Source organism: Kribbella steppae, from assembly GCF_004342025.1.
Taxonomy (GTDB): domain Bacteria; phylum Actinomycetota; class Actinomycetes; order Propionibacteriales; family Kribbellaceae; genus Kribbella; species Kribbella steppae.
In genome coordinates this window covers 110443-222023 of the sequence record NZ_SLWN01000012.1, presented here as the reverse complement: position 1 = coordinate 222023, position 111581 = coordinate 110443, and the positions used below count along the sequence as shown (strand labels likewise).

Genomic DNA, 111581 nt, shown 5'->3' with positions numbered 1-111581 from the left:
AACCGGATACGGGATGCTCCTCGCGACGCGGGTCGTCGGCGCCTTCGTGTACGCCGGTTTCTGGGCCGTCGCCGCTGTCACAGCCATCGGATTGGCCGGACCGGAGTCGCGCGCCAAAGCGATGAGCATCCTCGCCGGCGGACTCACGGTCGCCACCATCGTCGGTCTCCCGGCCGGGACGGTCATCGGTCAGCACCTCGGCTGGCGGGCCGCGTTCTGGGCGGTTGCCGCCTTGTCGGCACTCGCGATGATCGGTGTGGTCGCGACCATCCCCGGTGGGCGCTCGGCCAGTACGCCGGTCCTCCGCCAGGAGCTGCGGACGATGGCGAACCCGGCTCTCTGGCTCGCCTACGGCACCACGGCCCTCTCGACCGGCGCAGTCCTGGTCGTCTTCAGTTACCTCGCTCCCCTGCTGACCGACTCGACCGGCCTGTCCGCCGGGTGGATCCCTGTCGTCCTCGCTCTGTACGGCGTTGGTGCGCTGGTCGGAATCACGATCGGCGGCCGCACCGCTGATGCGAGGCCGTTCATGACACTGCGGGTCGGCATGACCGGAGTGATCGCGGCGGCCGTCGTACTCGCGTTGTGGACCAGTACTGCGTGGGTCGCCGTACCGGCCATCGTGGCCATTGGCGCGTTCGGGTTCGCCAACAATCCGGCGGTGAACTCGCGGGTGTTCACGGTGGCCGGGTCGGCGCCGACGCTGGCGGCGGCCTTCAACATCTCGGCGTTCAACGTCGGGATCACCGCGGGGCCGTGGCTCGGCGGGCTGGCGATCGGGGCCGGAGCCGGATACTCGTCGGTGGGCTGGATCGGGGCGGGGCTCGGGGTGCTTGCCTTGGGCACCGTTCTGGTGGCGTCAGCGGGTGTACGTGAGCGCCAGGTCGATCACGGGCTGGTAGGCGTTGCGGTGGCCGGGCGTCCAGATCGCGGGGCCGTGGGCCACGTCGTCGGTGACCATGCGGTAGATCAGGGCGCGGACGAGCATCTGTCCCCACTCCGGGAGGTGTGACCATCGCGCCGCAAGTTCCGGCTTGGCGTCGTACCAGCAGAGCGCGTCGACCACTGCGACGGCGGCTGCCCAGGACGGCGGCCGCCAGTAGACCGGCCAGTCGATGATCGCGGGCGGCAGCCCGTCCGCGAACATCACATTCCCCAGCAAGTCCCCATGGACGACCTGCGCCGGCAGCGCCACCGGTCGCCGAGCCTCAATCAGCGACTCCACCAGCTTCTGACTGTGCCCGACAATCGCCTGCTCGTCCCAGGCCACCTGATCGCCCAACGTCCACGGATCCTCCCGCCGATCCAGGAACTCCGGCCGCGGTAGCTCGGCAACCGCCTCGTGAAAAGCCGCGCCGGCCGTCAGTACGTCGTCCGGCCGCCCGGTGTCGGTCGCGCCCTCCAGCACCTCGGACGCCTCCCAGCCCTCAACAACCCACGAGCCGTCCATCGCCCGCACCTCGCGAGGCACCCGAAACCCCAACCCGTCCGGCAACCCCGCAAATACCTCCGCCCGCCACACTGCCTCTGCGGCAGACCCCACCGGCTTCAGCACCACGTCCCCGACCCGCCAGGTCTCGCCCTGCCCACCTGGCAGCAATACAGGCTGGGCGGAAAGGCCGAAGGCGGCGAGCATTCTGTCCGGTGGAGAGTCCATCGGCCGATCGTAGATCGGAGGTCCCGCGTGGCGGCGTGCCCTCACCATCCGCGACCGCATCCACGCGCCACGATCCGAGGACCTCGATCGCGACCAGCTGGTCACCCTGCTAAAGCGGCGTCAACGAACGGTGGGGTCGTCACCGAGCTCCCGCCGACCGGCCTGGAGCATCCACTGTGGGTGGGTCGACCACGATGCCGTTCAGTGCGGCGGTGTGGTTTGGTCGTCACCTCTGACGGGTCCGCCTCGTGCAGTTCGACAGGACGTATGCGCCTGCTGCCAGCCATTCCAAGCCTGAGCCCGCCCGGTATGCGGCTCGATCGCCGGACACCTCCTGTCGAACTGCACCAATCTGACCGGACCGATGACAACCCCAACGTTTCTGGATACGGCACTAGCGCAGGTCGAGTGAGCTCGTCGCCGACCTTCTCCAGCGGTACGACGCCGCAGGACGCCACCGCCCGCCGACACCGGCGGGCCGTGGCTCCCGAAGATCCTGCGTGACTAGGTGCGGGTCTGCTTCTTCGTTCCCGGGTCCTTGGCGGTGTCGTCGGCGAGCTTCTGCATGCGGTTGCAGAACTCGTCGGCGGTGATCCGGGCGGCGGCGAGCTCGGCGTAGATGCTGCGGGACGGCTTGTCCATCGTCGAGTACCAGCCGGCGAAGTACTGGGTCCAGTTGTTGGTGCCACCGGACTTGATCAGGGCGTCCGAGGAGGCAGCGCCCGGACTCAGCTTGATGCCCTCGGTCGCGCCCTTCACGATCGTCGGCGACCCGGTCAGCTCGGTGAACTTGCCGGCCGCCTCCTTCGACAGCATGATCCGCAGGTACTCCAGACCGCCGGCCTGGTTCTTCGCCTTCGACGGGACGATGAAGTTCTCGCCGGCGGCGATGCGGGTGACGTCGACCGGCAGCTTGGAACCGTCGAGCAACGGCGTGTACGTCGCGGTGGTCTCGAAGTCCTTCGGTGCAACGGTCTTCTGCTCGTTCTCCAGCCAGGAACCCGACGGTATGAACGCGGCCTTGCCCTGGTTCCACGCGGTCTGGGACTGGATGTGGTCCAGGCCCTCGGTGCCCTGCATGATGTAGCCCTTGCCCTTGAGCTCCAGCAGCGCCTCGGCGGCCATCTTGATCGACTCGTGCTTCCAGGCGTTCGGCTCCAGCGAGTCGATCGCCTTGATCACCTCGTGGCCGCCGTGCTTGACGGCCATGTCCATCACGACACCGCCGATGTAGTTGCCGTGCTTGCCCTGGTGCGCGAGCGGCGCGATCCCGGCCTTCTTGATCTCCTCGCACAGCGTCAGGAACTCGGCCCAGGTCTTCGCCGGCACCCAGCCGTTCTTGGCGAAGAGCGGCTTGTTGTACCAGAGCGCGTACACGGTGAGGACGTACTCGAGCACGAGCGGCTTGCCGTTCAGCATCGCGGCCTCGAGCGCGATCGGCTCGAGGGTGTCGCGGACCTTCTTGTTCGGGTCGTCGATCGACGTCGCGTCGAACAGCTGGGTCAGGTCGGTCAGCTGACCGCTGGTCGCGAGCGTCGACATCGGCAGCAGGGAGGCGCCGGAGTTGTCGATGACATCAGGCGGGTTGCCGCCGTTGAAGCGCGGCTGCAGCTGCGGGGTGATGTCGGTGATCCCGGCGTGCTTGATCGTGGTCTCGGCGAACTTCTTCTTGTACAGGTCCTCGTGCGCCTTGGCGTAGTCGTCGCCGTACCCGCCCTTGAAGATCACCACGTCCAGCGGGTCGGAGGCCTTCACCCCGAACGGGTTCTCGGAGGTCTTCTCCGCGCCGCCACCGCCGCCGGCGTCATCGGAGTCGCTGCCGCCGCTGGCACAAGCCGACAGCAGCGTCCCGCCGCCGGTGGCCAGCAGCGTGCCGACCGCCGCGCGCTGCAGAAACAGCCGCCGCGACAGGTTGTCAGGAGTGGTCATCGGTCCCGCCCTTCAAGAAACATTCCCTTTCCGATGGCGGAAAGATTCCGTCATATCCGCCCTGTTTGGAAAGAATTTTTCCTACCTCTCCGCCGAAGTCAAGGTTGACGCGGAAACGTGCTCCTTCGGTGACCTGCCCGCCAGGAGCCGACTCTTGGCCGCCACGCCGAGCAACAACGGCAGCAGGCCGGTGAACGTCCAGACCAATCCGACCGCCGCGGCGACCCAGCCGACGACCGCGGGTCCGATCAGGATTCCGGCGTACGTGAACGTGGTCAGCCGCGAGACCGCGGTCGCTGCCTCGACCCCGCCGACCCGGCCGACCGCACTGAAGATCAGCGGCAACAGCACCGATCCACCGAGCCCGAGCAAGGCGAATCCGGCGATCGCTGCCGGCCACAGCGGTACGGCGACCACCACTGTCAGCCCGATCACCGCCACCAGGGCACAACCACGGAACAGGACGTCGGCGCCGTACCGCTCGGTCAAGCGATCGCCGATCAGTCGGCCCGCTGTCTGGCAGGCGGTGAACGCCGTGAAAGCCAGTCCGGCTGTCGCGAGACCGGCGCCGCGGGACTCGTGCAGGAGTACGCCGCTCCAGCTGATCACGGCCGCCTCGCCGATCATCACGACGAAGCCCATCGCGCCGAAGATCAGGACTGGCCGAGTCCAACCGCCAGACCACGGGGACCGCTTCTCGCCGCGTGCCTGATCGGCCGACGGCGGAAGCAGCCCGCGGGTCGCGAGCTGTCCCGCGATCAGCAGGACGGCGCCAACGACGACGAACTGGGTGCCGATGTCGACTCCGGCGCGCGTGACCGCCGCACTCACGAGTGACGCGAGTACGGCGCTGACGCTCCAGGCGGCGTGGCAGCCGCTCATGATCGGCCGGCCGCGCAGGCGCTCGACGGCAACGGCGTGGGCGTTCATCGCCACGTCCACGGCGCCGTGCACGAGTCCCATCAGGGCGACCGCGATACCCAATTGGACTATTCCGCGGGCTTGGCCGACCGCGGCCAACAGGATCGGCAGCAGCACCAGGGCCAGGCGGATCAACCGACCGCTGCCGGTCCTCGCAACCACCCCACCGACGAACTGCATCGACACCAGCGCCGCCGCACCGAACAGGGTGAGGACGATGCCCAACTCGCTCTCGCTCAGGTGGTGCTCGACCTTGATCGACGGGATCCGGGCGAGGTAGCTCGACACCAGACACCCGTTGACCAAGAACACCGCGGTCACCGCCCAGCGTGCTCGACCGACGTTCATCACGACCTCCGACCTGGCGTGCCCGGTGCACGCTCTCGTGGGCGACGTCGGAGACGAGTTCCGGATGTTGCCAATCCGGCTGGCGGGGAAAGTGGCACGCACGGCGCGGCGGGTCCGGAGGTTGTCGGTGCGGGGTTCTAGCATTCCGCGAGTGACTGATGTGGAGCTTTTCGGGGACCTGGACACGGCGGCGCTGCCGGAGCGGCAGCAGCGGATGCTGGTGGTGATCCGCGACTGGGTGGTCAGGTACGGCTACGCGCCCAGCAGCCGGCAGATCGGTGACGCGGTCGGGCTGAAGTCCTCCTCATCGGTGTCCAAGCATCTGACCAGCCTCGAGGACAAGGGATTCCTGCGCCGCAGCCCGTCGGTCTCGCGACCAATCGACGTACGGATGTTCCTGCAGGAGACCTCCGCCCGGGAGTCGGGCGAGGACTCGGTGCCGGTGCCGGTCGTCGGTGATATCGCCGCCGGTACGCCGATCGCCGCCATCGAGCACGTGGACGACGTGATGCAGTTGCCACGCGAGCTGACCGGGCGCGGGAACGTGTTCGGCCTGCGGGTCCGCGGTGAGTCGATGATCGACGCGGCCATCTGTGACGGCGACATCGTCGTGGTCCGGCAGCAGTCCGAGGCGCACTCCGGTCAGATCGTCGCCGCGATGATCGACGAGGAGGCGACGGTGAAGGTGTTTCGCCGGCGCAACGGGCACGTGTACCTGGAGCCGCGCAACCCGGCGTACGAGGTGATCGACGGGGACAACGCGGTCGTCCTCGGCATCGTGGTGTCGGTCCTGCGCAGCGTCTGAGCTCAGGCGGGATGGGCGTCGGCGGGATGGGCGTCGGCGGGAAGGTCCCGGTCGACGTGGTCGGCGTGGAAGAGAGCCTGGTCGAGCAGCCGCTGCACGTGGTGGTCGGCGGCCGAGTAGTAGACGAAGGTTCCCTCGCGGCGGCCCTTGACCAGGCCGGCCAGGCGGAGCTTGGCGAGATGCTGGCTGACCGCGGCGGGCGCGGCGCCGGCCAGCTCGGCCAGACAGGCGACCGACGACTCGCCCTGCAGCAGTGCCCACAGCACCTTGATGCGGGTCGGGTCGGCGAGCAGCCGGAAGGACTCGGCCGCCAGGTGCACCTGTTCGTCGTTCGGCATCTCGAAGTCTTCGATCGACGAATGCATGCTTCGCACTCTAGCTTCTGCCCAGGAGGCTGACATCTCTCTCGGACTGGCGCGGCTACTCCCCCAGTCGCTCTTCCTTCGCTCTGTCCGGCCGATGCTCGACTGGCACGCTCTGCCGCTTCACACCGAAGAGGACCGAGACACCCGGCAGGGTCGACAGCAGCCAGGCCAGTCCGGCTGACACCAGGAACGCTGCCGGCATCAGTACGGCGTACTTGGTCCAGAGGCCGGCGTTCCAGTCGACGACGTAGAACGCGATCAGCAGGATGATCGGCTGATGGACCAGGAAGAACGGCATCGCAGCGCGGGCCAGTGGTGTCGGTAGCGGTCGCTGGAACGCGCGGAGGCGCATGCCGCCGCCCAGTACGGCGACCAGCCAGCCCCAGACCGCGAAGGTGATCAGCAGCGAGTACCAGACGTACGGCCAGGAATAGCCCGGGTCCTCCCACCAGCCTTCGAGGAAGTCGATGATCGCGGTGGCCACGCCGGTGACGAACGCGGTGATGCCGAGGATGAGGCCTGGTACGGCGTCTCGTCGTACCGCCGCGGCCAGCCGGTCGTCCGACAGCACCAGGAAGCCGACGACGAAGAAGTCGAAGAAGAATACGAACTCGCCCCAGCCGTGATCGGGTCCGGGCGCGGCCAGCAGCACGAGGTGCACCGGGACGAGCGGCACGGCGAGCAGGAGGATCGTCCCGCGGCGTAGGCACCGTTGGACGATCCAGTCGACCAACCGCCGACCGTGCGGTCCGCGAAGCCAGAGGAAGATCGGCAGACCAAGCAGCGCGAACTGCAGCAGATAGACCAGGAACCACAGGTGGTAGGTGTCGCGTAGCCACAGCGGCGCGTCCCCACCCAGGTCGCTGAAGAACGCCTGCAAGGACGCGCCCGGCCGGCCCTTGTGGTGCTCTTCGAGCAGGTACTGCGGCGGCGACAGCAGCACGTAGACGATCACGAACGGCAGCAGCAACCGGAGCAGCCGCTCCTTCACGAAGCCGCCGGCGGTCCGCCACCGCAACGCCAGCCACGCACCTGCCCCCGACAACAGGAAGAAGAACGCGAGCCCCCACAACCCGAGGAACGCGATCGCGATCGAGATCCCCTCACTCCGCTCCGCGTTCTTCACGTGCCAGTCCGCATCGTCGAACGGCCGCAAGCTGTGGAACAGGAACACCCCGAACACCGCCAGCACCCGCAGCCAGTCCAGATACGAAAGCCGCCCCACCTCTTTACCCATGCCGCAAGAATGAGCCCTGCACAGGCCACGCCGCACCAGTCAGATTGGTGTTAACATCGCCAAATGGCGATGACAACTCGGATTGAGGATCCTGGGGTTGACGAAGGCGCTGCGCTGAGTGTGGCGGCGTGTCTGTTCCACGGGTTCAGTGATCCGTCCCGGCTGGCCATCGTGCGGCATCTTGCGTTGGGTGAGCACCGGGTCGTCGACCTGACCGAGCACCTGGGCCTGGCCCAGTCGACGGTGTCGAAGCACTTGGCCTGCCTGCGCGACTGCGGACTGGTTGACTCCCGACCGCAGGGCCGGGCCTCGCTGTTCAGTCTCACTCATCCGGACGCGACACTCGAGCTGCTGTCGGCCGCCGAGCGGTTGCTCGGCCTGACCGGCGATGCCGTTGCCCTGTGCCCCGTTTACGGCACGGCCGCACAGGAGGTGCAGCCGTGAGCGAGCGACAGCAGATTCCGCTGCAGATCAGCACTCCCCCGAGCACCTGGACGACCGACCCCGAGCAGCGGCGTCGCTTGAGCCGGCGTGCGCAGCTGCTGGCCGGTGCTTCGGTGACGTACAACGTCATCGAGGCCGTCATCGCGATCACCGCCGGGCTGGTCGCCGGATCGGTTGCCCTGGTCGGCTTCGGGCTCGACTCGGTCGTCGAGGTGTCCAGCGGCCTGATCATCCTCTGGCAGTTCCGCCATCGCCTGCCCGAGACCCGCGAGCGCCAAGCGCTCCGGTTGCTGGCGTTCTCCTTTTTCGGACTCGCTGCCTACGTCACCTTCGAGTCGGTCCGTGCCCTGATCGGAGGCAGCGACCCCGATCCCTCACCGGTCGGCATCGGGCTCGCGATCGCGTCGCTCATCGTCATGCCGTTCCTGTCCTGGACCCAGCGTCGTACCGGCAAGGCTCTCGGCTCCAACGCGGTCGTTGCCGATGGCACCCAGACTCTGCTCTGCACCTACCTGTCCGCCGTCCTGCTGGCCGGCCTGCTCCTGAACGCGACCCTCGGCTGGGGCTGGGCCGACCCGATCGCCGGCCTGGTCATCGCCGCCGTCGCCGTCAAGGAAGGCCGGGAGGCATGGCGCGGCGAAGGCTGTTGCGCCCCCGTCGCCGGGGCGGCGAGCACAGCCGGCTGCGGCTGCGCTTCCGGCGAATGCACTGACGGCTGCTGCAGCTGACGCCACTGCTCCCTGTGGGACTGCTGCTACTGAGCGCTGAGGTTGGCGCGGCGACCGGATCGGTGCGCGACGAGGTTGGGGCTCACGGTGACGGCTAGCAGTGAAACCCCTTATTTACTAGGGCATTTAGGTAGTGGACTTTTCAAGGATGGTGTTGGCAGCGTGGGGGCGGGGCGACCGGGGGGAGCCGTCCTACGCATGGGGGAACACGCAAATGTCTGTCAAAGATCGACTGCAGGTGGGGGTCAACGGGGCGTTGCGGCCGTTCGGCGTACAGCTGGTCCGGGGGTTCAGCACGGATCCGTTGATCAGTCCGTTCCTGCCGGCCCGACGGACGATCAAACGCGCCGCGGAGGCGGGACTGTCGGTGGGTGACTATCTCGACAGCTACAGCTCGGAACCGGGCGCGACCGCCGAGACGGTCGAGGTGATGCTCGAGGCAAGTGGTCTGCTCAAGGCGGCTCAGGTGGGCAAGGTTCTCGAGATCGGGCCTGGCTCCGGCCGGTACACGACAAGGGTGATGTCGGCACTGCGGCCGCAGGCGTACGACGTCTACGAGACGGCGCCGGACTGGGTCCGCTATCTCCGCAGCGAGTTCCCCAGCCTCACGTTCCATCCGGCCGACGGCCACACGCTGGCCTCATCGGGATCGTCCACGGTCGATCTCGTGCACGCGCACAAACTGCTCTGCTACATCCCGTTCGTGACGGCCGTCTGCTATTTCGACGAGATGGCCCGGGTGGTTCGCCCTGGCGGCACGGTGGCGTTCGACCTCATCACCGACGACTGCATGGACCTGCAGATGACGAAAACGTGGCTGGCCGAGCCTTCCCGTGGCTCCATCTACTCGGTCGCTCCGCGCGACTGGGTTCTTCGTTTCATGGCCGAGCGCGACCTGGAACTCACTGGCAGCCATTTCGTTCCGCTCAGCGGCGGCCGCACCGAACTGCTCGTCTTCAACCGCAGGTGACGCAGGTCCCGGACGGCCGGGACTTCTGGCACTGCGACGACGTACGCGGGGACCGATGAGATGGGAGGAGGCAGCTGAGGGGAGCCTTCGATGACAACGTCTGACCAGTCCCGGGCGACGAACGGAGACGATCAGTCCAACCGGGTGAGCCGCGTCGGACTCGCGCAGCAGGAGGGGTTTGTGCGAGCCGATGCGGACGCTCTGACAGTTGGAGCCTTGATCCGGTTGGCCGGGGCGCTGGACACCACAGTGGCCGACCGGATCCGGCGTATCCCGGTGCGCGGATCGTCCGCGTTGCACCCGGTCCTGGAGCACCTGAAGGAGGACGAGTGCCTGGAGTTGCTCGCATTGGGTGGCTCCGGCCGGCTCGGGTTCGAGCTGGAGGGCCGGCTGTCGGTCATGTCGGTGACCTACACACTGCACGACAGGAAGCTGGTCATCCGCACCGGAGCGACCACCCCGATCGCCCAGTACGGCGACGGGCCGGTCGCCTTCGAGGTGGATCGGATCGACGAGGCCGAGCGTGAGGGCTGGAGTGTCCTGATCTCGGGCAGGTGCTCGCTGCAGCCATGGGGAAGGTTGATGGATGGGGACAACGAGGTTCTCGTCGTGATCGAGCCGGAGCACGTCAGTGGACGCCGCATCCGCACCGCGTGAGCCGGAGGCGTTGATGCACACGGTACGGCGCTTCGATCGGACCGGACTCGAGATCCTCGACCCGGGCGAGTGCCTGCGGCTGCTCCAGTCCGTCCCGGTCGGCCGCCTCGTCTTCACCCAGGGCGGTCTGCCGGCCGTCCGGCTGGTCAACTTCTCGGTCGACGGCGACACGATCGTGTTCGCCTCCGACGACGGGGAGAAGTTCCTGGCCGCGGAACGGGGTGATGTGGTCGCGTTCGAGGTGGACGACATCGACCTCGACCACCACCTCGGCTGGACCGTCACCTCGGTCGGCCATCTGTCCGTCGTACCCCCGGAAGAGGCGGTCTGGCTGCAGCGCGCCAACCCGCTGCGACCGTGGGCGCCGTTGCACGAGCAACGACTGATCCGCCTCGGCACCGAGTCCCTCACCGGCCGCCGCCTGCTCCCCTGGGGTGAGCGCCCGCAGCCCTGACCCGCCCGACGGTCGTTCCCAAGCGGCCCTCGCATCCGTACGGTGGACAGCGTGGGAGGGACTTCGAAGGACCGCGTGGACAAGGCTCTCCTGGACGCGGTGATCGGGATCGGCACCGATCTGGACCTCAGCGGCACGCTGGACCGGATCGTCACCGCAGCCTGTGAACTCGTCGGCGCCCGGTACGGCGCCCTGGGCGTGGTCGGCCCCGACGGTAAGCGCCTGGTCAGGTTCATCACCCACGGCGTCACCGAGGAGGAGGTCGCCGCAATCGGCCCGACTCCGGAGGGTCACGGTCTCCTCGGACTGCTGATCGAGCAGCCGGTCCCGCTCCGGCTCGAAGACCTGACCGCGCATCCGCAGTCGTTCGGCTTCCCTCCGAACCACCCGCCGATGAAGCGCTTCCTCGGCGTACCGATCCGCACCCGGGGCCACGTCTACGGCAACCTCTACCTGACCGAGAAGACCGCAGGCGCCCACTTCACCGAGGAGGACGAGCACGCGGTCACCGCGCTCGCGGCCGCGGCCGGCGTCGTGATCGACAACGCCCGCCTGTACGCCGACACCGAGCGCAGGCGCCGCTGGCACGAGGTCACCGCCGAGATCACCCAGCTGATGCTCGGCGACTTCGACCCGGTCGACGCGCTCCGGCTGATCGCCCGTCGAGCTCGTGAGGTGTCCGACTCCCGGATCGGCGTCGTCATGCTGTTCCACGACGACGAGCTGGTGATCGAGGCGATCGACGGACCCGAGGAGTTCCAGCAGTACGTCGGTGAGCGGATGCCGGCCGATCTGCCGGGACTGGCTGACGTGCTCCAGGGTGGTCGGCAGGCGGTGGTCGACGATCTCGCCCAGCTGGTGAAGGACAGTGGCCGGCTGGTCGACGTACCGGAGATCGAATCGCTGGGGCGCACCATCGTCGCGCGGTTGCCCGCCGGGACGCATGTGACCGGCGGTCTGTTGTTGGTGGCCGCCGAGCGCGGCGCCGTCCTCGGGGTGACCGTGGGCACCGACCTGGTCCGGATGTTCGCGAGTCAGGCGACGCTCGCCCTGGACCGGGCGCAGGCCCAGCGGGACCAGTCGATGATCGCGGTGCTGGAGGACCGTGACCGGATCGCCCGCGATCTGCACGACCTGGTCATCCAGCGGTTGTTCGCGACCGGCCTGCAGCTCCAGGGCATCCACCGGATGGTCGACGTCGACGTCCAGCAGCGCATCGGCCGGGCCGTCGAGGACATCGACGCCACCATCCGCGACCTGCGGGCCGCCATTTTCGCCTTGCATCACCAGCCGGGCCACCGATCGCTGCGGGCGGACGTCCAGTCGCTCGTCGCGGAGTACGCCGAATCGCTCGGTTTCCGGCCGCGCCTCACCTGCGAGGGGCCGCTGGACACCGCCGTACCGGTGACCGTGCGGCCGCAGATCCTGGCCGCGATCCGGGAGTCCCTGTCGAACGTCGTACGGCATGCCCAGGCGTCCGAGGTCACGGTCGACGTCATCGTTGCCAACGGCGAGGTCATCACCCGGGTGGCTGACAACGGTGTCGGCTTCGACGCCGGGCATCGCCAGAGCGGCCTGCTCAATCTGCGCGAACGCGCCGAAACCCTCGGCGGCACCGTCCTGGTGCAGTCCAACCAAACCCACGGCACGATGGTCGAGTTGCGCGCTCCGCTGGGTTGATCACGTTCCCGCGGCCCGCCGGGAGGCAGGTGGTCGGTGGCTACCCCCCTGTTGGCGCCACCTGTCATCCGCTCCCGGCGGGCGGCAAGTCCCCCCGCTGCGTTCCAGAGTGCCGTCGGCGCCACCGGCTCCGGCAGGGTCTAAAGTCCCGAACTGTCCGGACGTTCCGCACCATGTGCATCGGCCGGTCGCGATCGTAGGCTGAGCACTGGCCCCCTGGAGGAGACGTGCGCACCGATCACCCCGAATCGCGCATCGTGCACGAACAACCGACCGCCGTACTGCGAGCGACCCTGCACCGCGACGAGGTGCGGGGCTGGTTCCGGACGGCGTTCGACGTCGTCGCCGAGTACCTGCGCCGGCACGGCATCGCGCCGTGTGGGTTCCCGTTCGCCCGGTATCACGTCCGGGCCGACGGTCGCTTCGAGGTCGAGGCCGGGTTCCCGGTGGCCGTGCGGATCAGCGGCGATCGCCAGATCCTGCCGTCCTGCCTGCCCGGCGGGCACGTCGTCGTCGCGTGGCATGTGGGTACGTTCGAGCAGCTGGGTGACGCGTACCGGGCGCTCGACAGCTGGCTCCAGACCGAGCACGGCGCTCGCGCGGGCGATGCGTGGGAGGTCTACCACGACCCGCCGAACCGCACCCAGCGCTGGCGCACCGAGGTCATCCAGCCGTTCAGGCTCAACTGACCGCAACGGCTGGAGCTGCGGCGCGGAGTCGGAGGGAGGCCGGAGCGTCACTCGATGGTCGGCGACGGGGAGTGGCTGCTCCTGGGTAATCCCGGCGCCTTCACCACCGGCCCCCCTCACACCTCCATTGCAGCGCCGGAGCGCACCTCTCTGTCAGGGCCAAAAGTCCCGAAATCCCGGACCTGTCGTGGCACTCTGAAGCATGCGGATAGTGATCGCGCTCGGGGGGAACGCATTGCTTCGGCGTGGTGAGCGCCCGGACGCCGACGTACAGGTCGCACACCTGGCCGCGGCCGCCCCGGCGCTGGCCAAGGTCGCCGAGGACAACGAGGTCGTCATCGTGCACGGCAACGGCCCGCAGGTCGGGCTGCTGGCGTTGGAGAGTTTCGCCGACACGAGCCTGTCGAAGCCGTACCCGCTCAGCGATCTCGTCGCCGAGACCCAAGGCGTGATCGGTTACTGGATCCAGCAGGCGCTGACCAACGCCGGCCTCAGCCGCCGCGCCGTCACGCTGGTGACTCAGACTGTGGTCGACGCCTACGATCCCGCCTTCAACGAGCCGACGAAGTACGTCGGCAGCGGCTACACGGAGGAACGAGCCCGCGAGCTCGCCCTCACCTCCGGCTGGTCGGTGTATCAGGACGGCACCGAGTGGCGACGTGTTGTCCCGTCCCCCGCGCCGCAGCGGGTGCTGGAACTCGACGCGGCCGAGCTCCTCCTCCAGAACGGCGTCACGGTCATCCTGGCCGGCGGAGGCGGCGTACCGGTCATCGAAGGCCCGACCGGCTTGTCCGGAGTCGAGGCCGTCGTGGACAAGGACGCGACGGCTGCGCTCATCGCCATCGAGCTCCGTGCGGACCTGCTCGTCATGCTCACCGACGTACCGGCGGTGTATCTCGACTACGGCACTCCGGCGCAGCGCGCTCTCGGCAAGGTGGACACCCGAATGCTTGCCTCGCACAACTTCCCCGCCGGTTCGATGGGGCCGAAGATCACCGCCGCCCGGCACTTCGTGGAGACGACGCGGGCGTCCGCCGCCATTGGTTCTCTGGACGACACCACGGCCGTCATCTCGGGCAACGCAGGCACTCAGATCCGGTTTGCGGGCTGACTGCCCGGGTACCGCGATGGTGCTCGCAGTTCGAACGGGGATGAGCGTGAGGAGTTCCTCGTGGGTATCGGTGTGTCCGTGTTTCTGCTTGCCGTGGGCGGGATTCTGGCCTTCGCGGTGTCCGACCGACTGAGCGGTGTCGACCTCACCGCGGTCGGCTACATCCTGATGGGCGCCGGCGCACTCGGCCTCGTCATCGCTATGTTCTTCGTCAGCCAGCGGTCGCACACCACGCACCGGGAGGTCCGCGAACACCGCCACTTCGAGGAGTGAATCGGTTGTCGGAGCTGCCCTCTACGATGCGCGCATGGCTCTTAGCTGGCGATCGTCCGCCGCCTCGAGACCACCCCTGAACTCACCGGCACAGTCCTGACCGGCACCTGGCCCGGCCAGGACTCGCCGATCACCTTGGCGTCAGCCCGGTAAGGCCCTACTTCGTTCCGACGCCGATGTTCAGCGGCGCGGTCAGCACGAGGGGCTCATCGCCACCGGAGCGTTCGCGGATCATGCCGTCGAGCACCCGGACGATGTCATCGCGCTGCCCGTCGCTGAACTCGGCGATCAGCTCGCCCGGAATCGGATTGCCGCCGAGCGTCCAGTTCCACAACTGGCGTCCGCTCGACACCGTGATGCGTTCCTGATGCGTGGTGTCGACGATGACGTCCGTCAGGCCCGCGTCGATCAGTCGCCGCCGCAGTACGGCGGGATCGGCGACCTGGAACTCGAGCATCGGTTCGTCGTCCGCCGGCCCCTCGAACTCAGGGACGACCACCTGCACCGCGCTGATGAAGAAGTGCAGCGCCTCGTACTGGCTCGGATCGCCGTACGCGATGAGCAGCACCCGTCCGCCCGGCTTCGTCACGCGCACCAGTTCGCGCAACGCCTGCGGCTGATCGGGCACGAGCATGACACCGAACTGGGAGCCGGTGACGTCGAAGCTGGCGTCGGGGAGATCGAGTGCGTGGCAGTCCATCACCCGCCCCTCGGCGTCGAGTCCTTCGGCAGCCGCGCGGGCCGTGAAGCGGTCGATCATCCGCGGTGACCAGTCGGTCGCCAGCACCTTCGCGCCAAGGCGTGCCGCGGGCAGGCTCAAGCCACCGGGGCCGGCCGCGACGTCGAGGAACGAGTCGCCCGCACGCAATCCGGCCAGTCGAAGTCCGGCCGTTGCCAGCTCGGACTCGCCGGGCGCGACATGCTCGTCGTACTGGCCCGCGATCGCGTCCCACGCCTCGACGGGCGCGGTGTGTTGCTCCAGATCTGTCATGGCCAAAACGCTAGGCGGGCAGGGATGGGACGGCTTCGGTCACACGACGCACGACCGCGCTGGGGACGTGGGTAGTTCTGTCTAGATCAGGCGGTTCTCGTAGGCGTAGGCGGTGGCCGCCGCGCGGGACGGGACTCCGGTCTTGGTGAGGATGTTGCTGACATGACGAGCGACCGTCTTCTCGGACAGGCTGAGGTTCCGGGCGATCTCCCGGTTGGTCATTCCGGACGCGATCAGGCGCAGGACCTCCGCCTCGCGAGCGGTCAGGCCGCCGTCGCGCGGCCGTTCGATCCTCACGAGGTCAGGTCTGGCACCCAGTTCCTCGAAGACCTTCCGCGCGCCGTCGAGCTCCAACGCCGCCATTTCCGGATCGCCGAGCGCCTCGCACGCCAGACCGAGCAAGACCCGGACACGAGCCGTCTCGTACGGCGCGTTCAGCGCGCGCCACGTCGCCGCAGCCATCCGGAGCGTACGCAGCGCCGAGCCGGCGTCGCCTTCGGCCAGCAGCACCGCGCCCTCCGCCGTCGCGGCCACCCCCCGCAGGTACGGCGCTTTGATGGCGTCCGCGATCTGGTCGAGTTCGTCAGCACCCAGCCGGGCCGACGCCACATCACCCGAGGCGATCATGGTCTCGACGTAGGCAGGAAGGATGCGCGACCGCGCGGACGGCTCCTGCACCTCGCTCAGTGCGCGGGTCAGGACGCCGGTGGCGAGGTCGATGCGTCCTTGGGCCAGCCGAAGCAGCGCGAGGCCAGGCTCCGGCGGGCAGCCCGATTCGCTGGCCATCCGGTAGCTGTCCTCGGCCTCACTGAACTCGCCACGCAACCGCTGCAGCTCGCCCAGCTGGTAGTAGGCCGAGCCGAGCGTGTCCCACTTGACCGGACCGGACAGGTGCTCGCAGGCCTGGCGCGCGGCCTCCGCCGCATCCGACCAGGCGCCGTCCAGCTGCATCAGCTCGCAGCGATGGATCAGGCAGTTGCCCCGGAACGGAACCAGGTCGGGCTGAGAATCGCACCAGCGGCTGAGTGCGGCGGTCCATTCCCTGGCTCGTCGCAGGTCGAATACCTCCGAACAACCGGCGATCACGGTGCAGTACGCGATGCCGGCGTACATCGGGGTCACCTCACCTGAGGTAACCCCGACCATTACCTCGTCGAGCAAGGCCAGCCCGCGCGGACTCTCGCCCTGCAGGACCAGGCACATGCCCTCGCCGAGGCGGGCCATCGTGAGCAGATCGGTGTCATCGAAGCGCAGACCGGTCCTGCCGCTCTCGGAGAAGACCGGCTGCGCCTCCTCGACGTCCCCGCTCCACATCCGGACGAAGGCGTTCCAGGTCAGCAGCCATCCTTGTTCCGCACTGTCGTCGCAGCCTTCGAGGACCCGCTCGGCCCGGGCGAACCATCCCATCGCCGGTGCGGTCTCACCGCGGAACAGCAGGCCGGCCCCGATCGCAGCCGCGGACCGGACGGCGCGCAGCGGATCGTCGCGGCGGACGGCCTCGTGGTGAGCGCGCGTCCAGACCCGCGTCGACTCCTCGTCCCGGCCGGACAGGTACGCGGCGAGCGCGAGGCTCTCCAGGTCGTCCAGCTCGAGCGGCGTCGCCACATCCGCGGTGGCGAACTGCCGGTACGCGTCCTGCCACGAACGCTCGGCAAACGACGCCCGCGCCTGCTCGAGTACGCCGTACGTCGTCCTGCCCATGTTCGCAGTCTCGGGCATAAGACGCCCCGACGAACAGGTCGGGCGTCAGGCGGCGCGGCCGATCTTGAGGGCGGTCGCGGTGTCGACGACACGGCGGGCCTGGTAGCGAACTGCTTCCAGAGCGACCTCGCCGGGTGGGCCATCGCCGGACACGTGGGAGGTGCCGTAGGGGTTGCCGGACTGGTACTGGATCGGGTCGGTGTAGCCAGGCGGCACGATGATCCCGCCCCAGTGGTAGAAGACGTTGCTCAGCGCAAGGATGGTCGACTCCTGACCACCGTGTGCCGTAGTGCTGGCGGTGAGCGCCGAGTACACCTTGCCGACCAGTTGGCCCTGCTGCCACAGCGGGCCGGTGGTGTCGATGAATGCCTTCAACTGGCCGGACGGCGTACCGAAGCGGGTCGGCGTACCGAACAGCACCGCATCGGCCCAGGCCAGGTCGTCAAGGGCTGCCTCGACCACGTCCGTGGTGTCACGGATGTGCTGACCCCAGGCCGGGTTGGACTCGATCGCGGCCTCCGGAGCCAGCTCCCGCACTTTACGGAGTCTCACGTTCGCTCCGGCCTTCTCCGCGCCCTCGGCCGCGGCGCGGGCCAGCGCATGCACGGTACCGGTGGCGCTGTAGTAGATGACGGCAACATTCACGGGTTCCATCGATGCGGTCACGGCACGAGATCCAGCTTCGACTGGCCGGTCGCGAAGTCCGTCGGCACCGAGACCTGGTCGTGCGTGATCAGCCAGGTGCCGTCGACCTTCCGGAAGACGGCGGTCCACCGGAGCCAGTACTCGTTCGTGTCGCCGCTCTGCAGCGTGCCGCTGATGTGATTGATGCTGTACGCGACGGCCAGATCACCGCCCACGACGACGGTCAGGTCCCGGATCTCGTAGTCGAGCGCCGTGTACACCGTGAAGACCTTGGTCCAGTTGTTCCATTTCGCCTCCGCGCCCAGGTGCCGCAACGGCGGCTCGATGTCGAACGAGACGAGGTTCGGTGCGAATATCGTCTTGATGCCGTCGAGGTCCCTGGTCCGTACGGATTCGACCAAGGTGTCGATCCGTTCCCGGATGTCTACTTCGTCTACGGCGGATTGTGTGGTCATGATCAGTACGACGACACAGCCGGCCGGATTGTGAGGACCTCACACTTCGGTACGGCGTTTCGTCGTACCAGGTGGACGGCGAATCCGACGAAGGGAATCGTGGACACCATGACCGGATCACGAGACGACCGGCTCGATCCGGGCCTGAACGCGATCATGAGCGAGCGACGCCAGCTGATCAACCTGGCGTACCGGCTGCTCGGCTCGCTGGCCGACGCCGAGGACGTCGTCCAGGAGACCTACACCCGGTGGTACGCGATGTCGCGGCCGGAGCAGGACGCGATCGAGTCGCCCGGCGGCTGGCTCACCAAGGTCGCCAGCCGGATCTGCCTGGACCTGCTCGGCTCCGCCCGGGCCAGGCGGGAGCGGTACGTCGGTGAATGGATCCCGGAGCCGCTGCCCGACGGGACCGAGTGGCGATCGGCCGGCACCGCCCTCGACCCGGCCGACCGGGTCACGCTGGACGAGTCGGTGAACATGGCGTTCCTCGTCGTCCTCGAGTCGATGACCCCGGCCGAACGTGTCGCCTTCATCCTGCACGACGTCTTCCGGTACCCGTTCCCCGAAGTCGCCGAGATCGTCGGCCGCTCCCCCGCGGCCTGCCGCCAGCTCGCCACCTCGGCCCGGCGCCGCATCGACGCGTCCCAGACACCGCCGACGCCCACGGCCCAGACCGCGAGCCTCGTCCGCGACTTCAAGGAGGCGTGGCAGGCGAAAGACATCCAGGCCCTCATCGGTCTGCTCGACCCCGATGCCGTCGCGATCGGCGACGGTGGCGGCCTGGTCAGCGCCGAGCTCCACCCGGTCGCCGGCGGCGAGCAGGTCGCCCGCTTCTTCGCCTCGCTGGCCGACCGCCGGTCGGACATCACCCTGCTCGAACGCACCGTCAACGGCCAGCCCGGCCTGGTCGCCCAGCACGACGGCGTGACCGTCACCGTGATCGCCTTCGACATCGCCGAGAGCCGGATCAGGCACATCTGGGCCATCCGCAACCCGGAGAAACTCCGCCCCTGGCTCACCGACTGACACACCGCCGCTGTAACGACGGACGGTTCCGGCCCGATGTGGTGGTTAGACATCGGTGTTCCGAGAAGCAGCGCCGAGGGTTTGTTTCTGCCTGTCGGAGGGCCCGATGACGTGCGAGACGACGCAGCGACTACTGGCGCTGCTCCGGATTCTGGAGCATGCCCCGGCGCCTTTCGGCGCGCTCGGGGACGACGCCGTACTCGACGCGTGGTTCGGGCCCCAGTCGCCGCTCAACGCACCGGTTGCACAGCACCAGGAAGCGGCCGCTGTGACCAGCTGATCGCCACGTCGCTACGAGGTCGCGTCGGGCGGTTGGTCGTCGTCGGGGTGCCGGGTGGTGGGGTCGACCGCGGCGGCCAGATCGAGGGCGATGAGGGCGCGGCGGAGGGTTTCGAGACTTGGTTGCGCGGCGGTCGGTGCGCCGAAGAGGCAGACCACGGTGCGGCCGTCGACGGTGAGGCCGGCCCGCTCGACCTTGCCCTCGTCGTCGTACAGCAGCTGCCAACCGTCCTCCTCCAGATGGCTCAGCGCGCGCCGGAAGTCCGCCGTGTGCAGCGACAGGCCGCCGACGAACGGCTCGTCCGGTGCCGGGATGTCCAGGTCGGGATCGGGGGTGACGAGGTAGCCGGTCCCGGTCCTCGGGTCCAGGTACGCCGTGTGTGTCGCGAACTCCACGATCGTCACATCGACGTAGTCCGACCAGCTCGGCTCGTGCTCGGACTGGTTCACCGCCGGCTCCCCCCAGGAATGATCACGCCGCCTCGACCTCGAAGACACGGTCGAGTCCGGTGCGACGCAGTACGTCGGTCATCTTCCGGCTGGCGTGCCGGATGACGACTCCCCCACCGCGGCGACGGCACACCCGGTGCGTGTCGAGCAAGGCGGCCAGCAGCGTCGACGAGATCTGATCGATCTCCGAGACGTCGATGACCACCAGGCACGCGCCCTCCATCACCAGTCCGTGCAATCGCCAGCGCAGCGGGGACAGGCTACCGTCGAGGTCGGCGTCGGACACCATCACGATCGCCTTCTGCGGAAGCGGACTGTGCGCGGCGTCGCTCATCGACGGTCCCTCCCCTGGACGGTGCGGCTCCGATTCCACTCTCCGTCCTGGACGTTGAGATCTGCCGTACCCCTACTTGACGATCCGATGACTTCGCCGCGTCCCGCCGGACCCCGGCCCTCCTCTTGTTTACGATCAGATGACATGCCGCTCCGGACAGTCACAGGCCGCGGCCGACTTGCCAGGATGTGATGATGCCGATGCAGGTCCTGGTCGTCGAGGACGACGATCGAATCAGGGAGGTACTGCGCCTCGCTCTCGAGGACGAGGGGTACCGGGTCGCCGAGGCGGCCGACACCCCGTCGGCGCTCGAACAGGTCCGTGTCGCGATGCCGGACCTGATGATGGTCGACCTGATGCTCGGCGAGGTCGACGGCTACACCTGCATCCGCGAGGTACGCCGGCTCAGCGACATCCCGATCGTGGTCGTCAGCGCCCGGTCCGACACCCATGACATCGTCGCCGGACTCGAGGCGGGTGCGGACGACTACGTCACCAAACCCTTTCAGATCAAGGAGATCACCGCCCGGCTGCGCGCCCTGCGCCGGCGTCTCCGTACCAGCGCCGATGCCGCCGAGCCCGACATCGTCCTCGACTCCGATCCCGGCCGCGGTCTGGTGCTGTCCGCCTCGCGTGGCACGGTCATGCTCGACGGTCAGGACGTCAACCTGACCGTGACCGAGTACCGCCTGCTGGCCGAGCTCGCCAAACCGCCGGGCCGGGTCCTCAGCCGTTCCGCCTTGCTGGCTTCGGTCTGGGAGCACGGGTACTACGGCGACGAGCGCATCGTCGACGTCCACATCAGGCGGTTGCGCACCAAGATCGAACGTGATCCGGGCCGGCCGCAACTCGTGATGACGGTGCGAGGGATGGGCTACCGGCTGGATCCGCGATGACGTTCGGCGTTCGTAACCTGGGCCTGCGGCACCGCCTCGTGCTCGCGTTCAGCGTGGTCGCGTTGCTGGTGTCGGCGGTGTTTGCCATCAGCACGTATCTGCTCGCCCGCGGGTATCTGCTGGTCCAGCGCGAGCGGGTGGTTCAGCATGAGGCGTTCGCGGATGCCGCCTTCGTCCAGCGCCGGTTGCGGAGCTCCGGGGCCGACGTCCCCGCCGTACTGACGGCCGCGGGAACACCAGCCGGGCACACGATCATCGTGAAGTGGCGCGGCCAGTGGTACGCGTCGGCGCTCGATGAAGGGCGCGGCGCCATCCCGGCCGGCGTGCTGGACCAGGTCGCCGGTGGTGGCGCCGCCAGCCAGCGGTTCCGGTCGAACGACGGGCCGGTGATGGTGGTCGGGGTGCCGGTGCCGGCCGTGGAAGCGGAGTTCTACGAGATTGCGCCACTGGGGGAGCTCGACGGGAATCTCCGGCTGCTCAGCGGGATCCTGATGGGTGGCGCGTTGCTGGCTGCGGCGGCCGGAGCGGCCCTCGGCCTGTGGGCCAGCAGGTCGGTCGTCACCCCGCTCAACCGCGTCGCTGTCACCGCCGCGTCGATCGCAGGTGGCGACCTCGACCAGCGGCTTCCGGCGACCCTTGACCCTGAGCTCGCGACGATCGTCGGCTCCTTCAACAGCATGGTCGACACCCTGCAGCAGCGGATCAACCGCGACACCCGGCTGGCCGCCGACGTCAGCCATGAACTCCGCTCTCCCTTGACCACGCTCGTCGGCAGCGTCGACCTGCTGAACGCCCGCCGCGACGAGCTGCCGCAGCGGTCCCAGCGGGCGCTCGACCTGGTGACCGCGGACCTGCAACGCTTCCGGCGCCTGCTCGACGACCTGCTCGAACTGGCTCGATCCGATGGCGGGCTCGCGGTCAGGCCGAGCTCGTCCCTCGAACTCGGTCCGCTGCTTCGGCAGGTACTCGGTGAGGTCGGGCGCGATTCGTCGATCCTGACCGGCGCCGAGGATGTCGTCGTACTGGCCGACAAGCCACGGCTCGGCCGGCTGTTCCGCAATGTCTTCGAGAACGCGGAGACCCATGGCGGTGGTCTCACCGGCGTTGAGATCAGCCGGGCCGGCCCGGACGTTCTGGTGCTGGTCAACGACTCGGGGCCGGGCATACCGCCGCGCGACCGGGAGCGGGTGTTCGAGCGGTTCGCCACGGGTGCGACCAAGCGCGGCTCGTCGTCCGGGACGGGACTCGGCCTCGCGTTGGTGGCGGAGACTGCGGCTGTCCACGGTGGAGCGGTCTGGTGTACGGCGTCACCGACTGGTGGCGCGCAGTTCGTCATACGGCTTCCGGAGGTGACGTCGTGAGAGTTCTTGCTGGGGTGCTCGCGGCCGCGCTGGTGCTGGTGGGGTGCGGCGTACCGCTGCAGGATGAGCCGGCGCCGATCGAACCCCAGGCGATCCCGTCCCGGTTGCAGTCCCCCGGCGGACCGACAGCCGCGCCGTCGGCGGCGAGGACGACTGTGCAGGTGAACTTCGTGCGCAAGGACCGGCTGGTGAGCTTTGCCCGGGAGGTGCCTGGTGCCGGCGTCCTGGACGGTGTGATCCAGGCATTGACGGCCGGCCCGACCGCGTCTGAGCAGGCCAACGGCATCACGTCCGCGCTGCCTCCCGGGATTGCCCTGACCGTCGTGGTCGTTCAGGGGACCACCGTCGGGCTCGAGCTTTCCGGCGAGACTGACGGTCGCTCGCCCACCGAGAACGTGCTGGCGGTCGGGCAGATCGTCCTGTCCGTCACGGCGCTGGAGACTGTGGACCAGGTGACGTTCTGGCGCGACGGCTCGCCGGTCGAGGCCCTGCTCGCCGACGGCGCGCTCACCACGGCGCCGCTGACCGCGGCCGACTACGAGGCCTTGCGGTCGCCGTAGTTGACGAGGACGCTGAGGGATCTTTGAGATCGTGTGTCGTTCTCCGCTGCAGGCGGGTACAGACCCATCGGAACGCTACACAAGTCTGTACGTCGCCCTTCGAAGGAGGAACGTGGCTGAGCGGCCGCCCACGCACAGATCACCCCGGCAGCCATGAAGGTCTACTGGGTCATCCTGCTCGTGCTCGTCGCGGGCGCCATCGCCGCGCCCTGGGCACTCAGCCTGCTGCGCCGACGCTCCGCTGAACGCCAAACGACCGTTTCCCAGGTCATCGGCATCGACCTGAGCAGCTGGACGGACTCCCAGCTGTACGGCGTCTGGTGCGCCACCGCCGACGAACTCCTCCTCGCCGCCCAATCCGACGACGCCGCCACCGCCGCCCAGGCCCGCGAACTCCTGCTCGCCGAGATAGAACGCCGCCACCCCCGCGAAACCGCAGCCTGGCTGACCTCCCCCCAAGCCCTCACTGGCGACCCACCCCACTTCCTCCTCCCCAAGAAGGCCAACTGAACTGGCTCCAACGTCTCGCAGCCACCTTCGTCGGTTCGTCCCGGTACACCTGCCCTGCGGTTAGAGGAGTTCGGGGGTGAGGGTTGGGGTGGGCATGTCGGGGTCGAAGGGGAACATGGGGCGGTCGATGTGACTGTGGCCCAGGCTCAGGAGGTCTTGGTTGACGCCGCCGGGGGTGAGGGCCAGGAGCCAGTCGGCTGCCATTGCGTAGAGCTCTGGTTCCAGGTAGCCGATCTTGACGATGACGAGGTCGGCGTCGCGTGGTGACAGGCCGAGCTGGGTGAAATCGGACTCCAGGTGGTACGGCTTGCGGCGGGTGGTGACGATGACGCGTAGTCCGCCGGTGCCGAGGACGACGACTCCCCCGGCCGGGTCGACTGCGACCACCTCAGCGGTCAGGGATACCGGCCCACACGGACCGGAGTCGATCTTGCCGCCCACCTCAACGCTCACGGTTGCGCCGACGCCCGCTTCGATCGCCGTCGCGGTCACCTCGGGGTCGACGATGGCGGCGTACAGCGTGGTCAGCTCGGACTTGGTGATCGCGGGGAGCCGGAGCAGCGCGTCCAGGGTCCAGGACGTGTCGCCGGCACCGCCCGCCGTCGGGTTGTCACCGGAGTCGCTGATGAAGAACGGGCGCGCGGCGCTCGCCAGCGCCCGCTCGACACACTCCTCGAGGGTGCCCGTCGGCGCGACGAACTCGAACTCGTCGTGCGCATCCCAGTAGGCGTCAGCAAGCCGCTTCGCCTGCGCGGTGATGACGTCAGCGTCGTCACCCGTCACCACGACCGCGGCCTGGCAACGCGGCTCGTCCGCCCACGCGTACCCGACCCAGATCGCCGCATCCAGTACGCCGTCCATCGCCTCGACCTCGTCGACCATCGCGTAGATCCGCTTGGCCGGGTCGATCCGCGTACTCGTCTTCTCCCCCGGCAACAGCACCGGCACCTGCACCCACGCCTTCTGCGGACGGCCACCGGACCGCAGCCGCGCCACCAGGTTCCGCGCCGCACGTTCCTTGGTGTCCCACGCGTCGGTGTGCGGCGCCTTGCGGTAGCACGTGATCAGGTCGAGCGTGCTGCCGAGCTCACGCGACACGTTGCCGTGCAGATCCATCGACGCCGACAGCAACACCGACGGTCCGACCCGTTCGCGGATGCCCGCGACGAACTCGGCTTCGATGTCGGTCCGGCCGAGCACGCTCATCGCACCGTGGAAGTCGACGAACACTCCGTCCAGCGGTCCCGCCGTACCGAGCTTCTCGTAGATCTCCGCCGCCAGTTGCTCGTACGTCTCCTCGGTCACCGGCCCACCCGGTACGGCCCTCGCGTGCAGCAGCGGCACCCACTCCACCCCCTCGGTCAGCTCCGAGCCCGGTGCCAGGAACGCATACCGTGCCAGCAGGTCCGCACCCCGCGTCACGTGGAAGTCGTCCAGCGTGCTCCGATGCGGCGAGAACGTACTCGACTCGATCGCGATCCCGGCAATGCCGATCCGCAGCGTTTCCGACGAGGTGTTTCGGGGGGATGAGGTCACCGAGCTGCCCTTCTCGTGTCAGACGTCGGGACCGACCCTATCCGGCGGGCCGGGTGGCGCGCACGAAGGCGAGGAAAGGCCGGCGGCTCCCGGTCTCGACGATGTAGAAGCCCGCGTCAACAGCCAGGTCGGCGAGTCCCACCTGCTCCGCGGCGTGGCCGCTGAACGCGCGGATCGCGAGCCGCGACAGTCGTCCGCTCGGTGGGCGGAAGTCCGCGACCAGCAGTCGGCCGCCGGGCTTGAGCACGCGGAACATCTCCGCGAACGCCCGGCCACGCTCTGCCACCGAGATGTGGTGTACGGCGAGACACGACAACACGAGGTCGAAGGACGCGTCGTCGTACGGGAGCTGCTCCGCACCGGCCACTCGGAACGTCGCGTTCGGTGGAGCATGCTCGTTGGCGTAGGCAACGACTGCCTCGGACGGATCAACACCCTCGACGCTGCCCGACGGCCCGACCGCGCGCGCAGCCCGACCACTCAGATAGCCGGTACCGGACCCGACATCGAGCACCCGATCCCCCGGTCGTACGCCGCTCCGTCGCACCAGACCGTCGTACACGCGCCGCCGTTGACCGGCGAAGCCGATGGCCGAGGAGATCTCGTACCGGCGCGCGTTCTCGACGTGCATGTGGTCGTTCATGTCCGGACCGCCTCGGCGGACTTCGCCCAGTTCTCGTGCAGCCGGTCGAGGTACGACTGCGCCTGTGGGCCGGGCCTCCGGCCCTTGGCGAACACCCTCATGTTGCCTCCGCCGGCGTTGTAGCCCAAGGCAAGCAGCTCGTCCGTGCTCAACTGGCTGGATCGCTGCGAGGGCAGTCGCTTGGCCAGGTCGTGCAGGTGCCAGGCCGCGGCTTGGATGGCCAGCGTCGGGTCGTCGGGCAGCTCTTCCCACTTCCGCCCGGCGAACGGACGGCCGCGCTTGGTGTCGTCGAAGGCGGGCCGGTGCATGTTCGCGATCCCGAACGCCGGATCGGAGTCGATCTCCGCCCACGATCGCTCCAGCGCCGGGTCGTGCGGCTTGTACGACTCGTTGTACAAGATTGCCATCAGCAACTGCGGCCGGATCCCGGCCTGGCCCGCGTACTTCCGTACCTGCACGGCAAAGTGCGCTGGGTCGTAGTCCTCGTACCAAGGCTTCGGAGTGCTGACAGCAGACGGCGTGGGTACCACGGACGGCGTCGGCGTCGGGCTCGGGGCACTCGTCGTACCCGGAGCATCGCTACAGCGCGCAGCCGACACGCCCACGGCAACGGCTCCGACCGCAAGCCACACCCACTGCTTCGCCACAACCCCAACCTAAAGCATCACCGGTAAGCACGGGCCTGCAACTCGAAGAGCTCGGCATAACGACCGCCCGCCACGAGGAGCTCCTCGTGACTGCCGACCTCCTCCACTCGGCCGTTGTGCATCACCACGATCAGGTCGGCCATCCGCACCGTCGAGAAGCGGTGCGAGACCAGGACGGTAATGCCGCCGGTCTCGGCCGCGGCGACTCTGGCGGCCGCGGCGTACTGCTCGTACAACCGGTGCTCGGCCTCCGGGTCCAGCGCCGCGGTCGGCTCGTCGAGGAGCAACAGCAATGGCCGTTCGCGCATGAACGCACGGGCGAGCGCGAGTCGCTGCCACTGCCCGCCCGACAGCTCGACGCCGTCGGTGAACTTCTTGCCCAACTGTGTGTCCAGCCCGCGCGGCAGCCCGGCAACAACGGCCTCGGCGTCACCTCGCGAGACCGCCGCACGCACCGCCGCCTCGTCGGACTCCCGTCGTACGTCGCCGACGCCCACAACCTCCCGTGCCGTCCACTCGAACTTGACGAAGTCCTGGAACCCGGCCGACAACTGCGACCGCCAGGAGTCCGGTGAGATCGTCGCCAGGTCCACGCCGTCGACCAGGACACGTCCGCTCGTCGGGTCGTACATCCGCGCGAGCAACTTGACCAGCGTCGTCTTGCCGGCGCCGTTCTCCCCCACCAACGCGACCGCCGAGCCCGCAGGCAAGGTCAGGCTGACATCACTCAGTACGGCGGACTCCGTGCCAGGGTAGGCGAATCCGACGTTGCGCAACTCGATACCCGACCGCAGCCGCGCCGGCGCCGCATCGACACTGGTCTGCCACGAGTTGTCCTTCGCGTACTCCCGTAACCAGTCGTACCGGCTGAAGCTCCGCACGACCTCGCCCACCCAGTAGACATTGCGCGCGATCCCGCCAGTCATCTGATCCACCTGCGGCGCCAGCAGCAGGACGAGCACTACGTCGCCTGCCGTCTGCTGCCCGTTCCGCGCTCGTGCGATCACCCACACGATCGCGACGGCGTACGCGAGACCGAACGCGAGTCGCACCGACCCGTCGACCTTCCCGCCCCACCGAGCCGCCTCGACCCGGCGCCGGAACCGCTCCGTCTGCAGCGCGAAGATCCTGTCCAGGAGCACCTTCCCGAGCCCGAAGACGCGCACCTCGAGCCCGGTCCGCGCGTCCTTCGACACGTCGATCAGCTTGTCGACCAGCCGCTCCTGCGGCAGCGAATCCTCGTAGGCCTTGTGCGACCGCACGCTGCTCACGTACGCCGACCAGATCCGCGTCGCACCGAGCAACGGCAGCAGCAACAGCAGCGGATTCACCGACCCGAGCAACCCGAGCACGGTCACAGTGTTCGCCACCGTCGCGAAGGCCCACAGCAGCACCTCCGCACCGACGCCCATCCGCCATGCCCGCTCGCGCACGAGCTCCAACCGGTCGGCGATGTCAGGCCGCTCGTGATGCGTCAGTCCAGGGATGCCCGTCGTCACGTCCAGCAGGTCGGCGTGGACCCGGCCGGCCATGCGCTCCTGAGCAGTGTCCTGCAGCGGCCAGCCGATCACATCGGCGACGAACGAGACGGCCAGACCGCCCACGATGATGCCGATGCCGAGCGCGATCGTGTTCGAGTTGTCGTCAGCGATTCCTTCGACCAGCTGGCTGACGCCGTACGTCTGGGCCGGCGTCGTGATCGCCCGCGCCGCGACGAGCACCGTGGAGATCGCCATCGGCAACGGCGCCGCCCGGAACGACGTGGCGAGCCACAGCCAGGCGATCCGCAGGCTACGCATCGAGCGCCTCGCTCTCCGGGCTTTCTGGCGACGTCACGTACCGCTCGGCCTGCAGGCGGAACATGCCGGCGTACATCCCGTCCTGGTCCAACAGCTCCTCGTGCGTGCCGTCCTCGACGATCCGCCCATCGGCGAGCACACAGATGCGGTTGGCGTTCCGGACCACCGAGAACCGGTGGGAGATGATCAGCGACGCCACTCCCGACGTCAGCTCGAGGTAGCGCTCGACCAGCTCGGCCTCAGCGCGCACGTCCAGCGCCGCCGCCGGCTCGTCCAGCACGAGCACACCCGCGCCGGCATGTACGGCGAACAGCGCCCGCGCCAGCGCGATCCGTTGCCATTCGCCACCGGACAGGTCGACGCCGCCGTCGAAGGTCTTGTCGAGGACGGTGTCCCAGCCCGCCGGCAGGCCGCGGACGACTTCGTCGATCCCGGACTCCCGCGCGACCTTGGCGAGTGAGATCTCGTCGTCTGCGCGCTCGACCGCGCCGAACACGACGTTGTCGGTGACCGACAACGGAAAGCGCAGGAAGTCCTGCACGATGGCGGCGATCCGCCGCTGCCAGGCGGTCAGGTCGAGCTCCGCGAGGTCCACGCCGTCGACCGTGATCCGCCCCTCGGTCGGCCGGTAGGCGCCGCCGAGCAGCTTCACCAGCGTGGACTTGCCGGCACCGTTGACGCCGACGAGCGCGAGCGCCTCGTGCGCGCGGATGGTGAGGTCGAGGTTGCGGAGGACATCGACGTCCGAGCCGGGATAGCGGAAGCTGACGTTCTCGAACCGGACATCGCGCGCCGGCATCGTCTCCACCCGGTGCCGCGTCGTCGCGGCCGACTCGGGGTGGCGCTCGGCGATCGTCCCCGGCAGGTCCTTCATCGCCCGGTACGCCGACAGCCCACGCTTCACCTGGACGACGCCGTACCCGTTCATGGCCACCCCGATCGACAGGATCGCGGGCACCGTCGTCGCGACCTCGGTCAACGGCAGGTCGCCGTTCAGCGCGGCGCGGCCGACGAGCAGGATCGCGAACCCGTTCGCGGCCAGATGCAGGCCGCCTGTCATGACCGACCACTTCAGGTTCCGGCGGCGCCGCTCCCAGACCGGCCGGAAGCCCGCGGTCCATTCACGGACGTACCGATCCACCAGCCAGCCGTGCAATCCGAACACGCGCAGCTCCTTGGGTGCGTCGCGCATGCCGAGGTTGAACAGGTAGTCGGCCCGCCGCTGCTCCTCGGTGTTGCCCCACCACACGTCGATCTCGCGCGCGATCAGACGGCCGCCGTACCACTCCAGGAGCAAGGTCACCGCGACCAGCATCGCGGCGACCGGCCAGGAGAACATCACGCCGACAATGACCGCCGAGCCGACCAACGTGACCCGGCTGGCCATCAGCCAGGGCAGATTCCCCAACCCCTCGGCGAGGTGGAATCCGCCTTTGCCCTTCGCCCGCTCCTGCATGTCGAGCACCTCGGTGTCCTCGAGATGCGCGACTCGCTGCGGCCGGAGCAACGGCTCGGTGATGTCGGTGCCGATCTCGCGAACGAGCGCCGCGTTCAGGATCTGCGACGCCACCTGATGGATCGCCGGCGTGAGGCTCTGCATGATGAACACGGTCAGCAGCGCCCCGAGCAACCAACTGAACGTGCCGAGCGACATAGCTCCTGGGGCAGCGTCGATCACACCTGGCACAGCCCCGACGACCTGACCGGTCAGCAACGTGACTGCCATCCCCAGCACCGAACCGAGGACTGCAAGCCCCATCGTCAAGGCAGTGCTACCAGGTGAGACCCGTAACGCATACCGCAGCAGAGTCAGCACTCAACCGACCGTAACCACACCCACCGACAAAAACACCTGAGTTTCAGGTTCGGAGCTGGCGCCAGATGTCGCGACCGAAGGAGAACATCAACGCCAGCAGTCCCAGACCGGGAAGGAGTGCGAGCCAGCCTCCGGACGCCAAGCTCGGCAGAACCGCGGCCAGCCACAAGCTCACGACCAGGAGAACTGCCTGGCTCATGCCGATCACCCGGCGCGCCTGGCTGAACGGCAGCGGTGCACGAAGCGCCGGCAGGGGTATGCCGGCCAGCAAGTACGCGTACCGGAGTGCCCCGATCGCGACGACCCACCAGCCGGCGACGTCGAAGACCGCGAGACTGATCGCCACCAGCAGGGTGGTCGCCGCGTCGGTCTCGATGTCGAAGCGCCCGCCGAAACTGCTGGTCTCACCGCGACGTCTGGCAACGCGGCCGTCGACCCCGTCCAGGATCAGGCACACCGCGCCGACCACTGCGATACAGATCGCGATCAACGGTGTGGGCTCGGCCCAGACCGCCTGCAGCAGCAACGCCAGGATCCAAACCGTCCCGACCAGCCGGGCCAGCGTCACCGTGTTCGCCAGGCCGAACCGGCGGCGACTGCGACCCCACCCGGCCACGATCAGCAGCGCTGCCGCCAGGTAGCCGACGAACGCGGCGCCGGCCGGCAGCGGCGCGGCCGCCATCAGACAACCGAAGGCGGTCGCGGCCGCGCCGGCCGAGACAGGACGTAGGACGATCACGATCTTCCAGGTGCAGTGCTTGTACGGTCGGCACCGATCACGGCCGCGACGCGCAGATGGTCAAGCCGAGAGGGTACCGGTCGAGGTCAGGTCTGAGCGATCACTTTCACCGCTTTGCCTGACTTGTCGTAGCCGGTGATCTTGTAATGCGGGTCGGAGCCCTTGAAGGATCGGTTCAGCCAGGCGATGGCGTACCAGCCCTCGGTGACCGTGACCTCGTGGACCTGCGGATACCCGGTCAGCTGGATCCGGACCTTGGTGATGTTCGACGCCACCCGGCCGTACTCCAAGGCGTACCAGCCCTTGCAAGGTGTGCCCGGACAGTAGGCACTGCCGCTGCTGCCGGCGCGCAGTTCGGCGTACTTGGTGCCCCCGGGTACGACGGGGTCCGAATCACCGAGAGCGTTCAGCGTGAGGAAGACCGAGCCCGAGCGACGGTTCATCATCGAGGTTTCCGCCGACGGGTCGAGAAGACACGAAACAGCCTTGGTACCGGACGGTGACACCGCCACCAGGCTGGTGGCGAATCCCTTCGTCTGGTCTACCGCCGTCACGCGCCAGTTGGTCAGGTCGACCCACATGTGCACAGAGCAGTTGCGCAACTGTCCGGCGGTCGTGGTCGGCATCGGATCCCGCCTGGCCGCCGCGATCAGCTCGTCCGACGGCTTGTCACCGCCGGGAATCGTGCACTCGAGGAACTTCTGGCCCACCGCTGTCTCGTACTCGACAGTGCGGCCCGCGGTCAAGATGCCCCGGCCGAGCGGACGTGTGTACTCCGGGTAGCGCAGAGCGCACCGGCGCTCCGCCTCCTCCTTGGACAGCTTCTGCCCCGCGGACTCCTCGCCCCTGGGAACGCCCGGGACCGGCTCGAAGGACGAGTTCGCCTGGGCCGCATCATGTCCTCCGCCCGCAACGGGGCTTCGATCGGCGGCGTCGAGATTGGGCAGGACGCCGGCCGCGACGGCCACTGCGGCGACACCGACCACAGTCCCACCGACGGCGAGAATTTTGCGGCGACGCCTCCCCCGGCGGCCGCGCTGGAGCAGCACCGCCGTGTCGAACGGATCCAACTGCTCGGCTTCGGCGAGTCGATGCAGTTCGGCACCGACGTCCCGCACATCGTCCATCTCGTTCTCCTTCATGAGGCGCAACTCGTTCGCCGCGCCCGGTCGATGGCCTGCCGGAGAGTCTCGAGGCCGCGCGCCGCCTGGCTCTTCACCGTGCCCTGCGAGCAGCCGAGGATCTCCGCCGTCTGCTCGACCGACAGATCCTCGTAGTACCTGAGCACCACACAGGCCCGCTGCCGGGGACCGAGCGCGCGCAACGCGTCGAGCACCTCGTCCCGATCCGCGTGACCGGCGGTGAAGTCGTCGGGCTGGATCCGTTCCGGCAACTCGGCGATCGCCACCTCGCGGCGCCACGGTCGCCGATGACCGTCCTGGGCCGCGTTGACGACCATCCGGCGGGCATACGCGTGCGGGTTTCCCACGCCGCGCACCTTCGGCCAGGCCAGGTACAACTTGTACAGCGCGTCCTGGACGACGTCATCCGCCTTGTGCCGGTCTCCGCAGACCAGGAAGGCGGTCCGCCGTAACGACACGTTCATCGCCTCGACGAACTCGACGTACTCCCGGTCCCGATCTGCCATTCGCGCCTCCCGCTCTCCTTGTCCCCCTCAAGACGGATGGTCCGGTCACCGAGGTTGCACGGCACCTCAGGTCAAGGCGGCGGGCAGGGGGTCGGCATGGATGATCTGGAGGCGGCTGACGGCGCGGGTCAGTACGACGTACAGGCGCTGGAGGCCGCGTGGTTCGGCCGCGACGATATGGGCCGGTTCAGCCACCACCACCGCGTCGAACTCCAGGCCCTTCGCGAGCGTGGCCGGTACGCAGACCAGGCGCGTCGTGTCCATCTCCTCCTCGGTCTCTCCGAGGAGGGCCGGCTCGAGGCCCGCGGCGGAAAGCGCGTCCCGCAGGCGTGCGATCTGGTCGTCAGCCGCGATCACTGCGACCGAGCCTTCGCCGGCGAGGGCGGTCCGGCAGAACGCGACGAGCGTGTCCGGCAAGGAGACCGCGTCGGTCTGCACGATGCTCAGCGAATCGGCGACCGTACGGACCCCGCGCGGCACACCGAGCGTGGGTGCGATCTCCGGCAGCAACCTCGCCGCGAAGTCGATGATCTGATCGGGCACGCGGAAACCCCGATCGAGCTCGGCCACCACGCCGTCCGTCTTCTCGAGGTGATCGAGCACTCGATCCCACGAGCCCGCGGCCCACGGGGTCGTCGCCTGGGCCAGGTCCCCGAGGACCGTTGCCGAGCCGGTCCGGCAACGCCGACCCAGCGCGCGCAACTGCATCGCCGACAAGTCTTGCGCCTCGTCCAGGACGAGATGGCCGAGTGATCCGGTACGGCGTTCGATCAGGTCCTCGAGCTCATCGAGCAACACCGCGTCCGCGCCCGACCACTTCGCCGACTTCCACGAGCGCGCCGGCTTCTGCCAGAGCAATGCAGCGCGTTCCTCCGCGGTGAAGTCGCCGGCCACCTGTGCCAGGAAGTCGGCATCGGCGAGGAGTCTGTGCAGCACCTGCTCGGGTGTGACACGCGGCCAGACCGCGTCGACCAACTGCTTCACCGGCTTCGAGCGGGCCACCGCGTTCTGCACCCGGTCGTCCGGCGACTCGCCGCGCCGCTCCATCAGCACCAGTACGGCGTGCGCGATCCGCTGCGCCAGTGCATTCCGACCCGGGTCGTACCGCGTCGACCCGCGCAAGGCCGACACGATGTCGACCAGCTCGTAGTCGTGGACTCGGTACCGCTGAGAACCCTTGCTGTAAAGGATTCCTTCGGTCGGCGTACCGACGTACGACCACAGAGCCCGTTGCAGCACACCGGCCATCCGCGCGTCGCCCTTGACCCGCGCGGCCTCCGATTCGTCCGACGCCGCGGCAGGCAGGCTGATCAGCTCGTCGATGGTGATCTGCCGTACGTCGACCTCGCCGAGCGCCGGCAGGACCTTGCGGATGTACGACAGGAACGAACGGTTCGGCCCGACGATCACGACACCGCCGCGGCTCAACCGCTCCCGCTCGGTGTAGAGCAGGTAGGCCACGCGGTGCAGGCCGACGGCCGTCTTGCCGGTGCCGGGCGCGCCCTGCACGCAGACGCTCGGGTGCAGCGGCGCCCGGACGAGGTCGTCCTGCTCCGGCTGGATCGTGGCGACGATGTCGCGCATCGGCCCGGTGCGCGGCCGTTCGATCTCGGCACGCAGGAACCGGTCGGCCTGATCGGCCTCACCGGCTCCGATCAGCGGCTCGTCCTCGAACCCGGTCAGCTCAGCGGTATCCGAGAATCCGTAGCGACGCCGCAGCAGCACCCGCTGCCGGTCGCTGCGGGTGGCTCGATAGAACGGCACCGACACCGGCGCCCGCCAGTCGATGACGAGCGGCGCACCGCTGCCGTCGTGCACATGCCGACGGCCGATGTAGATCTGGTCGAGCTCCTCGATCGTGCCGGCCTCGTAATTGAGCCGCCCGAAGAACAGCGGTACGTCGGGCATGTCGACCAGAGCCTGGGTCCGCTGCTGATGGGCGCGGGTGCTGGCCTCGTTGGTGAAGCGCTCGTCGTTGTCCTCGCCACCGATCATCGGGACCTCGCGGCCCTCGACATCGCGGTGCATCCGGGCCAGCGCCTCGCGGGCCTCGGTGAGGAAGGCCCGTTCGGCCTCGAGTTCGGCAGGGATCAGTGCGGATTCGACCATCGAAAGGAGCCTCGACTCGGTGTCAGGTGTACGAACGACGGACTGGCGGCAATCGACAGGGTCCCGCCCCGGAGACCATCCGGTTCGTTTCGATCCTTCACGCAGTGCAAGAAGCCACCCGAAAAGACAGGCCGGGGACGTTACCAGCGCCCCCAGCGGCCCGCCACTGATTTAACTAAGCTACGCGGATGGCGATTCCGGTGCTGCTCGACTGCGATCCCGGCCATGACGACGCGATGGCGTTGCTGCTGGCAGTCGCCGATCCGGCGGTCGAGCTGCTGGGCGTGACGACGGTGGCCGGCAATCAGACGGTCGAGAAGTGCACGCTCAACGCCCGCCGGGTGCTGTCGCTCGCCGGTGTGTCGCACATCCCGGTCGCCCGCGGCGCCGATCGGCCGCTGGTCCGCCCGCTGCGGATCGCCGACGACGTCCATGGCGAGACCGGCCTGGACGGTCCACTGTTCGAGGGCGACCCACAGGTGCCGGAAGCAAGCACCTGTGCTCATGAACTGGTGGTCGACGTACTGACGAAGCACGATGCGCCGGTCACGATCGTGGCGACCGGAGCGTTGACGAATGTCGCCACGCTGCTCGCCGCTCGTCCGGACCTGTCCGGCCGGATCGATCAGCTCGTCTGGATGGGCGGATCCACCGAGCGCGGCAACGTCACGCCGTACGCGGAGGCGAACTGCTTCGTCGACCCTGAAGCGGCCGATCAGGTCCTGCGATCGGGCGTCCCGTTCACCATGTGCGGGCTCAACGTCACCCACCAGGCCTTGGTGACCGATGACGTGCTGACCGCGTTCGCCGGGATCGGTACTCCGCTGGCAAGCATCTGCGTCGAGTGGATGACGTTCTTCGCCTCGACGTACAAACAGTTGTGGGGAATGACGGCGCCACCGCTCCACGATCCGGTCGCGGTCGCCAGAGTCATCGACCCGACGATCGTCCGCTGTGTCGACGCCAACGTGATGATCGAGACCGAAGGCACCTGGACCGCCGGCGCCACCGTGGTCGACCTCCACCGCTACACCGGCCGCCCATCCAACGCCCAGGTCGCGGTGGAGCTCGACCGAACGGCCTTCTGGACCAGGCTCGTCGACGCCGTCACCCGGATCGGCTGACTAGCTGTCGTCGGCCGGGGTACCGGGCGTGCCGGAGGTTGCAGACGATGACTGTGAAGCTGAACAAGACCGCGTTCGACCACGCGAAGAGCCTCGTCCGCAAGGGACAGACGGCCATGGACGAACGGGACGACTGGAGCGAGCACGCGCCGACCGCGGACCAGGAGAACTCGTACCTGGACAAGCACGGATGGCGCGAGTACGGCCAGTGGTACCTCGGCATCGACACCGAGATGGACGAGGAGACCAAGGGCCACTACAAGTTCCCGTACGGCGACTTCCGGCGGGTCCATCGGTGCGGCGTGATCAGCGCCGAGTCACGTGCCGCCCAGAACGACTACGACGACATCACCAAGGCCGTCAAGGAACTCCACGAACTCCTTGACGGCGACCACGCCTGACGCCGTCAGGGGCTCGTGACCTGTGCTGTCACTGCATCGACGGTGGACAGCGGGCCCGCTTGGTCCGGCTCGAGGTTGTAGCGCTTGGACAGCCATGCGGGCTTGAGATAGGTCATCCAGACGGTGCCGTCGTCGTCGGACCACACCAGGATCTTCGTCGGCAGGTCCAGGGCGGCGAGCGGCGCCGCGGCCATGGTGGCCACATCCTCCGTTGGATTACCGAAACCCAGCACCTTCGTGTCACGCAGATCGACCCCGGCTCGGTGTGCCTCACCGCTGTGGTCGACCACGAAGTACACCATGCCGCCCGCACCGCGGATGGCCGCCGAGAGCCTCAGAACGGTCTCGGCCACGCTCACCTCGCTCCGCTTGTGGACGACACCAGTCGTCGACCGCACCCCGGCCGGACCGGCTTTCTGATCGGTCGTCATTTCGTACCTCCACCCGTAAGCAGCTGACTGCTTCTCCAGCCAGAGTCGAGCACTGGGCGCCCGACGTACAGGGACCAGCACAATTGGTGACGCACCGTCACGCCTGGTGACGTGCGACTTCGCGGACCGGAATGCGGGTTTGTTCACCCCAGCGAGGGATCCGCGAGCGGTCTGCCGAGGCGGAGACTCGGGGTCGTGGGGTTCTTTCGGAGATGGCCAGAGTGGATCGGCCGGGCCGTTCGGGTCTGGTCGATTCTGTACGGCGTCCTCGCGGCGTACTGGCTGATCGGCGGCCGGGCAGGATTCCCAGTCGCCGACGTCAAGGGCCATCCGCCGGGAGGGACACCGGTCGCGATTGCCATCGCGCTTGTACTTCTCCTCGGAGCAGTTGTAGCCGCTGCCTCGGTTGGCTCGACCTCGAGAGTGGCCCAAGTTGGGCTCAGATTCGCAACCGCAACAGCGCTCCTCGGCACCTTCGGCCTGGCGCTCACCGCTGTCGGCATCGTTGCCTCCGGAACCATCGAGAGACCGCTCGCACTCGGGAGCCAACTGCTTGCCCTCGTCGGCGCGTTCGCGCTGTTCGCGGCCGCCCTGGCGCAGACACGCCGAAGCCGCTCGCGATGCCCACGGTGCGGCGGACCGCATCCGTTGCCGCCGAAACCCGACATGCCGCTGGTACGGCGTACGCCGCGAGCCGCATCCAAACGGAGTCGAGTCGCCGGATGCGTGTTGCTCCTGGGAGTGGTGCCGTGGGCAACAGTGAAGTTCGTCTGGGGGCTCGGCGGATCGGCGCTCGGCGTGACCGCCGCCGAATGGCACACCACCTTCGATCAAAGCACCACCTCCGGTCTGAGCCGGATCCTCGAACGGGCCGGCCTGGACATCACCGTGCTCGCGTCGCTCGCCGGCGCCGTACTGGCGATCACTCTGCTGAGCCGCCCGCGGATCCCCCGCTGGCTCCTGCTCACGCCCGCCGTGACCGGAGCCACGAGCCTCGCCCTGTACGGCGTCCCGCTCGCGATCTGGGGCACCGCCGTACTGGCCGGCCTGACCCAGCCGGCCGGCGACCCAGCGCCGTTCAGCCCGACCGGACAGGCTTGGATGATCACCTTCGGCGGCCTCGCCTTCACCGGCCTCGGTACGGCGTTGGCCATCGGCGCGCACTCGTATCACCGCCGCAGCAAACCGACCTGCTCGCTCCCCCGCTGACGCGCGCGACGGGGTGCGTGGATGACCCTCTGGCCGACTGTGGCTAAGATTGAGTGAGCACCGTACGTCGGCAACGCCTCTAGCGACGCCGATCGCGCCGCGACGGCTGCGCCGCGAGCAGGAACTCACGGCCCTTCACCAGTGGGCGTCCGTCCCACCCCGGTGACGGGTCCCGCCGGAATTCCGCATGTCGATCGCTCGCAGGTGACCGCCCGGGAGAACCGGCCGGGGCATCTCGTCGACGGGGTGCAGCTGTGCGGTGTTGCGTGCCGCCGTGACAAGGATGTCGCGGTAGTTCAGAGGAGGGGATCTTGGCCCAGCGAGGCCGGCGTCAGTCCGACGCTACCCGTAGTACTACTGCCCGGCGTCGGCGTCGTGTTCGCGACGTCGAGGTCGAAGGCCTGATGCCGGTGCTTGCCCGTGCCGTGCGGGAGGTCGAGGGTGCCGTCGAACGCTCGGCGGTGCGGCCTTCGATCCGGACGAAGTTCCAGGTCATCGCCCTGTTGGTGCGCGAGGAGCGGGCCCGGGTGAACTCGGACCCGGCCGCCGGCGACACCTACCGCGCCGAGCAACTCCGCCGCCTCGACGGGATCGCGACGATCCTCGCCAAGACCGCGGCTCTCGAACCCTCGCTGCTGGCGCTGCTCGCCGAGGACGCTGTCGTGTCCGCGGCGGCCACCTCGCTGAAGCGCGAGATGCTGGAGTCGGCCGGTGTGGAACCACCTGACGAGGAGCCGACCATCAAGGCGCCGACGGCCGCCCCGCCCACGAACCAGCGTCAGGTCGTGCCGCAATCGGTCGTCTCCCGGCAGCTCGCCAATCCCTTCCTCGCTCCCGACTTCAGCTCCCCCGCGCCCCGCGAGCCACAGGCGCGGCGCCTGGCCGGCTGGGAACTGATCGGCCCGCTGCTCAAGTCGTTCGAGTACGCCACCGCCTCGTCGACCAAGACCCTGCCCAACCCCACCTCCCTGCGGTCAGCGGCCGGCGTGGACCTGATGCCACACCAGGCGCGGCTGGTTGCCGCTGCCGCGGCCGGCCATCGGACGTTCCTCCTGGCCGACGAGCCCGGCCTGGGCAAGACCGCTCAGGCCCTGCTCGCCGCTCAGGCCGCCAACGCTTACCCGCTGCTGGCCGTCGTACCGAACGTCGTGAAGACCAACTGGGCGCGCGAGGCCGGCCTCTGGACTCCGCGCCGGGCCGCCACCGTGATCCACGGCGACGGCGACACGATCGACGGCTTCGCCGACATCGTGGTGGTGAACTACGAGGTGCTCGACCGGCACGTCGGCTGGCTCGGCGAGCTCGGCTTCCGCGGCATGGTGGTCGACGAGGCGCACTTCATCAAGAACAAGAAGTCCCAGCGGTCGCAGAACGTGCTGCGACTGTCCGAGCGGATCCAGAGCCGGACCGGGCGTCCCCTGCTGATGGCGCTCACCGGTACCCCACTGATCAACGACATCGAGGACTTCACCGCGATCTGGCAGTTCCTGGGCTGGATCGACGAGAACAAGCCGGGCGCGGCCCTGATGGAAGCCCTCGAGGACAGCGGTCTGACGCCGGCGGATCCCGGGTTCTACGCGGCCGCCCGCGCCAGTGTCATCGACCTCGGCATTGTCCGCCGTCGCAAGGTCGACGTGGCCGCCGACATCCCGGCCCGACGCATCGCCGACCTGCCGGTCGAGCTCGACGACGCCGCCGGCCGGTCCATCCGCGACGCCGAGCGCGAGCTCACCAACCGGCTCGTCTCGCGCTACCAGAGCGCCCTCGCGACGCGGGAGTCCGGCACCGTCGTGGATGGAATCGACCACGACCTGGTACGGCGGGTGGCCGGCTGGGAGCGGGCCGATCCCGACTCGAAGACCGGCGAGAACGTGTTCAGCCTGGTCCGGCGGATCGGCCGCGCGAAGGCCGGCCTGGCCGCGGACTACGCCGCGCAGCTCGCGCACAACGTCGGCAAGGTCGTCTTCTTCGCCCGGCACATCGAGGTGATGGACGCCGCCGAGAAGCTCTTCGCCGAGCGCGGTATCGCCTACTCCTCGATCCGGGGTGACCAGACGCCGAAGAACCGGCAGAAGAACATCGACGCGTTCGTGAACGACCCAGAGGTCTCCATCGCGGTCTGCTCGCTGCTGACAGCCGGCGTTGGCATCAACCTCCAGGTCGCGTCGAACGTCGTACTCGCCGAGCTCTCCTGGACCAACGCGGAGCAGACCCAGGCGATCGACCGTGTCCACCGGATCGGCCAGGAAGAGCCGGTCACCGCGTGGCGGATCATCGCGGCCCAGACCATCGACACCAGGATCGCCGACCTCATCGACTCCAAGGCAGGGCTGGCCGCCAAAGCCCTGGACGGTTCCGACGAGGAGCTCTCGTCCTCGGCCGACCTCCAGCTCGAGGCCCTGGTCACGCTCCTGACCAACGCCTTGTCAGCCGCTGGGTAAGCGCTATCCTCATCAGGTGATCTACGAGCTGAACCATGTCGGTGGTCGGGTCAGGGACTTGGATGCGAGCCTGGCGTTCTACGCCGGGATCGGCGCCGAGGTGGTCGATCGGTTGTTCATGACCAGTAGCCGGGTCAACCGGGTGCACGTGCAGATCGCTACCGGTCTGGTGGAGCTCCTGCACAACGAGGATCCGGATCCGGAGGCCAGCTACGGGCTGAACCATGTCGGGTTCATGACCGACGATCTGGACGCGGACTACGCGCGGCTGATCGGGCTCGGGTACGCCGAGCTCTCGGCGCCCAGGACGGCGAGCAGTGGGCAGGGCAGACTCGCGTTCCTCGCCGACCCGAACGGCGTACGGATCGAGCTCCTGCAGCGGTCGGAGGAGTTCCGGGTTCCGCCGATCGCTTCAGGTCCGGTACGGCGCTTGTCGTTCATCGCACTGGCCGCACCCGATCTCGACGCGGCGATCGAGTTCTACGGCACGCACCTCGGCATGGAGCGCGTGGAGTCCGACCAACCCACATTCCGGATCGGCGACGACGCTGTCCGACTCTGCGAGTCATTCCCACCAGCAGCCACCCCGATCAACCACCTCGGCCTGCTGGCGACCGAACCCCGTCCGGACACCCGCGACCCGGACGGCAACCGGATGGCGTTCGTCCAGTCCTGAGAGTTGCCATCGGCAACTCAGTCGGCGATGCGGAAGTTCAGTTCGACCTCCCACTTCGTCTTCCGCGGTTCGGTGCGGGGATCGGTGCGGAACGCCTCGTACCTGCAGGCGAAATGGTCGCCTTCGGCAACATCCCACCGATCGAAGGCGATGCCTTCTGCGGCGGCCCACTCGATGAGGGCACGGTTCGCGCGGAGAGAGTGGTTCCGGTAGGTCAACGTCGCGTACCGCCCGGCCAGGAGCGTGGCCGGCTGCACGCGACCATCACCGGCAAGCGGGCCCGGGGTGACCACGCCCACCTCCATGTCCATCGGACCGCTCATGTCGATCACGTGCAGACGAAGGAAGAACAGGCCGACGTCGTCGATGCCCTGATCGAGGAGCCAGGCGCTGAGCGCGTCGATCAGTTCGTTCCGGGTGCTCAACATGCCGCGGAACGGCGTGACCACGCGGATGCCGAGATAGTCCTGCTCCGGCCGCTCGACAACACGAGGCGGTTCGAGTAGATCCATCCGGTCCTCCCAGTCCGCAGGTCGTCCCAGCATCAGGCCTGCCACAGTGTCAAGGTCAAGACGGCCCGCCGCGGTCATCGGAAAGAAGTTGCCACTGGGCGGCGCCGATCTTCCGGAAATCACCTCATCGTGACGATGACCTTGCCTTTTGTGCGGCCGCTCTCGACGTAGGCCAGGGCTTCTCTGGTGGACTCGAAGGGGAAGGTCCTGTCCACGACCGGGCGGATGGCGCCTTCGTCGATGAGTGGGGTGATCTTGCGCAGTTGGTCTCCGCTTGCCTTCATGAAGAGGAACGAATAGTTCACTCGACGGCGTCGCGCCTGCTTCCTGATGCGGTAGCTCAGGAGCGTCATGGCGAGCCGCAGGAACCACGACGCTCCAAGCTCGTTCGCGAAATCCGGATCAGGTGGACCTGAGATCCCGATGACCGTCCCGCCGGGCCGGAGGACCCGGAGAGACTTCTCGAGGGTGTCTCCTCCCAAGGGGTCGAGTACGACGTCGTAGTCGTGCAGGACTGTTTCGAAGTCTTCCTGCTTGTAGTCGACGATCACATCTGCACCGAGGCTCCGCACCAGGTCGATATTGGCGGTGCTGGTCGTCGTTGCCACCGTCGCGCCGAGATACTTGGCCAGCTGGATCGCGGCTGTGCCCACGCCGCCCGAGCCCGCGTGGATCAGAACCTTCTGTCCTGGCCTCACGTTCGCTCGTTCGACCAACGCCTGCCACGCCGTCAGCACGACCATCGGAAGCGACGCGGCTTCTTCCATGGTGAGTGACTCAGGCTTTGCCGCCAGATCGCCTTCATTGACCGCGATGAACTCCGCAAAGGTACCGATCCGGTCCTTGTCGGGTCGCGCGTAGACCTCGTCGCCTGGCGTGAACCGCTGCACACGAGACCCGACTTTGACGACGACTCCGGCCAGGTCGTTGCCCAGGATCAACGGCAGGCGGTACGGCAGGATGAGCTTGAACTCGCCGTCCTTGATCTTGGCGTCGATCGGGTTCACGCCGGCGGCATGGATCTCCACGAGAACTTCGTCGTCCCGCAGTTCGGGAACCGGCATGTCGGCGGCCCGGAGCCCGTCCCTGCTCTTGTAGCGATCGATGATGAATGCCTTCATGATGTCGTCGTCTCCGATTGGCTGTGAGAGCAGGCGATGGCTTAGTCGGTGGTGTCGAGGAGGGTGAGGGCGTCTTGGATGCCTTGGTCGAGGACCTGGTCGGCGAGTTGGCGGTCGGACAAGGCGCGGGATAGCTGCATGGTGCCGACCATCAGGGCATAGACACTGAGCGTCTTCGCGCGCGCCGACTGTGGGTCGTGCGGCGCCAGTACGGCGGCGATGTGGTCGATGAATGCCAGCACGCCGTCCGTGTAGGCCTGCTTGGTCGTAGCCGGGCAGCGTCCGATCTCGTCAAGGAGAGCGGCAGACGGGCAGCCCTCTTCAGGGTTGTCGCGGTGAGCGGGTGACAGGTACTCGCGCACGATCCGCTCGACCCCGGCGCGGTCGGTGGCCGTGCCGCTGATCCACTCGCGCTGCCCGCGGAGCTGATCGCCGACGATCGTCGCCACCAGATCATCCTTGGACTCGAAGTGGGCATAGAAGGCGCCATTGGTCAGCCCGGCGTCCGCCATCAGCGTCGAGATCCCCGAGCCGTCGATGCCATCACGCTTGAACCGACGGCCGGCGGTCTCGGTGATTCGCTGCCGCGTCGCCTGCTTGTGTTCCTTGCCGTACCGCGCCACCTGTGCCTCCACTCGCTCCGGGCCATCTGCACCGATTGTATTACGGCCATAAGCCCTTGTGGAACCCATAATATTATGATCATACTCTAAACACCAGCGCGACTGCGCCAGCAGCTGTGCACCCGACAGAAGGAACCGACATGAACGAGTCACCAGCCGTGCGCGACAACGTGACGACGTCCTGGCAGGACGCCCCTACGCGCAGGCTCTCCGCAGCAGGAGTTCAGTTCGCCTACCGAGAGCTCGGCCCGAACACCGACGTACCAGTCGTCTTCCTCACCCACCTGGCCGCCGTACTCGACAACTGGGACCCTCGCGTCGTCGACGGCATCGCCGCGAAGCATCGGGTCATCACCTTCGACAACCGCGGTGTCGGCGCCTCCAGCGGGTCGACGCCGACGACCATCGAAGAAATGGCCAGGGACGCCGTCCTCTTCATCCGCGCCCTCGGCTTCGATCAGGTCGACCTGTTCGGCTTCTCCATGGGCGGCATGATCGCCCAGGTGATCGCACACGAGGAGCCGCAGCTCGTTCGCAAGCTGATCATCGCCGGAACCGGCCCGGCCGGAGGCGTCGGCATCGACAAGGTCACCCGGATCTCCTACCTCGACACCGCGCGCGGCTTGCTGACCCGTCAGGACCCCAAGCAGTACCTCTTCTTCACTCGGACGCCGAACGGCATCCGAGCCGGCAAGGAATTCCTGGCCCGGCTGGAGGAGCGCACGAACGACCGGGACAAGGCCATCACCGTGCGCGCGTTCCGCGCCCAGCTGAAGGCCATCCACCGCTGGGGACTGCAGAAGCCTGCGAACCTCGCCACCATCCACCAGCCGGTGCTCGTCGCCAACGGTGAGAGCGACAAGATGGTCCCCACCACGAACAGCTTCGACCTCGAGCGGCGAATCCCCAACAGCCAGCTCGTCATCTACCCCGACGCCGGACACGGCGGCGTCTTCCAATTCCACCAGGACTTCGTCCAGCGCGCCCTGGAGTTCCTCTGAGCCCACGCTGGACTTTCGTGGGGTTCCTTCAGCGGTGCGACAGGCATGATCACGGCGGTTCACCGCTCGTGGTCAGCCTGCCTCCCCGAACGCTGCAAAGTTGCTGCACACCGGCTGAGCCGCTGTGGTCGCCGCTGTCAGAACTTGGCGTTGACGTTCTGAGTCAGCTGGCGGAGGTCCCAGGCGGCAGTGCCGCGCCAGTTGAGTTTGAAGGCTGCTGCCATCAACTCGTCGGGATCGAGCAGGTGACCTGCTCGGCGTAGCTCGATCAGGCCGTCGGCCACCCAGGTTCGGTCAGAGGGATGTGCCAGTCCGGTGCCACTGTTGATCAGGTCGGTGAACGACTGCATGGCCGTCCAGACGGCGGGATCACTGACGATCTCGTCACTCACGGCGATGGCCGGGCCTCCGAGGCATTCGGGCCGGAACGCACTGACCCACGGTTTCAGGCCGCTGTGTGCGCCGACCACGACGATGGCCGTGGCCTGGCTGACCTCCTCCGCCTCCGCCAAGGACTTCAGATCCGGCGCGCAGACGAGGACGGGACCTCGGAGCGCGTGCGCGAGCACCCATCCGAGGGCGGTGAGGACGCCGTCGGCAAGACGAACCGACGAGACCACGTAGCTGCGCTCGAGATGGCGTTCCGCTTCGATCATCATGGCTGCCGTCACTGGCGGGCTCAGGCTGTGGCCGGGTCGGCAGGGTCGGCGGGGGCCGGCCAGGCGTGTTCGCGACGCTGCATGAAGCCCATCACGACGAAGATCACGCCCCAGCACAGTGCGATGATGCCGAGCCAGACCGCGATACCGACTGCACCCCGGCCGGGGTTGGCGACGAAGAACACGCCCAGCAGGATCGACAGCGCGGCACCCACGAGGAGTAACCAGCGTGGTGTGAGTCGGTAACTGCTGAAGGCCGTGAAGATCTCGAACAGACCGCGGATGATGAGCCAGATGCCGAGGAACCACGTCAGCGTCTCGGCCGTCACGCTCGGGCTGAAGATCGCGAAGAACGCCACGATCAGCGCGATGACCCCCAGCACCGCACGCGCCAGGCGGCTCCCCTGCGTCGAGGACTGAAACGCCTGGACCAGCAGGCTGATGCCTTCGGCCAACACCCAGAATCCCCACAGCAGCACCAGCGCGATCGCCGTCTCGAGCGGCCAGGCGATCGCCAGGATCCCGAACACGATGCCGATCGCCCCGCGGACCACCAGCATCTTCCAACTCGACGTGAACTGCTCCCGATCCATGTCCCGACCTCCCCGGCCTCCGCACAGCAAAGGTTGCGCGATCAGCCTCATGATTCTCCGGATCGGGGCGCTGAAGATCATCCCGTGGAGGTGAGGAATGCCCGTTCGCGAAACGCCAGGGTTGCTCCGACGCGATTTCGCGCTCGCAGAAAGGACGCTGCAATGAGTTTTTGGGACGTTGTGTGGTTCATTGTCATCACCTTCGCGTTCACCGCCTACCTGATCATGTTGTTCTCGATCGTGGCGGATCTGTTCCGCGACCGCGAAACCTCGGGGCTGGTCAAGGCCGTCTGGCTGCTCGCTCTGCTCTTCCTCCCGCTGCTCACAGCGCTGGTCTACGTCATCGCGCGCGGCCGCGGCATGGCAGACCGGATGGTCAGCAGCCATGTTGCCGCCCAGAAGCAGCAGGAGGCCTACATCAGGCAGGTCGCGAGCCCGGCCAGTCCGACCGACCAGATCGCCCAGGCCAGCGCGATGCTCGACAAGGGCACCATCTCGCAGTCGGAGTTCGACACCCTCAAGGCGAAAGCACTGGCCGTCTGACGTGTGGAACGCGCCGGCGAGCCGCTGCCTGTGGTCCAGGCGGCGGCTCGCCGGCGTGTTGGATGCCCTGGGCTACAACCCGCTCTCGGCCTGGAGACGTCCGCTGTTGATGGCGTCGACGAACGCCTGATAGTCCCGTTCGTTCTGGTCTGCGTACGCCTCGGCGTACTCGACCATCGCCTCGGGGAAGGCGTCGTCGCTGTTGAGGTAGGTAGCCAAGGCGATCCGGTCCCCGGTGCGGGCGTGCGCCCTGGCGAGGGTCCAACCGCAGAGCTGGCCGTACATCGTCATACCGCGCGGGTCCTGCTTCTCCACGACGGCCGAACCTTTCATGTCGCGCAACTGCCGCACGTAGAAATCCCGAACCTGTCCATCGATGCCTTCGACCCGCTGCCAGCCGAGGAAGATGTCACTGGCCGCCTGCATCAGACGTTGGCCCACCACCACGCGCTCCCCCTCGTTCCTGGGCGCGGACCGCTGCCTGAGCGCCATCGGCACGTGTCTCCTGAGCACCGATCGCCCGGCCTCCTTGACCTGCAGGAAGAGCGGATCACCGTCGTCTCTACCGCGCAGCAGCACGATCCAGCATCGCGTACCGACGCTGCCCACCCCGACCACCTTGCGGGCCATGTCGACGAACTCGAATTCGTCGAACAGCGCCCGCCGTTCGTTCGACAGCGTCCGGCGGTAGAGGGTCAGCAGCTCTTTGATCCCGGTCTCGAGCTCCTCCCGGCCGGCGTCGGGCAGGATATCGCCGATCGGCACGAGCAACGGCGGATCGGCCTTGATCCGGACTCCGTCGTCGGTCAGCTCGGTGAGCTTGGAGTATGCCTTGAGATTTCCGCTGCCGCGTGCCTTGAGCAAGGCCTGGTCGACGTTCTTGCGACGGCTCGAGCTCATCTTGTTCTGCAACGCCTCCTGGACCTCTTCGATGTCGGCGCGGGCGTACCAGACGTCGAGAGTGCGCATGGTCCCGAACTCGGCGCTGGCATCGCGATAGCGTCGTACTGTCTCCAGGACGCACTTGCGCCGCTCTTTCCGCGAGAACCCGTTCCCCCGGCCCGCAACCGACAGGCTCGCGGCGAGACGTTTGACGTCCCACTCCCACGGACCGGCGGTGGTCTCGTCGAAGTCGTTGATGTCGAAGAGCAGTCGCCGTTCGGGAGATCCGAAGAGCCCGAAGTTCGACAGGTGGGCGTCACCGCACAGCTGCGCCCCGAGGCCGGACACCGGCCCCGCGCCGAGGTCGATGGCCATCCCGCGGGCGTTGCCCCGGAAGAAGGTGAAAGGCGACAGCATCATCCTGCCGTGCCGCACCGGCACAAGTTCCGGAATACGGGACCGAGCCTGCTCCTCGATCAGCGACACCGGATCCGGACGGTTCGGGGGCAGCACCAGCTCCCCTTGCTCACGCGGCGGCAGCGTTCTCCGTGCCGCGAGTCCCCGGCGGGCCCGATCGGACGGGGTGAGATGACGGGCAGCGGACATCGGTCCACCGTTGGCGTGGGCCGCTGTCCTGACGATCGTGGCCGTCGGCGCCTCCACGATCGTGCTTCGTGCGGTCATACGGCCTGCCCCCTCCGGTCGTGGACGAGTCGCGTCGTCCGACTCAGATCAGTGAGATCCCCAGCCAACACCGAAGGGCGCACGAGCAGCATCACCCCCGCTGGATGAACCGACGGTGAACAGTTGGGGCTTCACTGAACCTGTGACAGAGCCTGAGGTCAGCTACCACCAGCTCCCCGCACGGACCCGTCGTCGACTCGCCATCGCGTCGCTGCTGCGCTCCTTACTGGTGTCCGTGGTCATCGTCACCGGGTATTTCCTCCTGCCCATGAGCCGCCTCGACGGACCCCTGGCCGTAGCCCTCGGCTGCGGGCTCGCCGTCGTGGCGGTCTTGTTGTGGTGGCAGATCCGCGAGATCGCTCGCTCGCCGTACCCCCGGATCAGGGCGATCGGCGCGCTGGCGACCTCGGTGCCTTTGTTCCTCGCGGTCTTCGCCACCACGTACTTCCTGATGGGACGTGCCGACCCGGAGCACTTCTCCCAGCCGTTGAGCCGGCTCGATTCGGCGTACTTCACCGTCACCGTCTTCGCGACGGTCGGCTTCGGTGACATCGTGGCTGTGTCACCAGCAACCCGCGCGGTCGTCACGATCCAGATGCTCGGTGATCTCGTCATCGTCGGCCTGGTCGCCAACGCACTCCTCGGTGCCGTCCAGCACAATCTCAGTCGTCGGCAGGGATGAGCCCTGCCGGGTGGCGGTCTAGTCCGCCACCTCGAGGTCAGCCGACGGCGGCCGATCCTCCAGTCGCCGCATCCGGAAGGTGTTCGCCAGCCCGGCAAGACCGGCGAGAATCGGAATGCCCAGTGCCACCTGCAGGGCGATCGGTCGCGCGGTCGTGTTGATGTGGATGATCTCCGCCCGAACCTGCTCCGGTTGCTTGGCGAGCTGCTCCTCAAGCGCGGTGTTGGTCATCACTTCCGCATCGTGTTCCAGCGCTTGGGCGACCTGCTGCTGCTCGGCCGGCGAAAGGACTGTGCTCGACTCCGCCTGGTTGGTGAAGCTGAACGACAGCGTTGCCAGCATGATGGCGCCGGCGAATGCCAGCCCGAACGACAGTCCGAACGAGCCCGCCGCCGAGTTGACGCCGGCCGCCTCGCTGACGCGTTCCGGAGAGATCGGCCCCAGCGTGTAGTTGTTGAGCTGGGACACCAGCAGACCCAAGCCCACCCCCGCGGCGACCAGAGGTGCGGCGAGGGCCCAGCCGGATTCGGCCCGGGGCACGATCGGGATCAGCACCGCCAGGCCCGCGGTCAAGAGCGTGAATCCCCACCTGATGAGGCTGCTCGGGCGTCGCGCTCCCAGCTTCTTCTCCGCGAGGATCGCCATCCCGAACATGCTGAGCGAGAGCGGCGCGAGGGAGAGGCCGGCCTGCATCGCGTCGTACTCGAGGACCATCTGCAGATAGATCGGCAGCGCGATCATGGTGCCGCCGAGCGCGATCTGCTGGAGCATCTGCTGGGAGATCCCGAACCTGAAGACATGGGAGCTGAAAAGGCCCGGGTCGATCAGCGTCGGCCGGCCCCGGCGCTTGCGTCGCACCAGCCAGTAGACGAACGCCGCCATACAGATCGCGCCGATGGCCAGGATCAGGCCGACGTACTCGCCGCCTTCCTGCCACACCAGGATGCCCGACACGAGGCCGCCCATGCCGAGCACCGACAGGATGGCACCGCCCACGTCCACCTCCCGGGGCCCCGTGTACGGCGCGTCGTGGATGAGGCCCTGGCCGGCGAGCACGATCGCGATCACCACGACCTCGAGCAGAAACGCGACGCGCCATGACAGGTAGGTGGTGATGAAGCCTCCGAGCAGCGGCCCGACCGCGGCAGCCAGCGCGGCGGCGGCTCCGACCAGGGCGTAGGCCTTCACCTGAGCCCGTCCTTCGAAGTTGCCGTGGATCAGCGACTGCATGGCGGGCAGCAGCAGCGACGCCCCGAGACCACCAATCAGGGCCCAGAAGACGATGATCGCGGTCAGGCTCTGAGCCAGTGCCATCGCCAGGGCGCCGACCGCATAGCCGAGCAGACCCAGGATGTACGCGCGCTTGCGCCCGAACAGATCGCCGACCTTGCTGCCGATCAGGATGAAGGCCGCGGAGACCAGCGCCTCGAGCGCGATCGCGGACTGGACACCGCTCACCGTCGTGTCGAGATCATGGACCACCGCGGAGATCGAGACGTTCATCAACGAGGTGTCCACGACCAGCACGAACATCGCCATCGCCAGCAGGATCGCGAGCTTCGGACTGGCCTTCGTCCCAGCCGGAACGCTACTCGCTCCTTCGGTCATGACACCCGCTCCTGTTCCTCGGGCAACTGGTCAGGAGATGGATGCCTTCCTCCCGGAGTGCCATGGTGCGTGCGACAGCGATTTCAGCCGGCGAGGATCTTGGCCTTCTGCGCCTCGAACTCCGCCTCGGTCAGAACCCCAGACTCCTTCAGTTCGCCCAGCGTCTTGAGCTGGCTCAGGCGGTCGGCGGTCGCCGCGGGCGGCGGCGCGGCAGGTGCCACAGGCGCGGGCGCCGCCTCTGCGGTCTGGTCGGCGTACGCCTGCTCACGTTTGACTTCTGTCTGGGCGTCCCTGTCGGCCATCTTGGCGTCCTGGCGACGCCGTACCCGCCCACTGACGGCGGTCGCCGTCCCCGCGACCACCGCGGTTCTCGCGATTCCACGCAAAAGTCCAGGCATGTCAGCCTCCTGAGGTCGTCGCTTCCAGGGTTTCCAGGGCGTCGAGCACTGCCATCACGTCCTGCGCCGGAATACGCCCGCCGGCGATCAGGGTGCCGCCGGACTCGAGGGCCGCGGCCACGAACGGGATCGCCCAGGTGTTCTCGTAGACGATCAGCGCGGCCAACGTGCCCGGCTGCATCGCCCCGGCCGCCTCGCGGAGGTCGTCGTCGGCCAGGAGTCCCGTCCGGGCGCCTTGAAGGTCCGCGAAGCCGCCGACCTGACCTGACGACTCGGCCAGGTCCACCGCGTAGCCGACGCCGTCGGCATCCTTGCCGACGATCATGATGTCGTAGACATGGATGATGCCGCGCTCGACGAGCTGCACCAGCTCCTCGGCCGCTCGACCGGTCAGCCGATTGCCGGTGAACTCGAGCAGTACGTAGTCGATGGGCCCGTGAACGTCTGCGTCTGACATGACTCTCCATCCCCACCGCGCCGTCGATCCTCGCGGCGCTACTTTCTGTCTGCCGCCACCTTGCCGTGGCCGGCAGATCGGGTCATCACCCGCACCGGATGAGCTCCGATGCCCACGGTTGTCAGCTTCACCGGTCGCTCGAACCGCGGCCGGCAACGAGCGGCTGTCTGCGGTGGAGAGGCACGACACCTGGCCGCGCTTCCCGCTGGGTCACCTTCCGGATGCTCAGAATCATCAGGTTCGCTGCCTGCACCATCGCCGCGATGTCGGCAATGTCCTGATCCTCGCGGACCCGCACCTGGAAGACACCACAGGTCAGATCCTGGGCCGGGTGCCGCAGGCAGAACGCGAGGACCGCGGGCTTCAGCTCGCCCGCAACGACGACCTGGTACGACGAGTCGTGGTGCTCAGTTGTTCTCATCGTCTCCCTCTCCCGGTCCGAGCGGAATCGCCTCGGTCGATGCCGAAGATTCCGGGATGCGTCGAACCTCCACGACCTCGATGCCCAAGGCCCGGAGTCTGGCCAGCAGCCCATAGAGCGCGGACTGGTCCGGGATGCCGTAGAGGACGGTGTTCACCTGATCCACCGCGAGGACCTCCGCGCCCATATCCCGAAGATCCTGATCCGGTACGGCGCCCGCCACGCGAATCTCGTACGTCGCCTCGACCATCGATCCACTCCGTTCGGAACGCCGTGTATCGACGGTTGCAAAGGCGGGGTGACAGGGCTTCATCCCTGCGGGGTGAACTGCACACCACCGGACGCGGCACGTCCGGTCGAAGAAGGTGGCAGCTGTGGATCTACCGAGTTGCTTCAGTGTGGAAATTTTCCGGCAATCGGACGCAAAACGCTGGTTTTAAAGGCAAATCCGTGGTGTCGTCGATATGCGGACTTGCCGCGCACCCCGCCCCAACGCGACCGGCCGTGCTGTTCGATCGCCCGGGAGGGGAAATGCCTGGCGACCACCATGCAGGAGGACATCGGGGACGGCGATCGACGCCGACGGGACTCGGGGACACGTCGGCATCCAGCATGTCCGCGGGCCGCACCGGAACGGTGCTGCGGCGCCGTCTTCTGGATCTCGTGAGCGCAGGAGTACAGCGACCGCTGACCCTCGTCAGTGCGCCCGCGGGCTTCGGTAAGACGATGCTTCTGGCCTCGTGGGAAGCTCTGTTCACCGGGCCTGGAACGGTCCGGCACATCGCGCTGGATGTCACCAGCGAACAGCCCGAAGCCGTGCTGCGATCCGTCCTCGACGGCCTGCAGCGGCGCGGGTCGATCCTCGCTGATGAACCTGTGCTGCTCACGCGGGCAGACCAGCCCGGGCAACCGGACCCTGTCCGCGACAGCGCCGTCGAGCAGGAAGCGTTGGTACTCGTGGTGGACTGCGGTGACCTCACTGTCACAGCAGAGCTTGCGCACAGTCTCGACGACCTCATCCGCGGTAGCGCCGGAAGGGTGCGGATTGTCCTGCTGACGCGCTCGGACCCCCTTCTCCCGCTGCACCGCTACCGGTTGGACGGCACGGTGACCGAGATTCGTGCCGCCGATCTGGCCTTCACCACTGAGGAGGCCACTGCACTGATGCGGCGCCAGCAGCTCACTTTGACGCCGAAGGAGATAGCGGAGCTCCGGGCGCGGACCGATGGCTGGCCTGCCGGCCTCATGTTCGCGGCGATGAGCCTGTCGGGAAAGACGGACACTGAGCAGGCGATCAAGGAATTCCGTGGCGATGCCGGGAACGTCGCGGCGTACCTCATGAGCGAGGTGCTGGACGCGCAGCCACACGCGCTGCGGGAGTTCCTGCTCCGGACCAGCATCGTGGACGAGATCCGGCCCGGGCTGGCCGAGGCGCTGACCAGTCGCCCGTGCGACCTCCGGTCGCTGGAGTTCATGTCCCGCGGGAACGCGTTCGTCCAACCTGTTCCCGGGACCGAAGACACGTACAGCTACCAGTCACTGTTCCGCGAGTTCCTGCGGGCCCAGTTGCTGTTCGAAAGGGCGGCTCTGGTCCCTCAGCTGCATCGCACCGCGGCCGGCTGGTTCGCGCACAACGGCCGGCTGCTGGCCGCGATCCGGCACGCCATTGCCGCACGGCGGTGGGGCGACGCCGCGAGGTACCTGGTGGACGACCTCGACTTCGCGCGACTCCTGGTCGGAGGTGAACGTCGGCTCCTCGAGACGTTGTTCGCCGACCTACCCGACGACCTGGACGGTGTCGAGGCCTCAGTGGTGCGGGCGGCACGGGCGGTCGCCGCTTTCGATGTGGAACTGTGTGCATCCGAACTGGGCAAGGCTCGAACCTGGCTGGATCGCGGCGTCACCCCCCGGACCCACGCGTGTCAGCTGGCGATCACCGTCCTGCAGGCAGTCACCGCGAGTCTCGAGCCGAACGTCGACACAGGGCTGGATGCCGCGCTCGCCGCGGAGGCAGCACTCAGGGCGGCATCGCCGGGATCTGTCAGCGCACATCCTGAGCTCAAGCTGCTCGTTGCCGGCTGCAAGGGCCGGGTCCTGCTGCAGCGAGGCGACTTCCAGGCGGCCTCCGCAGCCTTCGCCGAGGGAGTCGCGCTGGCCGAGGGAGCCGGTCTGCACGAGGCACTGGCTGACTTCCTGGGAATGGCTGCGCTGGTGGAAGCGGTCTGGGGACATCTCCGGCAGGCCGGCGAGATCGCCGCGAAGGCGACCGCCCTGGCGGAATCAGGGGCGCACCTGCATGAGCCGCAGGCAGCGATCGTGGCCCAGGCCTGGGTACGGACCGACCAGGGTGATCTGACGGCAGCCCGGGATCTCATGCATCGGGCCGGGGAAGCCGAACCGACGTACGACGCCCGAGTGCTGGAAACGTCGATGGCTCTGGTCCGGGCGAGACTGCTTCGGGCCGGAGGCGATGTGGACCTTGCCGGTGCAGAGCTGCGGGCGGCCCGCAACGGCCATGGGGCGCACGGTGGCGACTGGCTCGGCCAGGCCCTTGTCGTGGACGAGGCGAAGATTCTCGTGGCCGAGCACCAGCCGGACCAGGCCATCAGCAAGATCGAGCGGTCCGGAGGACGTCACCAGGTCGAGTCGCTGCTGGTTCTGCAGCGAGCCGCGACGGAAACCGGACGGCGCGGTCCCGCGCTCCCGGCCCCGACCGCGAACCGCGCCGTTGCACTCGATACTCAGGTGGACGGCTGGCTTGTCCAGGCGGCCGAAGCCATCCGGACCGGGGACCCCAGCCGCACCCGTGTCTGTCTGGAGCGCGCCCTGAGGCTGGCCGCTCCCGAGCAGCTTCGCCGCCCGTTCTCAGAGGCGCCGCCGTCGGTGCAGAGACTGCTCGGGCCCACTGGTGATCTGATCGGGCGTCACCCGTGGCTGCGCGCGGATGGAAGCTCCGGTGAGCAGTCGAGTCAAGTTCCAGCCGGCCTGATCCGGACCGCCACCTTGACCCGCAAGGAGCACGAGGTGCTCGAGTACCTCGCCGAGTTGCTCACCACCGAGGAGATCGCCAGCACCATGTACGTGTCGGTCAACACGGTCAGGAGTCATGTGCGCAGCGTCCTGCGGAAACTGAGCGCATCGCGACGCAACGATGCCGTCCGACGGGCCTGGGAGCTCGGACTTCTGCCCACCCGCCCGGAGTCCGAGCACGGCCCGACCACGAATGCTCTCCCGCTGCGCGCGGGACCAATCACTTAGTACGGAAAGGCTCCGGCGTCGTCGTGGGTCCGCACCTCGCGACCATGAAAGGTCAGCGCCCAGATCACCAGGATGCCGAAGGCGATCATGATCGTGGACCAGACCGGATAGGCCGCGAGGAACGCGGCGTTCACCAGAATGCTCAGGACGGCGAGGATGATGGCGACGATCCGGGCCCACAGCTGACCGAGGAGGAGACAGAATCCGGCCGCGCAGACGATCGCGCCGACGATCAGCTGCGTCCAGCCCCAGGCGGTGTAGTCGAGGTGGAGGGCCAGCCCGTTCTTGTCGACCAGGTAGTACTCCTCGTTGAGCAGTGCGATCAACCCCTGGAAGGCGTGGAAGAAGCCGAGAACGATCATCACCACGGCGGCGAACATGATCGGGCCGACCCAGCCTCTACGCTCCACCCCGGGCAGACGTACTCCGCTCTCCGTCTGCGGCTGTGGTGCCTGATGCCTTGGCGTCGTGGCGCTCCGGTCGGAGTCCGACATGGTCAACTCCTCATCGTGGTTGTCCGGGGCGCCAGTCGTAGATGACCGACGTACGCAGTACCAGGTCCTGCAGGGAACTGTGCCGACGGCCGCCGGCACACAACAGCAGCCCGATGGGGAAGACGGCGCAGAAGACCGCCCTCGCCAGCGCGACGAGCGGCCGCACCCGCCTTCCGCGGCGGCTGACGACCCGCAGGCCCATGACGCGACAGCCGTAGCTCCGTCCGGTCGTCGACCAGGCGACAGTCAGGTACACGATGAGCACGAGCATCCAGGCCGCCCCGCTCAGCAGCAGCGATGCCTCAGTGAATTGGAAGCCCCGTGGATCGAGCAGGAACAGGAATCCGTTGACACCCACGTAGCCGGCCAGCAGCGCCACCGCCACCACGATCCCGTCGACGGCGCCGGCCGCCAGCCGGGTGACCACACCGGCGTAGCGTCCTTGGTACGGCCGGGCCTCGCGAGGGACGATCGAGATGTGCTCGTCCGCGCTCATCGTGGCGGCGATGTCAATTCGGGTTCAGGTGCGACCGGGGGCACGTCCGGACCCGGCGACTGGGAGGCATCGGTGTCCGCTGCGGCCGGATCGGCCGGCGGCGGTTCTGGAGTCCCCTTCCGACCGAACCGCACCCTCAGCCGGCCCACCGCGCGCCCGACGGCTTCATCACCGGAGATGCCCTGCATGCGCACACCGCGGACGGTGTCGGAGGCAACGGAACCCGTTGACTGGCGGATGAGCTCGGCGAGATCGACCTCGGCGATGACACCCTCGGCCAGTTCGGCCAGATCGATCCGACTCAGCACGGCATTCGTCACCGCGGGAACCAACTTGTCGAGCGCCGCCGACACTTGGCGCTCCACTTCGTTACGTCCTGCGCCACCACGCCGCGCAAGCCCGGCCAGGTAGGTGCCTGCTTGGTACCGCTCCGTCAGCATCGGCGGCCGCAGGACAACGACAACGACGGGGTTGAAGACGCCGCTGACGCGACGCCCGACTCTCCAGGCAGTGGCCGCGGCCAGTAGGGAGGCCCCGACTGCCGCGTCGAGCACGAGGATCGCTTCCCGGCTCGGCGGCGGCGCGTCAGGCGGGTTCACAGACTGCTCCGAAGTACCCACGCCATCATGGTCCGCTCACCTGCCGGGGCGGGGCATCATCCTTGGTGGAGGAAACACCGAGCCAGGAGCGCACCCGCTTGGCGAACCAGCCCTGGCTGCGATCGAACTCCGCGCTGACCACGGTCGCACCGACGATGATGAGGGAAACGCACAGTAGCCAGCCGACGAGCGCCAGCGTGACACCGAACAGGCCGTACCGCTCGCTATAGGTCTCCATCGTCCGTGGCATGTAGATGGTGGACGCGATGCTGAAGGCAGCACCGCAGACACTCGCCAGTAGCCCGCCCGGCACCAGCCGTCGCCAGTAGACCCGCCCGTCGAGCAGCAGCCAGGGAACGCAGGTCCACAGCACCAGACCGGTCAGGATCGACACCGGAATGCTCAATAGCTGGTCCCTCGGCAGCGATCGCAGCAGGGAGCGCGCCAGGTAGAGCAACGCGATCTCCAGGAGCAGGGCGCCCAGGCCCAGGAAGGTGTTCAGCGAGCCACGGACACCATGCACGGGCTCGACCTGCCAGGCTTCCTGGTACATCCGCTGCATCCGGCGGGCGAGCGACACTCCCGAGAAGACCAGGATCACCACGCTCAGGACACCGATGCTCGAGCCACCCACGGGCCGCGCGAACACCTCCGTGACGGCATCGGCCGCGTTGCCGGTGAGCTCGAACCTCCGAATGAGAGCTTGCGAGACGACGTCACGGCGGTCCGCCGGTGCGAGGGTCGAGACCAGCAGCAGCAAGGGAATGAGCGCCGTCAGGGCCTGCGAGGCGATGACCATCGCCCGGTCGACGCCGCGCAGAGCCAGGAAGGAGCCGGCGCACCGGCCCAGGAACGTCCCCTCCAGCCGCTGTGTGATCGCCTTCAGGTCCCGACCCGTCAGTGGTCCACTCCTGTCTGCCCGGAGGCAGCGGCGTCGCGTTTCGCCGCGGCCGCGCGATACTCACTGACCGGGTGGTACCGGTCGTAGAGCATGGTCAAGATGCTGAGCAGGAAGACGAAGAACAACGTATCGGTCAGCTGGAGATCGTCGCCCCGCCGCGACAGCAGCAGATCGGCGACGACGACCAGTACGACGTTGGTCGCGAAGACGACCGCGAACGACAGCACCGCGGACTCCCACGCGTAGCCACGTCTGGCCGACCAGACCCCGATCGCCGAGTTGATCGCCACGAAGACGGCGATCCCGAGGAAGACCTCGAGGTCGCTCGCCTCGACCCCTGGCAACACCTGCCCGTAGATCACGCTGATCAGCCCGATCAGGAAGATCTTCTCCACCGCCGCCAGGTCGAAGACCTTGCGGTGGGCCGCCTGGTACGCGGCCCGCTCGTGCGCTTCGTCGATCTCGGCCGGCAGCGGGTCGGCGCGGAACCGCAACGGCCAGTCGGCCGGCCGCAGCCGGGGGCGGACGACGAACCACACGACCGCGGCGAGCACGAGCAGCAGGACCACCACGAGCGGGAGGAACCACGGGACGTCCCGGATCGTGTCGGTCAGGTCCAGTTGGGCGATGTGGATCCAGTACTCCTGCGGAAGTTTGACGAAGATCCAGATCCCGGCAGCCACCAGCACCCAGAACTTGAGCGCGTAACGCAGCGGATTCCGGCGGCTGCGGATCCCCTCGTAGGCGATGAAGTAGTACTCGAAGGTGTTCGGGAACAACAGCAGCAGGGCCCGCACCCCGGTGAGCTCGAAGGCCACCACACCGACCTGCCGGTAGAAGAACAGGAAGCGGCTGACCTGGACTGCCGAATGGTTGGTCCAGTTGCGCAGGCTGGCCAGATAGGCGATCGACAGGTAGAACACGTCCATCGCCTTGTCGTAGCTCTGGTAGTTCGGCGGATCGAACCCGAACGTCTGGAAGATCGTCTGGTCCACACCGTCGAGCAGCAGGCAGCCGACGATCGCCGGCAACGGGAACAGCGGGATGAGCAGGGGCAGCGCGAATCGCGCCAGAACCACGCTCCAGAACACCACCTCGACGCTCATGTCAGAACTCCCCCCGTCGACGCATCCCGCGCGGCCTGCCATCCGGGTCGTAGACCAGCCGGTACAGCGGCTCGGCCCAGAGCGCCTGCCATCGGGTCACTGCCTGCGGCTCGTGCGGCCGGATCTGGCCAGGTGGCCGCTCGCCCTTCTTGCCGCCGGCGTGCCAGGCTTCCAGGTCTGCGGCGGTTCGCTGCCACAGGTCGAAGCCGGCCGCCGGGTCGAGCGGCGCCAGATCGGGAATCGGCCGGCCAAGGTGCTCGGACCACACGTCGAGCCGCAGGTCCCGAGCAAGCCGACGGCCACCGTCAGCATCAGGCTGCCGGTCGTCGGGAGTCGAGTCCACGACCGCGCAGGTGAGTTCGCTGTCGCTGGTCCAGGACCGGCGGTTGAAGTTGTCCGAGCCGCAGGTGAACCAGACGTCGTCGACGACGCAGATCTTCGCGTGCACGTAGATGGGCGATCCCTCGGAGTTCTCCAGGTTGTAGATCCCGACGCGTCCGGGCTCGGCCCGCCGCAGCATCCGCACCGCGCGCAACTGACCGAAGCGCGCCGGCGGCCCGCTCACGGCACCATCGGAATCCGGGTACCGCGGTACGACGATGATCACTCGGAGCCCGGGCGATCGCTGGAGGGCCTCGAGGATCCCCTGCGCGATCAGCTCGGACCAGAGGTACTGGTCCTCGAGATAGATCAACGACCGGGCCTTCGCGAACGCTTTGTGGTAGGCACGGGCGATGCTCCGCTCCCCCTTGGGGGCGAACGGATAGCCGGGATGCTTGTAGGCATACGTTCGCAGCACCTGGACGGCGTGCGGCCCGGCCGGCGGCGGATCGGGGAACGACTCGGTCAGCGGTTCCGGATGCCGGGGCATCCGGGCGAGTCGTTGCACGAGCATCCGGTACGGCGTCCGCCGGTCCAGCGGATGGCGGTCGTCCCATCGCTCGACGAAGGTCCGCAGCAGGTCGCCGACCACAGGGCCCCGCAACTCCAGCGCGGCGTCGTGCCACGGCGTCCGGTCGCCGTACCGGCGGTCCATCGGCGCCTGCTGTGGATCCCCGCGGTGCTCGCGGTCGTCGCGGCGCTGGTGCGACAGGTCGATCCCCCCGACGTACGCGACGTCCCGCTCCGGTTGGCCCCGATGCCGGATGATGAACAGTTTCTGGTGATGCGAGGACAGCCGTCGGACCCGTTGGTCGAGCAGCACCTCGGCCCCGGCTTCGTTCAGCTCCGTCCCGAGCCGCTGGTTCTCCCGTGAGCTGAACTGCAGGTGGTCCGAGTGCGATCGCCACAGCAGTGCCCGGACCTCGATCCCCGATCGGGCCAGGTCGCACAGCACCTCTCCGATCGTCGGGCCCTCGGGCAACAGCAACTGATCGGCGTCGCCCCGCCAGTCGGTGAAGTAGACGTGGTCGCCGGCCTGCAGCACACACAGTTCCTCGTACAGGCGGCGGAAGTAGGTCACCCCGTGAATCAGCGGCCGGACCAGGTTGCCCTCGACCCAGGAACCGTTCACGTCCCCCATCCGGTCGATGTCGGTGCCGGGGTTCCCGCGCTCCTCCGGACGAAGGAACCATTGCCCAGCACTGTGGTCGGTCATCTCACACCTCCGCCGCGTTCCGGGAGATCCCGCTGCGGTGCCCGAGCTGTTCGAGATAGGCGACGAGGACGTGGTGGAGGTGATCCGCACCGCGGATCGGATGGTCCGGGAGCGACAGGTCGGGCGGGGCGAGCAGCAAGCCCCGTGCCTGCCATCCGCCGAGTCCGCCGTGGGAGCCCACCAGACCTTCGAAAGCGGCGACCTCGCCGCTGTCCTTGTCGACCGCGCTGTTGACGTACAGGTCAGGTGCCTCGGGCATCGACACCGCTCGGAACAGGTCGGCCGAGGCCAGCAGCCCGAACGGCGCCAGCGGGTCATCACCCGTCACCTTCGCATCGGACAGCCGGTGGATACCCGCCGGCCCGACCACCAGCGGCCCGTGCTCGGTGCTCATCACCGCGACGAAGCTGATCCCGTCGTGGTTCACCAGCCCGGGGATGAGAGCCGGCCAGCGAGCGGTGATGTCCTCCATGGTCAGCCTGGTTTCCTCAGCGGCGTACACCAAACCGAGGTTGCCTGACCCGAGGACGACCAGGTCCGAGGCGGCGGTGACGGTGGGAGGTGCGGAGCGGTGCTGCACCCGTTGCGCCGCGCCGTGAGCCGCACGCCCGGTGGTGGTGTCAACGCCTGCCAGGTCGGCGAGGAGGCCGTTCAATCGTCCCCAGCCCTCGACCGACTGCTCGACGGCTTCGACCTCAGCGGCGGTCAGCTGCGAACACAGTCCTGCGAGGTCGATTCCGTACCGATCGGCGAAGATCGCCCCCTGGGACTGGCCGTGGTCGGACAGGATGACGAGTCGGTACGGCCTCGGCGCTGACGCGGCGACCTCCTCCAGGCAGGCCAGCACGTGATCGAGCCGATCCAGCGCGGCCAACGACTCCGGCCGCGAGCCGCCGGCGTGATGGGCCACCTCGTCGTAGTCGACGTAGTCGACGTACACGACCCGGGTCCCACGGATCATCTCCTCCGCCACCAGCGCGGTGTTCAGGTCCCGCAGTAGGACGTTCGTGACCGCGCGCATGCCGGCGAACAGCCAGCCACGGTACCCCCTCGGGCGAACGTCGCGGCGACGTTGCCGCCGGGCCTCGAAGCGCTCGCGGGCGATCTCCGCGAGCGCCCCGAAGAAACTGCCCGCGAACCCGTCCGGCCTGGCGAGGTACCAGGCGACCCGGCGACGGGTATCGGCAGAACCACGCTTCAGCTCCAGCTTACTCATCGTCAGCAGGGACCGCTCCGCGTCACCGCTGAACAGGTTCGAGATACTCACGCCGCCGTCCGCCAACAGGCCGCGGCCGTCGGTGGCACGGCGCTCGATCTCGGCGGCGTCGGCGGCCCGGTTGGCCACCAGCACCCGCCCGAGGGCCCGGTCGTACCACCGGAACGCGGGTACGCCGTCGATACGACCATGCAGGATCCCCAACTGGCTTGCCGGCGTCGTCGGCGGCAGTATCGGGGTCCACTCCACCAGTCGATACCCACCATCACGGATCCAGCGCCCCACGGTGGGCAACGTGGCGGCCAGGAGTTGCCACTGCATGACCGGGAAGGGCACGCCGTCCAGCTGGACGAAGACGACCCCGGGAACCTCGGGATCGTCGACCGGCTGACGATGCTTTCGCGTCCGTCGTACGAGGGCCGCGGTGAAGGCCTCCGACGTGCCGGAGGTGCACAGCCACGCCACGATCGTCGAGGCGGCCGCCGCGATCCAGGCAGCCGCGAGCACGACCCAGAACGAGTTCGCCTCGACTCCTGGGATCAGCAAGAGTGCGAGTGTGAGGACCACTGCCTGTCCGAGCACCGCCAGCAGCAGGACCGCGAGCCATCCCACCGCCGCACTCGCCGCGACCAGCAGCGGGCGCACCAGCGCACCCACCAGCAACGTCGCCGCGGCCGCGGCGAGCAACTGCGAGAACGACGAGAACCGGAAGCCGGGTAACACGGCCGCCGCGAAGGCCAGGGCCAGAGCCGAGGTGACGTACGTGGCAGCGATCCGACCGAGGTCGCCGGTGCGGACCAGTGGCGTGGACACGGCTATCCGGCCGTCAGGTACGGAGCGCGCGCGGCCGCGTGAGCGCCCAGATGACCCACACGTCGAGGGCGATCAGCAGCAGCGCCCAGAACGGTGCGTAGGGAATGAAGAAGAAGTTGTCGATCGCGCTCAGCACCACCAGGAAGACGGCGATCACACCCGCCCAGAGGGCCCGGCTGAACAGACCGATGCCGGTCACGATCAAGGCCAGGCCGAGGACCAGGTGGATCCATCCCCAGGCGGTGATGTCCAGATCGAACGCGTAGCCCCTGACGAGGACGAAGTACTCGTCGTCCAGGATCGCGGCGAAGCCGGCGATCACGTGGAAGGCACCGATCATCAGCAACATCGTGGCGGCGAAGGCGACTCCAGTCATCGCCCAGCCCGAGTCGGCCTGCGGCTCGATACTGTGGTTGCCGGTCATCTGTGTCCCACCCCTCTTGTTCCTCGACGGACGTCGGGTGCCCGTCGACACTAGGTCCGCACAGACCGGCGGCGCGTCACCCCTGGGGGACGACGTCCGGAGCCGGCCGTCGGCGGTGTCAGTGCGTCAGGGCGGCCTTCAACGCGACGATCATCAGGCCCAGGACGAGGTTGATGAAGCCGGTGGCGACCATGCGCCCCCTGGTGGCGCCAGCCCTGGCGGCGACGTACAGTGCCCATCCCATCTGAGATCCCACCGCCACCGCGAGCGCCAGCCACGCGGCCCCGGCGTCCGACAGCCCGAGCAGAACACCGATGCCGACCGCTGCCGCGGGAGGTACGGCGGCCTGCACGATCGGCCAGTCCCGTCTGGCAGCGACGCGGAACTCCGTCAGGGACATGAGCGCATCTGTCGATCGCTCCCCGACCAGATGGGCATACACATGGGACAGCCAGAACACGACCCCGGTCGCGAGCAGTAGCACGATCAGCTCGCGGGGGTCCGGAGGCTCCTTTCCCGGGCCGGTGCCGGCAACGACCGACGCCGCCAGCAGAGACCCGTAGATCGCCCCCGCGTAGTCGGACGGCTGCCGCTCCTGGCGCGCTCTGGCCGCGTCGACACTCGGCCCGTCACTCATCCGACCTCCTTCGCGGGGCCGCTCTACTCGTCACCGAGCATGTCGCTGACTCGGATTCAACAGCAGCCTCTCGTGGAGACGTACCCGCCGCCTCACCCGGACCGGATGACACGATCGCGGGCGACGCGCGGCCGGCAAAGGATCATCCCGGGCGGGTGATGCTGCCCAGTGTGATCTGAGCGATCTTCAAACCCCGGGGGTGAGTCGGGAGAGGGAGGTTTGCGACCATGTCCGCAGGCTCCACCGAGTCCCCTGACGGCCGGCTGCCGGCCGACGACTCGCCTGCCTCCTGGGCGCTTCCGCGCGGAGTTGTCGTCCTGCTCGGGACCGCGGCCGCGGTGCTCACAGCTGCCGGACTGCGCGGCTTCTCCGAGATCGTCGGACCGATCTTTCTCGCGTTGGTCCTGACCATCGCGGTCAGTCCGCTGCGCCGGCTGCTGATCAGGCGCGGCGCTCCCAGGTGGCTCGCCGGGCTGATCGCGCTCGTGGTGGTGATCAGCCTGCTCCTCGGACTCGCGGCGGCACTGGCCCTGGCCGTCGCCCAACTCGCCCACCTGCTCCCTGAATACCAGGACAAGGTCACCGCACTCCTCGACGACGCGCGGGGCTGGCTGGCCGAGCGCGGCATCGGCGAAGAGCAGATCCAGGCCGCCATCCAGGCCTTCGACCTCGGCAAACTGCTCGACCTCCTGCAAAGCTGGCTGAGCGGGCTGCTCGGGATCTTCTCCGACCTCGCCTTCATCGTGGTGCTGTTGTTCTTCATGGGCATCGACGCCACCCGGTTCACCGAGCGGCTGATCGAGGCAGCCCGGATGCGTCCCGGGGTCGCCGGCGCCCTGACCGACTTCGCCCGCGGCACCACCCGCTACCTGATCGTCTCGACCGTCTTCGGGCTGATCGTCGCGATCGTGGACGTCGGCGTGCTCTACCTGCTCGACATCCCGCTCCCCTGGCTGTGGGGGCTGCTCGCCTTCATCACCAACTACATCCCGAACGTCGGATTCGTCATCGGAGTCATCCCGCCCGCACTGCTGGGCCTGCTCGACAGCGGCTGGACGACCCTGCTCTGGGTGGTCATTGCCTACAGCATCATCAACTTCATCATCCAGTCGATCATCCAGCCGAAGGTCGTCGGCGACGCGGTCGGCCTGACCCCGAGCCTCACTTTCATCTCCCTCGTCTTCTGGGCCTGGATCCTCGGCCCACTCGGCGCCGTACTCGCCATCCCGCTCTCGCTTCTGGCCAAGTCCCTGTTGCTGGACGCCGATCCCTCCACCCGCTGGATGGGCGGACTCATCTCGGGCACTCCGGTCCTGGACAAGGCCGCGGACCCCGCCCCGGAAGGGGTTCCGCCTGCCGAAGTTCCTGCTGAGCAGGTCGGATAAAGGAAGTTGCCATGTGGCGCTCAGTGTTGCTGTACGAGTTCCAGGATCAGAACACCCGATCCTTCCGAGGCCTGCCCGGCAGCTTCTCGCCAGGCTCGCTCGCGCTGAATCCATCCGGGGGTGCTGTGCTGATCGCACCGGGCCGGAGTCTCCACTACCTCCTCGACACTCCGCTTCTCGAGGTGATCGGGGTCAGTTGCCGGCTGCGGTTCATGCACCCTGGGCCAGAATTCAGTTCGTCCAAGCGGATCATCGGCCTCGGGGACGGGTTCGACCTGAGGCTCGAACGGTTGACGACCTTCCAGTCCCTGGTCCGGGTCCGGGTTCAAGGGACGACGCACTACCTCGGCCAACTGCCGAATCCCAGTGCGCAGTTCACCGAACTGAGATTCGACTGGCACACCAAGGGCCAGGCCTTCCTGCGCGTGGACGGACGACTCGTCGGCTACCACGATGCTTTGAGTCGCGGTGCCCGTCTCACCATCGCGGACGTCGCCTTCGGATTCCCGGAGTCGGTCCCCGCCGCCCCTGACCCGCCGTATCAGCTGGGCCAGTTCTTCGTCCGCGCGCTCAGTCGCCGCGCGCGCTGGCCGAGACCCGCGTCACGGCCCAGATGAGCCACACGCTGAGCGCGATCACCAGCACCGACCAGAACGGTGCGTAGGGAATGAAGAAGAAGAAGTCGATCGCGATCAGCACGGCGAGGACGATCGCGGCCCTTCCTGCCCACGTCTTACTCATGAAGAGCCCGATCCCGACCGCTACGACAGCAATTCCCAGCACCAGATGGATCCACCCCCACGCGGTGACGTCGAGGTCGAACGCATAGCGTTGGCTGACGATGATGTAACCGTCATCGAAGATTGCTGCGAGGCCGGCGACCACGGAGAACGAACCGATCATGACCATCAGGCTCCCGGCGAACGCGATGGCGCCCACCGCCCAACCCGAGACGTGCTGCTGCTCGTCCGCATCGCTGTAGGTCATCGTGCCCACTCTCCCCGGTCATCCACTCCTACCCGAACGACGATGCCCGCCGATCCCCCGCCCCGCATCGTCCATCCGGGGTGAGATGCCGATTTCAGTTCACCTCTAGGCTCGCAAGCAATCACGGGGGGTCGCGGAAGGAGACGGGCGTGAGCGGTGGTCACCGCGTGAGCGCACGCCCCGTCCGGCGGTGGCTGCGGTCGATCCGTCCGGAGCGACGGAATCTGCGCGCCGACGTGATCGCCGGGCTGCCGGGCGCGATCAGCAGCGTGCCCAACGGGATGGCGTCCGCGGCACTCATCGGTGTGAACCCGATCCATGGCCTCTACGCGAGCTTCGCCGCTCCGGTCGCCGGCGGGCTGGCGATGAGCAGCCAGCTGATGATGATCACCACGACCACCGCCGCGGCGCTGGCCGCCGGCTCTGCCCTGGAAGGTGTGGACGCCGCCGACCGGCCGCAAGCCCTGCTGTTGTTGACGATCATCGCCGGCGTGGTGATGATCGCGGCCGGGATCGCGCGGCTGGGGCGTTACACCCGCTTCGTGTCGCACTCGGTCATGAGCGGCTTCCTCGCCGGCGTCTCGGTCAACATCCTCCTCGGCCAGCTGCCCGGCCTCGCCGGCGTGACCGCCGCAGGGGAATTCCCGCTCGCGCAGGCGGTGGACGTCATCCTCCATCCCGGGCGGATCGACCTCGCATCGCTGCTTGCCGGGCTCGCGGCGCTCGGTATCCTCCTCGGCCTGTCCAGGACCAGGCTGTCGTCGGTGAGCGCATTGGTCGCGCTGGCCGTCCCGACCGCCGGCGTCGCCATCGCCGGCTCCGGCCAGGTGGCACTCGTGGAGGACGCCGGGCAGATTCCGGCCGGTATCCCGCTGCCGCAACTGCCGGACCTCAGCCTGCTGTCGTTGCCACTGGTCACCGGGGCACTCGCTGTCGTGGCCATCGTCCTCGTCCAGGGCAGTGGTGTCGCCGAAGCCGCACCGAACCGGGACGGGACGGCCTCCAATCCGAACCAGGACTTCGTTGCCCAGGGCATCGGCAACCTCGCGGCCGGCTTCTTCCGCGGTCAGCCGGTGGGCGGCTCGGTGGGCCAGACCGCCCTGAACCAGGCGGTCGGCGCCCGCAGTCGATGGGGGGCGATCTTCTCAGGTCTGTGGATGATTGTGATCCTCGCGGCTTTGTCCGGGGTGATCGGACTCGTCGCCATGCCCACGCTGGCCGCCGTACTCATCTATGCGTCCGCCGGCTCACTGAAGCCACATGAGTTGATGATGATCCTGCGCACCGGTCCGACCTCTCAGATCGCGATCATCACGACCTTCTGCGCGACCCTGTTCCTGCCGGTCTCCACCGCGGTCGGCATCGGGGTGGCGCTCTCGCTGCTGCTGCAGCTCAACCAGGAGGCGATGGACCTCAAGGTCGTCCAGCTGACACCTGTCGACGGCGGCCGGTGGACCGAACAGCCACCCCCCAAGACGCTGCCCAGCCATCAGGCGACCGTTCTCGACGTGTACGGGAGCCTGCTCTACGCCGGTGCCCGCACGCTGGGGGTCAAGCTGCCCGACCCGGCCGGCTCCGATGCCCCGACCGTCGTACTACGGGTGCGCGGCCGGACAGCTGTCGGCGCCACGTTCGTCAAGGTCGTGGCCGGCTACGCCGCCGCTCTGGATGCCGTCGGCGGCCGGCTGTACCTCAGCGGGGTCGGCCCCGAGCTCGCCGAGTTGCTGCGTCGTACCGACCTGATGGACGTATCCGGACCCGTGGCCGTGTTCCAGGCCACCGAGCTGGTCGGGGAATCGACCGAGCAGGCCCTGAGGGAGGCTGACGCCTGGGCAGTCCAGCATCGACGGAAGAGCCCGGACGAGTGAGCGTCCTGCAGGTCACCGAGCGGTACGGCGATCCCGCATCGCTGCCCGCGCCGAGCCGGAGAGCAGGCCGCCGATCGCGATCCCGACGACGAGGTTGATCACCGCGGTCGCAAACTGCGACGCCGTCGAGCCGTCCGCGAGGAACGGCGCAGCAGCCGCCGCGCACGTGGCCAAGGTGATGATCCAGCTGAAGAACCGCAACGGCCGGGGCGTGGAGATCAGCAACAGATGCAGAAGTCCGGTGGCCACCAGCGCCGCGAGACCGCAGAACAACGCATACCTCGCCGTGTCCGCGTCTCCCCAGACGCCCTCGCCCTCGGGTGCGAGTATGGCGATGTCGAAGAGGCCGCGGGCGAGCAGGATGCCGACAACCGCGACCAGCGCGGCGACGATAGCCGTGGCCGCGCCTCCGGCCCACAGCCGGCCGGCGTCGACCGCGTGCGCACCGCCTTGCGTGGGTTGAACTGTCATGACATGTGCTCCTTGTCGTACATCTGGCGTTTCCGGGTCGATGTCGATAGTGGCCACCGGCGGAGCGCGATCCGCCCGGCCAACCGCCCGAACAGCGCTCCCACGGTCGCCCCGACCAGAACGTCGCTCGGGTAGTGCACGCCCGTGTACACCCGGGAGAACGCGACGACCGTCGCGGCCACTCGCCCCACCGGCCGGAGCGCGGGCAGGACCTCTCCGACGGCGACCGCGAAGGCCACGGCGGACGCGGAGTGTCCGGACGGAAAAGATCCCGAGGACGGCATCCGCACCCATCGCTGGGTGGGAACGCCGAGGCCTTCCCGGTCAGGTCGCACGCGTTCCCCCATCGACTTCTTCATCGGCTGGTTCACGACCAGGGAGGCCGCTCCGATCGCCGTGAGCCCTGTGAGCGCGGCGTGGCGACCCCGAGGGCCGCCGAGCAGCGCGAGCGCGCCCGCTGCGAGGAACCAGGGTTTGGAGAAGTTGGCGAAGTCCGACACCTGCCGCAGCGGCTCGTCCAGGCGGGGGGTGGGCATTCGCGCCACCGATCGGTAGACGGCGCGGTCGTAGCCGGCGAGGCGGCGCAGCAGCGACGAAGCCCGCCGGCGCGCCGGCCCGGCCTCGGCCTGTTCGACGAGCCGGTCCGCCAGCCGTTCCTCAACGGGCTGCGGTCGAGGTGAGCCGGTCACGCAACGGTTTCCGTCACCATGTGAGCTCGACCTCGAGCTCGCTGCCGTCCTCCCCGAGCTCGAACTCGAGCTTGAGGTGCACCTCGTCGGGAACGTGCACCTTGACCCGCATTCCGCCGCGCTCGAACTCGACGTCGTTCTCCTTGGCGAGCGTGTCGGCGAGCGCATGGAGGCGGGCAGCGGCGGCCTCCCGGGTCAGCAGCTCCTTCTCCTTGATCTCGATCAGGTCCATTACGGCCTCCCTGGTTGTGGATGTGCTGATGTCCGATCCATACCGAGGGCGATGCGCGCCAGTTCGACCACACTGTCGCGGAGGCCCTCGGGAGCCATCGCCGACGGCGATGAACCTGGGTGCTGGTGTGCGATCCGGACCTGGAGAACTCCGGGCCGGATCCGGAACCGCAGCGGCGCATCGAGGACAAGCGCCTCCCCGTCGACGCCTGCGGGCAGTGGCCGATCGGCATCGACCTCGAAGGATGGAGCGGACCACTCCCGCCAGGGACGCTGACCGCGGCGGTGTTCACCACCCGCGGGCGCCCCCATCACGGTGATGCCGAGCAGGCCGTCGTCGATCCGCGGACGGGTGCCGGAACCGACCGCACGGCCGAGGCGGTAGCGGTTGTTGGAGACGAGCACCGCGGCACCGCCTTGGTGCCCGTGCCCGCCTGGCCCGGTCCAGCGCATGTCGAGCTCGCTGCCACCCGCACCGAGCGCGTCGGGCACGGTGTCGAGCAGGGTTCGCATCTTGGCACCGCGGTACTCGGAGCGCTGGACCGCCTCGGCGTACACGCCGAGCGACACGTTGTTGACGAACACGCGTCCGTTCACCTCGGCCAGGTCCACCCGCCGCTCGCCGCCGTCGACGAACGCGTCCAGCGCACCGACGACATCGTCACGATCGACCCCGAGATCCAGCGCGAAGTGATTGCGCGTGCCGGCGGGGATGCAGGCGTAGGGCAGGGAGTACTCGGCGGCGATCGCGGCGACAATGGCCTGCGAGCCGTCGCCGCCGGCCATCGCGAGTCCGTCGGCACCCCGCTCGACCGCGCCCCGGACGAGAACTTCGAGGTCGTCTCCACGCTTCAGCTCGATCGGCTCGATCCCGCGGGCGCGCGCTTCCTTGGCGAGTGCGAAGCGTTCTGCCTTACCCCCACCGGAGAGCGGGTTGTAGAACAGCACCGCATGGAGCGGGGCCGCCACCCGGGGCAGATCCACCCGAGCGGCAAAGCTGGCACGTGTCGCTGCCAGAGTGACCAGGAGCCCCGCCAGGACGAGAAGATCGACGCCGAACTTCCCACCCACAATGATCAAGACCAGCGCACCCGCAACCGCGAGGCCGGCCACGGTCAGCCCCGCCACGCGGGGGATCCCTCTCCGCAGTACGCCGTACCAGGCCGCAGCTGCGGCGATCACCACACAGGCCAACAGGCCTACGCCGCGCGGAAACTCACGCACAGCCACCACGACGCCGAACACTAGCGTCGCCGCACCCACCAGCAGCGCGACAACCGCCGCGAGCCGCCTCACGACTTCCGCCCGGTAGGCCGTGGCACAACCGGCACCGGGCCGTCACCTCGCCGCACATCCGCCTGCTGCATGGCACGTCCTCAGAAGGTCCCTTCGGCGTCGAGGCCCGACACCCAGAGTCATCCTGTCCGGACGCCACCGCCAGGACATCCCACAGCCCGGATGAATCGCACCCCCGAACAACCGCTTGAACAGCTGTTCGACAGCTGCGCACAGGCCCCTGACGTGTCGTATTCGGCCGAGCGCCGATCGTCTCCACTGTGAAACCAACCGCACCGAGGAGGCACACCACCATGCAAGCCAGCGTGAACGCGCTCGATATCGCAGTCGGTGATCTGGGCACGGCGATCGAGTTCTACCGGCGGCTCGGGCTCGAGTTCGTGCGGGACCAGTACATGCCGGAGGACCACGCCGGGTGCGACCTGCCGAACGGTCTGCACCTGATGCTCGACACCGACGAGCTGCGCGGAAAGATCACGGCCGGCTGGACCCCACCGAAGACCGGCCGGATCTTCCTGACGACCCAGCTGGATTCGCCTGCCGCGGTCGATGCCAAGTACGCCGAACTCACCGCCGCCGGAGTCACCGGGCTGCAGGAGCCCTTCGACGCCCCGTGGCGGATGCGGTACGCGACCGTGGCCGACCCGTCCGGCAACGGGATCGACCTGTACGCCGACCTCCCCGCCGACTGACCCGCGACCGGTCAGACTGATCACAGGAGGTGGTGCCGTGAAGTATGTGCTCATGTTCGTCGACACCGAGGAGTTCGCCAAGGAGCTCGAGGCGATGAGCCCGGCCGAGCTGGAGCAGGCCTATCAGCGGGTCAACCAGTGGTTCGTCGACCACGCGTCGAAGATCACCAACCGCGGCGCCAAGCTGCAGGGCGCGGAGACGGCCACGACGGTCCGGCTCGACGGCGGCGAGCCGGTGACCACCGACGGTCCGTACATCGAGGGCAAGGAAGTCGTCTCCGGCTTCGTCGTCATCGATGTCGCCGACCTCGACGAGGCACTGCGGATGGTGAAGACCTGGCCGGCCTGCCCGGTCGTCGAGATCCGCCCCGTGGAGTCATGACCGGCGATCCCGCCGAGGAGCTGGCCCGCGTCGTTCGCGAACACGCGGGCCGGCTCGCCGCCTCCCTGATGTCGCTGCTCGGCGACTTCTCCGCCGCCGAGGACCTGGTCCAGGACGCCGTCGAGACCGCGCTGCGGCGCTGGCCCGACGAGGGCATCCCGGACCATCCGGATGCCTGGTTGTTCACCGTCGCCAAGCGGCGCGGACTCGACGTCCTGCGGCGGCAGGAGAACTACCGCTCCAAACTCGCCCAACTGCAGTGGCCGGTCCGGTCGGCACCCGACGACCGGCTCCGGCTCGTCTTCACCTGCTGCCACCCCGCGCTGTCGCGAGAAGCACAGATCGCCTTGACCCTCCGCGTGGTCTGCGGCCTCACGACCGCCCAGATCGCCGCGGCCTTCCTCGTCCCCGAGACAACGGTGGCGCAACGCATCACCCGCGCCAAACGGAAGATCGCCGGCGCCGGAATCCCCTATCGCCTCCCTCGCGACGACGAGTTGCCCGAGCGACTGAACGAAGTACTGACCGTCATCTACCTGCTCTTCAACGAGGGCTACCTGTCCAGCACCGGCGATCGTGCGCACTCCCGCGACCTCGTCGACGACGCCGAGTGGCTGACCGCACTCCTGGCCGGCCTGCTCCCCAACGAACCGGAAGTCACCGGACTGCTGGCACTGATCCGCCTGCACCGCGCCCGCGTCATCGCACGATTCACCAGCGACGGGCAGCTCGTCCTCCTCGAAGACCAGAACCGCGCGGACTGGGACCACGCAGCCATCGCGGACGCGACCGCGCTGCTCATCCGTACGGCGCGCCGCCACCACTCCCCCGGCCCGTACCAACTCCAGGCCGCGATCGCCGCCTGCCACTGCGAGGCACCCACCTGGGCCGACACCGACTGGCGCCAGATCCTCGTCCTCTACGACATGCTGCTGCGCCTACAGCCGTCCCCGGTCACCCGGCTGCACCGCGCTGTCGCCGTACGGTACGTCGACAGCCCACGAGCAGCCCTCGCGGAACTCGACGACCTCGAGACCGCCCTCCACAACTACCCGCTGTTCCATGCGATCCGAGCCGAACTACTCCGAACCGAGGGCAGGACCACAGAAGCTCACGATTCCGATCGCCGAGCTCTGAACCTGACCAACAACCCAGCCCAGCAGACCCTCCTCCACTCCCGGCTCACCAACACCTGGCCCGGTTAGCGAGTCGTCACGCTCTGGCGTCACAGGCGATGCCGACGCTGACCTCTTGCAGTGAGGCAGCCCTTCATCCGTTGCGGGTGACGACTCCGGATCGGGCTCGACCCACGCTGGGAAGCCGCCGTCATGGTGATGCGCGAAGAGGAGACCTGCTGTGAAGACGGATCAAGAAGGAGCTGTGCGGTCGGACGCGCTGTTGTCGTCCTGGAAGCAGACCCCGACCCGACAGGCGATCGTGGACTACGTCGACCGGGCCCTCCAGGAGGGCGGGGCGGAGTACGTTCCGCCGTCTGAGCGGGTCGCGGTCTTCGACAACGACGGCACGCTGTGGTGCGAGAAGCCGATGCCGCCCGAACTCGGCTTCATCCTGCAGCGGCTCGCCGAGATGGCCGAACAGGATCCGAGCCTTCGCACCCGTCAGCCGTGGCAGGCCGCCCGGGACAAGGACTACGCCTGGCTCGGGGACGTGATCACCAAGCACTACCACGGCGACGACAGCGACGTGAGGGTGCTCATGGGCGGCATCCTTCAGGCGTTCGCAGGGATGAGTGTCGATGCCTACGCGGAGATCGCCGACCGCTTCCTCCGAACCACGCCCCACCCGACCCTCGGCAGGCAACTCTGGAGGTGCACGTACCTCCCGATGGTCGAACTGTTGCGTTACCTGGAGGCCAACGGATTCACGACGTACATAGCGTCCGGAGGCGACCGCGACTTCATGCGACCGGTCACCGAGGAGCTCTACGGCATTCCGGCCGAGCGCATCATCGGCACCACGGCCGGGCTCCGGTACCAGGATGACGACACCGGAGGATCGGTCGTCTACCAGGCGGAGATGGAGGTGTTCGACGACGGCCCCACCAAACCTGTCCGGATCTGGAGCCGGGTCGGCCGACGGCCCGTTGTCGCCGGTGGCAACTCGAACGGCGACATCCAGATGCTCCGGTACGCCGGACAGCCCTCGCGTCCCGGGCTACGGCTGCTGGTCCTCCACGACGACGAGGAACGCGAGTTCAACTACACCGCCGGAGCCGAGACCTCGCTCGAGCAGGCCCGCGCCCAGGACTGGACGGTGGTCAGCATCAAGAACGACTGGGCAACCGTCTTCGCCGACGAAGTCTGATCCTGCACCCTCCGCCGTGCCGGCGGAGGGTGCAGGCGGTCAGCTTCCTGGACAGCTCTGTGTCAGCGTTGTGGCGAACGACGAGGTCGCCGTACCGACTTGCTGGAGCGCCGTCTTGATCTCAGGTGCCTTCTGTCTGAGATTGTCCGCGCTCAGGCCACTCGTCGCGGCTTCCAATGCTGAGAATGCCGTCTTGACACTCGCCACGGCGGGCTGAAGAGCCGCCGATGCCGAGGCTGCCGCAGCGTCCAGGCTGCTCTTGGCGTTGGTCATGGCGGCATTCAGCGCGGTCAGACCGTCCTGCAGGGGCTCCACCTTCGCCAGCGTTTCGAGCGAGGTCTTCAGTTCGGACGCGGCAGCACAGTCCGCCGCGGGCGCACCCGTTACCGGCGGCGCCGCTGTCGCGGACGGACTCGGCTCACTCTGTGGTGAGCTGTCGCTGCAGGCCGCCGGCACGACGAGCAGGGCAACGGTCACCAGCGCGGCGAAGACCGATCGACGAACGCCGTTTCGCGGCATGGGTTCTCCTCGGGACTACTTGGCGGCGTTCTTGACCTCTGCTGCGCTGTCCGGGTCGACCTCGTGCTTGCTGACCTTGTCCGCATGCGTCAGCGTCTTCTCGACATCCGTGACCCACCGCTCCTCGAACAGCGCCACGATTCCCGAACTGTTCGTCGGCAAGGTGTCCTCGACGTCAGCTTTGATCGCCTTCTTCTCCCTGTGGGACTTGAGGCCACCGATCCCCAGTCCGGCACCCGCACCGACCGCCGCACTGGCCAGCAGACTGGGCGGGAAGATCAGGCCCACGACCGCACCACCGACGGCACCCCACACCGCGCCCCTGGCAGCCGTGTGGAAATTGTCCTCGACGTCGATCTTGCCGTCGGAACCGCGGCTGACGAGGATGAGCCCCTCAACCTTGATCACGTCGTCCTCGGCGAGCTGCTTGATGGCGTCCCAGTCCTCCTGCGCCCCCTTCGCGTCCGGGTAGGCGGCGATGTACAGGTCGACTGGTGCGTTGCTGTCAGATCCCACGAGCTTCTCCTCTTCATCCGGTGACCGGCACCGAGGTACCGCTCGTCCTCACCATGCCGCCGGTTCCGGCGGGAAAGCCTCACCCCGCACGGATGATGCCCGCCGCCGTCCTCTCGCGCGACGATCCAAGTCGGCCATCGATCGGGTGGGGACCAGCTCGGCGTACGCGAGAGGAATGACATGGGGTGCTTGTTCGCCTTGTTCGCGGGGCTCTTTCCGCGCCTGGGACTGTTCATCGTCTGGGTGGCGCGCCCCAAGTTGGTGGACGCCGCCTTCGATTCGTGGTTCTGGCCGCTGCTCGGCCTCATATTCCTGCCGTTCGCGACCCTGATGTACGTCGTCCTCTACACCGGCGGCGGCCTGACCGGGTTCGACTGGTTCTGGGTGGTCCTGGCCGGCCTTCTCGATATCGCGCACTGGGGCGCCGGGTGGACACAGCGCCGCCAGGCACCTGGCTACCCAGGCACCGTCCAAGCCTGAGCCAGATCACCTCACGGGCGGTCGTCCCAGCCGCGGCGGGGTGAGTGGGTGCCGACCTGGGCGTCACGGCTGCGGTAGACGATGTACGGCCTGGTCAGGTAGCCGATCGGCGCGCTGAACACGTGCACCAGTCGGGTGAAGGGCCACAGCGCGAAGAGGGCCATGGCGACGAGACCGTGGAGCTGGAAGCTCAACGGCGCCGCAGCCATCAGGTCGGGATGCAGGTCGAAGCGGAAGATGCCACGGAACCAGACCGAGACTCCGTCCCGGTAGTCGTAATGCCCGAAGATGTTCGCCGCCACGGTGTTCACCAGCCCGAGAACGATCACCGTGGCGAGGAACAGGTACATCACCTTGTCCATCCGCGTGGTGGCGGAGAACACCGGTCCGACCGTACGCCGGCGGTAGATGAGGATCGCCAGACCGACCACGGTGCCGAACCCCGCGATCGCGCCGATCGACACGGCGAGGAAGTGGTAGAGACCCTCGGAGATCCCGACCGCCTCGGTCCACGACTTCGGTATGCCGAGCCCCATCACGTGACCGAGGAAGACGGCCAGGATGCCGAAGTGGAACAGCGGACTCCCCCACCGCAGCAACCGGTCCTCGTAGAGCTGGGACGACCGCGTGGTCCAGCCGAACTTGTCGTACCGGTACCGCCAGTAGTGGCCGACCACGAAGATCGTCAGGCAGACGTAGGGGAACACCACCCACAGGATCGCGCTCATCGGCGAGTTCCCGGAAAGGTTGGCATCGGCAACGGATCGAAGCCAGGTGTCGCGTACGGCGTGAGTCCGACTTCTTCCTGTGGCGGCCCTTCGGCGGCGAGCCGATCGATGGCAGCGCGTTCGTCACCGCCGAGCGGCGGCAACGTCGCAGTGACAGCCTGTACGGCGCCATGCCAGGCGGAACCCGCGTCCGCGAGAGCCAACCGCAGTAGCTCGAGCCCTGCGCGATGGTCCAGCAGCAGGCGCCATCCGAGTCGTTGATCGACCGTCGCGGCGTACTCCAGCACCACGCAGAGATGATCAGGCAGCTCTGACTCATCCAGAACGAAGCCGGACCGCAGGTAGGTCTGCTTGAACCGCAGCAGCGCGACTCCGCGACGCCTGGTGTCACCATGCGCGAAGTACGTCAGGTAGAGGGTGTGGCGCCGCCTGTTGTCGAACGTGTCGACGTACCGCTGCTGGAGCGTCGAGAGATCGTTGGCAGCCAACTCGCGGGCCGTCGCGGCGAGTGGGTCCGCGAGGAACGGCGGCAGTTCGCCCGCCGCCTGCTGGATGAGCCCCAACTGCAAGCTCTCGTCCGGGTAGTCGAGCAGCAACGAGGCAGCTTGCCAGGCGATCGTCAACTGATCCGCCGGCAGCTTCGGGTCCGGGTGCCTGGTCATTGCCCACCGTCCTTCGGTGGGAACAACCCGTCCGGCCTGCCCTTGCCGTCCCAGTTCAGCAGGTTCACCCGGTCGCTGGTCTGGCGTTCCTTCAGCATCTGGAAGTTCTCGACCGCGATCGGCGTCGGTACGCCGGAGCCCTCGCCGAACGGACCGGAGCCGCCCATCCCGGGCCCGCCCTCGTAGTCGAGCGAGCACGCCAGCTCCTCCAGCGCGTGCGCGTCCTCCGCGTGGGCCGCCGGGATCACATACCGCTCGTCGTACTTGGCGATCGCGAGCAGGCGATACATGTCATACAGGTCTTCCTCGGTCATGCCGACTGTGTGTGGGATGCCGCCGTCCGGATCACGGCCCAGGTTGATGTCACGCATGTAGGAGCGCATCGCCGCGAGCTTGCGCAGGACCAGGTCGACCGGCCGTACGTCGCCTGCGGTGAACAACTCGGCCAGGTACTCGATCGGGATCCGCAGTGCGTCGATGGCGGCGAACAGGTTCTCCCGCTTCTCCGCGTCCTCGCCGGTCTCCTTGACCACGTCCACGACCGGCGACAGCGGTGGGATGTACCAGACCATCGGCAGGGTCCGGTACTCCGGATGCAGCGGCAGCGCGACCTTGTAGCGGTTGATCAACGCGTACACCGGCGACCGCCGGGCCGCTTCTATCCAGTCCTGCGGGATTCCGGCCCGCTCAGCTTCCCGTCGTACGTCGGGATCGGACGGATCGAGGAAGACGTCCCGCTGGGCCTCGTACAATCCGTGCTCGTCCGGCGTCGACGCGGCGGCCAGGACCTTGTCGGCGTCGTACAGCATCAGGCCGATGTAGCGCAGCCGGCCGACGCAGGTCTCCGAGCAGACGGTCGGCAGGCCGACCTCGACGCGCGGGAAGCAGAAGGTGCACTTCTCGGCCTTGCCGGTGCGGTGGTTGAAGTAGACCTTCTTGTACGGGCAGCCGGAGATGCACATCCGCCACCCCCGGCAGCGGTCCTGGTCGACCAGCACGATGCCGTCCTCGGTGCGCTTGTAGATCGCGCCACTGGGACAGGACGCCGCGCAGGACGGGTTCAGGCAGTGCTCGCAGATCCGCGGCAGGTAGAACATGAAGGTCTGCTCGAACTCGAACTTGACCTTGTCGCCGACCTTCTGGAGCACGGGGTCGCGCTCGGCCGTCGCCGCGGAACCGCCGAGGTCGTCGTCCCAGTTGGCCGACCACGACACCTTCATGTTCTGGCCGGAGATCAGCGACTTCGGACGGGCGACCGGAGTGTGTTCCTGGGCCGGGGCGTCGGTCAGCGTGGCGTAGTCGTAGGTCCAGGGCTCGTAGTAGTCGTGGATCGAGGGCATCTTCGGGTTCGAGAAGATGGTCAGCAACTTCTTCAGCCGGCCGCCCGCCTTCAGCGTGAGCCGACCGCGCCGGTTGAGCGTCCAGCCGCCCTTCCAGGTCTCCTGGTCCTCGTACGTCCGCGGATAGCCCTGGCCGGGCCGCGTCTCGACGTTGTTGAACCACACGTACTCGGTCCCGCTCCGGTTCGTCCACGCCTGCTTGCAGGTCACCGAACAGGTGTGACAGCCGATGCACTTGTCGAGGTTCATCACCATCGCCATCTGCGCCATCACTCGCATCAGTAGCTCACCTCCTGCGAGCGCCGCCGGATCACGGTGACCTCGTCGCGCTGGTTCCCGGTCGGTCCGAGGTAGTTGAACGCGAAGGACAGCTGGGCGTACCCGCCGATCAGGTGGGTCGGCTTGATCAGCAACCGGGTCAGCGAGTTGTGGATACCACCGCGCTTCTTCGAGGTCTCGGCGATCGGTACGTCGATCAACCGGTCCTGCGCGTGATGCATGTAGACCGTGCCCTCGGGCATCCGGTGCGAGACGATCGCCCGGGCCACCACGACGCCGTTGCGGTTCACCGCCTCGATCCAATCGTTGTCCGCGATCCCGACCTTGGCCGCGTCCTTGTCACTCATCCAGATCGACTGGCCGCCGCGGGACAGCGACAGCATGAACAGGTTGTCCTGGTACTCCGAGTGGATCGACCACTTGCTGTGCGGCGTCAGGTAGCGAACCGTCACGCCGTGCTCGGTGACCGAGCCGATCCCCGGCTCGGCGAACAGCGCGCCCATGTCCAGCGGTGGCCGGTAGACCGGCAGGTTCTCGCCGAGCTCGGCGATCCAGTCGTGGTCGAGGAAGAAGTGCTGCCGGCCGGTCAGCGTGTGCCAGGGCTTGAGCCGCTCGACGTTGATCGTGAACGGCGAGTACCGGCGACCGCCGGATTCCGACCCGGACCATTCCGGTGAGGTGATGACCGGGACCGGCGCGGCTTGGGTGTCGGCGAAGGTGATCTGCTTGCCCTCGTGCTCCGCGGCAAGGTCGTGCAGTCGTTTGCCGACCCGGGTCTCGAGTGTCTTGAAGCCCTCGGTGGCGAGGCGGCCGTTCGTCGTACCGGAAAGAGCCAGAATGGCTTCGCAGGCGTGCACGTCGCGCTGCAATGACGGTCGGCCGTCGGCTGGGCCACCACGGATCGCGCCGTTCTTCGCGCGCAGGTAGTCGACCGAGTCGGCCACGTCGTACGTGACGCCCTTGGTCGTCGCGCCGAGCTTCTCCATCAGGGGGCCGAGAGCCGACATCTTGGCCGCGACGGCTCCGAAGTCACGTTCGACCTCGACCAGCTTCGGCATCGTGACACCTGGAACCGGCTCGCACTCCCCCGCCTTCCAGTCGCGCACGACCCCATGCGGGTTCGCCAACTCGTCGGGAGTGTCGTGCAGGAGCGGTACGGCGACGACGTCGCGACGTACCCCCAGCTGGTCGGCGGCCAACTCGCTGAACTTCGCCGCGATCGCCTGCCACGCATCCCAATCGGTTCGGGTCTGCCACGGCGGTGCGATCGCCGGGTTGAACGAGTGCACGAACGGATGCATGTCGGTGGTGTTCAGATCGTATTTCTCGTACCACGTTGCCGCCGGCAGGACGACATCGGAGAACAGCGTTGTGCTGGTCTGCCGGAAGTCCAGCGTCAGCAGCAGATCCAGCTTTCCGCTCGGTGCCTCGGCATGCCATTCCACCTCGCGCGGGCGGGAGCCCTCAGGTGCTTCAGCGGCGCGCAGCGAGGAGTCGGCGCCGAGCAGGTGCTTGAGGAAGTATTCGTTGCCCTTGGCAGACGAGCCGAGCAGGTTCGCCCGCCAGACCGACAAGATCCGCGGGAAGTTCTCCGGCGCGTCCGGGTCCTCACAGGCGAACCGCAGAGCGCCGGTCTTGAGCTGATCGACGATGTGCTCGGCCACTGGTTGCCCAGCCGCGCGAGCCGCATCGGCCAGGTCGAGCGAATTGCGATTGAAGGTCGGGTACGACGGCATCCAGCCGAGCCGGGCGCTCAGCGCGATCAGGTCCGCGGTCGATTTCCCGGCGAGTTGCCCACTCCCGGTCTTCGCGGCCAGCGTGTCCGCGCCGAAGCCGTCGTACCGGAACTGATCCGTGTGCAGGTACCAGTACGCGGTCTGGATCATCTGCCGCGGTGGCCGTAACCAGTCCAGCCCGAAGGCGAGCTGCGCCCACCCGGTGATCGGACGGCACTTCTCCTGACCGACGTAATGCGCCCAGCCACCACCGTTCACACCTTGGCACCCGGTCAGTGTCGTGAGCGCCAGGAACGCCCGATAAATCGTGTCGGAGTGGAACCAGTGGTTCGTGCCCGCGCCCATGACGATCATCGACCGGCCACGCGAGTCCTCGGCGTTCTGCGCGAACTCCCGCGCGATCCGGGCCGCGGCCGACGCTGGTACACCAGTGATCCGCTCCTGCCAGGCCGGGGTGTACGGCGCGTTGTCGTCGTACGACGTCGGCCAGTCGCCAGGCATGCCCGGTCGCTGGACGCCGTACTGCGCGAGCATCAGGTCGTAGACGGTCGTGACGAGGTGTCCACCGATCCGGCGGGCCGGCACCCCGCGGCGGAGCTCACCGGCGGCGTCGAACCTCGGCACCTGGAGCAGCACGTTCTCGGCCTGCTCACCGGCCAGCGTCAGGACCGGGTCCGTCTCGCCGAGGTCGAGATTCCAGTTGCCCTCGCCGGACGCCCCGAAGCGATGGCCGAGTGACCCGTTCGGCACCACGACGTCATCGGTGCGGGAATCCAGCACCACCGGCCTGAACTGCGCGTTCTCCTGGTGATCGAAGGCCGGCAGCTCGGCGGCGGTCAGGAACTTCCCGGGCCGCAGAACTCCGTCGCCGGCGTCGTCGAGCCGGACCAGGTACGGCAGGTCGGTGTACGTCTTGCCATAGGCAACGAAGTACGGAGTCTGCCGGTCGACGAAGAACTCCTTCAGGATGACGTGCCCCATCGCCATCGCCAGCGCGCCGTCGGTCCCAGGTGCCGCAGGCAACCATTCGTCCGCGAACTTCACGTTGTCGGCGTAGTCGGGGGCCACGGCAACCACTTTCTGGCCGCGGTACCTCGCCTCCGCCATCCAGTGCGCGTCCGGCGTCCTGGTCACCGGGAGGTTGGAGCCCCACATGATCAGGTACCCGGCATCCCACCAGTCCCCCGACTCCGGTACGTCGGTCTGGTCCCCGAACACCTGTGGAGACGCCACCGGCAGATCGGCGTACCAGTCGTAGAACGACAGCATCGTGCCGCCGATCAGCGAGGTGAACCGGGCGCCGGACGCGTGCGACACCATCGACATCGCCGGGATCGGGGAGAACCCGGCGATCCGGTCAGGTCCCCACTTCTTCAGCGTGTGCACGTAGGCGGCGGCCACCAGCTCGGTGGCCTCGTCCCAGGTCGCCCGGACGAGCCCGCCCTTTCCGCGTGCGGACTTGTAGTGCGCCGCGCGTGCGGGATTGTCAACAATGTGCGCCCACGCGGCGACCGGATCGCCGTACTGGGACTTGGCCTCGCGATACATCTGCAGCAGCACGCCACGGATGTAGGGATAGCGGATTCGTGTTGGGGAGTAGGTGTACCAGGAGAAGGCCGCGCCGCGAGGACAGCCGCGAGGCTCGTACTCCGGCTTGTCCGGGCCGACCGACGGATAGTCCGTCTGCTGCGTCTCCCAGGTGATGATGCCGTCCTTGACGTACACCTTCCAGGAACACGAGCCGGTGCAGTTCACGCCATGCGTCGAACGGACGACCTTGTCGTGGCTCCAGCGGTCCCGGTAGAAGTCGTCGGCACCACGGCCCCCGACCTTGTGCAAGGTGCGCAGGTCGTCCGACACCTCGGCCCTGGTGAAGTAGCGGCGGGTCCGGACCAGGGCCTCGCTCAGCCCTCCGTCCAGTCCGGTCTCAGTGGTGTGCTGGTCATGGTCGGGACGAGCCCCAGTGCTCATGCGGATTCCTCGCTGGTCGAGTGCTCCTTGCCAGTTCTCTGATTCGCCGTTCTCCTCACGACCGTCACGGTCAGCAGCAAGGTCAAGGCCGCGGTGACGGAGAGCAACATCAGGCCGATCCCGTACGAGTCGGTGCGGCCGTAGACGTACCCCATGATCAGCGGCGGCACGAACCCACCGAGCCCGCCGGCCGCGCCGACCAGCCCGGTCACCCCGCCGACCCGCGCCGGATCCGTGACCCTGGCAACCAAGGCGAACGTGGCCCCGCTGCCACCGCCGAGCGCGGCCGCCATCGACAGGAAGGCCACCGTCCCCACGTACTCGAGCAACGGCGTCGTGGCGGCCACCGCGGCTCCCACCACGACCACCGCGTAGCAACTCGCGAGGACCGGGACAGGACCGAACCTGTCCGACAGCCAGCCACCGATGGGACGCATCAGTACGGCGACCGCGACGAAGCCGGCCATCCGGTTCGCGGCGTCGGCAGCGGACAGGTCGTACGCCGTCTTCAGGTACGACGGCAGGTACACCGAGAAGGCGACATAGCCACCGAACGCGACGGCGTAGAGAATGCATGCCTGCCAACTGATCGGAAGCTTGGCAGTCGCCACCAGTCGCGCGACAAGTGATCCGTCCGGTGCCTTACGCCCCGGCGCATCCCGCAGGACGAGCCACGCGACGACGGCATAAACGGCCAGGGCGACCGCGGTGAGCAGGAACGGCACCCGGTGCCCGATGTTGCTGTACAGCTTGACCGTGGTCAAGGCGCTGATCGCCGTACCGCCCATACCCGCGCCGAACACGCCGATCGCCAGGCCCCGCCGTTCGGGCGGGAACCACGCGTTCACGAACGGTACGCCGACCGCGAACGTCGTACCGCCGATGCCGAGGAAGAAGCCACCGATCAGCATTCCGGTGAACGACTCCAGGCCGACGAAACCGACGAAGAGGATCGGGATGATCGTTGCCGACGACACCAAAGGAAACATCACCCGGCCGCCGAAACGGTCGGTCAGCGCTCCGACCGGGATCCGGCCGAGCGAGCCGACGATCACCGGTACGGCGACCAGCAGCGCCACATCCGACTCCGACAACCTGCCCAGCGTGTTCTCGGTCCGGAACAACGGGCCCAGCGGGCTCAGCAGCGCCCAGGCCCAGAAGTTGAGGGCGAAGCCGGCCGTGGCCATCGCCAGCATCAACCAGGGTGACCTGGTCTCCGATCCCGCGGAGACACCCACACGACCCGAATCCGCCCTACTCATTCGCCCCGGGCTCCTCCGTCCGGACTGGGGTCCCACGCACCGGGACCAGAGGGTAGGTCAGCGCGGCCGGCGCTTGGTGCGCTCGACGGCGTACACGGCGGCCTCGGTGCGGCGCTCCATGTCGAGCTTGCGGAGCAGCCCCGAGACGTAGTTCTTGACCGTCTTCTCGGCCAGGAACATGGATTGCGCGATCTGCCGGTTGGTCTTGCCCTCGGCGATCTCGTCGAGGATCTTGCGTTCCTGCTCGGTCAGCGACTTGTAGCGCGGATCGTCCTCCTCGTCGGCCGGGTGCCGCAACCGTTCCAGCACGGCGGTCGTCATCGCCGGGTCGAGCAACGACTCCCCCGTGGCCAGGCGTCGTACGGCGCCGACCAGGTCGGTCCCGCTGACCTGCTTCAGCAGGTAGCCGGACGCGCCGGCCATGATCGCGGTGAAGAGGGCTTCGTCATCGGAGAACGAGGTCAGCATCAGGCACGCCGGCGGATCGTCCATCGCCGAACGGATCTCCCGGCAGACCGTGATGCCGTCCCCGTCCGGCAGGCGTACGTCGAGGACGGCGACGTCCGGCCGCAGCGCGGGAACCCGCGCGATCGCCTGAGCCGCGGTGCCGGCGTCGCCGACGACCTCGATATCGGGTTCACCTTCGAGAAGCTGCCGCAACCCGAGCCGGACGACCTCGTGGTCGTCCAGCAGGAACACCTTGATCGTCATGTGAGCCTCGCTCCCGGATCAGCTGTCTCTGTCAGGTTAGCCCTCTGCCGCGTGCCGGAGCCGGTCATCGGTCGATGTCGTGCTTGCGGAGGCGTGCCTGGGCGGACGCCGAGCGGAGTTCAGCGCCGAGGTCCACACCCCATTGCCGCGCCCGCGCGAGCTCCTGCTCCTCGATCGGGCCGGTGGTGTCGTCGACGTAGAAGCTCATGGGTGCCGTCAGCTGCCTGAAGTCGCGCCGGCGCAACATCTTGGCCGCCGACCGCGCGGCCGAACCAGGCAGCCGCCGGACCTTCGTGATGCGGGTGTCGAACGTCGCGGTCAGCGTCGACCTGGTGCTGTGCGGCAACTCCTCGAGCCACTCCCGGATCCCGGTCTCCACCGGCATCACCACCTCGTCCTGGTGGGCGGCGTCCGCGCGGGTCGACGGCCGGCTCATGCTGAAGGCGTGGGTCGGCCCGCCGACGACGAGCAGCCCGACATCCGCGGGGATCTCGGCCGGTGCCCGGTCGACGCGAACCAGGTCAGTGTCGCTGGCGGTCGTCAGTCCGTCGCGGATCGCGGCCGCGACCTTCCAGGTGTTACCGAACATCGACTCGTAGACGACGAGCGCACGTGGTGTCTCGGACATGGTCAGCTCCTTGTTTCGGTGGGGTCCGCCGTACGGTCCCGGAAGGCCTGTACGGCGGTTGGTAGCGTGAAGAACACGTGGTCGCGGCCGAGCCGGTCGAGGAAGCCGGCGGCTGCTAGGTCGTCGGAGAGGTCCTGCTTGACCCGGGCCATCGCCAGCACGATGCCGCGCTCGTCGAGCTCGTGCCGCAACGCGTCCAGCGCGTCGATCGCGGTGATGTCGATCTCGACGTTCGCCTCGGCGTTGAGCAGCAGCCAGCGCACCGGCGGCTCGGCGGTGTCGACCGCCGCCAGCGCGCGGCGACGGAAGTCCTCCGCATTGGCGAAGAACAGCGGTGAGTCGTAGCGATAGACGACCAGGCCGGGAACCGGCCGGGCGTCCGGATAGTCGTCGACGTCGTGCATGCCCGCGACGCCTGGCACGATCCCGAGAATCCCGTCATGCGGCCGGGCGACCCGCCGCAGCACGTCGAGGACCGACAACGCGATCGCGAGCAGGACGCCGTACAGGACATCGAGCAGGACGACGCCGGCGGTGGTGGCCAGTGCGATCAGGAACTCGGTACGGCGGAACGCGGCGAACCGGCGGAACTCGGCGAGATCGATCAGCCGGAGGGCGGCGAAGACGACCAGAGCGCCTAGCGCGGCGGTCGGGAACGCGGACAACAGGCGTCCGGCGAACAGCAGCGTCATGATCACGCAGGCGACGGCCACCAGCGAGTAGACCTGGCTCTTCGCTCCGGAGGCGTCGGCGACCGCGGTCCGGCTTCCGCTGCTGCTGATCGGGAAGCCCCGCATCAGGCCGGCGGACAGGTTGCCGACGCCCAGCGCCAGAAACTCCTGATTCGCGTCGATCCGTTCATGCCGTCGCAACGCGAACGAGCGCCCGGTCAGGACCGTGTCGGTGTAGCCGACCAACGCCACGCCCAGCGCCGGCAGCAAGAGCAGCCGGAGATCGTCGGTGGCCACCTGCGGAAGCTCGGGAACAGGGATGCCGGACGGCACTGCCCCGACCAGCTTCACGCCCTGCGCATCCAGACCGCTGATCCAGACCACGATCGACGCCAGCGTCACCATGATCAGCGGCCCGGGTAACCGCGGCATCCACCGCGCGGCAGCCAGCAACAGGGTCAGGGCAGCCACCGACAGCAGGACCGTCGCGGGGTGCCAGGAGCTGATCTGCCGGAGCGCCGAGCCGATCTCGGCGAGCGGCGAGCGACCGGTCACCCGGACACCGGTCAGCTTGCCCAGTTGGCCGGTGATCATGATGATCGCGATACCGGCCATGTACCCGACCAGGACCGGTTTCGACAGCAGATCCGCGAGGAACCCCAGCCTGGCCAGCCAAGCGACGATGCAGATCACGCCGACAAGCAGCGCCAGCACGGCGGCGAGGGTCGCGAACCGGGCCGGATCGCCGGCAGCCAGCGGGCCGATCGCCGCGGCGGTCATCAGCGCGGTCGTTGATTCCGGCCCGAGGGAGAGCAGCCGGGACGATCCGAGCAGGAAGTAGACCAGCAGCGGGCCGATCACCGTCCACAGGCCGGCGACAGCCGGCAGGCCGGCCAACTGAGCGTAGGCCATCGCTTGCGGCACCAAGTACGCCGCCACCGTGACACCTGCGAGCACATCCGAGCCGAGCCACCCGGCCCGGTAGTGGCGGAGTGCGGTCAACCCGGTGGCAGCCATGTCAGTACGTCGCGACGACGCGCAGACCTGCGGCCGAGCTGTCCACCTCGACAACGACAGGTCCACTCCATACCCAGGTCTTCATCTCATGCCTCCACGGATCTCGTTGCTGTGCCGTGCGGCCGATGAGATCGGCCGCACGGCACCTCTCGCTGCACCTGCGCACGCCCCTCACGCGCGGTTCAGCGGAGCCAGGGGTAGCGGTGGACGATGTCGAGCCTGCCCCACTGCCGGCCGAAGCCCCACACGTTGCCAGCAGCAACCAGAGCCAGGACCACGAGGGTGATCGCGCCGAGGATGTGGTCGTCCAGCACCGGGTTGGTCTCCGGGGGCAGGGCGGCGGTCCACATCAGTACGTACAGCAGGCTGCCTGCCGCCGCGGCGATCCGCATCCCGATGCCCAGCGTCAGCGCCAGGCCGATCCCGGCCAGGCCGGCCATGAACAGCGGGGTGACCCACCAGTCACCGACCAGCGACTGGTAGACGTCCGCGAACGGGCCGGTGGTGCCTTTGCCCAGGAATCCGGCAGTCGGGTCGCCGCCGTCGATCCAGCCTTTGCCGGCCGGGGTGGCGTAACCGAAACCGAAGACCTTGTCCACGAATGCCCACAAGAAGGTGAACCCGAAGGCGATCCGCAGCACCGCGAGTGCACGGCCTGCCGCGGTCGTGATCCGGCCACCGTCGGGTGCGAGCACCGGTGCCGGCATCTGCCGACGGTGCGGGGTGGTTGTCATTGTTCTTGTCCTCTCCGATTGTTCGTATGCCTTGATCGTCCGACGGCGGAGCCTCGACGGGCAGAGGCCGCGGTCACCGGTCTGAGTGCCGAAGTACCTGTCCGTTCGGGACCGTTGCCCGCAGCGCCGGGGGCCCTCGCCGGGTCAAGCTGAGTCGACGGCACGACGCCGTCACTCACAGCACTTCACGGGGCCGGTTCGAGGAGGTCTCCGATGCTGGACCACAGCCTGTCGGCGGAACAGATCGACGTACTGCTCAACGCGGCGATCGCCGCGCCGAGCATGCACAACACGCAGCCCTGGCGATTCGGGGTGAGCGGTCGCGTCATGACCGATCAGACCGCCTCGCAGGCTCAGTCGAGGAGTACGTCGGCGATCGGGCGGCGCGGGGTCGGCGGGACGGGCGGACCGTAGCCGACCCGGATGATGGCCTGCGGGCTCCACCACGGGCCCAGCGGATCGTTGATGAGCCATCGCAGCTCGTCGTGCTCGATCGCCTGGTTGAGCAGGGATGTCGACAGCCCCTGGGCGGTCGCCTCCAGGAGAACTCGCTCCAGCGCCTGACCGGCGTGGAGCCAGTCCGCCCGGCTGTCGTGCCGGGTCGAGAGCACCGCCAGCTGGGGCGCTTGCTCAAAGTTCGCAGGCTCCCGGTTCTCGTCCGCGGGATCGGCCGCCAGATCCCTGACCGGTGATCTTCCGCATGCGCCCCACGGACCCAGCGCGCTCCATGGCACACCGTCAGCAACCCGCGCGCCGCCGACCCAACGGCGTCGCTCCGCGGTCCGGGCCGGATCCTGGTCGTCGAGGACACCGGCATCATCGCTTGCCAGTTGCAACCATTCGCGGCGGGTCGGCGCGGCCGGCCACTCGAGCTCGGCACCCTCCAACCGCGCCGCCAGCCCCAGCAGCTCCCGGACCTCCTTCAGCACCCGGCGGTCGGCGTACGGCTGCCGGTTGGTCCTGCGCACCTCCAGGTACGGCGCCAGCAGCCGCAACTGCTCGGTCTCCGGACCAGCCGTCATCAGCTCGATCTCGGCCACGAGGTCAGGACGAGCACGATCGAGCACGTACCTGACGTCGGCGCCGTACCCGAGCCGGGCGGCGGCGACCCGGAGGTTCAGCACCGCGGCGCCGAGGGACAGATACAGCATCCGCCGATCCGGATCCTCGGCCGGCAGCTCGCGTTCCGGGTCGCGATGTACCTCGACCACCCGGTCGTGGAAGCGGAACTTCCACGGCTGGGTGTTGTGCACCGACGGCGCAGCGACCGCTGCCCGAAGCAGCTCGTCGCACGCGCTCCTCGCCGGCGCCTTCATGACATTTCCTCCTCCGTCGAGACGATCCACGGGGCCCGCTCAGCGCAGGCGACGTGCGTACCAATCGGGAGTCGGGGCAGCGGGCGTGAGATGCAGCTTGATGTCGACCGCGAAGGCTCCGGACGGAGCAGCCCGCAGCGGGTTGATGTCGAGCTCCGCGATCTGCGGCACCGTCTCGCACAGCCAGGCGACCCGGTGGAGTACGTCGAGTACGGCCGCCTCGTCGGCGGGGTCCGCGCCCCGGTAACCGGCCAGCAACGGCGCACAGCGCAACGACCGCACCATCTCGGCGGCGTCGAGATCCGTGAGCGGCAGACCGCGCCACCGACGATCGGCCATCAGATCCGTCAGGACTCCCCCGCTGCCGGCCATCACGATCGGTCCGAACAGCGGGTCGCGAACCATGCCGATGACCAGCTCCGTCCCGGCCGGCGCCATCGCCTGGACGACGACGTGCCCATCACCTGTCGCCGCGGCGATCTCGTCGTACGCCGCCTCTGCCGCCTGCTCGTCGACCAACCCGACCCGGACTCCGCCGACATCGGTCTTGTGGACGACTCCCTCGGCAGCGGTCTTGAGCACGACCGGGTAGCCGACCACCTGTGCAGTGGCCAGCGCTTCCTTCCGGGTAGACGCCTGGACGGCATCCACCACAGGGATCCCCGCGCATTGCAGCAGTTGTTCTGCGTGCTGCGGATCGATCCAGCCACCGTCCGGCCGGCCTTGCAGGAACCGGCTGACGACCGTTCGCGCTGCCTCGGCGTCGACCCGATCCAGCACTGGTACGACGCCCTGCGGTCGTGCCCGCCAGGCGGCGTACCGAACGGCGTGGGCGAGCGCACGAACGGCGCTCTCCGGGAACGGGAAGACCGGCAGCGACGCTCCGTCCGTCAGCTGCACCTGCGGTTCGGCATGGGGCGCTCCGATGCAGTTGACCACGATCGGCAGCTCCGCTCCGGCGGATGCCGACGCGATCGCGGCGTAGGTCTCGGCGACGTTGCCGGCCCGGGTTGCCGCGTAGCAGACCAGCACCGAGTCCGCCTCGCCGCTGTCCAGGACGATGCGGAGCGCGCGCTCCATGGTTCGCGGCGAAGCCGCGGCGCCGAGATCGACCGGGTTGCCTGCGCCGACCGCACCGGTGGCTTCGGTCAGCTCCTGCTGAGTGGCCGCGCTGAGTTCGGGGACTTCGAGGCCGAGCCGTGCGGCGGCGTCGGCCGCGAGCACACCCGCGCCGCCGGCATTGCCGATCACAGCCAGCCGGTTGCCCTTCGGCAGCGGGCGACCCGCCAACACTCGAGCGGTGTCGACAAGCTCCTCGACCGTCTCCATCCGCAGTACGCCGGACTGCGCGAAGAGCGCGTCGACCGCGGTGTCCGGGGTTGCCGCGGCCGCGGTGTGCGACGCGCCGGCTCGCCGACCGCCGGTCGAGCGACCGCCCTTCACCACCAGCACTGGCTTCGTCCGGCCCACCAGCCGGGCCAGCCGGCCGAACTTCACCGGGTTGCCGAACGACTCCAGGTAGAGCCCGATCACGTCCGTGCGCGGATCGTTCCACCAGTGCAGCAGCAGATCGTTGCCGCTGACATCGACCTTGTTACCGAGCGAAGCGAACTCGGAGATGCCGAGACCGGCCCGGCCGGCCTGGTCCAGCACCGCGATGCCGACCGCACCGGACTGCGCGGCCAGCGCCAGCGATCCCGGTGCCGGGGTCAGGTCCGCGAAGGTCGCGTTCAGCGCAACCTCGGGCGCGGTGTTGACGATGCCGAGACAGTTCGGCCCGATCAAGCGGATACTGTGCCGGCGGGCGATCGCGAGGATCTCCTGCTGCGCGCCGTCCGCCCCGAGTTCGGAGAAGCCTGAGGTGAGGATGACCGCGCCGGTGACGCCCTGGTGACCACACTCGGCGAGAACACTCGCGACCTGTGCGGCTGGGACCGCGATGACCGCGAGGTCCACTGATCCCGGCACCGCCAGGATCGACGGGTACGCCGTGACGCCGGCGACCTGGCCGGCCTTCGGATTCACGGCGTACAGCCGGCCCTGATAGCTGCCGGCCAGACTGCGGAGCACCTCGTGGCCGATTCCGCCCGGCGTTCGGCCGGCGCCGATCACGGCGACGGACTCGGGTGAGAACAACGGTCGCAGCGAGCGGTCCTCGGCGCGGCGTTCGCGTTCGGCCATCCGGTCCAGAGTCTGAACGGAGTACGACGTGTCGAGGGACAGCTCGACGACGCCGCTGTCGAAGCGGTGCACCAGTTCGAACCCCGAGGCGGTGAAGACCCGCAGCATCGGCGCGTTCTCGGCCAGGGTGTCGGCGTGCAGCCGGCTGATACCGGCCTCGCGCGCGACGGCGGCCAACTGCTCGAGCAGCAGCGTTCCGATCCCCCGGCCGTGCACCGCGTCGTCCAGCAGGAACGCCATCTCGGCCTCGCCGGGACGCAGCAGTTCGTAGCTGGCCACACCGACGACCTGGCCCGCGGTCTCCGCGACCAGCGCCTGATGCCCTGGGCTGGCGGTGGCCAGATGATGTGCGTGCTCGTCGGCCCCGTGCCGGTTGAGGCTGAAGAACCGCAGGTACACGGATCGGTCCGAGATCCGATGATTCAACGCCTTCAGCTCGACCTCGTCATCGGGCCGGATCGGCCGGATCCGGACCACCGATCCGTCCGCGGCCAGGGCGTCCCACCCGGCGTCGGGGAGCGCCGGGTGGGACGCAGACCCCGCTGCAACGGGGTCATGGCCCGGGCCGATTGCGCCATTGCCCAGGCCAGTCATCTCGCTCCTTGGTGCCTGAGGTGATTGCGCTCGGCGGCGACCGCCCAGGCGGCCAGTCGGAGGAGTTCGGAGTTGTCGAGGACGTAGCCGGCGCAGTCGCCGGGAGTCGGAGCGAAGGCACTCGGGACGACGGTGTCGGCAGCGGCGGCTCGCTCGATTCCGACTGACACCGCCACATCGAGCTGGCTCACGCCACGGTCCTCGCGATCGTTGATCGCCCAGTCCGCGAACGGCGCCGCGAAGCATCGCCGGCAGGCGGCCAGCAGATCGTGTGTCGTGTCGACGTCCTCGAACAGGTCGCGATACGGGACACCGGAAGGACCGATACTGCGTACCGACACGACGGTGCCGTCTCCGCCGAGACGGGCATAGCCGGCCGCGATCGCGTCCGCCACGGTAGCCGGAAGCTCTGCATCCGCGAACGCCGTCCGGATAGCGGCACCAACGGCGGTCAGGTCCCGGCCGTCGCGCCACCGGCGAAGCTCGCTCGCGATGTAGGGCCGCAACCGGGCCGACCGGACGAACTCACGGTAGGCGGCCGCGGTGACGGCGAATCCGGTCGAGCCTCTGGCGTCTCCGCGCGACGGCATCATTCCGACCCTCGTGACCCGCGCCCCGTCGATCTGGACGCTCGTGTTCGCCTTCTGCTGTTTCACCGACACCAGACGCGCCGGTCGGTTCAGCCAGGTGATGCTGGACTGGTTCATGCCACCCTCCCGGTCGCTGTGCCGAGGCGTCGTACAGACGCCTTACGACTCCATTCCATCTCCTGGCTGCCGAGGCCCCCAGGGCCAAAGGTCCTCGATCAGCCTTGCCACCCGACCGCCACGAAGGGCGCTCTCGGGGTCGTGGGTCCTTCGGGGTCGGGCCTTCCGGCTCTGCTCGGGTTTCGGTCGGCTGGTGTTCTCTGGTGATGTGCGACGAGGAGGCATCAGATGATCAGCACAGCGCGACGATTCGATGACACCGGACTGGAGGTGCTCAGCCCGGTGGAGTGTCTGCGGCTGCTGCGGACCGTGCCCTTCGGCCGGCTGGTGTTCACCGAGGGTGGGCTGCCCGCCGTACGCCTGGTCAACTTCTTCGTCGACGGCGACACACTCGTGTACTCCACCGCGTCCGGTGAGAAACTCCGGGCCGCCCAGCGCGGCGACGTGGTCGCCTTCGAGGTCGACGACGTCGATCTCGAACGGCACCTGGGCTGGACCGCGACCGCGGTCGGCCACCTCTCCGTCGTACCCGACGACGAACGGCCAGAGGTCCTGCGCACGATCCCGCTGCACTCGTGGGCACCGCACAGCGACAAGTACCTGATCCGGCTCGGCCTGGAGTCGCTCACCGGCCGCCGGTTGGTCGCCTGGGGACAGCGTCACGCACAGTAAGCGGACCGAAGGGCAACGCCCGAGCGGGTTCCCACCGGTACCGTGTGAGCCATGGCTGGAAGTGCCGACAGGCCGCTGGGGACATGGGATGAGGGCGCACTGGAGTTCGCCGGACTGTCGCGGGTGCGGCTGGACGCGCTGCTCCAGGAACTGCTCGCCCGGGTCGACGAGATCATGGACTCGCAGGAGCGGCTCCGTGCCCTCCTGGACGCCGTCGTCGGCATCGGCACCGACCTGGACCTGACCAGCACGCTCGACCGCATCGTCACCGCCGCCTGCGAACTCGCCGGTTCCCGGTACGGCGCTCTGGGAGTGGTCGGCCACGACGGCAAGCGCCTGGTCCGGTTCATCACCCACGGTGTCACCGAGGAGGAGATCGCCGCGATCGGCCCCTATCCCGAAGGCCACGGCATCCTCGGCCTGCTGATCGAGTACCCCGAGCCGATCCGCCTCACCGACCTCGCCGAACACCCCAGTTCGTTCGGGTTCCCACCCAACCACCCACCGATGAAGTCGTTCCTCGGCGTACCGATCCGGACCCGCGACCATGCGTTCGGCAACCTCTACCTGACCGAGAAGGCCGGCGGCGCCGCCTTCACCGAGGACGACGAGCGGACCGTCAGCGCGCTCGCCGCGGCAGCGGGTGTCGTGATCGACAACGCCCGTCTGTACGCCGACACCGAACGCCGGCGCCGCTGGCACGAGGTCACCGCTGAGATCACCCAGCTGATGCTCGGCGAATTCGATCCCGAGGACGCACTGCAGCTGATCGCCCGGCGTGCCCGCGAGGTGTCCGGGTCCGCAGTCGGCGCGCTCATGCTCGTCGAGGACAACGAGCTGGTGATCGTCGCGGTCGACGGGCCGCCCGCCTTCCAGGCCCACCTCGGCCGCCACCTCCCCAGCGATCTCCCGATCATCGGCGACGCACTGGCCGGTGACCAGCAGATCGTCGTGGAGGAACTCGCTGAGCTGATCAAGGAGCTCGGCGGCGTGACCGATGCACCGGAGCTCGAATCGCTCGGCCGGGCGATCATCGCCCCGCTGCCACCAGGTACGCGCAGCACCGGCGGGCTGCTCGTCGTAGCCGCCGAGCGCGGCGCCCTCCACGAGGTCACGGTCGGGGCGGACCTGGTCCGCATGTTCGCCATCCAGGCGACGCTGGCGCTCGAGCGCGTCCAGGCACAACAAGATCGCTCCACCCTGGCTGTGCTCGAGGACCGCGACCGGATCGCCCGCGACCTGCACGACCTCGTCATCCAGCGGCTGTTCGCCACCGGGCTCCAGCTGCAGGGCATGCACCGGATGGTCCGCCCCGACGTCCAGGAGCGGATCGGCCGGGCCGTCAACGACATCGACACCACGATCCGGGATCTGCGGGCCGCGATCTTCGAACTGCACCACCAGCCGGACCAGAGTTCGCTGCGCGCCGATGTCCAGGCCTTGGTCGCCGACTACGCCGAACCACTGGGGTTCCGGCCGCAGCTGACCTGCACCGGCCCACTCGACTCCGCCGTACCGACCGCAGTCCGGCCGCAGATCCTCGCCGCGATCCGCGAATCGCTGTCCAACGTGGTGCGACACGCGCAGGCCACCGAGGTCGCCGTCGAGGTGGCCGTGACCGCGCACGAGGTGATTGCCCGGGTGGCCGACAACGGGATCGGCATGGACAGCACGACCACCAACCGGCAGAGCGGCCTGCGGAACCTTCGCGAGCGCGCCGAAGCCCTGGGCGGCGCCGTACAGCTGTCGGCCAACGACCCGCACGGCACGGTGCTGGAGCTCCGCGCTCCACTCACCGCCTCCGCCGACTGATCCACTCACCACCTCCCCCGCTGACCGCCCCACCGCGCTGCCGGAGCAAGGTCGTTGGCCCCATGGGTTGATGCCCTCCGGCCCTGCCCGGTGTGGGGGTCGTTGGCGTTCGCTAGAGACATGTCGACCGGAGGCACCTCAGCTGACGGCGAACGAGCAATTGAGAGGTGGCATCGTGCAGCGTCAGGACGCGAAGGTCGTGCCGGTGCCCTGGGTCCGGCAGTTCGTCATCGACGCCGGCCGAGCCGCACACCGCCGGCACGCCATCCACGGCCTGTTCGAGGTCGACGTGACCTCTGCTCGCCAGGCGCTGCGCGCCCATCGGCTCGCCACTGGCGAGGATCTCTCCTTCACCGCGTTCGTGATCGCCTGCGTGGGCCGCGCCGTGGCCGCTGAGCCGGCCGTCCAGGCGTACCGCGACCTCCGCGGCCGGGAGGTGATCTACGACCACGTCGATATCGGGCTGCCGGTCGAGGTCACCCTGGACGACGACGTCCCCTTCGCCTTCACCCATGTGATCCGTGCCGCCGACCGCCAATCCGTGCAGGACATCCATCATGAGATCCGCGCGGTGAAGGCCGATCCGAGCCGCAGCCCGTCGGTGCGCAAGGAGTCCTGGGCCCGTGCGTATCTGCTTCTGCCGGCAATCGTGCGTACTGCGCTGCTCGGCGTACTGCATCGGCTCCCGGAACGCCAACGCGCGGTGGCCGGGACCGTCGGCGTCACCGCCGTCGGGATGTTCGGCGCCGGCGGCGGCTGGGGCATCGCCTTCCAGCTGCACACCCTCGGCATCGTCATCGGCGGCATCACCGTCCGCCCCGCCCTCTGCGCCGGTCAACTGGTCGAGCGCGAATGGCTCCAACTGACCGTCAGCGTCGACCACGACGTCGTCGACGGCGCACCCACCGCCCGCTTCGTCAGCCGCCTCCGTGCACTACTGACATCCGCCGACGGCTTGCCGGGACCTACCACTCCGGTTGCAGCAGCGGCGCATCCCTGAACACCGCACTGAGCTGACTCGACTCGTGTTGTCAGGTTTGTCGGCGGGTCCAGCGGGGTGAGACCTCTGCCCACTCGCGTTCCCAGTCGCGCGCCGTACGACGATCCAGCGGGACCCTGGCCAGCCGGAACAGTCCGCACAGCAACAACCACGTCGCCATCACCACCGAAAGACCGACTACCGAACCAACCGCAGTACCGTTACCGGGCTGCTTCGGTGGCGCCACCACGGCACCGGAACGGTCGAGCCAGACGATCACCTCGGCGCCAATCTTGGTGCCGATGGCAACAGAAGCCATGGCCTGTCGTCGGTGACCGATGCCGTCCTCCCAGCCGACCCGCACGGTCGAGGTCGCCTGCCCCGGAGCCACGCCGATCGCCAACGGCGCGTCTTCGAGCGCGACCGCGATGACCTGCCGCAGTTCCGCGCGGCGTTGTGCCGCCGAGTGCTCCAGGGAGTTGCCGACCGACGAACCGACACCGGCCGCGATCGGTACCGCCAGCAAGGCCAGGACGACAGCACCGAGGAACAGCATCGACTCGATGCGATCCACCCGCCGGCGCAAACGGTTACGGCCGAACCCGAACCGTCGGGCCCGCATGACAACCCAGGGCTCACCCCGTCGTTCCTTGGTGCCCATCCTCGCCCCCTCGACCGCCGCACTGATCCCAGCCTGCGCCGAGCAACGCCACCCCCGTCAGGGCCATAAGTCCCACGCTTGCGCAGTTCGACGCCCCCGCCCCCGGTCCCCCTACTTCCGGGCGCCGGCTTCGGCGTCGCGGATGAGCTCGGTGGCCACGTCGCGGAGTTTTCGGTTGGACTGGCGGCTGAAGCGAACCAGCGTGCCGAAGCCTCGATCAGCCCCGATCGAGTAGCGCTCCATCAGGAGGCCGACCGCTTGGCCGATCAGGTCTCGGGTCTCGATAGCAGCGAGTAGGTGCTCCTCCCGCTGCGCACCCGAGTAGGCAACGGCCGCATGCGCAGCAAGCAACCTGCCGACGTGCTCGGACTCGTCGGTGAAGGTGTGAGCCTGGTCGGCGTACAGGTTGAGCGCGCACAAGCTGTCGTCCTCGACGAACAAGGGAAACGCAAGCATGCTCCGCGCTCCCAGTTCGGTCGCGCGCGGGGCGAAGTCCGGCCAGCGGGTCTCCCGGCTCATGTCGTCGACCCGGATGATCCGGCGTAGCAGCAGGGCGTCCAGACACGGACCCTGGTCCAATTCGGACATCACCGAATCGACGCGGGCAGGCAGCGAGCCCGACTCCGCTTTGTGTTGAACGTGCTTTCCGCCGACGAGAGCCGTCACGGAACCGGCCTGTGCCCCAGGTACGAGGTCGATCGCGGCCTGTACCGCTTCTCGCAGTACGTCGTCCGGAGCGTCGGCGTGGTGGAGGCCACGGGCCAGGTCGCTCAGCTCGTCCGCAAGCTGGACCGGCCTGGGCTCACCGCCTTGCGGTACCGGCCCGACACTCCGCAACTTCCGTTGATCGCTCACGAGCGTTCCTATCCACTCCTGCGTACCATCTACCGCCACCGCAGTCCAGAGTGGCCGAATATGGCCGAGGACTTGATCCGAGTACCTTCAGCGGTGATAGTGGTCCAGCCTCAGACAGTCGGGCGCCGGATCTTCCGATCTGTGAGGCCTCTATGCGCGATCACGACACCAGCTCGGTGCGACAGTTGATCTTCGCCCTGCATTCCGTCGAGGACGAGTTGCGCCCGGCCCGCGGGTCCGGCGATGTCAATCGACTGATTGTCCTGATCCGGCATAAGCAAGCCGTGCTGCGCGAACTACGCCGTCGCCGCCTCCAACGGATGGCCTGAGTCTGCCCAACCACAGTCCGATTGCGGGCCCGCCCCTCTTCGGAGGGGACAGGGGGAGCGGGCCCGCAATCACTCTCCCGCCGGACACCATCAGTGACGGGCTGACGTCGTCACCAGCGGTCGGAGGACCAGAACGACAACTGACTGTCGAGCATCCGGGATGCGAGCGCTATGCCGCAGCGCGAGGAGCGGACTAGGCTCCGGCGGATGGAGCGAAGCGAGGCTGCTCAGACCCGGGTGCAGGGTGATCGGCGCTCATTGTTCGACCGGTTCGTGCAGGCGGCGTACCTGCGCGTCAGCCAGGCGCCGTTCTTCTTCCTCTGCGCCGGCATCGTCATTGTCTGGCTGGCCAGTCTCCCGCTCTGGGTCGATCTGAAAGCCTGGCAGGTCGCGATCCACACGGTGGCCAGTGTGGTCACCCTGCTCCTCCTGGTTCTGCTGGAGAACGCCGCCCGCCGAGCCGAGGAAGCGTCCCAGGAGAAGCTCAACGTGATCGCCGAGGCACTAGCCGAATTGATGGCATCGCACTCCCGCACCGATCCAGCCCTCGAGGAAGCCACCCAGAAGTTGCGCGACGCGATCGGCCTGGAAGGTCGTCACTGACGGTTCACGCCGGGCTGCTGCGGGATGGAGTCGGCTTTGACGGCGTTTCGCCGGCCGAGGGGGCGAGGCTCGCCCTTGGTGGTGTCCCGTGCCGTTTGCTGCTCCGCCTCCGCATTGATCTCAGCTCCCAGCAGTACGGCGTACGCGGTCAGCCACAGCCAGAGCATCAGGATCACCGCCCCGGCCAGACTGCCGTAGGTCTTCGCATAGTTGCCGAAGGTCTGGACGTAGATCGAGAAGCCGACCGACGCGAGCAGCCAGATGATCGTCGCGACAACGGCGCCCGTGGACACCCAACGAATCCGGGGCGCGTCCCGATCAGGTCCCAGCCGGAAAGTGACCGCAAGCGCCGCCATGATCAGCACCACGGCAACGACCACCCGAAGCGCCTCGAGCCCGATCCGGACCGGGGTCGCCAGGTCCTCACCAATCGCTGCGCCGGCCGAGAAGAGACCGATCGCGAGCAGAACGAAGAGGACCGCTCCCAACGTCATGCCCAGAGCGAGTAGCTTCCGGCGGACGAATCCGCGCGTCTCCTCCTCGTCGTAGGCCAGATTGACCGCGGAGATGAGATACCCGACACCTGCGGAGGCACTCCACAGCGCGGCGAGCACGGCCACGATGACTCCGATCCCCAAGCCCTGCCGCGGTGCCGACGTCAGGGTGTCGAGCTGCTGGAGCAGCAACTCTCGCCCCGACGCCGGCATCGCTGCGGCCAGCTCTCCGACCTGGTCGCGGATCTGCCCCGGATCCGCAATCAGGCCATAGGCGAGCACCGCAGCAACGACGGCTGGGAACAGGGAGAGGAAACCGAAGAACGCGACGCCGGCCGCGAGCAGCGGCACCTGATCGGCCTTGGCCTCCGCCCAAGCCCGCCTGATCACCTGCCACCAGCCCGCCGCCGGGATCTCCGTCGGCTTGTCGGCATCCACTCCCGGAACGTCCGGCCGTCGTTCGTCGCTCATCGGCCCGAGGAACCAGCCTGCCGGACGTTGTCCGCTGAGTCCTTCGCATCTCCGGCAACCTGCTGCGCTGCCGACCGGCTCTCGTCCGCCACCTCGCCGGCTGCCTGGGATGCGGAGTGCTTGACGTGCGTCACGGCTTCCTGCGCCGGTTCCTGCAGATTCTCCTTGACCTCTTGGGCCATCTGGGCAGCCTGCTCCTTCACGGGGCCGGCGGCGTCCATCGCTGTGTCCTTGGCCTCCTGAGCCAGCTCGCGTTCCTTCGTGGACGCGGGGAGTGCCGCGGCCACGACCCATCCGGCCGCGAACGCGATCACTCCGGCGGCCAACGGCGTACCGCGGGTTCTCGCCCGAGCCCTGTCCGGTGCTGAACCGACAGCGTCACCGACATTGCTCCCTGCGTCCTGCACTGATGACACCGCGGAGCCGGCTGTACCGCCGACCGACTCCACGGAGCCCATCACCCGCTCCTTGAACCGGTGAGCCCCGTACCGGGCGCGATCGACCCGTCGGCCGACAACGCGAGTGGGACTGACCTTCTCGGTCAAGGCGTCGACGTCGCGACCGACGGTGCGCCGTGTCTGCTCGATGTTTCGCTTCAGCTGTTCCGGGTCTTCAGCCATTTCGCGTCCTCCTTGAGTGATTCGACCGTCTGGTCGGGTTTCGGATCGACCTCGCGCAACTCCTTGCGTCCCGTCATCGCCAGGACGGCGCCAACGAGCGCCCACACGGCGGCGACGATGAGCGCTGCCCAGATGAGGTCCATGGCTTCATCCAGGGCCCACATCACCGTCAAGGAGATGAACAGAGCGACCATCCAGCCCGCGAAGGCCGCACCGCCGAGCATCCCCGCGCCCTTGCCGGCCTTCTTCGCCTCTGCCTGGAGCTCGGCCTTGGCCAGCGCCAGTTCCTGGCGGGTCAGCTGTCCCAGATCGGTGGTCAGCTGGGAGACGAGCTCGCCGACCGACTCATCCATCGACAACCTCCTCGGATCGCTGCCCGGTGGTGATCCGCCGACAGTCATGTCACTGGTCCGATCCGGGCCCGAACCTGGGCGTGGCCGACGTCCGTGGATCCCGGTCGGGCGCTGTCGGGGTGGGGACAGGAGGCGGTGTCGAGGTCGGGGCGACCGGCGGAGCACTCGTCGGCGCCGGCGGCGGCGGGACGAGATAGTCGTCGGCGGCCGCACTACCCGCCGACCCACCACGCTCGTTCATGGTGCCGCTCGTCGTACCGGTGCCGCCCGCTGCCAAGGCACGCGTGAGGCGACCTGCCACCACGCCGGCCGCCGCGGCCACGAGCAGGAACGTGCCAGGCTTGCGCCGGGCCAGGCCGCGCACCTCTTCCAGCAAGTCGCCAGGCTCGTGCTTCTGCAGGAAGTCCGCAGCCTGATCCGTGAACTCGGCACCGCGCTGAGCCAGCTGAGTGCCCAGGCCGGACTGACCATGCTCGGCCATCCCGCGCAGCTCATCGCCCACTGAGCGAAGACTGTGCGCGGCCCGCTCCTTCTGCTGGCCTGCCTGCTGGACCAGTTCGTCCCGCGTCTGACCGGCCAGTCGCCGGGTCTGCTGACCGAGATCCGACGTCACGTCCGACGCCTTGTCCTTGACGGTCCCCGCAACCTGACGAGCGGCCTCGGCCGACGTCTCTTTCAGCTGCCCGGCTTCGTCCCGGGCTGCCTCGGCCACGCCTTCTGCAGGTGGACTGTCAGCGTCCATCCGATGGTTCGTCGTGGGCGTCATGTGACGACTCCTTCCAGGAGCATGTTGAGGGTGTTGCGAAACTCGTCCCCGCACGCGTCTGATCCGCCGCTCGACAAGGGCGGCGAGAGCTGTGGAGAGAAGGATCCAATCGGGCGAAACAGCGACGGAAGCCGTACCTCGCACCATGAATTGCGGGGTCGGCGCGCGGCCGACCAAGACGTCAAATGGCACTCTGTCGTACCACCCCTGAACTGCCAGGCCGGTACCCGTCGGCAAACCCGGTAACCCCACTGAGCAAGGCAATGTGAGCCATCGGGACATTTCGCTGCTGTCAGCTGCCAGGCCACGTGTGCCCACCGCGCCCAGCGACGCAGGACAAGCCTGATCGTCTGCGGCCGAAGGTGTGAAGTCGGGTACCGGGCGCGGCACCAGAACAGACGAAAGGACAGTGAGATGCCCGCCGACGTAGTCGATCTGATCATGCAGGACCACCGCGAGGTGGAGCGGCTCTTCGACGAGCTCAAGCAGAATCCGGACAAGCGCCCGAACCTGCTACCGGTGCTCACCACCCTGCTGACCGCACACAGCCGCGCCGAGGAAGCAGAGGTCTACCCGGTCGCGGCAGCCGAGGCCGGTGAGAAGGAAGAGGTCTCACACAGCCAGCAGGAGCACGTCGAAGCGGACCAGTTGCTGGCCAAGCTCGCCAAGACCGACCCGACCTCGGCCGAGTTCGACAAGGCGCTACAGAACCTGGTCGACGCGGTGACGCATCACGTCGAGGAGGAGGAGACCAAGGTTCTGCCAGGGATGCGCTCGAACCTGTCGGACCAGCGCCGCAGCGAACTCGGCGAGGCCTTCGCCGCCAGCCGCAAACAGCACCTCGGCGACCAGCCCGGCGAAATGACCCGCGAAGAACTGGAACAGCAGGCGAAGAACGCCGACGTGTCCGGTACGTCGGGCCTGACCAAGGATCAACTGAAGCAGAAGCTCCAACGCGACGCCAAGAGCTGAACCACCCCCATCAGCAGATCCGGTCGTCGGCAAGGAACCGACGACCGGATCTTCTTCTGGCCGGGAAGCGCTCAGCGGTGCTGATCGATCAGGGCGGCCGCCATGGCCTGCGCGCGGCGGGCGGCTTCGAGGTCGCCCTCCGCGGCGGACACGATGGAGCCCTTCATGAGGATGTGCCAAGAGCGCGCGAACTCGTCGGGTTCTCGCAGGCCGGCCTCGGTGGCCAGTTGAGCGACCACGGTGCGGATGTTCTCCAGGTGGCGGATGCTGGCCTCCCCCAGGACATGTGTCGCACCCATCTCGAGCATCACGTTGACGAACGTGCAGGTGTCGAACCCGTCGCTGCGGAACCAGTCGTCGAAGACATCGAAGATCGCCAGCAGCATCTCTTCGCCGGTGCTGCCGCGCCGCCGGGCCTCGGCTTCGACCAGCCCCAGGGTCCACACCTGCTCGCGATGCTCGAGGACGGCTAGGACGAGTTCGTTCTTGGAGGGGAAGTGCCGGTACAGCGTTGCCTTGGCGATGCCCGCTTTGGCGATCACTTCTTCGACGCCGACATCGCGTACGCCGCGCTGCGCGATCAACTCGTAGGCGGTGTCGAGGATGCGCTGCCGGGGTGACGCCCGGCGCTCCGCAGTCCCAGTAACCGTCATGATGCGCCACCCTACGCCCTGGACACGGGCTCGAACAGGGAGTAGAAAGAGTTGTCTTCCTACCTACTCCCCAGTGGGCGGCAGCCGGAGCCTCGGGCCTCGTCTGACCCGGGCACATCGAGACTTCAGCCATGTGGCCGAGCGTGCATCGAGGGCATTCAGACCGCACCGGCTGCAAGGAGGAAGTCCGTGACCTTTCCAGACGTCACCCCGGAGTCCCAACCGACAGACCCGTCGGAGCTGTCCCACCGTGCAGCCGCGATCGATCGATCGGCGGCTGTTTCCGACGAGGACCGGTTGGAAGACCTGGTGGTGCAGTTGCACGAAGCGCCTGATGTCCAGCAGACCGTTGATCGCTTCCTGTCCTTCGCGGTCGAGTTCCTCACACCTGACCACGCCACCATCGCGCTGAAGCGCCGTACCCGACTGTGGTCGGCCGCAGCAACTGATGACGCCTCCTCCGCGGCGCTGGCGGCCCAGCTCAGTCTTGGCCAGGGGCCGTGCGTCACTGCGATGTCTACAGGCTTGAGTGTTCTCGTCCCTGACACCGGGCAAGAGATCCGTTGGCCCGAGTGGACCCAGGTGATCACGCCGAGGGGCCGCTCGATCTTCAGCATCCCGCTCACCGCTGCCGGGACGACCATCGGCGCCTTGAACCTCACCAGTGAACGACCGCACATCTTCGACGCTGCCGATATCAGGGCGCCCCGGGTCGCCACCTATGGCGCTGTTGCGATCGCCGCGGCGCAAGAGCGCGAGTCCCTGCTCGAAGCGGTCGAAGCGAGCAAGTGCATCGGCCAAGCCATCGGCGTCCTGAGGGAAAGATTCAGCATCGACGGCGACCGCGCGTTCGACATCTTGCGGCGCTACTCCCAGGACAGGAACAAGAAACTCCGCCAGGTGGCCAAGCACTTGCTGGACACCGGCCAACTCCCCGACTGAACTGGACGGCATCGATCGAGTTGACAGTCCGACAGGACTGACCAGGGGTACCGGGCCTGCGCACACCGGCCACTGAGGAGACCCGATGCCCCCGAAACGCACAGCCGCCACCACACGTCGCAGTACGAGCACGCCGGCGGCAGCGGCCGACGTACGGCCCGTCGAAGAGGCCGGAGGCAGGCTTCAGGAAGGGCCGTTCCTGACCACGGCGCAGGGACTCCGCCTAGCCGACACCGACCACTCTTTGAAGGTCGGTCCGCGCGGACCAAGCCTGATGGACGACTTCCACCTCCGGGAGAAGATCACCCACTTCGACCACGAACGCATTCCGGAGCGGGTGGTGCACGCGCGCGGCGCGGCTGCGCACGGAACCTTCCAGGCCTACGGGAACGCCGCGGCGGCAACCAAGGCCGGCTTCCTCCAGCGCGGTCGCGAGACCCCCGTGTTCGTGCGCTTCTCGACCGTGCTGGGCTCCCGCGGCTCGGCCGACACCGTTCGCGACGTCCGTGGCTTCGCGGTGAAGTTCTACACCGACGAGGGCAGCTTCGACCTGGTCGGCAACAACATGCCGGTCTTCTTCATCCAGGACGGAATCAAGTTCCCCGACATCATCCACGCGGGCAAACCGCACCCGGACCGCGAGATCCCGCAGGCCCAGACCGCCCACGACACCTTCTGGGACTTCGTCTCACTGCACACCGAGGCGACCCACCACGTGATGTGGGCGATGTCCGACCGCGGCATCCCGCGCTCGTTCCGGACCATGGAAGGCTTCGGCGTCCACACCTTCCGGCTGGTGAACGCCCAGGACGAAACGTGTCTGGTCAAGTTTCACTGGAAGCCGGTGGCCGGCATCCACTCGCTGGTCTGGGAGGAGGCGCAGCTCGCCGCCGGCGCCGATCCCGACTTCCACCGGCGCGACCTCGCCGACGGCATCGAGGCGGGCGCGCCACTGGAGTTCGAGCTGGGACTGCAGATCATGCCCGACTCGGAGGATCAAACGTTCGAGGGTATCGACCTGCTCGACCCGACGAAGATCGTGCCGGAGGAACTGTGCGAGGTACAGCTGGTCGGCAAGCTGACCCTGGACCGGAACCCGACGAACTTCTTCGCCGAGACCGAGCAGGTCGCCTTCCATACCGGTAATCTGGTGCCCGGGATCGAGGTGACCGACGACCCGCTGATGCAGGCGCGCCTGTTCTCCTACCTCGACACCCAACTGACCCGACTCGGCGGACCGAACTTCACCCAGCTCCCGATCAACTGCCCGCATGCCGCGGTGAACGACAACCTGCGCGACGGCATGCACCAGACCGCGGTGCATCGCGGTGTGGCGCCGTACCTGCCCAACAGCCTTGGCGGCGAGCAGGAGCCTGTCCCCGCGGCCGAAGCTGAGGGAGCATTAGTGCACGTGCCGCGCGAGGTCGCCGGGCCGAAGATCCGCGCGAATCCTGTCTCGTTCGGTGACCATTTCTCCCAGGCGGCACTGTTCTGGTCGAGCATGAGCGAGGTCGAGCGGACTCATATCGTCGAAGCGTTCACCTTCGAACTGGGCAAGTGCCACGAGCAAGCGATCCGCGAACGGATGCTCGGCGTCCTGGCCCACGTCGACGCCGACCTGTGTACTGCCGTCGCCGACGGACTCGGTCTCCCTGCTCCCCAAGGCACTCCGCCGTCGGGCGTGGTCCCATCGCCCGCGCTGTCGCAGATCGCCTTCGCCCCGGGTCCGATCGCCGGCCGAGTGATCGGCGTCGTCGCCGATCACGGCTCGGACCTTGCCGGGATCGGCAGGCTCCGCCGCGCCGTCGAGGCGCAGGGCGCCGTACTGCGGGTCATTGCGCCGGTCGGCGGGACACTGAAGACGAAACGCACTGCCCAAACCGTCGACCGTACCCTCCTGACCACTCGTTCCATCGAGTACGACGCCCTTGTCGTTGCCGCTGGCAACCCAACGCTGAGGGACAGCAAGCTGACCGTCCTGCTGACTGAACTCTTCAGGCACTGCAAGCTGATCGGCGCCTGGGGCGACGGCGACAACGTCCTGACCGAGGCCGGCATCGATACCACCGCTCCCGGCATCCTCATCGGTGAGGCGATCACCAAGGCCTACACCACCGACCTCTTCGCCCTCGTCGGCATGCACCGTGCCTGGGACCGGGCGGAACTGCTGTGACGGCAGGTGGGGAACGGGTGCTCCGGAGTTCCGGACGTGGTTCGTCCGGAACCAGGTCTAGCGTGAGGCCATGACGAGAACGAGCGAGTTCCAGCAAGCGGGCGGCGTCGAGGACTGGCGGAGCCTTGGCATCGGCGCGAGTGCCTGGTTCGACGCGCCGTCGATGACGGCAGGTGCGGCACTGATCGGCCGCATCGCCGAATTGACGGACGGCAACAGCCTGCCAGACCTGGATCTGCGCGCCGGCGGCGTACGCGTGCGGATCGGTTCTCCGGATCTCACTGAGGCCGACGTGGACCTCGCTCGCGCGGTCTCGGCGGCGGCTCAGGACCTGGGCTTGGCGGCCGATCCGGCCGCGCTGCAGACTGTTCAGCTTGCGATCGATGCCATGGATGGGCCTTCGGTGACGGCGTTCTGGCGTACGACGCTCGCCTACGAGCCGATCGGTGACAGCGGCCTCGGAGATCCGTTGCGCCGGGATCCGGCGATCTCGTTCCACCGCCAGGATCAGCCACGGCCGCTGCGCAATCGGATCCACGTCGACGTCGGCCGGACGCCCGAAGCGGTGCAGGCGGTCAAGGCCGCCCTCGGTCGCGAAGCGTACGGCGCATTCGACCTGACCATCGCCGACGCCGAAGGAAACGAGATCGACCTGGTCCCGGGCGGTGAGCTGTCGGAGCAGCCGGAGACCGCCGACTGGCAGGCGATGTTCGGCGCGATGACGTTCTACCCGACCGCGTCGCCTCCGCAGGCAAGCCGGCTCGCGACGACCGTTGCCGCGCTGGCCGACGACGCCGGCATTCCCTTGCTGGTGGACCTACGGGCGGACGGCGTCACGATCGACAGCGGGAAGGACCTGTGGGAGGACGACGAGGGTGCGGCCGAGCCCCGGTTCGTGGACCTGGCCAGTCGAATCCAGACCGCCGCGCACGACCTGGGTCTCTCCGCGGACACGACTCGCCTGCGCTTCGTACAGCTCGCCATCGACGCAGTCGACGTACCCGCGGTCCGGGCCTTCTGGACAACCGTGCTCGGCTACCGGCACGACCCGCGCACCTTCCTGACCGACATCTACGATCCGCGCCGACTGGATCCGGTCATCATGTTCCAGCAGATGGACGCATCGGAGGACGCCCGACGCCGGCAGCGCAACCGCATCCACCTCAATCTCACCGTTCCGTACGATCAGCTCCAGGCCCGCATCGACACAGCCGTCACCGCAGGCGGCCAGGTCATCACCGACAAGTCTCCGACTCACTGCACCCTCACCGACCCAGAAGGCATCGAGCTGACCATCACCACCCACCCCTAGCCCGCGGCTTCGGCCCGGAGAGGCGGCACTATGGCGATCAACGCAGTCCTGGCGGTGTTACCGGTCGCAGAGTTCGACGAGGCCTGCGACTGGTACGCAGCGTTCTTCGGGCGGCCTGCGGACCAGCGCCCGATGGACTCTTTGGCCGAGTGGCATCTGAGCGATGCGGGCGTCGTTCAGGTCTTCCACGATCCAGGCAAGTCAGGCCGAACGACGGTCAACTTCTTCATCGACGATCTCGACGATCGAGTCGCCGAACTGACCGCAAAGGGCATCACGACGACCGACCCCATCATCGTGGCGAGCGGACGCCAACGTCTCGTGACCTGTGCGGATCCCGACGGAAACCAGCTGGGACTGCTCGAACCCACTGGCTGATGCCGCTGTGCTGGCTATGGCTGCGAGGATGGGTGGGTGGACATCTTGCGCAGGAACAACGTCGTCGAGACCGGCAACCCGGGCGGGCGGGCGGTTGTGTTGGCGCACGGGTTCGGATGTGACCAGAACATGTGGCGGTTGACCGTTCCCGCTCTGGCCCCGGATCACCGGGTGGTGCTCTTCGACTACGTCGGTTCGGGCCGGTCCGACTTGTCGGCTTTCGACGAGCTGCGCTACTCCTCGCTCGCCGGGTACGCCGAAGATGTGTTCGAGGTCTGTGCCGCGCTCGACCTGACCGATGCAGTGTTCGTCGGGCACTCGGTCAGCGCGATGATCGGCGTACTGGCCGTACAGAAGGCTCCGGAGCGGATCGGGGCATTGGTGATGGTCGCCCCCTCCCCCTGCTACGTCGATGACGGTGACTACCGCGGCGGGTTCAGCGTCGAGGACATCGACGAGTTGCTCAGCTCGCTGGAGTCGAACTACCTCGGATGGTCCGCCGCGATGGCACCGGTCATCATGGGTACGCCGGATCGGCCCGAGCTCAGTGAGGAGCTGACGAACAGCTTCTGCGCGACCGATCCCGCCATGGCTCGCGTGTTCGCGCGGACGACGTTCCTGTCCGACTCCCGCGCGGATCTGGCCACGGTCCGGGTACCGACGTTGATCCTCGAGTCGGCCCAGGATGTGATCGCTCCGCGACAGGTCGGCGCGTATATGCAGGCCACCGTCCAGGGCTCGACTCTGGTCACCTTGGACGCCACTGGTCACTGCCCGCACCTGTCGGCGCCCGAGGCCACCAACCAAGCCATCGCGGATTTTCTCGCGCACCTGAGATGACGGACGGCATCGAGTGGGCAGACACCGCCGAGGAGGCGTACGACGCCGCCCCCAGCGGCCACCTGTCGACGTCGATGGACGGGATGATCGTCACGATCAACAGCACGTTGCTCGACTGGCTCGGCCTGCCCCGGGACGCGGTTGTGGGGCGACTTCGGTTCCCCGACCTGCTGACTGTCGGCGGCAAGCTCTACCACGAGACCCACTTCGCTCCCCTGCTGCGAATGCAAGGCGAGGTCGGCGGAGTCGCTCTCGAACTCAAGCGGGCCGGCGGCGCGCGGATGCCCATCCTGGTGTCGTCGGTGGTCAAGTACGACGACACGGGCCGGCCACTGCTGATCCGTACCACGATCTTCGACGCGCACATCCGGCGTACGTACGAAGAGGAGCTGCTGCGGGAGCGCAAGGTCGCCGAGGTGGCCCGGCATCAAGCGGAGGAGGATCGCGCCCGACTGCAGGACGCCTTGGCCGTCCTCCAGCAGTCCCTGCTGCCGGCGACCATGCCGGAGGTGCCGGGAGTGGCGACCGCGGCGACCTACCACACCGCCTCACCCGACGAACTCGGCGGCGACTTCTACGACCTCTTCGCCATCGACGGCGAACACTGGGGCTTCTTCCTCGGCGACGTGTGCGGCAAAGGTCCCGCCGCTGCCGCGGTGACCTCGGTGGCTCGCTACACCTTGCGAGCCGCCGCGATGCACGACCCAGCTGCAGCGCTGGGCACTCTGAACGCACTACTACACGAGCGGTATGCCGGCGGAGACCTGCGCTACTGCACGGCCGTCTTCGGGACTCTGCAGAGCGACCTCGAGACAGGCCGCGTCGCGATCCGGTTCGCATCGGGCGGCCACCCGCCACCGCTGCTGATTCGCGCCGACGGCCGCTGCGAGTTCCTCTCCAGTCCAGATGGCACGCTGATCGGCATCCTGCCGTCATCGCAGTTTCCGCAGACCGACGTCACGCTCGATCCTGGCGACATGCTGCTGCTCTACACCGACGGACTGACCGAAGCCCGGGTCAACGGCGGGCGTGATTTCTACGGTCCGGACGCCTTGCGGACGCTGGCGACGCAGTACGCCGGGACGTCACCGGACGCACTCGTCACGGCACTCTCCGACGTACTCGCCGGCTTCGGACCTCGCCTCTCGGACGACACCGCCTTGCTCGCACTCGGGGTACCGGCTCGACCTGTGAGCTGATTCGCCGCCGTCTGTCCGAGCGGCTGTCGCGGCAAGGCATCATGTTGGCCATGGATCAGTCAGGCCGGCTCTCCGGCGTCGAGAACCCCATCGTGAACCCGGCGGCCGAGCATGTCACGCTGGATCACCAGGAGGCATTCGGAGCAGGCGCCTTTGCCCGCCTCGCGGTCGAACTTCACGACGCGGGAGGCGTGGAAGAGACGGTCGAGGCAGTCGTGCAGTTCGCGCTTCAGGCGGAGGCATGCTCCTACGCCGGTGTCGTACTCACCCTGCGCGGCGAGCTGGAGACCGCAGCCGTGACCGACCCCCTGGTCACCGAGATCTACCAGTTGCAGGCCGACGTCGGCGAGGGCCCCATGCTGACCGCGCTCGGCGAAGGAGTCGTCGTGCACGTCCCCGAGGTCAAGGCTGAGAAACGATGGCCTGCCTGGGCGGCACGGCTGACGCAGGACCGGGTCGGATCGGCGCTGCACGTCCCGATGTGGGCGAATGAGCAACTCATCGGTGTGCTGTCGCTGTTCAACACCGAACCGAACGCGTTCACCGCCGACGACGAAGCGATCGCCCACATCCTGGCCCGGCATGCCTCGGTCGCCGTCGCCTCGGCGCGAGACGGCGAAACGATGGCCGCGGCGGTGGACGCGCGCAAGCTCGTCGGACAGGCGATGGGCATTCTGATGGAACGCTTCGACCTCGACGAGACCAGCGCGTTCGAGATTCTCAAGCGCTATTCACAGCAGAACAACCTCAAATTGCGCGACGTCGCGCAGGATCTGATCGACACCCGGAAGCTACGAGGGTCCGACGGTGAGTGACGAACTGCTGTCCGTCGCCGTACTGGACCGCGGGTCGGACCTGGTGATCAGCGTCTCCGGCGAGCTGGACTTCGGCACCACGGCCGGCTTCTTGGAGGTCGCTCAGCCGCTCGCAGCAGCCGGGCACTCGCTGATTCTGGACCTGGCGGAGCTGGCGTTCTGTGACTCCAGCGGCATCGGAGCCTTCGTCCGGCTCCACAAGCTGGCCGAGAATGCCGGTGGCACGCTGTGCCTGGCCCGGCTGCGGCCACAGCTCGAGTCCACGATCAAACTGACGATGCTGCACCGTCTCCTCCTGATCCGCGACGACGTACCCGCCGCGGACGACTCGGTGTAGCTTCTTTGCCCGGAATGCGTAGAAATCCTTGCGCTGGGCACCGAGGAGGGAAGTCCACACCTTCCCTGGGGAAAGAGTGCCGTGACCGACGTGTTCGCAGAGATCAACGGCCATCAAGTGGTGGACCTGTCCCGGGTGACACCACAGGGCCATTCCATAGCAGTCCCGGTCTGCTTCAGGTGCGGCGCACACTTCACCAACCGCGCCGAGATCGAAGCCACCTCCTGCCCAGCCGCCGGCAACTCCCACGGCCACGACCTCTTCACCGACCCCGAATCCGGCCTCCTGTACTGCAGCCGCTGCCCGCTGGTGGCCTACGACCTGACCGACGCCCACACCGAACCAACCTGCCCCATGCCACTGCAGCCCTGGACGAGCACGAACTGACGGCACCGCCTACCGCGCCGCCGCCTGCGCACTCGTTGCCGAGGACAATGATCGCGCTTCGGTACTCCGCGTGCAGCCCGACACCCTGCGCAATGCCTTTCGGCATCGTCTTACCCCATTGGCCGACCTCGGCAGCCTTGTCCAGCACCGCCCGCAACCGCTGATCCCGGAGAAAGTTGCGGCGGAAGCACGCTCCTCGCCAGCGACTCCGCAGTCTGCGGCGTCACAGGCCGCGCTGCGTCCTGACGTGCGACCTCGCTCATGATCGGCACAGCATCCCATACCGTCCCGACCCCTCATGCCCCTCGCGAAAGCCACGGCAACGTCAGGCATTGCGCTGTGGGCTCAGGCGACCAGGTCGGCGAATACCACGATGTTGGCCTCGTACTTGTTTGACCTGTCGTCCAGCCCGCCACAGGTGATCAGGCGCAATCCGGCATGGTCGAGGTCGCCGTACACCGCGGCGCTGGGAAAGGTGGACTTGGGATACTGCCTGACCCGGGTCACCCGGAATACGGCGTCGGAGCGGTCCTGCCGGGTCACCACGATGGTGTCCCCCGGCTTCAGCCACGCCAGCCTCGCGAAGACGCCTGCCCGTCCGGACCAGCGGACATGGCCGGCGATGACGGCTGGGCCCTTCTCACCCGGTGTGGGCGCGCCGGTAAACCAGCCGGCCGGGAAGCCGTTCGGGGGTACTTGCAGAGTGCCGTTGCGCTTGAGACCGAGGCGCATCAGGCCTGAGTCCACCCCGATCGCTGGGATCGCGACCCGGATCGGGGTTGACCTCCGCATCGGTGCCGACGGCCTGCGTCTGTTGCTGGGCGGTGGTGACCGGGACGGTTCGGCGGACGGCTCCGGGCGGAGTGATGGGCTGGACGTGCGCGGTCGCGGCCGACTGGTGGGTGCCGCGAGCGGGCTCGGCGTGATCACAGTGATGGTTGGCGCAGCGGTTCCGCTTGGTGTGACGTCGGCTGAGGTGGGGCCGGGCTGAGTCGGCCCCGTGCCTGACTCAGTTGAACACCCGGTCACAGCCAACGCTGTCGCGACGAGCAGAACCGCTGCGCCGGTCTTCATGGGGTGCCGGCTGCTATCCAACCGAACCACGAGACGGTCGGAGCCTCGATCAGGCACATCGACTCACCCGATGCGTCCCCGGTACCCACGGAACCTTCGGGGATCTCGGTGACCTGCGGAGGTAGAGGTGTGGTCGGCGGTGTGGTCGGCGGTGTGGTCGGCGGTGTCGTCGGCGGCGTGGTCGGCGGTGTCGTCGGCGGTGTCGTCGGCGGTGTCGTCGGCGGTGTCGTCGGCGGCGTGGTCGGCGGCGTGGTCGGCGGTGTCGTCGGCGGCGTGGTCGGCGGCGTGGTCGGCGGCGTGGTCGGCGGCGTGGTCGGCGGTGTCGTCGGCGGTGTCGTCGGCGGCGTGGTCGGCGGTGTCGTCGGCGGTGTCGTCGGCGGTGTCGTCGGCGGCGTGGTCGGCGGCGTGGTCGGCGGTGTCGTCGGCGGCGTGGTCGGCGGTGTCGTCGGCGGCGTGGTCGGCGGTGTCGTCGGCGGTGTCGTCGGCGGTGTCGTCGGCGTGCAGCGTGGTTTGGTGATGGTGTTGGTATCGAGCGTCACGGACCCGTTGCGGGCCAGCATCCGGCCGACGGCCCTGGCGCCGGTGTCCATGGTGATGGACGTCAACGCCAGGATGGTCCCGCGGAACCGGGTCTCGGTCCCGAGCGTCGCCGAACTGCCCACCTGCCAGAACACGTTGCAGGACTGGGCGCCGTTGGTCAGTACCACGCTGCTGCTGGTCGCCGTGGTGAGCGCGGATCCCACCTGGAACACGAAGACCGCCCCCGCGTCGCCCTCGGCGTCGAGGGTCAGGGCTCCGGTCAACCCCATCGAGGAGGCCGAGTTGTAGACCCCTTGTTTCAGCGTCTTCCCGCCCAGGTCGTCCGTGATCGGCGTTGGCGGCGACTCTCCCGCCGCGACGTTGTAGGCCGTGACCAGATCGTCCTTCGCCCCCTGGGTCACGCTGTCGCCGGCGTGGTTCGTTCCGGTGATCGTCATCGTCCCGGTGCCGCTGATCGCCGGATTCGGAAAACTGCCGATGTCCCCGGTCAACACGGTGGGTCCGGTGTTCGTGATTCCCGCACCAGCGAGGACCACGAAGCTCTCG

The 111581-nt window shown here is 68.1% G+C and carries 118 protein-coding genes and 1 pseudogene (2 of these 119 only partly in view); 50 read left to right on the top strand and 69 right to left on the bottom strand.

Annotation, left to right across the window (positions count from 1 at the left end):
* Window positions 1-1012: the 3' portion of a Cmx/CmrA family chloramphenicol efflux MFS transporter gene (locus EV652_RS31965; protein ID WP_132213005.1), read on the top strand. 263 nt of this gene lie to the left of the window's left edge; only the last 1012 of its 1275 coding nucleotides appear in the window; its start codon lies beyond the left edge, outside the window; its stop codon occupies window positions 1010-1012.
* Here the strand turns inward: EV652_RS31965 and EV652_RS45485 are convergent.
* From EV652_RS45485 to EV652_RS31950, 3 genes and pseudogenes are all read right to left on the bottom strand, one after another.
* A pseudogene (locus EV652_RS45485) lies at window positions 1013-1636 on the bottom strand (phosphotransferase); the annotation flags it as partial.
* Window positions 1637-2161: 525 nt separating this feature from the next.
* Window positions 2162-3586: an N-acetylglucosamine/diacetylchitobiose ABC transporter substrate-binding protein gene (gene ngcE / locus EV652_RS31955; protein ID WP_132213003.1), complete on the bottom strand. Its 1425-nt coding sequence runs from the start codon at window positions 3584-3586 to the stop codon at window positions 2162-2164.
* Between the two features lie 81 nt (window positions 3587-3667).
* Window positions 3668-4855 (bottom strand): MFS transporter, encoded by a 1188-nt coding sequence (locus EV652_RS31950; RefSeq protein ID WP_158441324.1) that lies wholly within the window; start codon window positions 4853-4855, stop codon window positions 3668-3670.
* A 151-nt stretch (window positions 4856-5006) separates the two neighbouring features.
* Between EV652_RS31950 and lexA the strand changes: the two genes are divergently transcribed.
* Complete coding sequence (gene lexA, locus EV652_RS31945) at window positions 5007-5660, top strand: transcriptional repressor LexA (RefSeq protein ID WP_242002131.1); 654 nt, start codon at window positions 5007-5009, stop codon at window positions 5658-5660.
* 2 nt (window positions 5661-5662) lie between these two features.
* On the opposite strand, the gene EV652_RS31940 is transcribed toward lexA, so the two are convergent.
* Together EV652_RS31940 and EV652_RS31935 are read right to left on the bottom strand one after the other, a co-directional pair.
* Window positions 5663-6025, bottom strand: a complete 363-nt coding sequence (locus EV652_RS31940; RefSeq protein ID WP_132213000.1) for an ArsR/SmtB family transcription factor — start codon at window positions 6023-6025, stop codon at window positions 5663-5665.
* A gap of 55 nt (window positions 6026-6080) precedes the next feature.
* A complete protein-coding gene (locus EV652_RS31935; protein WP_132212999.1) occupies window positions 6081-7262 on the bottom strand; it encodes an acyltransferase family protein in 1182 nt (393 codons plus the stop codon).
* Window positions 7263-7325: 63 nt separating this feature from the next.
* Here EV652_RS31935 and EV652_RS31930 point away from each other — a divergent pair, with 63 nt between their 5' ends.
* The 9 genes from EV652_RS31930 (at window position 7326) to EV652_RS31890 (ending at window position 14268) form a co-directional block, all read left to right on the top strand.
* Window positions 7326-7706: an ArsR/SmtB family transcription factor gene (locus EV652_RS31930; protein WP_132212998.1), complete on the top strand. Its 381-nt coding sequence runs from the start codon at window positions 7326-7328 to the stop codon at window positions 7704-7706.
* Entirely contained in the window at window positions 7703-8434 is a 732-nt protein-coding gene (locus EV652_RS31925; RefSeq protein ID WP_369410055.1) for a cation diffusion facilitator family transporter, read from the top strand. The genes EV652_RS31930 and EV652_RS31925 overlap by 4 nt, the downstream gene beginning before the upstream one ends.
* Window positions 8435-8648: 214 nt before the next feature.
* Entirely contained in the window at window positions 8649-9404 is a 756-nt protein-coding gene (locus EV652_RS31920; protein WP_132212997.1) for a class I SAM-dependent methyltransferase, read from the top strand.
* A 90-nt stretch (window positions 9405-9494) separates the two neighbouring features.
* Window positions 9495-10061, top strand: coding sequence for a pyridoxamine 5'-phosphate oxidase family protein (locus tag EV652_RS31915; protein WP_132212996.1), 567 nt, complete (start codon window positions 9495-9497; stop codon window positions 10059-10061).
* Window positions 10036-10515, top strand: coding sequence for a pyridoxamine 5'-phosphate oxidase family protein (locus EV652_RS31910; protein ID WP_199238499.1), 480 nt, complete (start codon window positions 10036-10038; stop codon window positions 10513-10515). The genes EV652_RS31915 and EV652_RS31910 overlap by 26 nt, the downstream gene beginning before the upstream one ends.
* 51 nt (window positions 10516-10566) lie before the next feature.
* Entirely contained in the window at window positions 10567-12195 is a 1629-nt protein-coding gene (locus EV652_RS31905) for a GAF domain-containing sensor histidine kinase (protein WP_132212995.1), read from the top strand.
* Between the two features lie 227 nt (window positions 12196-12422).
* Window positions 12423-12884 carry a GyrI-like domain-containing protein gene (locus EV652_RS31900; RefSeq protein WP_132212994.1) on the top strand — a complete coding sequence of 154 codons (462 nt, stop codon included), beginning with the start codon at window positions 12423-12425 and terminating at the stop codon, window positions 12882-12884.
* A gap of 202 nt (window positions 12885-13086) precedes the next feature.
* The gene (locus tag EV652_RS31895; RefSeq protein WP_132212993.1) at window positions 13087-13995 is read left to right on the top strand and encodes a carbamate kinase; all 909 of its coding nucleotides are present in this window, start codon (window positions 13087-13089) and stop codon (window positions 13993-13995) included.
* Between the two features lie 60 nt (window positions 13996-14055).
* Window positions 14056-14268 carry a DUF6458 family protein gene (locus EV652_RS31890; protein ID WP_132212992.1) on the top strand — a complete coding sequence of 71 codons (213 nt, stop codon included), beginning with the start codon at window positions 14056-14058 and terminating at the stop codon, window positions 14266-14268.
* 157 nt (window positions 14269-14425) lie between these two features.
* Here EV652_RS31890 and EV652_RS31885 read toward each other — a convergent pair whose 3' ends face one another.
* From EV652_RS31885 to EV652_RS31870, 4 genes are all read right to left on the bottom strand, one after another.
* Complete coding sequence (locus EV652_RS31885; protein WP_132212991.1) at window positions 14426-15259, bottom strand: class I SAM-dependent methyltransferase; 834 nt, start codon at window positions 15257-15259, stop codon at window positions 14426-14428.
* An 81-nt stretch (window positions 15260-15340) separates the two neighbouring features.
* The gene (locus EV652_RS46060; protein ID WP_132212990.1) at window positions 15341-16960 is read right to left on the bottom strand and encodes a helix-turn-helix transcriptional regulator; all 1620 of its coding nucleotides are present in this window, start codon (window positions 16958-16960) and stop codon (window positions 15341-15343) included.
* Between the two features lie 45 nt (window positions 16961-17005).
* Window positions 17006-17626, bottom strand: coding sequence for an NAD(P)H:quinone oxidoreductase (wrbA, locus tag EV652_RS31875; RefSeq protein ID WP_242002130.1), 621 nt, complete (start codon window positions 17624-17626; stop codon window positions 17006-17008).
* A complete protein-coding gene (locus tag EV652_RS31870) occupies window positions 17623-18060 on the bottom strand; it encodes a YybH family protein (RefSeq protein ID WP_132212989.1) in 438 nt (145 codons plus the stop codon). Before EV652_RS31870 ends, wrbA begins: the two co-directional genes overlap by 4 nt.
* A 108-nt stretch (window positions 18061-18168) precedes the next feature.
* Between EV652_RS31870 and sigJ the strand changes: the two genes are divergently transcribed.
* Together sigJ and EV652_RS44230 are read left to right on the top strand one after the other, a co-directional pair.
* A complete protein-coding gene (gene sigJ / locus EV652_RS31865) occupies window positions 18169-19086 on the top strand; it encodes an RNA polymerase sigma factor SigJ (protein WP_132212988.1) in 918 nt (305 codons plus the stop codon).
* Window positions 19087-19192: 106 nt separating this feature from the next.
* Window positions 19193-19366 carry a hypothetical protein gene (locus tag EV652_RS44230; RefSeq protein ID WP_158441322.1) on the top strand — a complete coding sequence of 58 codons (174 nt, stop codon included), beginning with the start codon at window positions 19193-19195 and terminating at the stop codon, window positions 19364-19366.
* Window positions 19367-19377: 11 nt separating this feature from the next.
* On the opposite strand, the gene EV652_RS31860 is transcribed toward EV652_RS44230, so the two are convergent.
* Together EV652_RS31860 and EV652_RS31855 are read right to left on the bottom strand one after the other, a co-directional pair.
* A complete protein-coding gene (locus tag EV652_RS31860; RefSeq protein WP_132212987.1) occupies window positions 19378-19815 on the bottom strand; it encodes a hypothetical protein in 438 nt (145 codons plus the stop codon).
* Window positions 19816-19837: 22 nt separating this feature from the next.
* Window positions 19838-20149, bottom strand: a complete 312-nt coding sequence (locus EV652_RS31855) for an STAS domain-containing protein (protein WP_132212986.1) — start codon at window positions 20147-20149, stop codon at window positions 19838-19840.
* 194 nt (window positions 20150-20343) lie between these two features.
* On the opposite strand from EV652_RS31855, the gene EV652_RS31850 reads away from it, so the two are divergent.
* The 4 genes from EV652_RS31850 to EV652_RS31835 all read left to right on the top strand — a co-directional run bounded on the left by EV652_RS31850 (window position 20344) and on the right by EV652_RS31835 (window position 23476).
* The gene (locus tag EV652_RS31850) at window positions 20344-21045 is read left to right on the top strand and encodes a response regulator (protein ID WP_132212985.1); all 702 of its coding nucleotides are present in this window, start codon (window positions 20344-20346) and stop codon (window positions 21043-21045) included.
* Window positions 21042-22406, top strand: coding sequence for a sensor histidine kinase (locus EV652_RS31845; RefSeq protein WP_132212984.1), 1365 nt, complete (start codon window positions 21042-21044; stop codon window positions 22404-22406). Before EV652_RS31850 ends, EV652_RS31845 begins: the two co-directional genes overlap by 4 nt.
* Entirely contained in the window at window positions 22403-22966 is a 564-nt protein-coding gene (locus tag EV652_RS31840) for a GerMN domain-containing protein (RefSeq protein WP_132212983.1), read from the top strand. The genes EV652_RS31845 and EV652_RS31840 overlap by 4 nt, the downstream gene beginning before the upstream one ends.
* Window positions 22967-23119: 153 nt before the next feature.
* Window positions 23120-23476: a hypothetical protein gene (locus tag EV652_RS31835; RefSeq protein WP_132212982.1), complete on the top strand. Its 357-nt coding sequence runs from the start codon at window positions 23120-23122 to the stop codon at window positions 23474-23476.
* Window positions 23477-23536: 60 nt separating this feature from the next.
* Here the strand turns inward: EV652_RS31835 and EV652_RS31830 are convergent, their stop codons facing one another.
* The 9 genes from EV652_RS31830 to EV652_RS31790 form a co-directional block, all read right to left on the bottom strand.
* Complete coding sequence (locus EV652_RS31830; RefSeq protein ID WP_132212981.1) at window positions 23537-25012, bottom strand: M81 family metallopeptidase; 1476 nt, start codon at window positions 25010-25012, stop codon at window positions 23537-23539.
* Between the two features lie 37 nt (window positions 25013-25049).
* Complete coding sequence (locus EV652_RS31825) at window positions 25050-25655, bottom strand: class I SAM-dependent methyltransferase (protein WP_199238498.1); 606 nt, start codon at window positions 25653-25655, stop codon at window positions 25050-25052.
* Window positions 25652-26302, bottom strand: coding sequence for a transglycosylase SLT domain-containing protein (locus tag EV652_RS31820; protein WP_132212980.1), 651 nt, complete (start codon window positions 26300-26302; stop codon window positions 25652-25654). Before EV652_RS31820 ends, EV652_RS31825 begins: the two co-directional genes overlap by 4 nt.
* Before the next feature lie 17 nt (window positions 26303-26319).
* Window positions 26320-28101, bottom strand: coding sequence for an ABC transporter ATP-binding protein (locus EV652_RS31815; RefSeq protein ID WP_132212979.1), 1782 nt, complete (start codon window positions 28099-28101; stop codon window positions 26320-26322).
* Window positions 28094-29860, bottom strand: coding sequence for an ABC transporter ATP-binding protein (locus tag EV652_RS31810; protein ID WP_242002129.1), 1767 nt, complete (start codon window positions 29858-29860; stop codon window positions 28094-28096). The genes EV652_RS31815 and EV652_RS31810 overlap by 8 nt, the downstream gene beginning before the upstream one ends.
* 100 nt (window positions 29861-29960) lie before the next feature.
* Complete coding sequence (locus EV652_RS31805) at window positions 29961-30656, bottom strand: CDP-alcohol phosphatidyltransferase family protein (RefSeq protein ID WP_132212977.1); 696 nt, start codon at window positions 30654-30656, stop codon at window positions 29961-29963.
* Between the two features lie 86 nt (window positions 30657-30742).
* Window positions 30743-31783: a hypothetical protein gene (locus EV652_RS31800; RefSeq protein ID WP_132212976.1), complete on the bottom strand. Its 1041-nt coding sequence runs from the start codon at window positions 31781-31783 to the stop codon at window positions 30743-30745.
* 11 nt (window positions 31784-31794) lie between these two features.
* Entirely contained in the window at window positions 31795-32304 is a 510-nt protein-coding gene (locus EV652_RS31795) for a SigE family RNA polymerase sigma factor (RefSeq protein WP_132212975.1), read from the bottom strand.
* A gap of 66 nt (window positions 32305-32370) precedes the next feature.
* Window positions 32371-34413, bottom strand: a complete 2043-nt coding sequence (locus EV652_RS31790) for a HelD family protein (protein WP_132212974.1) — start codon at window positions 34411-34413, stop codon at window positions 32371-32373.
* A 188-nt stretch (window positions 34414-34601) separates the two neighbouring features.
* On the opposite strand from EV652_RS31790, the gene EV652_RS31785 reads away from it, so the two are divergent.
* Both EV652_RS31785 and EV652_RS31780 read left to right on the top strand, forming a co-directional pair.
* Window positions 34602-35537, top strand: a complete 936-nt coding sequence (locus EV652_RS31785) for a nucleoside hydrolase (RefSeq protein WP_132212973.1) — start codon at window positions 34602-34604, stop codon at window positions 35535-35537.
* Between the two features lie 47 nt (window positions 35538-35584).
* Complete coding sequence (locus EV652_RS31780; RefSeq protein ID WP_132212972.1) at window positions 35585-35938, top strand: hypothetical protein; 354 nt, start codon at window positions 35585-35587, stop codon at window positions 35936-35938.
* A gap of 5 nt (window positions 35939-35943) precedes the next feature.
* Here EV652_RS31780 and EV652_RS44225 read toward each other — a convergent pair whose 3' ends face one another.
* On the bottom strand, window positions 35944-36369 hold the full coding sequence (locus tag EV652_RS44225) for a DUF302 domain-containing protein (RefSeq protein ID WP_158441320.1): 426 nt from the start codon (window positions 36367-36369) through the stop codon (window positions 35944-35946).
* 195 nt (window positions 36370-36564) lie between these two features.
* On the opposite strand from EV652_RS44225, the gene EV652_RS44220 reads away from it, so the two are divergent.
* From EV652_RS44220 to EV652_RS31760, 3 genes are all read left to right on the top strand, one after another.
* The gene (locus EV652_RS44220) at window positions 36565-37578 is read left to right on the top strand and encodes a hypothetical protein (RefSeq protein ID WP_158441318.1); all 1014 of its coding nucleotides are present in this window, start codon (window positions 36565-36567) and stop codon (window positions 37576-37578) included.
* A gap of 311 nt (window positions 37579-37889) precedes the next feature.
* Window positions 37890-40019, top strand: coding sequence for a DEAD/DEAH box helicase (locus tag EV652_RS31765; RefSeq protein ID WP_132212969.1), 2130 nt, complete (start codon window positions 37890-37892; stop codon window positions 40017-40019).
* A 16-nt stretch (window positions 40020-40035) separates the two neighbouring features.
* Window positions 40036-40695, top strand: a complete 660-nt coding sequence (locus EV652_RS31760) for a VOC family protein (RefSeq protein WP_158441316.1) — start codon at window positions 40036-40038, stop codon at window positions 40693-40695.
* A 17-nt stretch (window positions 40696-40712) separates the two neighbouring features.
* On the opposite strand, the gene EV652_RS31755 is transcribed toward EV652_RS31760, so the two are convergent.
* From EV652_RS31755 to EV652_RS31745, 3 genes are all read right to left on the bottom strand, one after another.
* Window positions 40713-41207, bottom strand: coding sequence for a GyrI-like domain-containing protein (locus tag EV652_RS31755; RefSeq protein ID WP_158441314.1), 495 nt, complete (start codon window positions 41205-41207; stop codon window positions 40713-40715).
* A gap of 119 nt (window positions 41208-41326) precedes the next feature.
* Window positions 41327-42328: an NADP-dependent oxidoreductase gene (locus EV652_RS31750; protein WP_132212966.1), complete on the bottom strand. Its 1002-nt coding sequence runs from the start codon at window positions 42326-42328 to the stop codon at window positions 41327-41329.
* A gap of 41 nt (window positions 42329-42369) precedes the next feature.
* Window positions 42370-42951, bottom strand: a complete 582-nt coding sequence (locus EV652_RS31745; protein WP_132212965.1) for a TetR/AcrR family transcriptional regulator — start codon at window positions 42949-42951, stop codon at window positions 42370-42372.
* Between the two features lie 140 nt (window positions 42952-43091).
* On the opposite strand from EV652_RS31745, the gene EV652_RS31740 reads away from it, so the two are divergent.
* A complete protein-coding gene (locus tag EV652_RS31740) occupies window positions 43092-43952 on the top strand; it encodes an alpha/beta fold hydrolase (protein ID WP_132212964.1) in 861 nt (286 codons plus the stop codon).
* Between the two features lie 137 nt (window positions 43953-44089).
* Here the strand turns inward: EV652_RS31740 and EV652_RS31735 are convergent, their stop codons facing one another.
* Window positions 44090-44611 carry a DUF1889 family protein gene (locus tag EV652_RS31735; protein WP_132212963.1) on the bottom strand — a complete coding sequence of 174 codons (522 nt, stop codon included), beginning with the start codon at window positions 44609-44611 and terminating at the stop codon, window positions 44090-44092.
* 20 nt (window positions 44612-44631) lie between these two features.
* Complete coding sequence (locus EV652_RS31730) at window positions 44632-45204, bottom strand: HdeD family acid-resistance protein (protein ID WP_158441312.1); 573 nt, start codon at window positions 45202-45204, stop codon at window positions 44632-44634.
* 162 nt (window positions 45205-45366) lie between these two features.
* Between EV652_RS31730 and EV652_RS31725 the strand changes: the two genes are divergently transcribed.
* Window positions 45367-45747, top strand: coding sequence for an SHOCT domain-containing protein (locus EV652_RS31725; RefSeq protein ID WP_132212961.1), 381 nt, complete (start codon window positions 45367-45369; stop codon window positions 45745-45747).
* A gap of 72 nt (window positions 45748-45819) precedes the next feature.
* Here the strand turns inward: EV652_RS31725 and EV652_RS31720 are convergent, their stop codons facing one another.
* Window positions 45820-47313 carry a DUF2252 domain-containing protein gene (locus EV652_RS31720; RefSeq protein ID WP_242002128.1) on the bottom strand — a complete coding sequence of 498 codons (1494 nt, stop codon included), beginning with the start codon at window positions 47311-47313 and terminating at the stop codon, window positions 45820-45822.
* Between the two features lie 142 nt (window positions 47314-47455).
* Here EV652_RS31720 and EV652_RS31715 point away from each other — a divergent pair, with 142 nt between their 5' ends.
* A complete protein-coding gene (locus EV652_RS31715; protein WP_199238497.1) occupies window positions 47456-47995 on the top strand; it encodes a potassium channel family protein in 540 nt (179 codons plus the stop codon).
* A gap of 18 nt (window positions 47996-48013) precedes the next feature.
* Here EV652_RS31715 and EV652_RS31710 read toward each other — a convergent pair whose 3' ends face one another.
* From EV652_RS31710 to EV652_RS44215, 5 genes are all read right to left on the bottom strand, one after another.
* Window positions 48014-49603, bottom strand: a complete 1590-nt coding sequence (locus tag EV652_RS31710; protein WP_132212960.1) for an MFS transporter — start codon at window positions 49601-49603, stop codon at window positions 48014-48016.
* 83 nt (window positions 49604-49686) lie between these two features.
* A complete protein-coding gene (locus EV652_RS31705) occupies window positions 49687-50001 on the bottom strand; it encodes an SHOCT domain-containing protein (RefSeq protein WP_132212959.1) in 315 nt (104 codons plus the stop codon).
* Window position 50002: 1 nt separating this feature from the next.
* On the bottom strand, window positions 50003-50458 hold the full coding sequence (locus EV652_RS31700; protein ID WP_132212958.1) for a DUF6325 family protein: 456 nt from the start codon (window positions 50456-50458) through the stop codon (window positions 50003-50005).
* 127 nt (window positions 50459-50585) lie between these two features.
* A complete protein-coding gene (locus EV652_RS31695) occupies window positions 50586-50879 on the bottom strand; it encodes a hypothetical protein (RefSeq protein ID WP_132212957.1) in 294 nt (97 codons plus the stop codon).
* Complete coding sequence (locus EV652_RS44215; protein ID WP_158441310.1) at window positions 50866-51129, bottom strand: DUF8691 family protein; 264 nt, start codon at window positions 51127-51129, stop codon at window positions 50866-50868. Before EV652_RS44215 ends, EV652_RS31695 begins: the two co-directional genes overlap by 14 nt.
* 413 nt (window positions 51130-51542) lie before the next feature.
* Here EV652_RS44215 and EV652_RS31690 point away from each other — a divergent pair, with 413 nt between their 5' ends.
* Window positions 51543-54137: a winged helix-turn-helix domain-containing protein gene (locus EV652_RS31690; protein ID WP_158441308.1), complete on the top strand. Its 2595-nt coding sequence runs from the start codon at window positions 51543-51545 to the stop codon at window positions 54135-54137.
* Here the strand turns inward: EV652_RS31690 and EV652_RS31685 are convergent.
* From EV652_RS31685 to EV652_RS31645, 9 genes are all read right to left on the bottom strand, one after another.
* Complete coding sequence (locus EV652_RS31685; RefSeq protein ID WP_132212955.1) at window positions 54134-54631, bottom strand: DUF7144 family membrane protein; 498 nt, start codon at window positions 54629-54631, stop codon at window positions 54134-54136. The genes EV652_RS31690 and EV652_RS31685 overlap by 4 nt on opposite strands.
* 10 nt (window positions 54632-54641) lie before the next feature.
* The gene (locus tag EV652_RS31680) at window positions 54642-55127 is read right to left on the bottom strand and encodes an RDD family protein (RefSeq protein ID WP_132212954.1); all 486 of its coding nucleotides are present in this window, start codon (window positions 55125-55127) and stop codon (window positions 54642-54644) included.
* The gene (locus EV652_RS31675) at window positions 55124-55747 is read right to left on the bottom strand and encodes a hypothetical protein (RefSeq protein WP_132212953.1); all 624 of its coding nucleotides are present in this window, start codon (window positions 55745-55747) and stop codon (window positions 55124-55126) included. Before EV652_RS31675 ends, EV652_RS31680 begins: the two co-directional genes overlap by 4 nt.
* Before the next feature lie 4 nt (window positions 55748-55751).
* Entirely contained in the window at window positions 55752-56546 is a 795-nt protein-coding gene (locus EV652_RS31670) for a YhjD/YihY/BrkB family envelope integrity protein (protein ID WP_255512652.1), read from the bottom strand.
* A 77-nt stretch (window positions 56547-56623) separates the two neighbouring features.
* The gene (locus tag EV652_RS31665; protein ID WP_132212951.1) at window positions 56624-57733 is read right to left on the bottom strand and encodes a hypothetical protein; all 1110 of its coding nucleotides are present in this window, start codon (window positions 57731-57733) and stop codon (window positions 56624-56626) included.
* Between the two features lies 1 nt (window position 57734).
* Window positions 57735-59330, bottom strand: a complete 1596-nt coding sequence (locus tag EV652_RS31660; RefSeq protein ID WP_132212950.1) for a phospholipase D family protein — start codon at window positions 59328-59330, stop codon at window positions 57735-57737.
* A 1-nt stretch (window position 59331) separates the two neighbouring features.
* Window positions 59332-61359, bottom strand: a complete 2028-nt coding sequence (locus EV652_RS31655) for an alkaline phosphatase family protein (protein WP_132212949.1) — start codon at window positions 61357-61359, stop codon at window positions 59332-59334.
* Between the two features lie 13 nt (window positions 61360-61372).
* Window positions 61373-61783, bottom strand: a complete 411-nt coding sequence (locus EV652_RS31650; protein WP_132212948.1) for a DUF7144 family membrane protein — start codon at window positions 61781-61783, stop codon at window positions 61373-61375.
* A 118-nt stretch (window positions 61784-61901) separates the two neighbouring features.
* Window positions 61902-62420 (bottom strand): hypothetical protein, encoded by a 519-nt coding sequence (locus EV652_RS31645; protein ID WP_132212947.1) that lies wholly within the window; start codon window positions 62418-62420, stop codon window positions 61902-61904.
* A gap of 227 nt (window positions 62421-62647) precedes the next feature.
* Here EV652_RS31645 and EV652_RS31640 point away from each other — a divergent pair, with 227 nt between their 5' ends.
* Both EV652_RS31640 and EV652_RS31635 read left to right on the top strand, forming a co-directional pair.
* Window positions 62648-63805 (top strand): AI-2E family transporter, encoded by a 1158-nt coding sequence (locus EV652_RS31640; protein WP_132212946.1) that lies wholly within the window; start codon window positions 62648-62650, stop codon window positions 63803-63805.
* A gap of 11 nt (window positions 63806-63816) precedes the next feature.
* Window positions 63817-64422, top strand: coding sequence for a hypothetical protein (locus tag EV652_RS31635; RefSeq protein WP_132212945.1), 606 nt, complete (start codon window positions 63817-63819; stop codon window positions 64420-64422).
* Here the strand turns inward: EV652_RS31635 and EV652_RS31630 are convergent.
* Window positions 64376-64792, bottom strand: coding sequence for a DUF7144 family membrane protein (locus EV652_RS31630; RefSeq protein ID WP_132212944.1), 417 nt, complete (start codon window positions 64790-64792; stop codon window positions 64376-64378). The two genes, EV652_RS31635 and EV652_RS31630, sit on opposite strands and share 47 nt — an antisense overlap.
* Window positions 64793-64941: 149 nt before the next feature.
* Between EV652_RS31630 and EV652_RS31625 the strand changes: the two genes are divergently transcribed.
* Window positions 64942-66660: a SulP family inorganic anion transporter gene (locus tag EV652_RS31625; protein ID WP_199238496.1), complete on the top strand. Its 1719-nt coding sequence runs from the start codon at window positions 64942-64944 to the stop codon at window positions 66658-66660.
* Between the two features lie 12 nt (window positions 66661-66672).
* Here EV652_RS31625 and EV652_RS31620 read toward each other — a convergent pair whose 3' ends face one another.
* Genes EV652_RS31620 through EV652_RS31605 form a run of 4 tightly spaced genes read right to left on the bottom strand, consistent with a single transcriptional unit; the run spans window position 66673 to window position 69347 of the window.
* Window positions 66673-67131, bottom strand: a complete 459-nt coding sequence (locus EV652_RS31620; RefSeq protein ID WP_132212942.1) for a DUF6069 family protein — start codon at window positions 67129-67131, stop codon at window positions 66673-66675.
* Window positions 67128-67820 carry a phosphatase PAP2 family protein gene (locus EV652_RS31615; RefSeq protein ID WP_199238495.1) on the bottom strand — a complete coding sequence of 231 codons (693 nt, stop codon included), beginning with the start codon at window positions 67818-67820 and terminating at the stop codon, window positions 67128-67130. The genes EV652_RS31620 and EV652_RS31615 overlap by 4 nt, the downstream gene beginning before the upstream one ends.
* A gap of 13 nt (window positions 67821-67833) precedes the next feature.
* Window positions 67834-68052 (bottom strand): amphi-Trp domain-containing protein, encoded by a 219-nt coding sequence (locus tag EV652_RS31610; RefSeq protein WP_132212941.1) that lies wholly within the window; start codon window positions 68050-68052, stop codon window positions 67834-67836.
* Complete coding sequence (locus tag EV652_RS31605) at window positions 68052-69347, bottom strand: diacylglycerol/lipid kinase family protein (RefSeq protein WP_132212940.1); 1296 nt, start codon at window positions 69345-69347, stop codon at window positions 68052-68054. Before EV652_RS31605 ends, EV652_RS31610 begins: the two co-directional genes overlap by 1 nt.
* Window positions 69348-69640: 293 nt before the next feature.
* Between EV652_RS31605 and EV652_RS31600 the strand changes: the two genes are divergently transcribed.
* The 4 genes from EV652_RS31600 (at window position 69641) to EV652_RS31585 (ending at window position 72746) form a co-directional block, all read left to right on the top strand.
* The gene (locus EV652_RS31600; RefSeq protein ID WP_132212939.1) at window positions 69641-70039 is read left to right on the top strand and encodes a VOC family protein; all 399 of its coding nucleotides are present in this window, start codon (window positions 69641-69643) and stop codon (window positions 70037-70039) included.
* A gap of 37 nt (window positions 70040-70076) precedes the next feature.
* The gene (locus EV652_RS31595; RefSeq protein ID WP_132212938.1) at window positions 70077-70421 is read left to right on the top strand and encodes a YciI family protein; all 345 of its coding nucleotides are present in this window, start codon (window positions 70077-70079) and stop codon (window positions 70419-70421) included.
* Window positions 70418-71626 carry an RNA polymerase sigma factor gene (locus tag EV652_RS31590; protein ID WP_132212937.1) on the top strand — a complete coding sequence of 403 codons (1209 nt, stop codon included), beginning with the start codon at window positions 70418-70420 and terminating at the stop codon, window positions 71624-71626. Before EV652_RS31595 ends, EV652_RS31590 begins: the two co-directional genes overlap by 4 nt.
* Before the next feature lie 151 nt (window positions 71627-71777).
* Window positions 71778-72746 carry an HAD family hydrolase gene (locus EV652_RS31585; RefSeq protein ID WP_199238494.1) on the top strand — a complete coding sequence of 323 codons (969 nt, stop codon included), beginning with the start codon at window positions 71778-71780 and terminating at the stop codon, window positions 72744-72746.
* A 39-nt stretch (window positions 72747-72785) separates the two neighbouring features.
* Here EV652_RS31585 and EV652_RS31580 read toward each other — a convergent pair whose 3' ends face one another.
* Window positions 72786-73265: a hypothetical protein gene (locus EV652_RS31580; protein WP_132212936.1), complete on the bottom strand. Its 480-nt coding sequence runs from the start codon at window positions 73263-73265 to the stop codon at window positions 72786-72788.
* A 15-nt stretch (window positions 73266-73280) separates the two neighbouring features.
* Window positions 73281-73781 (bottom strand): DUF1269 domain-containing protein, encoded by a 501-nt coding sequence (locus EV652_RS31575; protein WP_132212935.1) that lies wholly within the window; start codon window positions 73779-73781, stop codon window positions 73281-73283.
* Window positions 73782-73961: 180 nt separating this feature from the next.
* Between EV652_RS31575 and EV652_RS31570 the strand changes: the two genes are divergently transcribed.
* Complete coding sequence (locus EV652_RS31570) at window positions 73962-74261, top strand: hypothetical protein (protein WP_132212934.1); 300 nt, start codon at window positions 73962-73964, stop codon at window positions 74259-74261.
* A gap of 11 nt (window positions 74262-74272) precedes the next feature.
* Here EV652_RS31570 and narI read toward each other — a convergent pair whose 3' ends face one another.
* From narI to EV652_RS31525, 9 genes are all read right to left on the bottom strand, one after another.
* On the bottom strand, window positions 74273-74989 hold the full coding sequence (gene narI / locus EV652_RS31565; protein WP_132212933.1) for a respiratory nitrate reductase subunit gamma: 717 nt from the start codon (window positions 74987-74989) through the stop codon (window positions 74273-74275).
* The gene (gene narJ, locus EV652_RS31560) at window positions 74986-75651 is read right to left on the bottom strand and encodes a nitrate reductase molybdenum cofactor assembly chaperone (RefSeq protein ID WP_132212932.1); all 666 of its coding nucleotides are present in this window, start codon (window positions 75649-75651) and stop codon (window positions 74986-74988) included. The genes narI and narJ overlap by 4 nt, the downstream gene beginning before the upstream one ends.
* Complete coding sequence (gene narH, locus EV652_RS31555; RefSeq protein ID WP_132212931.1) at window positions 75648-77270, bottom strand: nitrate reductase subunit beta; 1623 nt, start codon at window positions 77268-77270, stop codon at window positions 75648-75650. Before narH ends, narJ begins: the two co-directional genes overlap by 4 nt.
* Window positions 77270-80977 (bottom strand): nitrate reductase subunit alpha, encoded by a 3708-nt coding sequence (locus EV652_RS31550; protein ID WP_132212930.1) that lies wholly within the window; start codon window positions 80975-80977, stop codon window positions 77270-77272. Before EV652_RS31550 ends, narH begins: the two co-directional genes overlap by 1 nt.
* Entirely contained in the window at window positions 80974-82239 is a 1266-nt protein-coding gene (locus tag EV652_RS31545; protein ID WP_132212929.1) for an MFS transporter, read from the bottom strand. Before EV652_RS31545 ends, EV652_RS31550 begins: the two co-directional genes overlap by 4 nt.
* Window positions 82240-82296: 57 nt before the next feature.
* The gene (locus EV652_RS31540) at window positions 82297-82950 is read right to left on the bottom strand and encodes a response regulator (RefSeq protein WP_132212928.1); all 654 of its coding nucleotides are present in this window, start codon (window positions 82948-82950) and stop codon (window positions 82297-82299) included.
* 64 nt (window positions 82951-83014) lie between these two features.
* Entirely contained in the window at window positions 83015-83578 is a 564-nt protein-coding gene (locus tag EV652_RS31535; RefSeq protein ID WP_199238493.1) for a flavodoxin family protein, read from the bottom strand.
* 2 nt (window positions 83579-83580) lie between these two features.
* Window positions 83581-85266 (bottom strand): SulP family inorganic anion transporter, encoded by a 1686-nt coding sequence (locus tag EV652_RS31530; RefSeq protein WP_132212927.1) that lies wholly within the window; start codon window positions 85264-85266, stop codon window positions 83581-83583.
* Window positions 85267-85448: 182 nt separating this feature from the next.
* Entirely contained in the window at window positions 85449-86000 is a 552-nt protein-coding gene (locus EV652_RS31525) for a hypothetical protein (RefSeq protein ID WP_132212926.1), read from the bottom strand.
* Between the two features lie 213 nt (window positions 86001-86213).
* Here EV652_RS31525 and EV652_RS31520 point away from each other — a divergent pair, with 213 nt between their 5' ends.
* Entirely contained in the window at window positions 86214-86414 is a 201-nt protein-coding gene (locus EV652_RS31520) for a nitroreductase family protein (RefSeq protein WP_132212925.1), read from the top strand.
* On the opposite strand, the gene EV652_RS31515 is transcribed toward EV652_RS31520, so the two are convergent.
* The 3 genes from EV652_RS31515 to EV652_RS31505 are packed head-to-tail and all read right to left on the bottom strand — an operon-like array spanning window position 86354 to window position 90798.
* The gene (locus EV652_RS31515; RefSeq protein WP_132212924.1) at window positions 86354-87316 is read right to left on the bottom strand and encodes an Acg family FMN-binding oxidoreductase; all 963 of its coding nucleotides are present in this window, start codon (window positions 87314-87316) and stop codon (window positions 86354-86356) included. The genes EV652_RS31520 and EV652_RS31515 overlap by 61 nt on opposite strands.
* Before the next feature lie 39 nt (window positions 87317-87355).
* The gene (locus EV652_RS31510; RefSeq protein ID WP_132212923.1) at window positions 87356-90091 is read right to left on the bottom strand and encodes a bifunctional acetate--CoA ligase family protein/GNAT family N-acetyltransferase; all 2736 of its coding nucleotides are present in this window, start codon (window positions 90089-90091) and stop codon (window positions 87356-87358) included.
* The gene (locus tag EV652_RS31505) at window positions 90088-90798 is read right to left on the bottom strand and encodes a PEP/pyruvate-binding domain-containing protein (protein ID WP_132212922.1); all 711 of its coding nucleotides are present in this window, start codon (window positions 90796-90798) and stop codon (window positions 90088-90090) included. The genes EV652_RS31510 and EV652_RS31505 overlap by 4 nt, the downstream gene beginning before the upstream one ends.
* A 228-nt stretch (window positions 90799-91026) precedes the next feature.
* Here EV652_RS31505 and EV652_RS31500 point away from each other — a divergent pair, with 228 nt between their 5' ends.
* From EV652_RS31500 to EV652_RS31490, 3 genes are all read left to right on the top strand, one after another.
* Window positions 91027-91470, top strand: a complete 444-nt coding sequence (locus EV652_RS31500; protein ID WP_132212921.1) for a pyridoxamine 5'-phosphate oxidase family protein — start codon at window positions 91027-91029, stop codon at window positions 91468-91470.
* A 51-nt stretch (window positions 91471-91521) separates the two neighbouring features.
* Window positions 91522-93282: a sensor histidine kinase gene (locus tag EV652_RS31495; RefSeq protein WP_132212920.1), complete on the top strand. Its 1761-nt coding sequence runs from the start codon at window positions 91522-91524 to the stop codon at window positions 93280-93282.
* Between the two features lie 175 nt (window positions 93283-93457).
* Window positions 93458-94282 carry a 2-oxo acid dehydrogenase subunit E2 gene (locus EV652_RS31490; RefSeq protein WP_158441306.1) on the top strand — a complete coding sequence of 275 codons (825 nt, stop codon included), beginning with the start codon at window positions 93458-93460 and terminating at the stop codon, window positions 94280-94282.
* 31 nt (window positions 94283-94313) lie between these two features.
* Here the strand turns inward: EV652_RS31490 and EV652_RS31485 are convergent, their stop codons facing one another.
* Both EV652_RS31485 and EV652_RS31480 read right to left on the bottom strand, forming a co-directional pair.
* Window positions 94314-94922 carry an Rv1733c family protein gene (locus EV652_RS31485; protein WP_132212918.1) on the bottom strand — a complete coding sequence of 203 codons (609 nt, stop codon included), beginning with the start codon at window positions 94920-94922 and terminating at the stop codon, window positions 94314-94316.
* Between the two features lie 111 nt (window positions 94923-95033).
* Entirely contained in the window at window positions 95034-95777 is a 744-nt protein-coding gene (locus EV652_RS31480) for a GAF and ANTAR domain-containing protein (RefSeq protein WP_132212917.1), read from the bottom strand.
* Between the two features lie 152 nt (window positions 95778-95929).
* Here EV652_RS31480 and EV652_RS44210 point away from each other — a divergent pair, with 152 nt between their 5' ends.
* A complete protein-coding gene (locus EV652_RS44210) occupies window positions 95930-96106 on the top strand; it encodes a hypothetical protein (RefSeq protein ID WP_158441304.1) in 177 nt (58 codons plus the stop codon).
* Between the two features lie 207 nt (window positions 96107-96313).
* Window positions 96314-96709, top strand: coding sequence for a low affinity iron permease family protein (locus EV652_RS31475; RefSeq protein ID WP_132212916.1), 396 nt, complete (start codon window positions 96314-96316; stop codon window positions 96707-96709).
* Here the strand turns inward: EV652_RS31475 and EV652_RS31470 are convergent.
* The 4 genes from EV652_RS31470 to EV652_RS31455 are packed head-to-tail and all read right to left on the bottom strand — an operon-like array spanning window position 96703 to window position 99413.
* Window positions 96703-97674: a YihY/virulence factor BrkB family protein gene (locus EV652_RS31470; protein WP_132212915.1), complete on the bottom strand. Its 972-nt coding sequence runs from the start codon at window positions 97672-97674 to the stop codon at window positions 96703-96705. The genes EV652_RS31475 and EV652_RS31470 overlap by 7 nt on opposite strands.
* Window positions 97671-98294 (bottom strand): DUF3618 domain-containing protein, encoded by a 624-nt coding sequence (locus EV652_RS31465; RefSeq protein ID WP_132212914.1) that lies wholly within the window; start codon window positions 98292-98294, stop codon window positions 97671-97673. The genes EV652_RS31470 and EV652_RS31465 overlap by 4 nt, the downstream gene beginning before the upstream one ends.
* Entirely contained in the window at window positions 98270-98647 is a 378-nt protein-coding gene (locus EV652_RS31460) for a phage holin family protein (RefSeq protein WP_242002127.1), read from the bottom strand. Before EV652_RS31460 ends, EV652_RS31465 begins: the two co-directional genes overlap by 25 nt.
* 49 nt (window positions 98648-98696) lie before the next feature.
* Entirely contained in the window at window positions 98697-99413 is a 717-nt protein-coding gene (locus EV652_RS31455; RefSeq protein WP_132212912.1) for a hypothetical protein, read from the bottom strand.
* Window positions 99414-99827: 414 nt separating this feature from the next.
* Here EV652_RS31455 and EV652_RS31450 point away from each other — a divergent pair, with 414 nt between their 5' ends.
* On the top strand, window positions 99828-100385 hold the full coding sequence (locus EV652_RS31450) for a hemerythrin domain-containing protein (RefSeq protein ID WP_132212911.1): 558 nt from the start codon (window positions 99828-99830) through the stop codon (window positions 100383-100385).
* A gap of 71 nt (window positions 100386-100456) precedes the next feature.
* Here the strand turns inward: EV652_RS31450 and EV652_RS31445 are convergent, their stop codons facing one another.
* Window positions 100457-101038, bottom strand: coding sequence for a TetR/AcrR family transcriptional regulator (locus EV652_RS31445; RefSeq protein ID WP_132212910.1), 582 nt, complete (start codon window positions 101036-101038; stop codon window positions 100457-100459).
* A 189-nt stretch (window positions 101039-101227) separates the two neighbouring features.
* Here EV652_RS31445 and EV652_RS31440 point away from each other — a divergent pair, with 189 nt between their 5' ends.
* The 9 genes from EV652_RS31440 to EV652_RS31400 all read left to right on the top strand — a co-directional run bounded on the left by EV652_RS31440 (window position 101228) and on the right by EV652_RS31400 (window position 109421).
* Window positions 101228-101980: a GAF and ANTAR domain-containing protein gene (locus EV652_RS31440; RefSeq protein ID WP_158441302.1), complete on the top strand. Its 753-nt coding sequence runs from the start codon at window positions 101228-101230 to the stop codon at window positions 101978-101980.
* Window positions 101981-102065: 85 nt separating this feature from the next.
* Complete coding sequence (locus EV652_RS31435; RefSeq protein WP_132212908.1) at window positions 102066-104153, top strand: catalase; 2088 nt, start codon at window positions 102066-102068, stop codon at window positions 104151-104153.
* Between the two features lie 70 nt (window positions 104154-104223).
* Window positions 104224-105465 (top strand): 4a-hydroxytetrahydrobiopterin dehydratase family protein, encoded by a 1242-nt coding sequence (locus tag EV652_RS31430; protein WP_132212907.1) that lies wholly within the window; start codon window positions 104224-104226, stop codon window positions 105463-105465.
* A gap of 30 nt (window positions 105466-105495) precedes the next feature.
* Window positions 105496-105843: a VOC family protein gene (locus tag EV652_RS31425; protein WP_132212906.1), complete on the top strand. Its 348-nt coding sequence runs from the start codon at window positions 105496-105498 to the stop codon at window positions 105841-105843.
* Window positions 105844-105879: 36 nt separating this feature from the next.
* On the top strand, window positions 105880-106683 hold the full coding sequence (locus tag EV652_RS31420; RefSeq protein ID WP_132212905.1) for an alpha/beta fold hydrolase: 804 nt from the start codon (window positions 105880-105882) through the stop codon (window positions 106681-106683).
* Window positions 106680-107882 (top strand): PP2C family protein-serine/threonine phosphatase, encoded by a 1203-nt coding sequence (locus EV652_RS31415; protein ID WP_132212904.1) that lies wholly within the window; start codon window positions 106680-106682, stop codon window positions 107880-107882. Before EV652_RS31420 ends, EV652_RS31415 begins: the two co-directional genes overlap by 4 nt.
* Before the next feature lie 50 nt (window positions 107883-107932).
* A complete protein-coding gene (locus tag EV652_RS31410) occupies window positions 107933-108697 on the top strand; it encodes a GAF and ANTAR domain-containing protein (protein ID WP_132212903.1) in 765 nt (254 codons plus the stop codon).
* On the top strand, window positions 108690-109034 hold the full coding sequence (locus tag EV652_RS31405) for an STAS domain-containing protein (RefSeq protein ID WP_132212902.1): 345 nt from the start codon (window positions 108690-108692) through the stop codon (window positions 109032-109034). The genes EV652_RS31410 and EV652_RS31405 overlap by 8 nt, the downstream gene beginning before the upstream one ends.
* Before the next feature lie 81 nt (window positions 109035-109115).
* Window positions 109116-109421 carry a hypothetical protein gene (locus EV652_RS31400; protein WP_132212901.1) on the top strand — a complete coding sequence of 102 codons (306 nt, stop codon included), beginning with the start codon at window positions 109116-109118 and terminating at the stop codon, window positions 109419-109421.
* 345 nt (window positions 109422-109766) lie between these two features.
* On the opposite strand, the gene EV652_RS44780 is transcribed toward EV652_RS31400, so the two are convergent.
* Window positions 109767-110213 (bottom strand): class F sortase, encoded by a 447-nt coding sequence (locus EV652_RS44780; protein ID WP_199238492.1) that lies wholly within the window; start codon window positions 110211-110213, stop codon window positions 109767-109769.
* Between the two features lie 278 nt (window positions 110214-110491).
* A protein-coding gene (locus EV652_RS46250; RefSeq protein WP_369410054.1) for an ice-binding family protein crosses the window boundary here: on the bottom strand, window positions 110492-111581 show its 3' portion. The gene runs 149 nt beyond the window's last position; only the last 1090 of its 1239 coding nucleotides appear in the window; its start codon lies beyond the right edge, outside the window; it ends in the stop codon at window positions 110492-110494.

Coding starts and splice junctions, on each gene's coding strand:
- ngcE (WP_132213003.1), bottom strand. CDS start 3,586: ATGACCACTCCTGACAACCTGTCGCGGCGGCTGTTTCTGCAGCGCGCG.
- EV652_RS31950 (WP_158441324.1), bottom strand. CDS start 4,855: ATGAACGTCGGTCGAGCACGCTGGGCGGTGACCGCGGTGTTCTTGGTC.
- EV652_RS31940 (WP_132213000.1), bottom strand. CDS start 6,025: ATGCATTCGTCGATCGAAGACTTCGAGATGCCGAACGACGAACAGGTG.
- EV652_RS31935 (WP_132212999.1), bottom strand. CDS start 7,262: ATGGGTAAAGAGGTGGGGCGGCTTTCGTATCTGGACTGGCTGCGGGTG.
- EV652_RS31930 (WP_132212998.1), top strand. CDS start 7,326: ATGGCGATGACAACTCGGATTGAGGATCCTGGGGTTGACGAAGGCGCT.
- EV652_RS31920 (WP_132212997.1), top strand. CDS start 8,649: ATGTCTGTCAAAGATCGACTGCAGGTGGGGGTCAACGGGGCGTTGCGG.
- EV652_RS31915 (WP_132212996.1), top strand. CDS start 9,495: ATGACAACGTCTGACCAGTCCCGGGCGACGAACGGAGACGATCAGTCC.
- EV652_RS31895 (WP_132212993.1), top strand. CDS start 13,087: ATGCGGATAGTGATCGCGCTCGGGGGGAACGCATTGCTTCGGCGTGGT.
- EV652_RS31885 (WP_132212991.1), bottom strand. CDS start 15,259: ATGACAGATCTGGAGCAACACACCGCGCCCGTCGAGGCGTGGGACGCG.
- EV652_RS46060 (WP_132212990.1), bottom strand. CDS start 16,960: ATGGGCAGGACGACGTACGGCGTACTCGAGCAGGCGCGGGCGTCGTTT.
- EV652_RS31870 (WP_132212989.1), bottom strand. CDS start 18,060: ATGACCACACAATCCGCCGTAGACGAAGTAGACATCCGGGAACGGATC.
- sigJ (WP_132212988.1), top strand. CDS start 18,169: ATGACCGGATCACGAGACGACCGGCTCGATCCGGGCCTGAACGCGATC.
- EV652_RS44230 (WP_158441322.1), top strand. CDS start 19,193: ATGACGTGCGAGACGACGCAGCGACTACTGGCGCTGCTCCGGATTCTG.
- EV652_RS31855 (WP_132212986.1), bottom strand. CDS start 20,149: ATGAGCGACGCCGCGCACAGTCCGCTTCCGCAGAAGGCGATCGTGATG.
- EV652_RS31850 (WP_132212985.1), top strand. CDS start 20,344: ATGCCGATGCAGGTCCTGGTCGTCGAGGACGACGATCGAATCAGGGAG.
- EV652_RS31845 (WP_132212984.1), top strand. CDS start 21,042: ATGACGTTCGGCGTTCGTAACCTGGGCCTGCGGCACCGCCTCGTGCTC.
- EV652_RS31835 (WP_132212982.1), top strand. CDS start 23,120: ATGAAGGTCTACTGGGTCATCCTGCTCGTGCTCGTCGCGGGCGCCATC.
- EV652_RS31825 (WP_199238498.1), bottom strand. CDS start 25,655: ATGAACGACCACATGCACGTCGAGAACGCGCGCCGGTACGAGATCTCC.
- EV652_RS31815 (WP_132212979.1), bottom strand. CDS start 28,101: ATGCGTAGCCTGCGGATCGCCTGGCTGTGGCTCGCCACGTCGTTCCGG.
- EV652_RS31810 (WP_242002129.1), bottom strand. CDS start 29,860: ATGGGGCTTGCAGTCCTCGGTTCGGTGCTGGGGATGGCAGTCACGTTG.
- EV652_RS31800 (WP_132212976.1), bottom strand. CDS start 31,783: ATGGACGATGTGCGGGACGTCGGTGCCGAACTGCATCGACTCGCCGAA.
- EV652_RS31795 (WP_132212975.1), bottom strand. CDS start 32,304: ATGGCAGATCGGGACCGGGAGTACGTCGAGTTCGTCGAGGCGATGAAC.
- EV652_RS31790 (WP_132212974.1), bottom strand. CDS start 34,413: ATGGTCGAATCCGCACTGATCCCTGCCGAACTCGAGGCCGAACGGGCC.
- EV652_RS31785 (WP_132212973.1), top strand. CDS start 34,602: ATGGCGATTCCGGTGCTGCTCGACTGCGATCCCGGCCATGACGACGCG.
- EV652_RS31780 (WP_132212972.1), top strand. CDS start 35,585: ATGACTGTGAAGCTGAACAAGACCGCGTTCGACCACGCGAAGAGCCTC.
- EV652_RS44225 (WP_158441320.1), bottom strand. CDS start 36,369: ATGACGACCGATCAGAAAGCCGGTCCGGCCGGGGTGCGGTCGACGACT.
- EV652_RS31755 (WP_158441314.1), bottom strand. CDS start 41,207: ATGGATCTACTCGAACCGCCTCGTGTTGTCGAGCGGCCGGAGCAGGAC.
- EV652_RS31750 (WP_132212966.1), bottom strand. CDS start 42,328: ATGAAGGCATTCATCATCGATCGCTACAAGAGCAGGGACGGGCTCCGG.
- EV652_RS31740 (WP_132212964.1), top strand. CDS start 43,092: ATGAACGAGTCACCAGCCGTGCGCGACAACGTGACGACGTCCTGGCAG.
- EV652_RS31735 (WP_132212963.1), bottom strand. CDS start 44,611: ATGATGATCGAAGCGGAACGCCATCTCGAGCGCAGCTACGTGGTCTCG.
- EV652_RS31730 (WP_158441312.1), bottom strand. CDS start 45,204: ATGGATCGGGAGCAGTTCACGTCGAGTTGGAAGATGCTGGTGGTCCGC.
- EV652_RS31725 (WP_132212961.1), top strand. CDS start 45,367: ATGAGTTTTTGGGACGTTGTGTGGTTCATTGTCATCACCTTCGCGTTC.
- EV652_RS31720 (WP_242002128.1), bottom strand. CDS start 47,313: ATGACCGCACGAAGCACGATCGTGGAGGCGCCGACGGCCACGATCGTC.
- EV652_RS31710 (WP_132212960.1), bottom strand. CDS start 49,603: ATGACCGAAGGAGCGAGTAGCGTTCCGGCTGGGACGAAGGCCAGTCCG.
- EV652_RS31705 (WP_132212959.1), bottom strand. CDS start 50,001: ATGCCTGGACTTTTGCGTGGAATCGCGAGAACCGCGGTGGTCGCGGGG.
- EV652_RS31700 (WP_132212958.1), bottom strand. CDS start 50,458: ATGTCAGACGCAGACGTTCACGGGCCCATCGACTACGTACTGCTCGAG.
- EV652_RS31695 (WP_132212957.1), bottom strand. CDS start 50,879: ATGAGAACAACTGAGCACCACGACTCGTCGTACCAGGTCGTCGTTGCG.
- EV652_RS44215 (WP_158441310.1), bottom strand. CDS start 51,129: ATGGTCGAGGCGACGTACGAGATTCGCGTGGCGGGCGCCGTACCGGAT.
- EV652_RS31685 (WP_132212955.1), bottom strand. CDS start 54,631: ATGTCGGACTCCGACCGGAGCGCCACGACGCCAAGGCATCAGGCACCA.
- EV652_RS31680 (WP_132212954.1), bottom strand. CDS start 55,127: ATGAGCGCGGACGAGCACATCTCGATCGTCCCTCGCGAGGCCCGGCCG.
- EV652_RS31665 (WP_132212951.1), bottom strand. CDS start 57,733: ATGAGCGTCGAGGTGGTGTTCTGGAGCGTGGTTCTGGCGCGATTCGCG.
- EV652_RS31660 (WP_132212950.1), bottom strand. CDS start 59,330: ATGACCGACCACAGTGCTGGGCAATGGTTCCTTCGTCCGGAGGAGCGC.
- EV652_RS31650 (WP_132212948.1), bottom strand. CDS start 61,783: ATGACCGGCAACCACAGTATCGAGCCGCAGGCCGACTCGGGCTGGGCG.
- EV652_RS31645 (WP_132212947.1), bottom strand. CDS start 62,420: ATGAGTGACGGGCCGAGTGTCGACGCGGCCAGAGCGCGCCAGGAGCGG.
- EV652_RS31640 (WP_132212946.1), top strand. CDS start 62,648: ATGTCCGCAGGCTCCACCGAGTCCCCTGACGGCCGGCTGCCGGCCGAC.
- EV652_RS31635 (WP_132212945.1), top strand. CDS start 63,817: ATGTGGCGCTCAGTGTTGCTGTACGAGTTCCAGGATCAGAACACCCGA.
- EV652_RS31630 (WP_132212944.1), bottom strand. CDS start 64,792: ATGACCTACAGCGATGCGGACGAGCAGCAGCACGTCTCGGGTTGGGCG.
- EV652_RS31620 (WP_132212942.1), bottom strand. CDS start 67,131: ATGACAGTTCAACCCACGCAAGGCGGTGCGCACGCGGTCGACGCCGGC.
- EV652_RS31610 (WP_132212941.1), bottom strand. CDS start 68,052: ATGGACCTGATCGAGATCAAGGAGAAGGAGCTGCTGACCCGGGAGGCC.
- EV652_RS31600 (WP_132212939.1), top strand. CDS start 69,641: ATGCAAGCCAGCGTGAACGCGCTCGATATCGCAGTCGGTGATCTGGGC.
- EV652_RS31590 (WP_132212937.1), top strand. CDS start 70,418: ATGACCGGCGATCCCGCCGAGGAGCTGGCCCGCGTCGTTCGCGAACAC.
- EV652_RS31580 (WP_132212936.1), bottom strand. CDS start 73,265: ATGCCGCGAAACGGCGTTCGTCGATCGGTCTTCGCCGCGCTGGTGACC.
- EV652_RS31570 (WP_132212934.1), top strand. CDS start 73,962: ATGGGGTGCTTGTTCGCCTTGTTCGCGGGGCTCTTTCCGCGCCTGGGA.
- narI (WP_132212933.1), bottom strand. CDS start 74,989: ATGAGCGCGATCCTGTGGGTGGTGTTCCCCTACGTCTGCCTGACGATC.
- narJ (WP_132212932.1), bottom strand. CDS start 75,651: ATGACCAGGCACCCGGACCCGAAGCTGCCGGCGGATCAGTTGACGATC.
- narH (WP_132212931.1), bottom strand. CDS start 77,270: ATGCGAGTGATGGCGCAGATGGCGATGGTGATGAACCTCGACAAGTGC.
- EV652_RS31550 (WP_132212930.1), bottom strand. CDS start 80,977: ATGAGCACTGGGGCTCGTCCCGACCATGACCAGCACACCACTGAGACC.
- EV652_RS31545 (WP_132212929.1), bottom strand. CDS start 82,239: ATGAGTAGGGCGGATTCGGGTCGTGTGGGTGTCTCCGCGGGATCGGAG.
- EV652_RS31540 (WP_132212928.1), bottom strand. CDS start 82,950: ATGACGATCAAGGTGTTCCTGCTGGACGACCACGAGGTCGTCCGGCTC.
- EV652_RS31535 (WP_199238493.1), bottom strand. CDS start 83,578: ATGTCCGAGACACCACGTGCGCTCGTCGTCTACGAGTCGATGTTCGGT.
- EV652_RS31530 (WP_132212927.1), bottom strand. CDS start 85,266: ATGGCTGCCACCGGGTTGACCGCACTCCGCCACTACCGGGCCGGGTGG.
- EV652_RS31525 (WP_132212926.1), bottom strand. CDS start 86,000: ATGACAACCACCCCGCACCGTCGGCAGATGCCGGCACCGGTGCTCGCA.
- EV652_RS31520 (WP_132212925.1), top strand. CDS start 86,214: ATGCTGGACCACAGCCTGTCGGCGGAACAGATCGACGTACTGCTCAAC.
- EV652_RS31515 (WP_132212924.1), bottom strand. CDS start 87,316: ATGAAGGCGCCGGCGAGGAGCGCGTGCGACGAGCTGCTTCGGGCAGCG.
- EV652_RS31510 (WP_132212923.1), bottom strand. CDS start 90,091: ATGACTGGCCTGGGCAATGGCGCAATCGGCCCGGGCCATGACCCCGTT.
- EV652_RS31505 (WP_132212922.1), bottom strand. CDS start 90,798: ATGAACCAGTCCAGCATCACCTGGCTGAACCGACCGGCGCGTCTGGTG.
- EV652_RS31500 (WP_132212921.1), top strand. CDS start 91,027: ATGATCAGCACAGCGCGACGATTCGATGACACCGGACTGGAGGTGCTC.
- EV652_RS31495 (WP_132212920.1), top strand. CDS start 91,522: ATGGCTGGAAGTGCCGACAGGCCGCTGGGGACATGGGATGAGGGCGCA.
- EV652_RS31485 (WP_132212918.1), bottom strand. CDS start 94,922: ATGGGCACCAAGGAACGACGGGGTGAGCCCTGGGTTGTCATGCGGGCC.
- EV652_RS44210 (WP_158441304.1), top strand. CDS start 95,930: ATGCGCGATCACGACACCAGCTCGGTGCGACAGTTGATCTTCGCCCTG.
- EV652_RS31475 (WP_132212916.1), top strand. CDS start 96,314: ATGGAGCGAAGCGAGGCTGCTCAGACCCGGGTGCAGGGTGATCGGCGC.
- EV652_RS31470 (WP_132212915.1), bottom strand. CDS start 97,674: ATGAGCGACGAACGACGGCCGGACGTTCCGGGAGTGGATGCCGACAAG.
- EV652_RS31465 (WP_132212914.1), bottom strand. CDS start 98,294: ATGGCTGAAGACCCGGAACAGCTGAAGCGAAACATCGAGCAGACACGG.
- EV652_RS31460 (WP_242002127.1), bottom strand. CDS start 98,647: ATGGATGAGTCGGTCGGCGAGCTCGTCTCCCAGCTGACCACCGATCTG.
- EV652_RS31455 (WP_132212912.1), bottom strand. CDS start 99,413: ATGACGCCCACGACGAACCATCGGATGGACGCTGACAGTCCACCTGCA.
- EV652_RS31450 (WP_132212911.1), top strand. CDS start 99,828: ATGCCCGCCGACGTAGTCGATCTGATCATGCAGGACCACCGCGAGGTG.
- EV652_RS31445 (WP_132212910.1), bottom strand. CDS start 101,038: ATGACGGTTACTGGGACTGCGGAGCGCCGGGCGTCACCCCGGCAGCGC.
- EV652_RS31435 (WP_132212908.1), top strand. CDS start 102,066: ATGCCCCCGAAACGCACAGCCGCCACCACACGTCGCAGTACGAGCACG.
- EV652_RS31430 (WP_132212907.1), top strand. CDS start 104,224: ATGACGAGAACGAGCGAGTTCCAGCAAGCGGGCGGCGTCGAGGACTGG.
- EV652_RS31425 (WP_132212906.1), top strand. CDS start 105,496: ATGGCGATCAACGCAGTCCTGGCGGTGTTACCGGTCGCAGAGTTCGAC.
- EV652_RS31415 (WP_132212904.1), top strand. CDS start 106,680: ATGACGGACGGCATCGAGTGGGCAGACACCGCCGAGGAGGCGTACGAC.
- EV652_RS31410 (WP_132212903.1), top strand. CDS start 107,933: ATGGATCAGTCAGGCCGGCTCTCCGGCGTCGAGAACCCCATCGTGAAC.
- EV652_RS44780 (WP_199238492.1), bottom strand. CDS start 110,213: ATGCGGAGGTCAACCCCGATCCGGGTCGCGATCCCAGCGATCGGGGTG.